Origin of the sequence: Streptomyces sp. NPDC001868 (assembly GCF_040297125.1) — a bacterium.
Taxonomy (GTDB): Bacteria; Actinomycetota; Actinomycetes; order Streptomycetales; family Streptomycetaceae; genus Streptomyces.
Genome location: NZ_JBEOYO010000006.1, coordinates 57,672 through 173,014, shown reverse-complemented (window position 1 = coordinate 173,014; position 115,343 = coordinate 57,672). Strand labels below are relative to the sequence as shown.

Below are 115,343 nucleotides of genomic sequence, written 5' to 3'. Positions count from 1 at the left end.
TGGCTGCCCGAGCAGTTGATCTCCGCGAACGGCAGCGAGCTGTGTGTGTCGACGCGGGTGGAACTCGCCGTCGGGGCCCGGCTGGTGTTCCGGGAGGAGCAGGTGCTCGGGCGGGTGGGGGAGGAGCCCGGACGTCTCACCAGTCGGCTCACCGTCGTGCTCGGCGGGCGGCCGTTGCTCGATCAGCAGGTGGCGTGCGGGCCGGGAGCGCCCGGCGGCTGGGACGGGCCCGCCGTGCTGGGCGGACACCGGGCGTTGGGGCAACTCGTCGTCGTACGGCCGGAGTTCGCCGAGAAAGCGCCCGGGCCCAGGGTGCTGGGGGAGACCGCCGTACTCACCCCGCTCGCCGGTCCCGCCGTGCTCGTCAGCGCACTCGCGCCCGACGCACTGCGGCTGCGGCGTGTGCTGGACGAGGCGCTCGCCGAGCTGGACGGTTGAGAACGGCCGGGCCTCGGGCATCCGCTGAACGGGACTTTCCGCACCGGTTATCGGATTAGTAAAGAACTGTTCGCTCCTCTGTTCTCAGGTGCCTCATAGGCACGAGGATCCCCCGTGACCATTCACATCTCGAAACGATGTACGGGGAGTTCCCTCTTGAGAGGTATGAGGCCGACCAGTAGGGCGGCAGCGTTCGGCTCCGCCGGACTGCTCGTCACGGCGACCCTGATAGCCGGCGCCGTCACCGCCCCCATGGCCAGCGCCGCGGACACCGCGGGCGCGTCGCAGGACCGCGAGGCCAAGGGTGTGGCCGTCGCCGCCGCGAAGGCGGCGAAGAAGGGCGTCAAGTGGCAGGACTGCCCTGAGAGTTGGGGCCTGGAGAAGCCGATCAAGTGCGGCTGGGTCACCGTGCCGCTGGACTACGCCAAGCCGAACGGCAAGCAGATCAAGCTCGCCGTTGACCGTATCGGCAGCACCGGTACGAAGGAGGAGCGCCAGGGCGCGCTCGTCTACAACCCGGGCGGGCCTGGCGGTTCGGGTCTGCGCTTCCCGCGCAGGGTCACGACCAAGGCCCCGCTGTGGGTCAACACGTCCAAGGCGTACGACTTCGTGGGCTTCGACCCGCGTGGTGTCGGCAAGTCGGCGCCCATCTCCTGCGTCGACCCGCAGGAGTTCGTGAAGGCGCCCAAGATGGACCCGGTCCCGGACTCCGAGGCCGACAAGCGCAAGCAGCGCAAGATCGCCGCCGACTACGCGGCCGGCTGCAAGAAGCGCAGCGGCGCGATGCTGCCGCACATGACGACGCCGAACACCGCGCGTGACCTGGACGTCATCCGGGCCGCCCTGGGGGAGAAGAAGCTCAACTTCCTCGGCGTCTCCTACGGCACGTACATCGGCGCCGTCTACGGCACCCTCTTCCCGACCCATGTCCGCCGCATGGTCGTCGACAGCGTGGTGAACCCCTCGCGCGAGAAGATCTGGTACCAGGCCAACCTGGACCAGGACGTCGCCTTCGAGACCCGCTGGAAGGACTGGACGAAGTGGGTCGCGGGCAACGACGCGACGTACCACCTCGGCAACACCCAGGCCAAGGTGCAGGCGAAGTGGCTGGAGCTGCGCGCCACCGCGAAGAAGAAGCCCCTCGGCGGGCTCGTCGGCCCGGCCGAGCTGATCTCCTTCTTCCAGAGCGCCCCGTACTACGACTCCGCGTGGGCGCCCACCGCGCAGGTGTGGAGCAAGTACGCCGCCGGTGACACCCAGGCGCTGGTCGACGCCGCGGCCCCGGACCTCACCGACACCGTCGGCAACGCGGCCTCGGAGAACGGCAACGCCGTCTACACGGCGGTCGAGTGCACCGACGCCAAGTGGCCCACCAGCTGGAAGAAGTGGGACCGCGACAACACCGAGCTGCACAAGAAGCACCCGTTCATGACCTGGGCCAACGCCTGGATGAACCTGCCGTGCGCGACCTGGCAGTCCAAGCAGTACACCCCGCTGGACGTGAAGACCAAGAAGGGCCTGCCGCCCGTCCTGATCGTCCAGTCCGAGCGGGACGCGGCCACGCCGTACGAGGGCGCCGTCGAGCTGCACAAGCGGTTCAAGGGCTCCCGTCTGATCACGGAGACGAAGGCCGGCTCCCACGGAGTCACCGGCCTGGTCAACCCGTGCGTCAACGAGCGCGTGGACAGCTACCTGCTCACCGGCAAGGTGGGCAAGGCCGACGTGAAGTGCGCCCCGCACGCCACGCCGACGCCGTAGGGCCATGAGAGGGGGAGGGGGCGACCGGAGAACTCGGCCGTCCCCTCCCCCCTTTGCTCACCCGGTCACCCGGTCTGACCGGTCACCCGGTCAGACCGGCCGCCCCGCCAGCCACGCGTCCTCCGCCGCGTAGTCGAAGAGATCGCCGTACACCTCGGCCATCCTGGGGTACGCCTCCCGCCAGTCCCGACCGCCGGCCAGCCGGCCCTCGATCCACGCGACCGTCTCCGGCAGCGACCGCTCGTACCGGACCACCGGGCGGTAGCCCAACTCCCGCTCCGCCGCCGCCATGTCGCAGACCACGGGCACCGGCACGGACCAGGGCGTGTCGCCCACGGTGGGCGCCGGGGCGGGGCCGTCCACGAGCACGTTCTCCGGCTCGACACCCATCACCGCGTCGATCGCGGCGGCGATCTCCACGACGGTCGGCGCCTCGGGGTCGACGGCGTTCAGCGCCCGCGACCCGGGCCGCGCGGCGGCCAGCCGGATCAGCTCGGCGATGTTGTGGACGCTCGCCGGATGGAAGCGGCTCTCCCCGCCGTACGCGAGGACCCGGCGGGTCCGGCCGTCCAGGTTGCGCTTGACGAAGTACAGCTCGCGCGGCGTACGGCAGTGCGGCCCGTGGATCGCGCCCGCGCGCAGCAGGGTCGTGGGCAACCGGTCGCCCCCGGCGAGGAGTTCACGCTCCAGCCCCGCCTTGCGCGTGCTGTACGAGGTGTCGTCCGGCCGGATCGTGCGCTGGCTCTCGGGGAGGGGCACGGGGTACTCGGGGAAGCCGTCCGGCTCCGCCTGGGTGTCGAAGTTACGGCCCTTGTCGTCCTCGTACACCGAGACGCTGGAGACGACGACCGCCGAGCCGACGCGGTCGGCCACCGCGAGCAACTGCCGGGCGTGTTCGGGGCCGTACGCCACCATGTCCACCAGCACGTCACAGCCGTCGCCGATCGCGGCCGTCAGCGCCGCGTCGTCACCGCGGTCCGCCCGTACGGCCCGTACGTCCTCGGGCCAGCCGTCGTCCCGGCCGCCGCCCCGCGAGACGGCCGTCACCGCCCAGCCGTCCCGCGCCAGCGCGCCCACGGCCACCCGGCCGATCTGTCCCGTCGCTCCGATCACCACTGCACGTCGTGTCATGCCCCGACCGTACGACGCCCGCGCCCGCACCGCCGGGACGCTCTGCTACCGGCAGAACGCCTCGACGGGACGGGCAGGAGGATGATCAACTCAACGGCATACGCGGGAACTTGCGCTCCTTCGCCGCCTTCGCCGCCGCGGCCTCCTCCGCCTTCACCACGGCCGCGTACTGGTCGACGTACTCCTGCTCGGAGAGCGTGAGGATCGCGTACATGATCTCGTCGGTGATGGCGCGCAGGACGGCCTTCTCGTTCTCCATGCCCTCGTAGCGGGAGAAGTCGAGGGGCTTGCCGAAGCGGATGACGACGGGGTGGATGTTGGGGATGACCTTGCCCGGCGGCTGCGCCTCGAAGGTGCCGATCATGGCGCAGGGGATGACGGGCACCCGGGCCTTGAGCGCCATGACCGCCACACCGACCTTGCCCTTGTAGAGGCGGCCGTCGTGCGAGCGGGTGCCCTCCGGGTAGATGCCGAGGAGTTCGTCCTTGCTCAGCACGCCGAGCCCCTCGCGGATGGCGGCCTGACCCGCGTCCTTGCCGGAGCGGTCGACCGGGATCTGCCCGGCGCTGTGGAAGAAGAACGCCGTCAGCCGGCCCTTGAGGCCCGGGCCGGTGAAGTACTCGGCCTTCGCCAGGAACGTGATGCGGCGCTTGAGGATCGCGGGCATCAAGAAGTGGTCGGAGAAGGACAGATGATTGCCCGCGACGATGGCCGCGCCCGACGGCGGCACGTGTTCGAGGCCTTCGATGCGAGGCCGGAAGACCAGTCTCAGCAGGGGACCCAGAAGCACGTATTTGAGCAGGTAATAGAACACGGCGTCTCCCTCGCGCTACCGGATCGGCTCTATGGACGTGTTCCGCCAGGTCACAGCAGACATGCGCGCACACGGTCACTTTCCGGGTGTGGCCGTCCGCGGCCAGGTCTGATCGGACTCACGCCGACTCCTTGCTGACTTCGCTGACGTTGCGTCAGGCGCGTGAGCGCTGGTGAGCCTCGTCCTGCGTATCGACGATTGATCGTAGCCCGACGCCCCGTGCCACCGGGAGCACCCCGACCCGTCGGCGTCACCTCGCGACGGTCCTGTGGCCGAACTGTGGGGGCGGCGGGCGCCGGGTGGGCCGGGCGGTGCCGAACGGCGGGAGGGCGGTGGCGGTGCGGGTCCGCGCGGCTCCGGAGACACCCGCCGACGAAGGCCGCACCGCCGACGGCTCCCCGGGCGAGGTCCGGTAGTCGGCCGGATACAGACGGCGACACCTGATCGATCACCTCCGAACCGCCGCCATGCGCCACCACCCGGCCCTCCGTGACGGCCGTGACCGGGCCATGGTCCTGATCCACATGCCGTCACCCGCGTCCGGGCTTAGCGTCGGCTTATGGGCGTTAGGTGTCGCGCCGTATGACCGGGTCCGGTGAGCGGCCAGGTGTCGTCGATCCGCTCGGTGAGACCCTGGCGGCGGCGGTGCGCCGTACCGGTGCCAGGTCCGGGGGTGTCTACCTGCTGGACCCGGCGGAAGCCGTGCTGGGTCTCGTCGCGCTGTGCGGTGTTCCCGTCGACGCCTTCGCCCCGTGGTGGCGGGCCCCGTTCGCCGTCCACGGCCCCAGCCAGGACGCGATACGCAACGAGCGGCTCGTCTGGGTGAGTTCCCTGGAGGAGCTGGCCCGCTCCTACCCGCGCGTCGCGGCGAGCATCCCCTACCAGGTCGCGTTCGCGGTCGTCCCGCTCAGGGAGGTCCGGCACTGCCGGGGCGCGCTGCTGCTGATGTGGGCCCCCGGCCGTTCTCCCCGGCTCAGCCGCCGGGAGCGCGGCCACATCGCCTTCAGCGCTCGCCGTATCGCCCGGGTGCTGGACGCCGCCGCCCACCCTCCGGTCATCCCGGACCGGCCACGCTTCGTGCGTCGCCACCACGCGGAGCCGAGGCCGCAGTCCGGGCTCGCCGCGGCCCGCCTGCTGGAACGCCTGCCCCTCGGCACCCTCGCCCTCGACCTGGGCGGATGCGTCACCTATGTGAACGCCGCGGCCGCCGAGCTGCTGGGCAGACCGGCGGAACAACTGCTGGGAACCCAGCCCTGGCAGTCACTGACCTGGCTCGACAACATCGCGTACATGGACGCGTACCGCACCGCCGTGAGCAGTCGCGAGCCGCTCGCCCTGACCGTCCTGCGCCCACCGGACCAGTGGCTGGACCTCCGCCTCCACACGGACGACAGCGGCACCAGCGTCCTCATCGCCCCCGACCCCTCGTCAAGGCCGCCCGGCACGCAGCCGACCTTCACCGGCACCCCCACGCACAGCCGTATCCATCTGCTGATGGCCCTGGCGGCGGCCCTGACCGAGACCCTCGGAGTGCAGGACGTCGTCGATCTGGTCGCCGAGCGGATCCTGCCCGCCTTCGGCGCCCACGGCATGATCATGTCCACCGCCGACGCGGGCCGCATCCAGATCATCGGACACCGCGGCTACGCCCCCGACGTCATCGAGCGGCTCGAAGGCCTGTCCTCGGACTCCGATCTGACCCCCGTGGGCCGCGCCCTGACCACCGGCACCTCCTTGTTCGTCGCCGACCGCGACGAACTGGCCCGCCGCTACCCCAGGGCCCCGCTGATCGGCGACAAGCACGCCTGGGCCTCCATGCCGCTGCTCAGCTCCGGGCACCCCATCGGCTGCCTCCTCCTCTCCTACAACGAACCCCATCCCTTCACCGCCGCCGAGCGCTCGATCCTCACGCCCCTGGCCGGGCTCATCGCCCAGGCCCTGGACCGCGCCCGCCTCTACGACGCGCAGCACAACCTCGCCCACGCCCTCCAGCAGACCCTGCTGCCCCACGCCCTGCCCGCCGTGACCGGCCTCGACGTCGCCGCGCGGTATCTGCCGGCCAGCCACGGCATGGACATCGGCGGCGACTTCTACGACCTCATCCGCCTCACCGACACCACCGCCGCCGCGGTCATCGGCGACGTACAGGGCCATGACATGACGGCCGCCGCCCTGATGGGCCAGGTCCGCATGGCCGTCCACTCCCACGCCACCGCCGGAGCCACCCCCGACCAGGTCCTCACCCGCACCGACCGCGACCTCGCCGACCTCAACGCCACCCGCTTCGTCTCCTGCCTCTACGCCCACCTCGACCTGGCCCGCCACCGGGTCACGCTCGCCAGCGCGGGACACCCGCCCCCGCTGCTGCGCCACCCCGACAGCCGCACCCATCCCGTCGACATCCGCCCCGGTCCCCCGCTCGGCATCGGCATCGGCACCCCCTCGTACCCCCTCACCACCCTGTCCCTGGCCCCGGACACCCTCCTCGCCCTCTACACGGACGGGCTCGTGGAGACCCCCGGCATCGACATCACCCGGACCATCGCCGACCTCGCCCACCACCTCGGCCAGTACGCCGACCTCCCCCTGCACCAGCTCGTGGACAGCCTCGTCCACCACACCCGCCGCACCGACCGGCACACCGACGACATCGCCCTGCTCCTGCTCCAGCCCCACCGCACCGCCGAGCGGTGAGCGCACGCGGGTGACGGGGCCTGGGGGCGTGTGTCGTCCGCGGGTCGGTCGTGGTTGCTCGCGCCGTTCCCCGCGCCCCTGCCGGGGCGCGGGTGTCGGGCTTCGGGTCTTGAGGAGCCCTCTTCTTCAGGAGCCCTCCTCTTCAGGAACCCTCCTTCAAGACCTCCCCCAACGTCCCCAGCGCCGACCGGAGTTCCGTCGCCGTGATCGTCAGGGGCGGGGCCAGGCGGATGGTGGAGCCATGGGTGTCCTTGACCAGGATCCCCTTGCCCATGAGGCGGTGGCTGATCTCGCGGCCCGTGCCGATCGTGGGGTCGATGTCGACGCCCGCCCACAGTCCGCGTGCCCGGAAGCCGACCACGCCCCGGCCGACCAGTTCCGTGAGCCCGTCCCGCAGGACTCCACCCAGTTCGGTGGCCCTGAGCTGGAACTCCCCGGTGCGCAACAGCTCGACCACCGCCGAACCGACAGCCGCCGCGAGGGGGTTGCCGCCGAACGTCGAGCCGTGCTCGCCGGGGCGCAGGACCGACAGCACCTCCCGGCGGGCGACCACCGCGGACACCGGCACGATGCCGCCGCCGAGCGCCTTGCCGAGCAGTACGGCGTCGGGCAGGACGTCCTCGTGCTCGACGGCGAGCGTCCGCCCCGTGCGGCCGAGGCCGGACTGGATCTCGTCCGCGATGAACAGGCAACCCGTGCGACGGGTCAGCTCACGGACGCCGCGCAGATAGCCGTCGTCCGGGATGAGCACGCCCGCCTCGCCCTGGATGGGCTCGATCAGCACCGCCGCCGTCGTCTCGTCGATCGCCGCCTCCAGCGCCGCGAGATCGTTGTACGGGACCACACGGAAGCCGGGCGTGAACGGGCCGAAGCCGTCGCGCGCGACCGGGTCCGTGGAGAAGCTGACGATCGTCGTCGTACGGCCGTGGAAGTTGTCGGCGGCGACCACGATCGTGGCCCGGTCGGCGGGGACGCCCTTCACCTCGTACGCCCATTTGCGGGCCACCTTGATCGCGCTCTCCACGGCCTCGGCGCCCGTGTTCATCGGCAGCACCATGTCCAGGCCGGTCAGCGCGGCCAGGGACTCGGCGAACTCGGCGAGCCGGTCGTTGTGGAAGGCCCGTGAGGTGAGGGTGAGCGTGTCGAGCTGGCGGTGCGCGGCGTCGATCAGCGCCGGGTGGCGGTGGCCGAAGTTGAGGGCGGAGTAGCCGGCCAGCATGTCCAGATAGCGGCGGCCCTCCACGTCCTCGACCCAGGTGCCCTCGGCGCGGGCGACGACCACGGGCAGCGGGTGGTAGTTGTGCGCGAGGACGGGTTCCTCGGCGCGGATGAGGTCGGCCGACGAGCGCGTGTGGGCGGGGGCGGTCATGAGCGGACCTCCGGGGTCGCGGGGCGGATCGCCGGAACCGGGCGACGGGTCTGCTGGGTCATGTGAGTCACGGGCGGATCTCCTGAGTGACGCACTTGATGCCGCCGCCGGCCTTCTGGAACTCCGACAGGTCGACGGGGACGGGAACGTAGCCCTGCCGGGTGAGCTGGTCGGCGAGTTCCTTGGCGCGGGGCGAGATGAAGACGTGGCGGCCGTCGGACACCGAGTTCAGGCCGAACGCCATGGCGTCCTCGCGGGTCGCGATCACCGCGTCCGGATAGAGCCGGGCGAGGACCGCGCGGCTGCCGGGCGAGAACGCCTCCGGGTAGTACGCGATGTTCCCCGGACGATCGCCGGTTTCGTCCTCCAGGACGAACAGCGCGGTGTCCAGATGGTAGAAACGCGGGTCCACCAGCTGGAGGCTGATCACGGGGACGCCGAAGAACTCCTGCGCCTGGCGATGGGCCTCGCGGGTGGTGCGGAAGCCGGTCCCGGCGAGCAGGTAGCGGCCGGTCGGCACCAGGTCGCCCTCTCCCTCGCACACCGACTCGGAGCGCAGCACGTCGTACCCGGCGTCCTTGAACCAGGCGTCGTACGCGGTGGACTCGGGGCGCCGCTCGGGCGCGTGGAACAGCGAGCCGAGGACACGGCCGCCGAGGACGAGCGCGCAGTTGGCCGCGAACACCATGTCGGGCAGCGCCGCCACCGGCTCCACGGTGTCCACGGTGTGGCCGTGGTTCCGGTAGGCGCGGATCAGCTCCTGCCACTGATCCTGGGCGAGATCGACGTCCACGGGGGTGTCCGGATGCATCCAGGGGTTGATCGAGTACTGCACGGCGAAGTGTCTGGGTTCACAGACGAGAAAGCGCCGAAGGCGCGGCACACGGCTGTCGGGCACAGAGGGTTTCTCCGCTTCCTGCGAGTGTCGGCTGGGATGACACCACGGTAGGAATCAGGCCAGGCGCACGACAAGGAACGAACGTTGCGTGTTCGCGCAGTAATGCTGCGTATTCATCGAGCTCAGCGCATGTTCGCTGCGTCCTGGGTCGCGCCGGCCTCCGGAGCCTCCGGCAGCAGGTGCGACAGCACCATGTAACTGATCGTCTTCCGGATGAACGGCTCGGCACGGATCCGCTCCAGCACCTCCTCGAAGTGCTCCACGTCGACGGCCCGGACATGCAGCAGCGCGTCCGCGCCACCCGTCACCGTCATCGCCGCGGTGATCTCCGGATGGTTGCGCACGACCTCCGCGAGCCGCCGGGGCGGCGCCGCGCCCTCGCAGTACACCTCGACGTACGCCTCCGTGCGCCAGCCGAGCGCCGCCGGCTGCACCGTGGCCGTGAACCCGGTGATCACCCCGGTCTCCCGCAGCCGGTCCACCCGCCGCTTGACCGCGGTGGCCGACAGACCGATGGCCGAGCCGATCTCGGCGAAGCTGGTCCTCGCGTTCGCCATCAACGCCGTGATGATCTTCCGGTCGAGCTCGTCGAACGCCGCGGACTTGCTGCTCATGCGGGCACTGTATCGACGGGGGGTACCGCCCGCGCCCTGTAAGGGGCGAGGGGAACCGCGCGACCAGCCACGGACCGCCCGCGGTGTGACAGGCAATCCCAGCGGAGCGCTTAGGCAGGTGTACGAATTGCTCCTACACTCCACGTTCATGCTGCGCGCGCTCGCCGTCGATGACGAGAAACCCTCCCTGGAGGAACTGCTGTACCTGCTGAACGCCGATCCACGGGTCAGCAGCGCCGAGGGCGCGAACGACGCCACCGAGGCCCTGCGGCGGATCAACCGGGCCCTCGAATCCGGTCCCGACGGACCCGACGCGATCGACGTCGTCTTCCTCGACATCCACATGGCCGGACTCGACGGCCTCGACCTCGCCCGCCTCCTCACCGGCTTCGCCCGGCCCCCGCTCGTCGTCTTCGTCACCGCGCACGAGGGCTTCGCCGTCCAGGCCTTCGACCTCAAGGCCGTCGACTACGTCCTCAAGCCGGTCCGCCGGGAACGCCTCGCCGAGGCGATACGCCGGGCCGCCCAGCTCCGGGAGGCGACCACGGCCCCGCCCCCGCCGATACCCGTCCACGAACCCGACCCCGACCAGATACCCGTCGAACTCGGCGGGGTGACCCGCTTCGTCGCCGTCGACGACATCACCCACGTCGAGGCCCAGGGCGACTACGCCCGGCTGCACACCCCCCAGGGCAGCCACCTCGTCCGCATCCCCCTCTCCACCCTCGAAGAGCGCTGGCGGGCGCGCGGGTTCGTCCGCATCCACCGCCGCCATCTCGTCGCCCTGCGCCACGTCGGCGAACTCCGCCTGGACGCGGGCACGGTCAGCGTCCTCGTCGGCCCCGTGGAACTCCAGGTCAGCCGCCGCCACGCACGCGAACTGCGCGATCTGCTCATGCGCCGGACCACGGGCTGAGGAGCCGCCATGCCGAACGACCCCATCGAACGCCGCGAGGTCGTCACGGGAGTGCCCCGCCGCACCCGCCGCACCTCCGGCCACCACCGCCCCCGTACCGAGATCGACGAACAGACCACCCTCGGCCACACCTACGTCCGCTCCCTCATGCGCAGCCAACTCCGCGCGGCCCTCGCCGTGTTCGCGGTCCTGGTCCTGCTGGTCGCCCCGCTGCCCCTGGTCTTCGCCGCGATGCCGGACGGCGCCGGCCTGGAGTGGGCCCTCCTCGGCTTCGGCATCTACCCGCCGCTGGTCCTCCTCGCGTACTGGCACGTACGCCGCGCCGAACGCAACGAGCAGGACCTCGTCCGGCTCGTCGAGGACCGCTGAGGCGATGGAAACGACGGAAGCGGCGGCAGCAACGGAAGCGGCGGCAGCAACGGAAACGACGGAAGCAGCGAACCCGTGAACGAGAACTACGCCGTCCCCGCCGTCGCCCTCGTCGTCGTCGCGACCGTCTTCGTCGGCGCCTTCGGCCTGCGCATATCGCGGACCACCTCCGACTTCTACGTCGCCTCCCGCACCGTCGGCCCCCGCCTCAACGCGGCCGCGATCAGCGGCGAATACCTCTCCGCCGCCTCCTTCCTCGGCATCGCCGGCCTTGTCCTCGTCCAGGGCCCCGACATGCTCTGGTACCCGGTCGGCTACACCGCCGGCTATCTCGTGCTCCTGCTGTTCGTCGCCGCCCCGCTGCGCCGCTCCGGCGCCTACACCCTGCCGGACTTCGCCGAGGCCCGCCTCGCCTCCAAGACCGTGCGGCGGCTCGCGGGGGCCTTCGTGGTCGGTGTCGGCTGGCTCTACCTGCTGCCCCAGCTGCAGGGCGCGGGGCTGACGCTGACCGTGCTCACCGACGCCCCCAAGTGGCTCGGCGGTGTCATCGTCGCCGTGGTCGTCTCCGCCACGGTCGCCGCCGGCGGCATGCGCAGCATCACCTTCGTACAGGCCTTCCAGTACTGGCTCAAACTCACCGCCCTGCTCGTCCCCGCGCTCTTCCTCGTCCTCGCCTGGCAGGGCGACGGCGCCCCGCGCCACGCCTTCGACGAGCCTGCCCGGTTCCGTGAACAGCGCGTCGTCCGCGTCGACGAGACCCTCGACCTGAAGCTCACCAGCCCGCTCACCGTCACCGCCTCCGGCACGATCGACGGCCGCCGCCTCGACGACCACCGCGTCGACCTGCCCGCCGGCACCCACCGCATCGACCGGGGCACGCGCCTGACCTTCACCAAAGGCGACCCCGTCCCCGTCGCCGACCGCGGCACCAACGGCGGCATGTCCACCTCCCTCGCCGAAGGGCGCGAGGAACGCCCGCTGTACGCCACCTACGGGCTGATCCTCGCCACCTTCCTCGGCACCATGGGCCTGCCCCACGTCGTCGTCCGCTTCTACACCAGCCCGCACGGCGTCGCCGCCCGCCGCACCACGGTCGTCGTCCTCGCCATGATCGGCTTCTTCTACCTCCTGCCGCCGCTCTACGGGGCACTCGGCAGGCTCTACGCCCCCGACCTCACCCTCACCGGCGACGCCGACGCGGCCGTCCTCCTCCTGCCGGACCGCATGATCGGCGGCCTCGGCGGCGACCTCCTCGGCGCACTGGTCGCGGGCGGCGCCTTCGCCGCGTTCCTGTCCACCGCCTCCGGCCTGACCATGGCGGTCGCGGGCGTGCTCACCCAGGACGTGCTGCCCGCACGCGGTGTACGGCACTTCCGGCTCGGCACGGTCCTCGCCATGGCCGTACCGCTCGCGGCGAGCGGCCTGGTCGGCGGGCTGCCCGTCGCCGACGCGGTCGGCCTCGCCTTCGCCGTGTCCGCCTCCTCCTTCTGCCCGCTGCTCGTCCTCGGCATCTGGTGGCGCCGCCTCACCCCGCCGGGCGCGGCGGCGGGCATGCTCGTCGGCGGGGGCGCGGCCCTCCTCGCGGTCGCCGCGACCATGGCCGGCTATCCCGGCACCGGCAACCTGCACGCCCTGCTGGCCTGGCCCGCCCTGTGGTCCGTACCGCTCGGCTTCCTCACGATGGCCCTGGTGTCCCTGGCCACCCCCGGCAAGGTCCCGCCCGAGACCCCGGCGATCCTGGCCCGCTTCCACCTCCCGGAGGAACTGGTCGGCGGCCGGACCCGCGCGGCGACGAAGGAGGTCGAACTGTGGCGGGGGTGAGGACCGTGACCGACCGGAGGGCGGCGAGGACCGTGACCGACCGGGCGGCGGTGAGGTGCGGACCGGCGGAAGGGAACCCCTGGGCGGCGAGCGGTGTACCACTTGCAGGAGGTGAAAGACACGATGAGCGCTGAAGTGACCGGGTTCCTCGCGGGGGTCTTCGTGGCCGTGCTCCCGCTGCTCGCGGCCGGGTTCTGGCTCGGCCGGCGCACGGCCCGGCCGCGCAACAGCCTGGGCGGGCTCGGCACACCCGTCGAGCACGCCACTTTCCAGACCCTGCACACCGCCACACTCGCAGCGCCCCCGCTGCGCGCCGGCCTCACCGAGGAGACTGCCCGAAGATCGGCCAAGCGGCTGCGCACCCTGCTCGGCACCGACGCGCTGTGCCTCACCGATCACGAGTCGGTCCTCGCCTGGGAGGGCGTCGCGGAGCACCACCGCGCCGAGATCATGGGACGGCTGGTCGGCCCCCTGGAGACGGGCCGGGGCGAGGCCTTCCCGCTGACCTGCGACATCCTCGACTGCCCGGTGCGCTGGGCGGTCGTCGCCCCGCTCACGGTCGACGACCGCGTCCACGGCGCGCTCGTCGCCTGCGCGCCCCGCGAGTCCGCCGTCCTCGTCCGGGCCGCCGGCGAGGTCGCCCGCTGGGTCTCCGTCCAGCTTGAACTGGCCGATCTCGACCAGTCCCGCACCCGCCTGATAGAGGCCGAGATCAAGGCCCTGCGCGCCCAGATCTCCCCGCACTTCATCTTCAACTCACTGGCGGTGATCGCCTCGTTCGTCCGCACCGACCCCGAGCGCGCCCGTGAACTCCTCCTGGAATTCGCCGACTTCACCCGCTACTCGTTCCGCAAGCACGGCGACTTCACCACCCTCGCCGACGAACTGCACGCCATCGACCACTACTTGGCGCTGGTCCGGGCCCGCTTCGGCGACCGGCTCTCGGTCACGCTCCAGATAGCCCCCGAGGTCCTGCCGGTCACCCTGCCCTTCCTCTGCCTCCAGCCCCTCGTGGAGAACGCGGTGAAGCACGGCCTCGAAGGCAGGACAGTGATCGCCGCGGGCAAGAGCCACATCAGTATCACCGCCCAGGACGCGGGCGCCGAGGCGCTCGTCGTCATCGAGGACGACGGCGTCGGCATGGACCCCGAGGTGCTCCGCCGCATCCTCGCGGGCGACACCAGCCCCTCGGGCGGCATCGGCCTCAGCAACGTCGACGAGCGGCTCCGTCAGGTGTACGGCGACGACCACGGCCTCGTCATCGAGACCGCGGTCGGCGCGGGCATGAAGATCACCGCCCGGCTGCCGAAGTACCAGCCGGGCGTTCACCCGGACGGGGGAATTCCCCGGGCCTGAGGATCACTCGGGGTGAGCCTCAGGTGCGCGACGCCACCATCCCCAGCGTCAGGAGGCCCAGGACGACCCATCCGAACCACAGCCAGCCATTGCTGCCGAGCGCCACCGAGTAGGCCGTCACCGCGACCAGCCCACCGACGGTGAGCACCCCCATGGTCTTCGTCGAACCGGGCATCGCAACACCCTTCCTCAGGCTTCTTCTCCCTCCATGGTGCCCCCACTACCGGAAATGACAGTGCAGACGACGAAATGAGCGCCCTTTTCCCAACCGTCCTCGCTGATCCAGAACCCGGAACCGGACACCCCGGGCTCATAGCCGTACTGCTGCGGAGGCAGGTTCTTCCGGCAGGCGCCGAGCGCCTGCTCCTGAGCGTCGTCGTACGTGGTGCCGGGGCTCATCTCGTGGAAGCCGAGCACTTTCTGCCGGTGGCGGTCCTGGCAGGAGACCAGCCGGATCTTGTTGCCGGAGATCGGGTCGAGGCAGTCCTGCTTCTGCAGGGTGGCCACGTCGTCGAGCACCGTCTCGCCCACCGTGCGGTACACACCGATCGGGCCGTACACCGGCCGCCGCTCGCCCAGCAGCAGACAGGCGACCCGACGCCCGGCGGCGTCGAAGCCGTCGTCGGTGGGGAGGACGGCGTAGGTCCGGACGTCCACGAGCTTCTCGCGGGCCTCCACCGTGAGCTGCTCGCACTGGGCGGCCCCGCCGGTCCGGGCGTCCTCGGCGGACGACGCCTCGTAGGAGGCCATCACCTGGCCGTCCATGGCCCGCCCCGCGCAGTCGGGCACGATCCGCAGCCGGGCGGCGTCCGTGAACGGGGTGTCGGTCCAGGTGACGTCCACACAGTCGCCGTCCTGCAGCGGCTCCACCAGCCCCACGGTCCTCCCGTACGGCAGCTTCGTGCTCAGGGTGTCACTGCTGCCGCCGAGCCCGCCCGGCAGGTCCCGCATGTTCTCCATGGCCCACAGGACCCCGCCGACCACCAGGGCAAGACCGAGGGTGGTGGCCATGCCCGCGAGGAGGGCCCGGCTGCGGTGCCGACGGGGGCGCTCGCCGGCTCCGGCTCCGGTGGTCCGTGCGGGAGAGCCCAAGCCCTGGCCGGGGGCGACGGGCCGGGCGGAAGGAGTCTCCGGCGCGGGCGTCGGCGCGTACCACGGTGTCTCGTGCGGAATCCGCGAAGCGATGATCTCGCGCTCCGCCGTGTGCGTGGGCTCGCTCGCCCACTGCGGCTGCGAGCCCAGGTCGGGCTCGGTGCGGGGGTGGGCCTGGGGAGTGACGATCGCGGAGAGCGCCGCCTCGGTCTCGGCGGCGGTGATCCGGCGCACCGGGTCCTTGGCGAGCATGGCGGCCAGCACGGGCTCCAGCGCGCCCGCCCGCAGCATCGGACGTGGCTCCTCCAGGACCACGGCCGTCAGCGCCGCGATCTCCGAGTCACGGTCGAAGGGCCCGTACCCCTCGACGGCGTGGTAGAGCGTGCAGCCCAGCGAGAACAGGTCGGACGCGGCGGTCGGCGGCCCGCCCTGGGCCCGTTCGGGCGCGAGGTATCCGGCGGTCCCGACCAGGACGTGTGTCCGGGTGTACCGGGTCTCCTGGGTGTCGGGCTGGATGGAGATGCCGTAGTCGGTGAGCAGGACGCGCGCGTACGGCGAGCCGGTGCGGTCCGGGGCGAGCAGGATGTTGGCCGGCTTGACGTCCCGGTGCATGATGCCGCGCTCGTGCCCGGCGGTCAGCGCGTCCAGCACGGCGAGCCCGATCCGGGCGCACTCGGCGGGCGCGAGGGCCCCGCGCTGGGACACGAGGGCCTTGAGGTCGAGGGCGCCCGGGACGTACTCCATGACGATCCACGGCAGTTCGTCGTGTTCCAGGACGTCGTGCACGGTGACCACGTTCGGGTGGGCGCGCAGCCCGGCGGCGTGCCGGGCCTCGGCGCGGGCGCGGGCCACCCGTGCCGTGCGCTCCCGCTCGGCCTCGCCCGGATCGCGGAACACGATCTCCTTGAGCGCCACCTCGCAGTCCAGCTGACGGTCGTGCGCCAGCCAGACGTGGCCCATACCGCCGCTGCCCAGCCGGTTCAGCAGGAGATAGCGATCGGCGATGACCCGGCCGACTCCCGAGTGCGGTGCTCCTGACTGCATCGTCACTCCCCACGGTTCAGATCCATACGGGCTGGGCCGGGTCCTCGACGGGGTCGCCCGGGTCTCCCGGGCCGCCCGGAGCACCCGAATCACTCGGATCGTTCGGCCCACTCGGTCCACTCGGATCGGCCGGGACTCCCGGAGTGGTGGACGGGGGATCGCCGGTCGGGTCGGGGGCGCTCGTCGTCGGCCTGTCGGTGGGCGGCGGGTCGCTGACCTCCGGCGGGGTGGGATCGGGGGTGGGGGGTGGCGTCGGCGCCCTGCTCGACCTGGACGGACTGGGCGGCGGCGGGGGAACGGAGGGGGTGTACGTGGGCTCGGGGTCCGGCGACGGCTTCTCGGAGGACTTGGACGGCGAGGGCGACGGCGCGAGCGACGTACCGCCCGTCGACGGGGGAGTGGCCGACTCCGTGGGCGACGAACCGCCGCCAGTCGGGGAGGACTCCGGACCCGACGGTGTCGTGTCCCGGTCCGTCGGCGTCGAATCGCTCTCCGAAGGCGACCCGCCCGACGACGAGCCGTCGGTCTCCGACGACGAACCGTCCGTCTCCGAGGGTTCCGTCGACCCCGGACGCGTCCCCTTGGAACCCGAGCCCGAGCCCGGTCCGCCCGGGTCCGATTCCGACCCGGGGCCCGAGCCGGCCCCCGAGTCGTCCGTGCTCTCGGCGGTCCTGCCCGGCCAGTCCACATGCAGCGCCACCGCCGCGCCGAACTCCAGCTGGGCGCCCGGCCCGGGGCTCGACCCGGTCACCGGCGCGTCCCCCGGCGGCAGTTCGTCCCCGGCGACGGTCACCGCCAGACCCTTGTCCGCCATGGCCGCGCTCGCCTCGCCGAAGGTCATCCCCCGCACCTTCGGCACGGCCTGCCGCGCCCGGGTGTCGAACGTCGTGTCGGACTCGCCCGTGGTGCCGACGTCCCGGCTGATGCCCTGGTCCGGGTCCTCGACATCGACGAGCTTGATCTCCTTCAGCGTCTCGGGAGCGGGCTTGACGACGACCACCGCGGTCTTGTCGTAGCCCTTCCACGCCTTGTTGCCGTCGGCGAACTCCACCTTGATGCGTTCGGGGTCCTCGTCGAACGCGCGCAGTGGATTTCCGCAGCTGCACTTCACGGCGGGCACGCCCTGGTCGTCCACCAATACCGCGATACCGGCTTCCAGCAGCGCGTCGAAGGGGACGCCCTTGCCCTTCTTGTAGTCGTGGTTCTTCACGAGGGTGTCGTGGCGCAGGAGAACGGGTGTGAGTTCGTCGAGATATTGTCCGATGCCGTCGACATCGACATCGGCGATCCGCGCCCATTCCTGAGCCTTTTTCTCGTTCTCGGGAGCGGTGAGGAATTTCTCCAGCTTGCGCACGTCACAGACCTTCGGCTGCTGCGTGCCCCCGTACAGGCCGGGGGTGTTGCCCTGCTGCAGACCGCTGTGCGGCTCCAGGGAGGTGAGGTCGGGCTGGTCCCGGCCCAGCCGTTCCCCCTCGTCGAAGAAGGGTGCGAGGGACGGAATCCCCGCGGCCACCGCCTTCACCGCGAGCAGCGACGGGGCCGAGTCGCCGCAACCGCCGAGAATCAGTACGCCCACCAATACCAGGCATGTTCGCAAGCGTGTGTGAATTGTCATGACCGCTCCCCCCAGCGGTTTCCCCCGTCACCCCGCAGAAGGGACACGGGGCTCACGCAACATGCTACTGAAGGGCAAAGCCTTCCGGCCAAGGAAAAAGGAAAGAGAAAGGAGAGTGATCGTGTGGCCGAAAAAAAGAAATGAGGAGCGACAGAAAAGTGTGGTTCAGCGACTGCGTGCGTCGAGTGAGGCGAGATAGGCGTTGTACGCCTCGAGTTCCTTGTCGCCGTCCCGGTCGGCCGCGCGGTCCTGGCGCTTGGCCTGCCGCTGCTCGGAGCCGTACCACTGGAAGAGCAGCGCGAGCAACACGAGCACCGAGGGGATCTCGCTGAACGCCCAGGCGATGCCACCGGCCGCGTTCTGGTCGGCGAGCGCGTCGATGCCGAGGGAGGCGGGCGGGTTCTCGTACGTCTTCACCATCGGCGTGGACGCCATCATCAGCGCGATGCCGAAGAACGCGTGGAACGGCATGCCCGCGAACAGCTCCAGCATCCGCATCAGATACCCCGGCCGGTGCGGGCCCGGGTCCACGCCCATGATCGGCCAGAAGAAGAACAGTCCGACCATCAGGAAGTGCGTCATCATCACGATGTGGCCCGGCGTCGACCCCATCAGGAAGTCGAACAGCGGCGTGAAGTACAGCCCGTACAGGCTCGCGATGAACATCGGGATCGTGAACGCCGGATGCGTGACGATCTTCATGTACCAGCTGTGCAGGAACATCAGCAGCAGCTCACGCGGCCCCTTCCGTCCCTTCCCGGCCACCGGCAGCGCCCGCAGCGCCAGCGTGACCGGTGCCCCGAGCAGCAGCACGATCGGCGCCAGCATGCTGATCACCATGTGCTGCACCATGTGCACGCTGAACATGACCATGCCGTAGTCGTTCAGCCCGGTACACGTCACCAGCATCACCAGCAGCACACCGACGACGAAGGCGACGGTCCGCCCGACGGGCCACTTGTCCCCGCGCCGCACGAGCCGCACGACACCCCAGCCGTAGAGACCGAGGCCCACCAGGCACGCGATCAGGAAGAACGGATCGGCCGACCACGAGAGTCCCCGCCCCAAGGTGAAGGGCAAAAGACCCGTGCCGTGCCCGCTGTGATCCATCCGCCGGCTCCTGTTTCGTGGGGGTTGAGCGCTGTACGTCCGCCCCCAGACTAGAACCGCCCCCGGTCACGATCATGACCGGGGGCGGAACAGCGAGCCCCGTAAGGGGCGCGGGGAACTACGCGATCAACCACGAACCACCCGCAGTCCGCACACGACAGTCACGACCGAGCTCTCATCGGCACCCTAGAGAACGCACTCCGCCTCGGCGTACCGCTCCGACGGCACCGTCTTCAACGTCTCCACCGCCTCCGCGAGCGGCACCATCACGATGTCCGTCCCCCGAAGCGCCGTCATGTTCCCGAACTCCCCCCGGTGCACGGCCTCCACCGCATGCCACCCGAACCGCGTCGCCAGCACCCGGTCGTACGCGGTCGGCGTCCCACCCCGCTGCACATGCCCGAGGATCACCGGCCGCGCCTCCTTGCCGAGGCGCTGCTCCAGCTCGATCGACAGCTGCCGCGCGATCCCGGCGAACCGCTCGTGCCCGTAGATGTCCTTGCCGCCCTCGTCGAACTCCATCGACCCGGCCTTCGGCTTGGCCCCCTCCGCCGCCACGACGATCGCGAACCGCTTGCCCGCCTCGAAGCGTGCGCCGACCCGCTCGGCCAACTCCTCGATGTCGAAGGGCCGTTCCGGTACGACGATGGCGTGCGCGCCGGCCGCCATGCCGGAGTGGAGCGCGATCCAGCCGGTGTGGCGGCCCATGACCTCCACGACCAGGACCCGCTGGTGGGACTCGGCGGTGGTCTTCAGCCGGTCCAGGGCCTCCGTGGCGACGCCCACGGCCGTGTCGAAGCCGAACGTGACGTCCGTGACCGCGATGTCGTTGTCGATGGTCTTCGGCACGCCCACGATCGGCAGGCCGTTGTCCGACATCAGCCGGGCCGCCTTGAGCGTGCCCTCGCCGCCGATGGGGATGATCGCGTCGAGGCCGAGCTCCTCGACATGGCCCTTCGCCCGCGCCACCCCGTCCCGCAGATGCGAGGGCTGGACCCGGGAGGAGCCGAGGATCGTGCCGCCGCGGGCCAGGATGCCGGCCACCGCGTCCAGGTCGAGCTTGAGGTAGTCGCCCTCCAGGAGACCCTTCCAGCCGTCCCGGAAGCCGATGACCTCGTCGCCGTGGTCGACGACGGCTCGGTGCACGACGGACCGGATGACGGCGTTCAGCCCGGGGCAGTCGCCGCCGGACGTGAGGACACCAATACGCATAGCCCGAATACCTTCTCGACGTGGGCCGGGAACCGGACCGCGTCGTCCGGCTGGAATCCCCGTCACCCTACCGGCGGCAGGGGGCCCGGCCGTAGCGGGCGTCCGCCTGCTGGACGCCCCCGCACAGGTGAGCGGAGCCCTGGTCAGACGGGCTTTCACACATGAGCGGGGGCGGTGCCGGACGGGCGTCCGTACGGGTACTGAGGAACCGTTTCGCAGGCTCCTCGGCCCGTCTCGCGCAGCGGGTTACGCGGGCTGTGTCGCCGCCGAGATGCGCTCGTCGCGCAGCGCCTCGAACCAGCGGTCGTCGGTCGGCGGCAGGGCGTTCACGTCCAGCGCCAGCTTCAGCAGCAGGTCCGCGATCTGCGGGTTCCGCGCCAGCACCGGCCCGTGCATGTACGTACCGAACACGGTGTCGTTGTACGCGCCCTCCGTGCCGTCGCCCGTGCCGTTGCCCTTGCCGAGCCGTACCTGTGCGAGCGCGCGGGCGGTGGGGCCGAGGTGGGTGACGCCCTGGTGGTTCTCGAACCCGGTCAGCTGGGGCAGCCCGAGACGCGGGTCGATGTCCGCGAGGACGTCGCCGACGCACCGCTCGCCCTCGCCGCGGGTCGTCGTCACGTCGAGCAGGCCGAGGCCCGGCTCGCGCTGACCGAGGTCGTTGACGAACTCGTGGCCGAGGATCTGGTAGCCGGCGCAGACCGCGAAGACGATCGCGCCGTTGTTCACCGCCTGGTACAGATGCCGGTCCCGGCGCAGCCGCTCGGCGGCGAGCCGCTGCGGACGGTCCTCGCCCCCGCCGATCAGATAGATGTCGCCGGAGGTGGGGATCGGCTGGTCGCTGCGCACGTCCAGCCGGGCCACGTCCAGGCCGCGCTGCCGCGCCCGGCGCTCGACGACCAGGACGTTGCCCTGGTCGCCGTAGGTGCTGAGCAGGTCCGGGTAGACCCAGACGACCCGCAGACTGTTGTCACTCATGAAAGTCGTGCCCCTCGGAGTCGTTCGTGGACGGGTGCTCAGTTGCCCACGCGGCGGCGCAGGTCCTGGAACGCGGTGTAGTTGGCGATGACCTCGATGCGGCCCGGCGGGCACATCTGCACCGCCTGGTCGAGGGTGTCACAGACCTGGAAGTGCTGGTTGGCCACTTCCAGGCGCACCGCGAGGTCGAGCTTGCGGTCGCCGAGCACGAAGATCGGGTGGCCGGTCAGCCGGGTGTAGTCGACGTCCCACAGCCAGGAGGTGTCGGTGCCGTCGGCGCCGCGCGCGTTCACCGACAGGATCACCGGCGACGGCGGCGGGTCGATCAGCGAGAACGTCTCCAGCCAGCCCGCCGGGTTCTTGGCGAGCAGCAGCCGCAGATCGCGCTGCATGAACTGCACCACGTCGTACCGTCCGGCCACCGCCTGTACCTGGTACATGCGTTCCAGGGCGACCTGCGGGGGCACCCCGAAGACGGCGGCGGTGGCGGCCGAGGAGGCGGCGTTGGCCTTGTTGGCGCGGCCCGGCAGCTGGAGGTGGATCGGCCAGGCCGAGCCGTGCGGGTCGAGCACGTGGTCGCCGGAGAGCGCCCAGCTCGGCGTCGGACGGCGGAAGCCGCACTCGCCGCAGAACCAGTCGTCGCCGGGCCGCTGCATCACACCGCCGCAGGACGGGCAGGACCAGGCGTCGTCCTTCCACATCTGGCCGACCGCGACCCAGATCACGTTCGGGGACGACGAGGCCGCCCACACGATCAGCGGGTCGTCGCAGTTGGCCACGACGACGGCCTTGGTGCCGGCCAGGCCCTCCCGCCACGCCTCCGCCATCATGCGGGTCTCGGCGGCGCGGTCGAGCTGGTCGCGGGAGAGGTTGAGCAGCGCGATGCACTTGGGGTCGGTGTCCCGCGCGACACCGGCGAGGTACTTCTCGTCGACCTCGATGACCGCGAACTTGGAGTCCGAGTTCCCGGCGAGCGCCGAGGTGATGCCCGCGGGCATGTTGGCGCCGAGCGCGTTCGAGACGACCGGGCCCGCGGCCCGCAGCGCCTCGGCGATCAGCCGGGTCGTGGTGGTCTTGCCGTTGGTGGCGGAGACCAGGACGACATCCAGGCTCTGTGCGAGCCGGGCGAGGAGGTCGGGGTCGAGTTTCAGTGCCACCCGGCCGCCGATCACAGATCCGCTACCGCGCCCCGCGGCACGCGATGCCGCCGCGACCGCCTTGCCCGCCGTCACGGCCAGCTTGGCCCGCGGCGTGAGCGGGTCCGAGTTGCCTGCCATCAGTTCTCGATCCTCCTTGCGTACAGCGCCGCGCCCTGTCCCGGCAACGTGTGGACCAAAGCCTATCGAGATCCACTCACGCGCCCGAATCTCGATGGGTGCGTCGCCCGGGGCGGCCCGGCCAAAACGGGTGGGAACGTACTCTTGCGGCCATGCGAAGCGGCTCGATTCCCGGCGCCCGAGGGCGCGTTCTCCCCATGACACTGCTCGGGGACCCCATATTGCAGGCGCCCTGTGAAGAGGTGACGGAGTTCGGGCCCGAACTGGTGCGGCTTGTGGAGGACATGTTCGCCACAATGTACGACGCGCGGGGTGTGGGTCTCGCCGCGAACCAGGTGGGCCGGGGGTTGCGGGTCTTCGTGTACGACTGCCCGGACGACGAGGATGTGCGCCATCTCGGCCATGTCGTGAATCCGCGGCTCGTCTCGGCCGAGGGGATCGTACTGCGGGGGCCCGAGGGGTGTCTGTCGCTGCCGGGGCTGGAAGCGGGTGTGGAGCGGTACGACGAGGCCGTGGTGGAGGGGTTCACGGTGGAGGGGGACCGGGTGCGGGTGCGGGGGACTGGGTTCTTCGCGCGGTGCCTTCAGCATGAGTGTGATCACCTGGAGGGCCGGGTCTATGTGGACCGGCTGTCGGGGTGGCGTCGTTCCCGGGTGATGAGGAAGGTCGCGAAGGCGTCGTGGGGGCGGTGCTGATTCCTGACTCGGCCAAGAACGGCCCCTCAGAAACCCGGGCCGCCCACCTTGTCGCCCGCCGCTGCCAGGCGGCCCCAGAGCAGGTCTGCCAGGCTGCGGACCAACTCGGCCCTCGTGCAGGGGCGTTCGCCGAGCCACCAGTCGCCCGCCGCGTGCATCATGCCGACGATGCCGTGGCCCCAGACGCGGGCGAGCTGGCGGCTGTCGGGGCCGAGGTCGACGCGGTCCTCTATGACCTTGCCGAGTTCCTCGCCCATGCGGCGCAGGAGGGGGGCGGAGTGCTTGCCGACGTCGAAGCCCTGGTCGCCGGGCTGGCCGCCCTCGGCGGGGTGCATGAGGAAGCGGTACACCTGGGGACGGGCCTCGATCGCCGCGAGATAGGTGTCGAGGGTCGCCTCGACGCGTTCGCGGCGCTCCGCGGGGGCGTCGAGCGCGGCGCGCAGGGCGTCGAGGAGGGCGTCGGTGTGGCGCTGGGCGAGGGCGGCGTAGAGTCCGCTCTTGTCGCCGAAGTGGCGGTAGAGGATCGGCTTGGTGATGCCGGCCTCGGCGGCGATGGCGTTCATCGACGCTCCGGGGCCGTCCCGGAGTACGACCCGGTCCGCGGCCTCCAGCAGCTCGCGCCGACGGCGGTCGGCGGACCGCTCCTGGTCGGTCCGCTGCGTGGTGTCCATGAGTCTCTCCCCCAAATACTGATGACGGTGACGCCCTGCGCAAACTAACACTGATTGGCACGACCCGATCGAACGGGCTACCGAGCCGGACCCGGGAGTTGACTTTTCCTACCGACCGGTAACAGACTCGCGTTACCGCAGGTAACATCTTAGTGCAGTGCTGGAGGCGCGTCATGGCCGAGTTCACGATGGAACTCAACGAGGAACAGCGAGAGGTTCGCGACTGGCTCCACGGATTCGCCGCCGATGTCATCCGCCCCGCGGCCGCCGAGTGGGACGAACGCGAGGAGACCCCCTGGCCGGTGATCCAGGAGGCCGCCAAGGTCGGCATCTACTCCCTCGACTTCTACGCCCAGCAGTACTTCGACCCCACCGGCCTCGGCATCCCCATGGCCATGGAGGAGCTGTTCTGGGGCGACGCGGGTATCGCCCTGTCCATCGTCGGCACCGGCCTCGCCGCCGTGGGCGTCCTCGCCAACGGCACCGAGGAGCAGATCGGCACCTGGATCCCCCAGATGTACGGCGACGCCAACGACGTCAAGGTCGCCGCGTTCTGCTCCTCCGAGCCCGACGCCGGTTCCGACGTGGCGTCCATGCGCACCCGTGCCGTGTACGACGAGGCCAAGGACGAGTGGGTCCTCAACGGCACCAAGACCTGGGCGACCAACGGCGGCATCGCCAACGTCCACGTCGTCGTCGCCGTGGTCGACCCGGAGCTGGGCTCCAAGGGCCACGCGTCCTTCATCGTCCCGCCGAACACGCCCGGCCTGTCCCAGGGCCAGAAGTTCAAGAAGCACGGCATCCGCGCCTCCCACACCGCCGAGGTCGTCCTGGAGGACGTACGTGTCCCCGGCTCCTGCCTCCTCGGCGGCAAGGAGAAGCTCGACGAGCGGCTGGCACGGGCCCACGAGCGGGCGAAGAGCGGCGGCGAGCGGGTGAAGAACGCGGCGATGGCCACGTTCGAGGCGTCCCGCCCGGCCGTGGGCGCCATGGCCGTGGGCACCGCCCGCGCCGCGTACGAGGTCGCCCTCGACTACGCCAGGACCCGGGAGCAGTTCGGCCGGCCCATCATCGACAACCAGGGCGTCGCCTTCCAGCTCGCGGACATGCGGACCTCGATCGACGCGGCCCGGCTGCTGGTGTGGCGGGCCTCCTGGATGGCGATCAACGGCAGGCCGTTCACCGCGGCGGAGGGGTCGCAGTCGAAGCTCTTCGCGAGCGAGACGGCGAAGAAGGTGACCGCGCAGGCCATCCAGATCCTGGGCGGCAACGGGTACACCCGGGAGTACCCGGTCGAGCGGATGCATCGGGACGCGGCTATTTACACCATTTTCGAGGGTACGAGTGAGGTGCAGCGGCTGGTGATCGCTCGGACCTTGTCGGGGATGCCGATTCGGTAGCGCCGAGGGGGTGACTCTGTCGGTCGGGCTGCGGGTGCTTCGTGGTTGCTCGCGCAGTTCCCCGCGCCCCTGGAGGGGCGTGGGCTGCTGTTCAGCAGTGACGACACGTGAACCCGACGGGAGTGCTCGATGACGCGTACGGCCGGAGAAGTGCTGGTAGACACGACCGTGAGGCTTGCCCCCGACCCCGACGCCAATCCTCTGCTGCCGCTGATCGCCTCGGGTACGGCCGGGCTCGGCACCCTCGGCGCGCTCGCCATGGAACAGCAGTTGGTGATCGCCGCAGACCTGCTTTCCTTCCGTCATCTGGCCGAGCGCTCAGCGGCCGAGGAGCCGACGAGCGCCCCCTTCTTCGAGATGCTCGCGGAGGGGGAGGCGGTGGCGGCGGGGCGGCTCGGGGCGTTCGCCGAGGCGTGTGGGGTGGATGAGCAGAGGGTGGCGGCGTACGAGCCGCTGCCGGGCTGTCAGGCCTACCCGTCGTACGTCGCCCGGCTCGCGCTCGGGGCGTCCCCGGCCGACGTGGTGCTCGCCCTGAGCGCCAACTTCGCCTCCTGGGGCGGCTATTGCGCGACGATCGCGAAGGCCCTCCGCGATCATTACGCCTTCACCGACGAGGCCTGCGGATTCTTCGACTTCTTCGCCGACCCGGCACCGGAACTGGAGGAGCGGGCGAGGACGGCCGTCCAGGCGGGGCTGGACACGGGGCGGATCGACGAGGAGGCGGCCCACGGCCACGGCCGACTGCTGCAGAGCTACGAATCGATGTTCTGGACCACACTGGCGCGCCCCTGAAAGGGGCGCGGGGAACTGCGCGAGCAACCACGACGCACCCGCAGCGAACGACTAACCCGACGCCGCCCCACTGCTGTGCGCGATGCACGCCACATCGATCCGGTCAGCCAACTTCGCCAGCTCGATCGTCAGCGCGGCGACCGTGTCCTCGTCGAGCCCGTCCTCACCCGCCTCCACCAGGTGCAGCCATCGCCCGCCCACCGTCCGCAGCAGCTTGCTCACATCGGCCGCGGACACCTGCAAGGTCCCGCGGTCGTCGACGATCAGAGGCAGAGTCACTTCGCGGTTCACAACGGCGATGGTAGTCGCGGAACGCTCACGCTCCGTGCCACACGGTGGTGATGTTGCAGAACTCCCGGATTCCGTGTCCGGACAGCTCACGCCCGTATCCGGATCGCTTGACCCCGCCGAACGGGAACGCCGGGTGGGAGGCGGTCATTCCGTTGACGTAGACCGCGCCGGCGTCGAGGTCACGGACGAACCGGTCGACCTCGGTGTCGTCCCGCGTCCACACGTTGGAGCTGAGCCCGAAGGGCGTGTCGTTGGCGATCGCGATCGCCTCGTCGAGGTCGGCGACCCGGTACAGCGTGGCCACCGGACCGAAGGCCTCCTCGTGGTGGATGCGCATCTCGGGGGTGATGTCGGCGAGAACGGTCGGCGGGTAGAACCAGCCGGGCCCGTCGGGGCGTTCGGCACCGCACAGGACCGTCGCGCCGCTCTCCACGGCCTCGTCGACGAGTTCCTCCAGATCGGCGCGGCCCCGCTCGCTGGAGAGCGGGCCGATGTCGGTCTTCTCCTTCAGCGGGTCGCCGACCTTCAGCGCCTCCATGCCCGCCACGAACCGCTCGGCGAACGCGTCGTACACGTCCTCGTGCACGATGAACCGTTTGGCGGCGATGCACGACTGCCCGTTGTTCTGCACCCGGGCCGTCACGGCGATCCGTGCCGCGCGGTCGAGGTCGGCGGACGGCATCACCACGTACGGGTCGCTGCCGCCCAGTTCCAGGACCGTCTTCTTGACCTCGTCCCCGGCGACCGAGGCGACCGCCCGGCCGGCGGGTTCGCTGCCGGTGAGGGTGGCGGCCTTCACGCGCGGGTCGCGCAGGATGTCCTCGATGGCGCCGGAGCCGACGAGCAGGGTCTGGAAGCAGCCCCCGGGGAAGCCCGCCCGGAGGAACAGATCCTCCAGGTAGAGCGCGGTCTGCGGGACGTTGGAGGCATGCTTGAGCAGGCCCACGTTGCCGGCCATCAGGGCGGGCGCGGCGAAGCGGATCACCTGCCAGAGCGGGAAGTTCCACGGCATCACGGCGAGCACCGGGCCGAGTGGCCGGTAGCGGACCAGGGCACGGGACGCGCCGGAGTCCTTCACGTCCACGTCGGACGGCTCCACGTCGGTGAGCAGCACCTCGGCGTGGTCGGCGTACCAGCGCATCGCCTTCGCGCATTTGGCGGCCTCGGCGCGGGCCTGCTTGACCGGCTTGCCCATCTCCGTCGTCATCACCTTGGCGATGTCCTCGGTGTCCTCGTCGAGGAGCTCGGCGGCCCGGTGCATCAGACGGGCCCGTTCCGCGAAGGACGTGGTGCGGTACGTACGGAACGTGGCGTCGGCGAGGGCGAGGCGGCGCTCGATCTCCTCCTCGCCCAGGGCGTCGTACGTCTTGAGTGTCTCGCCGTTCGCCGGGTTGACCGTGGCGATGGGCATGGCTGGCCTCCTGCGTGGGCTGTCCTTCGACCTTCCCGCGCGACGGCGCACGCCGCAACGCGGACCGCGTCGCGGAGCACGCCGCCACGCGGACTCAGGGCGAGTGCTCCAGGAGACGGTCGAGAAACTCCGCCTGTGCCGGGACGATCACGGCGCGGGCCCGTTCGACGGTGAGCCACTCCACGCGGTCCAGCTCCGGGAACTCCTGGACCTGCCCCGACCTCGGCGGCCACTCCAGGCGGAAGGTCCCCGGCACGACGGTCGCGGGGTCGAGGTCCGCCTCGATCGCCCAGGCGGTGACGATCTTGCCGTTCTTCTGCCGCACCTCGCCCAGCGGTACGGCCTCCCCGTCGGGCGGTGCGAGGCCCAGTTCCTCCTGGAACTCCCGGCGGGCCGCGTCCCAGGCGGGCTCGTCCGGCTCGTACTCGCCCTTGGGCACGCTCCAAGCCCCGGCGTCCTTGTGCGCGAAGAAGGGGCCGCCCATATGGCCCAGCAGGACCTCGACGCCGTGCTCGGTGCGGCGGTGGAGCAGCAGGCCGGCACTGCGCTTGGGTGTGGTCAACGCGTCACCTCGGGGTGTGCGGCGAGCAGGGTCTCGACCGTATCGGCCTCGGCCGGGGTCTTGTCCTCGCGATAGCGGACCACGCGGGCGAAGCGGAGGGTGACACCGGCCGGGTAGCGGGTGGAGCGCTGGAGGCCGTCGTAGGCGATCTCGACGACGAGTTCGGGGCGTACGGTCACGCCCCAGGCGTGTTCTTCCACGGCCAGCTCTGTCAGCCGCCGGGTCTGCCAGGCCAGCAGGGCGTCGGTCATGCCCTTGAAGGTCTTGCCGAGCATGGCGAACGAGCCGTCGGCGGTACGGGCGCCGAGGTGGAGGTTGGAGAGCCTGCCCGTGCGGCGGCCGTGGCCCCACTCGGCGGCCAGGACCACCAGATCGAGGGTGTGCACGGGCTTGACCTTCAGCCACGACGCCCCGCGCCGGCCCGCGCTGTAAGGCGCTTCGAGGGCCTTCAGGACGACACCTTCGTGGCCGCGTGCCAGGGTGTCGGCGAGGAAGCGTTCCGCGGCCGGGAGGTCGTCGGGACCGGCCACGAGGGTGCGGCGGACCCGCATCGGCTCGGGGACGAGCCGGGCCAGTTCGGCGTGACGGTCGGTGAAGGGCAGGTCCAGGAGGTCCCGGCCGTCCACGGACAGCGCGTCGAAGAAGACGGGGGAGACGGGCACCTGTTCGGCCGCCGTCGTCACGTCCACCCGTTGGCCGACGCGTCCGGCGGTCTCCTGGAAGGAACGCGGGCGTCCGTCCCCGTCGAAGGCGATCACCTCGCCGTCCAGGATGAACCGCTCGCCCTCCAGTTCCCGCGCGGCGGCGGTGAGTTCGGGCAGCCGGTCGGTGATGTCGTCCAGGGTGCGGGTGTACAGCCGTACGTCGTCGCCGTCGCGGTGGACCTGGACGCGGATGCCGTCGAGCTTCTCCTCGACCGCGCAGCCGCCCAGCTTCGCCACGGCCTCCGCGACGGAGGTCGCGCTGTGCGCCAGCATCGGCAGGACGGGCCGGCCGACGGTGAGCCGGAAGCCCTCCAGGGCCGACGGGCCCTCCGCCAGCAGGGCTTGGGCCACCGTCTGGAGGGAGCCGGCCAGCATCACCGCCCGCCGTACGTCGGCGGGGGGCGCGCCGGTGGCGCCGGCCAGCCCCTCCACGGCCACGGCGTCCAGGGCGCCCTGGCGGACCTCGCCCGTGAGCAGGCCGAACAGGTACCGCTGCTCGTCCTCGGTGGCCGCCGCGAGCAACTCGCCCACCAGGCGCCTGCGTTCGGCTTGTGAGCCGGGGCCGGTGGTGCCGCCGATCGCTGTCAGACGGGTGTCGACCTCGCGCACGGTGAGCGTGGGGTCGGGGGCCGGGGGGATCTGCTGGTCAAGGACCTTCCAGCCGATGCCGAGGCGGCCCTGGGGGAGGCGGCCGGCGAGGTAGGGGATGACGATCGGTACGTCTTCCGCGTCGGCGTCGCGGAAGAGCTCGGCGAGCAGGGTGGTCTTGCGGGACCGGGCCGAGGTGGTGGCGATCTCCTGGGATGTGCGGGCCAGCCGGGCGAGCAGCATGGGGCCATGGTGCGACAGATTGTGGCCGGGCGCCTATGGGGGTGGGGGTGCGGGGTCGTCGGCGGGTGAGGGTCCGGTGGGGCTTCTCGCGCCGTTCCCCGCGCCCCTTCGGCGATGGCCCTTCGGGCCGATCGCCTCGGGGGCCTCTCTATGCCTGTGTTGCCGCGTCCAGGTCCGTCATCAGGAGGTCTCCGTTGATCGTCGCCCCTGCCCGGTAGCCGGAGGACGCCGCGTTGATGACCTGCTCGGAGAAGCCCATCGCGTTGCCCACCGCCCAGACGCCCGGGACCGTGGTCAGGCCGGTGGGGTCGACCACGGGGTAGGAGCCGAAGGGGGTCTCGTTCAGCTCGGCGCCCAGTTCCTCCAGGAGGCTCGTCTGTGGGATCGGGCGGGGGGCCGTGAAGAGGATCGAGCGGGGGTGGGTCGTGCCGTCGCTGAGGCGGACGCCGGTGAGACGGTCCTCGTCCACGACCAGGCTCGCGACCTCGCCGGGGACCACGGAGACCCCGGCCGCGGCGAGGCGGCGCAGGTCGTCGTCGGAGAGGTCGGTCTCGGGGACCGTGTGCGGGAACAGGGTCACGTCCTTGGACCACTGGGAGACGATCAGGGCCTGGTGGACGCTCATCGGGGTCGTGGCGAGGACGCCGAAGGGCTGGTCGCGGACCTCCCAGCCGTGGCAGTAGGGGCAGTGGAGGACATCCCGGCCGAAGCGCTCGGCGACGCCGGGGACGGCCGGGAGTTCGTCCTTGAGGCCGGTGGCGACGACCAGGCGTCGGGTGCCCATGGCCCGGCCGTCCGCGAGCGTCACGGTGAAGCTCCGGCCGTCGTCTTTTCGGGTCACGTCGACCGCGCGGCCCCGGACCAGTTCGACGCCGTACCGGGCGATCTCCTCCCGGCCCACGGCGAGGAACTCGGCCGGTGACATCCCGTCCCGGGAGAGATAGCCCTGCATGTGGGCGGCGGGCGCGTTGCGGGGCTCGCCCGCGTCGACGACCAGCGTGCGCCGCCGGGCCCGGCCCAGGACCAGGGCGGCGGAGAGCCCCGCCGCACCGCCGCCGATCACGATCACTTCGTACTGCTCGGTCGTTCCGTACTGCTCGGTCACGGTGACCACCTCCACGACGACGGTCGCCCGAGCGCTGCCGCATTGACAAATGTCTTTGCCGAAACTGCAATAGCGGTATGAGTGACACGAGTGAGGGCGCGAGCGGTACGGACGAGGTTCTCGCCGGGGTCGGGCCACGGCTGCGGCGGATCCGGAAGGAGCGGGAGGCGACGCTCGCCGGGCTGTCGGAGGCGACCGGCATCTCGGTGAGCACGCTGTCGCGGCTGGAGTCGGGGCTGCGCAAGCCCAGCCTGGAGCTGTTGCTGCCGATCGCGCGGGCCCATCAGGTGCCGCTGGACGAGCTGATCGGGGAGCCGCCGGTCGGCGATCCTCGGGTGCGGTCCAAGCCGATCCAGCGGCACGGGCGGACGTACTGGCCGCTCACCCGGCAGCCGGGCGGCCTCCAGGCCTTCAAGGTCCTCGTGCCGCAGTCGAAGCAGGAGCCGGAGCCGCGCACCCACGAGGGCTACGAGTGGCTGTATGTGATGTCCGGGAAACTGCGGGTCGTGCTCGGCGAGCATGATGTGGTGATGGTGGCCGGGGAGGCCGCCGAGTTCGACACCCGGGTCCCGCACTGGTTCGGTTCGACGGGGGAGGGGCCGGTGGAGTTCCTCAGTCTGTTCGGGCCGCAGGGGGAGCGGATGCACGTACGGGCCAGGCCCTCGCGTCCGTGACCCACGCTACTGGCCCCGACTGCTCCCGGACTGTTCCCCGGAGGGCAAGCGACCGCTTAGTATGCATGCGACAGTCGACCCCGGGTCAGACGAAGAAGTCCGAAGCAGTCCGTGGAGGCACCGCATGCAGGCATGGCAAGTGCACGAGAACGGCGAGCCGAGCGAGGTGATGCGGCTCCAGGACGTGGAGCGGCCCACGCCCGGTGACGGCCAGGTCCTGCTGAAGGTGCGCGCCGCGAACATCAACTTCCCGGATGTGCTGATGTGCCGGGGGCACTACCAGGTCAGGCCGCCGCTCCCGTTCACCCCGGGCGTGGAGATCTGCGGGGAGACCGAGGACGGCCGCCGGGTCATCGCCAACCCCGCGCTGCCGTACGGCGGTCTCGCCGAGTACGCGGTCGCCGATGCCGCCGCGCTGCTGCCCGCCCCCGAGTCGCTGGACGACGCCGGGGCCGCCGCCCTGCACATCGGCTATCAGACGGGCTGGTTCGGCCTCCACCGGCGGGCCCGGCTCGAAACGGGGGAGACGCTGCTCGTCCACGCCGCCGCCGGAGGGGTCGGCAGCGCGGCCGTGCAGCTCGGCAAGGCGGCCGGGGCGACCGTCATCGGCGTCGTGGGCGGCGCCGACAAGGTCGCCGCGGCCCGGGAGCTGGGCTGTGACGTGGTGGTCGACCGGCGGAGCGAGGACGTCGTCGCCGCCGTGAAGGAGGCCACCGGAGGCCGGGGCGCGGACGTCGTCTACGACCCCGTGGGCGGCGAGGCCTACACGCAGTCGACCAAGGTCGTCGCCTTCGAGGGACGCATCGTGGTCGTCGGCTTCGCGAGCGGGACGATCCCCAGCCCCGGCCTCAACCACGCCCTCGTCAAGAACTACTCGATCCTCGGCCTGCACTGGGGCCTGTACAACACCAAGAACCCGAAGCTGGTCCAGCACTGCCACGAGCAGCTCACCGAACTGGCGGCCCGGGGCGTCGTCAAGCCGCTGGTGAGCGAGCGCGCACCGCTCGCCGGGGCCGCGGCCGCCGTGCAGCGCGTCGCCGACGGAGTGACCACGGGCCGGGTCGTCGTGGTGCCCTCGCTGGAGAACGGAGCCGCCGCATGACCGACGCAGCCGACCTCAGGCGCCGCACAGCCGAGTTGCTGGCCGCGTACCCGCCCGCCACCACCGACCGCCTGGACTTCCTGCGCGCCCGCTTCGACGCCGGACTCGCCTGGGTGCACTACCCCGAGGGCCTCGGCGGGCTCGGCGCCCCGCGCTCCCTCCAGGCCGTCGTGGACGCGGACCTGGAGGCGGAGGGCGCCCCCGACAACGACCCGCGCCGTATCGGCATCGGCCTCGGCATGGCCGCGCCGACGATCCTCGCCTACGGCACGGAGGAGCAGAAGCGGCAGTACCTGCGGCCGCTGTGGACCGGCGAGGAGGTCTGGTGCCAGCTCTTCAGCGAGCCGGGTGCCGGGTCCGACCTGGCCGCGCTCGGCACGCGGGCCGTCCGTGAGGGCGACGCATGGGTGGTCAACGGGCAGAAGGTGTGGACCTCCAGCGCGCACGTCGCCCGCTGGGCCATCCTCATCGCCCGCACCGACCCTGACGTGCCCAAGCACCGGGGCATCACCTACTTCATCTGCGACATGACCGATCCCGGAGTCGACGTCCGGCCGCTGCGCCAGGTCACCGGCGAGGCCGAGTTCAACGAGGTGTTCATCACCGACGTACGGATTCCGGACGCGCGCCGCCTCGGCGAGGTCGGCGACGGCTGGAAGGTCGCGCAGACCACGCTGAACAACGAGCGCGTCGCCATCGGCGGTATGCGGCTGCCCCGTGAGGGCGGCATGATCGGCCCGGTCTCCAAGACCTGGCGCGAACGCCCCGAACTGCGCACCCACGACCTCCACCAGCGGCTGTTGAAGCTCTGGGTCGAGGCCGAGGCCGCCCGGCTCACCGCCGAGCGACTGCGTCAGCAGCTCGTCGCCGGACAGCCCGGCCCCGAGGGCGCCGGGATGAAGCTCGCCTTCGCCCGCCTCAACCAGGAGATCAGCGGCCTGGAGGTCGAACTCCGGGGCGAGGAAGGCCTGTTGTACGACGACTGGACCATGCGGCGCCCGGAACTCGTCGACTTCGTCGGCCGCGACGCCGGCTACCGCTACCTCCGTTCCAAGGGCAACAGCATCGAGGGCGGGACCACCGAGGTCCTGCTGAACATCGTCGCCGAGCGTGTGCTGGGCCTGCCCAGCGAGCCGCGCACCGACAAGGACGTCGCCTGGAAGGACCTCGCCCGATGACAGCTCAGCTCGCCCAGCCCGACCTGCTGTACTCGGAGGAGGAAGAGGCCCTCCGCGCGGCCGTCCGCGATCTGCTGACCGACCACTGCGACGCGGCCGGCGTGATCGCGCGCGTCGAGACGGACGCCCCGCACGACCGTGAACTGTGGAAGCTGCTCGCCGACGGCATGGGCCTCGCCGGGCTGCTCGTCCCCGAGGAGCTGGGCGGCCAGGGCGCCACGCACCGCGAAGCCGCCGTCGTCCTGGAGGAGCTGGGGCGTTCCATCGCCCCCGTGCCGTTCCTCACGAGCGCCGTCGTCGCCACCGAGGCCCTGTTGGCGGGCGAGGCCGGCGACCTGCTCGCCGACCTGGCCTCCGGCCGGCGGATCGGCGCCCTGGCGGTGTCCCTGAACCTCCCCGCCGGCAGCGCCTACAAGGTCGTACGGCACGAAGACGGCGCCCTGCACGGGGAGTTGACCGGCATCGCGGACGCGGCCGTCGCCGATGTGCTGCTGGTGCCCGCCGACGACGGGGGCCTGTACGCGGTCGACGCGTCCGCCGCGACCGTCACCCCGCAGGTGTCCCTGGACCTGACCCGGCCGCTGGCGAAGGTGACGCTCGACGGGGCCCCCGGCCGCCTCCTCGGCGACGCCGAACCCGCCGTACGCCGGGCCCTGCGCGCCGGGGCCGGACTGCTGGCCTCCGAGCAACTCGGGCTCGCGGAGTGGACGTTGACCGAGACGGTCCGCTACCTCAAGGAGCGCAAGCAGTTCAACCGGCCCGTCGGCGGCTTCCAGGCGCTCAAGCACCGCCTCGCGCACCTGTGGCTGGAGGTCGTCAACCTCCGGGCCGCCGCCCGGAACGCGGCCGACCAGCTCGCCACCGGAAGCGACGACACCGACCTCGCGGTCGCCGTCGCCCAGGCCTTCGCGGCACCCGTGGCCGTCCACGCGGCCGAGGAGGCGCTGCAACTGCACGCCGGGATCGGCATGACCTGGGAACACCCGGTCCACCTGTATCTGAAGCGGGCGAAGGCCGACTCGATCGCGTACGGCACGGCGGGCGCCCACCGGGCGGCCCTGGCCGAACTGGTCGACCTCCAGGCCCCCTGACGTACACCTGAGGAAGAGCGAGGGAAGCCCGCCCCACCAGGGGCGGGCTTCTCCGTGTGCGCGCGGGCGCCCAGGTGAACCCGGGTGAACGAACGACGGCGGTCCGGCCAACTCCCCGCACGGCACTGCTCATCGGCCCCTTCCGGCTCGCATACTCGCTGAGTCCGCAACCGGCCCCACCCGGGAGGCAGAGCATGGCCCTCACCACCCGTCGCAGAGCTCTCACCACCCTCGGCGCCGCCCTCGCGGGCGCGGTCGCCCTGCCCGCCACCGGCGCGCTGGCCGGTGAACAGAGGCACCGCCCGCGCCCGTTGTGGCGGGCCCACGCGCACAACGACTACGAGCACCCGCGCCCCCTCCTCGACGCCCTCGACCACCGCTTCGGCAGCGTCGAGGCCGATATCTTCCTCGTCGGCGACCAGCTCCTCGTCGCCCACGACGCCGCCGACCTCGACCCCACCCGCACCCTCGAATCCCTCTACCTGGAGCCGCTCGCCGCCCGCGTCCGGGCCCACCACGGCTCGGTGTACCGGGGGCAGCGCAAGCCGCTGCAACTCCTCATCGACATCAAGACCGAGGGCGCGTCGACCTACCTCGAACTCGACCGTCATCTGCGGCGCCACCGGCACCTGTTCACGACATACGCGCACGGCCGGGTCCACCCGGGCGCGGTCACGGCCGTGATCTCCGGGGACCGGGCCGCCCGGGTGCCCATGGAGGCGCAGACCGTGCGGCACGCCTTCTACGACGGCCGGCTCGCCGACCTCGTGAGCGCGACACCCGCGCCCGCCTCCTTCATCCCGCTGATCTCCGACAACTGGACGCTCAACTTCACCTGGCAGGGCGTCGGTCCGTTCCCCGACGCCGAGCGCGCCAAGCTGCGGCAGATCGTCTCCACGGCCCACGGGCGCGGGCAGAAGGTGCGGTTCTGGGCGACGCCCGACCTGGCGGGTCCGGCCCGGGACGCGCTGTGGGGCGAGCTGGTCGCGGCCGACGTGGACTTCCTCAACACGGACGATCTCGCGGGCCTCGAAGCGTTCCTGGACGCCCGCCGGGCGGGGTAGGTCCCGGCACGGTCGGCACCCGGTCGACACCACTCGTTCGGCGGACACGTCCGCCGCACGGACGAACCCTCCGCTACGCCACACTTGCGGCCGAATGCCGCGAAGTGGGCGTGGCGGAGGAGGTTGACGATGGCCATTTCCATCTCTGTGGTGGTGCTGCTCGTGATCCTGACGGTGGTCTTCCTGCGCAACGGCGCGCTGAAGTTCTCGCACGCCGCGGTGTGTGTGCTGCTGGGGTTCTACATGGCCAGCACGAGTCTGGCGCCGACGATTCACCATGGGCTGACGGCGACCGCGGACATCGTGAGCAGCCTCAGGCCGTGAGGGTGGGTGCCTGAGAGCTCGGGGGTTCGGGTGCGTTCGGCGGGTGCGGGTGCGTGGGGCTTCTCGCGCAGTTCCCCGCGCCCCTGAAGGCAACGGCCCCTGCGGGCCGTTGAAAAGGCACGGGGCGCAGCCCCTGCCCTTTCAGGGGCGCGGGAAACTGCGCGACCAGCCCCCACCGGACCCGCACCCGACGTACGACGCTCACGGTTTCGTGAAGACACCGATGCCGTTCGGGACGGCCCGTTCCGTGCCGTCGGACGGGTGGTTGCGGACGGTTACGGTGGTCGTGCCGGCCGCGCGGGCGACCAGCGTGGAGGAACCGCCGCCGTCGAGGCTGAACGCGTCCACCGAACCCAACTCCCGCATAGTGGAGGCGACTTCGGCGATGGTCAGCCCCGTCCGGTACGCCGCCGCGCCGTCCAGGGCGAGGAGCAGGAGACGGCGCCCCGCGTCCGCGATACCGGCGGCCGTGCGGACCGCCGAGGTCGTGTCGTTGAGGCCGGGGAGTGGCTGACCGCCCCGCAGGACCGGGTAGCCGCCGAGCGCGAAGGCGTACGGGGTGCCGGTGGAGGCGACGAGGAGGTGCCGTACCTCCACCGCGTCGCCGGGGGCGAGCTTGCGCAGCTGCTGGGCGCCCGCCTCACGGCCGACGAGGACGGTGGCGCCCGCCGCGATGGCACCGCTGCCGGGGGCACCGGCCGAGCCGACCACACGGCCGTCCTCGACCAGCACCTCGTGGGTGTCGGTGCTGCACGGCGCCGCCCGGTCGGTGTCCGTGCCGCAGACCGCGCGCATCCGGGAGACGCTGCCCCAGTCCGAGGTGAAGGCCCCGACGGAGCCGACCGGCAGGGCGTACTGGTTGAGGCCGCGCAGCGGGAGGTCGCCCTCGGCGGTGGTGACGGAACCGTCGAGGGCGATGCTGTCGAGGCGGGCCGTGCCGTCGGTGGTGACGCCGAGGACGTCCCTCGTGGTCGTGCCGGGCGGCAGGGCCGGGCCGAAGCGTTGGCCCTTCGGTACGGCGGCCTTGAGCGCGTGGCCGCCGGCGATCGCCGGGCCGACCGGCGCTCCCGTGGCCGCGACACCGGGATGCTGGGTCTCGGTGATGTTGAAGAAGTCGCCGTTGACCCCGGCCACGGCACCCGCCGACGTGGCCAGCCGGGACACGGTCGCCCGCGCGGCCACCTTGCCCGGGTAGAGGAGCCCCACGCCCACCTTGGGGTTGCGCAGGTCGACGGTCAGGACATGGGCGTGGGTGACGCCCTTGGCCGCCTGGATGTCGAAGTGGGTGTACTCGATCCCCGGTGCGATGACGACGGCCCTGGGCGCGCCATTGGCCGGTGCCGCCCCCACGAGGGCCGCGCCGGCCAGCACACTCCACGCCGAGAGAACCGTCAGTACCGTTCTGAACCGTCCATCACGACGTGTCACGGTGCCCCCTGATGTCTCGTCAACCGTCCCAGGACTCAGGGGAAGTGCACCAGACGACTACCGGCCGGGCGGTTGCCCGGCTTCGACGACGCGGGAACGGATGAGAAAACGCACTCCTTCGGGTGCTTCCAGGGAGAAGCCGCTGCCACGGCCCGGTACGACGTCCACGATCAGCCGGGTGTGGCTCCATGCCTCGTACTGGGCGCGGGACATCCAGAACCCGACCTTCTCGTCGACCCCGTCGACGGTCAGTTCCGCGAGGAGGACGTCCGAGGCTCCCGTACGGAACTCGCCGTCGGGGTAGCACATGGGGGCGCTGCCGTCGCAGCAGCCGCCCGACTGGTGGAACATCAACGGGCCGTGGTCCGCCCGCAGCCGCCGTACGAGATCGGCGGCCGCGGGTGTCAGCTCTACGCGCGGGACGACATCCATGGCCGTAGTGAACGCCCCGGCAGGTTGCGAGGACGTTGCGTGCCCGTCGGCTCCCCGGCTGAGACTGAGACTGGGACCGGGACTACGACTGCCCGCCCTGGCGGTTGCGGCGGCGCAGCAGGAGCAGGCCGCCCGCGAGAGCCGCGACTCCGCCCGCGGCGGTCCAGGCCGGGAAGTCGGAGGTGCCGGTGGCGGCCAGGTCCTCGCCCCGCCCGCCCTGGGCGCTCGCGGAGGGGGACGGGGAGGCGGACGACGCGCCCTTCTTCGAGGTGGCTCCCGCGCCGCTGTCCGAGCCCGGCGTGGCCGTGGACCCCGAGGGGGACGCGCTCCTCTCGGCGGGGGTGGCCTTGTCCCGGGTGAACGCCAGGGTGCCGAAGCCCAGTTGGTCGAAGCCGCCGCTGTTGGGGCCGTAGTCGCCGCCACCGCCCTCGGGGGCCGCCTTGGCCGCGACACGGGTGACGTACGAGGCGTCGAGACCCCGGCGCTTGGTGTAGTGGTTGGCGATCATGGCCCAGATGGGGCGCGTCATGTTCGGGTCGACACCTGCCGCCTGGGACGCGGTCTCCCGGCCGGACCAGCCGTTGATCGCGCCCTTGGCGCGGGTGTTCTCCGTGTAGGCGACCTGTCCGCCCATGCTCCACCTGGCGACGTACTGGGCGCCCTTGAGGAAGCGGTTGTCGTCATAGCCGTACAGGTCGATGCCCTGGTTCCAGGCCATCTCGCAGAAGGTGCCCATCAGGCCGACGCCCAGCAGGGCGTGGCCCTGGTCGCGGCCGGCCTCCAGCCACTCGGCGAGGCCGTCGTCGTGCACTACGGGGATGGCCTTCTTGACGGCGCCGAGGCCCTCGCCGTTCTTGAAGTAGTCGACGGCGCGGGCGACCTGGGCCCTGTCGTCGCAGAAGATGCCGGTGGCCAGGACGCAGGCCATGTTGGCGAGGTCCCAGTTGGGCCAGTAGTTGGTGACGACCGCGCCGTTGTGCTCGACCAGGAAGCCGTCGCTGAGCGGGGCGAAGACGCCGCTCAGCATCTCCTGGAAGCGGTCGAGCGCGAAGTCGGGGTGGTCGCGGACGAGTTCGGCGGCGTTGGCGATCTGGTAGCCGTACAGCCCGGCGGCCAGGAAGCGGTCGGCGTTGCCCGCGAGGGAGGTGAGCTTCGCCGACCAGGCGTTGAGGATGGCGACAGCCGTGTCGGCGTACACGGACTCGCCCGTGACGTGGTGGCGCAGGCCGTTCTGGTAGGCGGCGTGGATGTCGTTGTAGAGGATCACGTAGTTCTGGCCGGTGCCTCCCCGGACCACGGTTGTCTGCGGGTTGGCCCGCCAACCGCTCTGCGCGTGCCGGTTGGCGGTCAGCCTGGCGAAGCCGGCCGTGTGGGGTTGGGCGCCCGCCTTCACCTGGGCCGCCATCCGGGCGAGGTCCGCCCCGGTGTGGAGCAGACCGGGGTGCGCGAAGGCGCCGCCCGCCGCGGAGGCGGGCGTCGCCGCCAGGCCCGTGCCGACTCCCAGGCCCGCCGCGCCCGCGGCGATACCGGCGATCTTCAGCGTGCTCCGGCGGCTGATCTGTGCTGTCACGTGGGAGGTCCTCGGGTCTCGGGTACTGGGTCGCGGCTCGTGCCCGCGTCGGCCCGCGCGGGCGGCTACGAACAGGAGACGCACCGGCCCCGGGGGAGATAACAGAAAACCGGGGCGGTGCGTCTCTCGTGGTGTTCCCGTGGTGCGGGGGAGCGTCAGGCGCCGGGCGTCCAGCCGCCCAGCCAGTCCGCGACCTCCTGGTCAGCGGCCTGCGCGTCCGTCAGTTGCGGCCGGTCGGCGCTCGCGGGGCCCGAACCCGGGCCGGTGTTCTTGTACTCGGCGAAGCGGTCGTCCTTCCAGGAGAAGCCGCCCATGTCGGACCAGGGCTTGGGCCTCACCGCCGCACTGAGGGTGCTGTTGCGGACCGTGGTCTGCGGGTCGACGGTCGTGGAGCCGCCGGGGTGCCAGTTGCGGCCGAGGGAGAAGCTGGCGGCGGACACGTCACCGTTGACGGTGGAGCGGTTGATCAGGATGCCCTTGCGGTTCGCGGGCGTGCTCGGCGCGGTGATGTATCCGCCGGAGGAGCCGTCCCAGCGCTTCTTCACGGTGATGACCGACCTGTCGACGACCACCGTGGCCCGGCCGAAGATGAAGTCGACGTTGCCTGTGATGTAGGAGTTGGTGATGTAGACCCGGCCGAGCTTGTCACTGGCGGCCGTCTCCAGTTCCAGGGTGTCCTGGTCGCCGTTGACGATGACCCCGTCGAGGACGATCCGGTCGGCCTGCGTCAGCAGTGCCACCGCCTGATGTCCGTTGACGGACTGGTTCGCCGCCTCGTCGAAGTCGTTGGTGACGGTCAGGTTGCGTACCTGGGAGTCGTCGGACTGGATGGACATGGTGGCGCTGCCTGGTGTGCCGTAGCCGCCCGAGCCGTCCGGCTTCGGTGTCCCGGCCGCGTTGCCGTACACGATCGTCGTGTCCTTGCGGCTCGCCCCCGAGCCCTGGATGGTGACGTGCGGCTTGTTGGCGGGCACCTTGACGACCTCCCGATAGGTGCCGGGCTTGACGGAGATGACGACCCGCGAGGCGTTGTTCGCGGGCACCGCGTCGACGGCCTTCTGCACGCTGGTGTACTGGCCGCTGCCGTCCTTGGCGACGGTGAGCGTGGTGGCCGCGGCGGCCTTGGTCGTCGCTGTCGTGCCGATCGAACTCCTCGGCCCCGTACTGGACTTGAGGAGCGCGGGCACGTCGGCCGTCTTGTCGAGGGTGTAGCTGTAGTACGTCTTCGGGTCGAAGGCAGTGCCGCCGCTCTCGTTGCGGCCGGAGGTGCCGGAGAAGACGTTGCCGCGCTGGACCAGGGCCGCCGTGGAGTCCTTGGTGACCGGGTTGTTCATGCCCTGGAAGTAGCTGTTCTCCAGGACCATCTTGGTCTTGCCGCGCGCGTAGTTGCCGTACGACGACTTGATGTCCGTGCCGGACACGTCCTCCAGGAAGTTGTTGTACAGGTGCGCGTGGGCCACGTTGTCGGTGGAGGGGTTGCGCTGCTCGGTCTCGCGGAGCCAGTTGTGGTGGATCGTCAGATCGGCGGTGGTGTTCTCGGTCCAGCCGATGCCGAAGGTCTTGTTGTTCTGGCTCAGCTTGTTCCAGGACACCGTGACGTAGGTGGTGTCCTTGCGGCTGTCGATGAGGCCGTCGGCCATGTGCCGCAGATCGTTGTGGTCGATCCAGACGTGGTGGGCGCCGTCCATCTGGACGGCGTCGAAGTCGTGGTCCTTGTCGTTCCAGATGCCCTGGTAGGAGTCACGGATCGTCAGGTTGCGGATGATGACGTTGTGGACGCCGGAGCCGAGGAAGAAGCCGCCGCCGACGATATGGCCCGAGGTCCCGGAGCCGACGATCGTCTTGTCGGACTTGACCTTGATCTCCTTGCCCACCGGGTTCATGTTGATCGTCCCGGCCACGACGATGACGTACGGCTCGGCGGCGGTCGCGTACTTCTCCAGGTCGGCCAGGGTCCGCACGGTCACCGTCTTGCCGTCCCGGCCGCCGTAGGTCCCGTTCTGGCCCAGCGCGTTCACCGAGGCGAAGCCGTCGGCGGACTCGGCGGCCCAGGAGGGGCCGGCGGCGGCGGCCAGGGGCTCGGCGTCCTTGCCGAACACGCCGAAGACCGCGCCGTACGCCATGGTCCCGGCGGCGGCCAGGGCGAGCGGGACTCCGGCCACGAGGGCGGTCTTCCTCCTGCGGTGGCGGGCCTTGCCGTCGTTGTCTCTCACGCGTCGCTTCCGTTCATGCGGGGGGATGGTCGTCAGCCGAGCAGTCGCCGCCGGACGTGCGGAGGTTGCCGACTCTCGGAGTGAATTTCGGCCAAGAGAACGGAACTTCGAGCCGGGGCCGGGCGTGGCCGAGAATCGACCCCCGGGCGCGGGGTGGAACGGTCCATGTTCCCGGGCCGGGATCCGTGGCGGTCGTTGACACGTGTGCGCAGGTCAGAAACGGGCTGTCACAGCAACACATCGATTTTGTTGTTCACTTGACTACCGGGTGTCACACACGATTGGCTCCGCCCAGCGAAAGTCAGCCAGTCACCGCACGTCATCGCGGTGACGGCGGCGACTTCGCCTTCTCCAGACCTCCCACCCCGGTCGCACAGCGAGGTGCCGCGCCCCCATGAATCCACCCCCCGCGCCCCAGAGGATCTTCACGGCCTTCCGTGCCACGGCGCTCGCCGCCGCCGTCTTCCTGACCGTCGCCGGCTGCTCGGTGCTCGGCGGATCGGACACCGATTCGGACACGGACACCTCGGGCGCCCCGGGCGGCGGGATGAAGGTCGCGCTGATCACCCACAGCGCCGAGGGGGACGCCTTCTGGGACCTCGTCCGCAAGGGCGCGGAGGTCGCTGCCGCAAAGGACGGCATCGAACTGACCTTCGTCAGCGACCCCGACGCCGCGGGACAGGCGAAGCTGGTGCGCGACGCGATCGCCGACAAGGTCGACGGCATCGCGGTGACCCTGGCCAAGCCGCAGGCGATGCGGGGCGCGGTCGCCGAGGCCCGCGCCGCCGGCATACCCGTGGTCGGCCTCAACTCCGGTATCGACGCCTGGCAGACCCAGGGACTGCTGGGCTTCTTCGGCCAGGACGAGAGCGTCGCCGGCCGGGCGCTCGGCGACGAACTCGACGCCCGCGCCGCCAAGCATGCCCTGTGCGTCATCCACGAGCGCGGCAACGTCGCCGTGGAGGCCCGCTGCGCCGGGGTGCGGAAGACCTTCGGCGGACAGACCGAGAACCTGTACGTGGACGGCACCGACATGGACGCGGTGACCGGCTCGATCGCCGCCAAGCTCCGCCAGGACCCGACCATCGACGAGGTCGTCACGCTCGGGGCGCAGTTCGCCCTCGCCGCCGTGGACTCGGTGGACGACGCGAACAGCAAGGCGAAGGTCGCCACCTTCGACCTCAACAAGGACCTGGTCGACGCGGTGAAGCGCGGCGACATCCAGTTCGCCGTGGACCAGCAGCCGTACCTCCAGGGCTATCTCGCGGTCGACGGGCTGTGGCTCTACCGGACCAACGGCAACACCAGCGGCGGCGGCGTCGAGCCCGTGCTCACCGGCCCCGCGTTCGTGACCAGGAAGAACATCGACGGAGTCGCCGAGTTCGCGGCGAACGGGACCCGTTGACGTGCGGCGTCCGGACCCCTGCGGGACCACCGGCCGGCCGAGCTCCCCGAGCCGCCGCGCACGGACAAACGGAACCTTCCGTTCGGGCATGACCGCACCACGGAACCCAAGCATCCGGAACGGTCGTGTAACGGCGACGCCAAACTTCCGACCACCCCTGCGACGTGCGCTCACTTGTGCGGATAACATCCTGCGCATCCCCTGTGCGCCCCACTGACAGGTGTCCACCCACCATCCCCGGACCCCTGTCGCCCCAGCTTCCGATCCCTTCCGCTCCCCGCCAACCGCCCAAGGACGACGATGCCCTCACGGACCGGCGCCCGGCGCCGTCTCGGCTCCATACGTCTCTCGCTGATCCTCCTGGCACTGATCCCCGGCGTCACGCTGGCCGTGAGTTGGGGTGTGACGACGACCCAGATGTTCTCGGAGGGACTGCGGCTGCGGACGCAGACCGGCCTGAGCAAGTCCACCGGCGCGATGGGAACCGACGCGACCCTCGCCCTGCAGCGCGAGCGCGCCCTGTCGGCCGCCTACATGGCGTCCCCCGGCAGCTCCATGGACGCCCTGGAGCAGCAGCGCCGCGAGACCGACGCGGCGGTCGCCAAGCTGGACCGCCGCGCGAGCGAGATCGAGGACGCCCCCGAGCGCATCGGCGACCAGCTGTACTCCGTTCTCGGCGCGTCGAACAGCCTGGAGTACTACCGCGACCAGGTGGACAACCCCACCGACATCACGCCCGAGCAGGCCCTGGACCACTACAGCTCGATCATCGACGGCCAGATCCACGCCTTCCAGCAGCTCGCCCAGGTCGACGACGGCGACCTCACCTCGCAGGCCGGCCCGCTGGTCACCGTCGCGCAGGCCGCCGAGCTGGTCTCCCAGGAAGACGCGATCCTCACCCTCAACTGGCCCTCGGGACAGCTCGACGAGCCGACCCGGGACCGCTTCGTCCAGGTGGTCAACGCCCGCCGCTGGCTCGTCGACAACCAGCTCGTCCCCTCTCTGGAGGGCGAGGTGAAGATCCGGGTCGAGCGGATCGTCCAGGGCCGGGACTGGCAGGGGCTGCAGGCCGTGGAGGACCAGGTCCTCGCGGCACGGACGAAGGGCAGCGGGGAGTCCCGCCGGACCGAACTGCCCAAGGAGCAGGCGCGCTGGAACGCCGCGATGGCGAAACTGTCCACCCAGTACGAGCAGTTGATCCGTGAGCAGACCCAGGGACTGCTGGCGCGCAGCAGCGAGGAGGCGCGCAGTCTGCTGATCACGGCCGGCTCGCTGAGCGCCGGCGGACTCGCCGCGCTGCTGCTGTGCGTCGTGATGTCCTGGCGCATCACCCGCTCCCTGTCCCGCCGGCTCACCGGCCTCAGGACGGCCACCCTCAGCCTCGCCGAGCACCGGCTGCCCGATGTGGTGGCCCGCCTCGACCGGGGCGAGAAGATCGACGTGGACGAGGCCGCGGCCCCGCTGGACTACGGCACCGACGAACTCGGCCAGGTCGCCAAGGCGTTCAATGCCGCCCAGCGCACCGCCGTGCACACCGCCGTCGAACTCGCCGACACCCGGCGCGGCTTCCAGCGCGTCATCCTCGGCATCGCCCGGCAGAGCCAGAACCTCGTCAACCTCCAGCTCACCAAGCTCGACAAACTGGAGCGCCAGCACCAGGACCCGGAGATCCTCAAGGGCCTCTACGAGCTGGACTCCACCGCGAGCCAGCTGCGCCGCTACGAGGAGAACCTGGTCATCATCAGCGGCGAGCGACCCGGCCGCAGCTGGACCGAACCGGTCGCCCTGATCGACATCCTGCGCAGCGCCGTCGGCGAGGTCGCCGAGTACCAGCGGGTCGAGGTGCACGCCGACGACGACGTGTGGATCGCCCCGCCCGCCGTGGCCGACGTGATCCACCTCCTCGCCGAGCTGATCGACAACGCGACCACGTACTCGCCCGCGCCCAGCCCCGTGAGCGTCCGCGCCGCGACCGTCGCCAAGGGGCTCGCCCTCGAAGTGGAGGACCGGGGGCTCGGCATGTCCGAGGAGGACTACGCCGCCTTCAACACCCAGCTGGCGGTGCCCCCGCAGTTCGACGTGGTCGCGCTCGCCGACGACCTCCGGCTCGGCATGTTCGTCATCGCCCGGCTCGCCACCCGGCACGGCATCGCGGTCACCCTGCGCGCCTCGCCGTACGGCGGCACCACCGCGATCGTGCTGATCCCGGACGAGATCGTGGTCCGCGAGGCCCCCGCCCCCGACGAGGATGGCACCGCGGCGGCCGAACCGCCCGTACGCGCCTCGCTCGTGGCCGCCCGGGTCGCGGCCGCCGCGGCGGAGCCGGAGACCGAACCCGCACGGGAGGACCGGGACCGCGTTCCGCAGGAGCGGCCCGCAGCGCACGGGCGGACCGCCGACGCCGTCGAGGAAGCGAACGGCACCCGGCCGGCCGCCGTCAGGAAGCCCCCGACGGGCAAGAAGGGCACCCCGATGCCGCTGCCCCGCCGGATCCCGCAGACCAGCCTGGCCGCCGAGCTGAAGGAGGAGACGGGGCCCTGCCCGGACGGCGACGCCGACGACTTCACGGCCGAGCGCGCGGCCTCCTCGCTCGCCGGGTTCCAGCGCGGAACGCTCCAGGCACGTGACGACGAAGCGGAAACCGAGTACGCACCAGGGGAGGAATCCGCATCCGAAGACCCAGGAGACCGCATCCCCGCCTCCGGTACCTGACGGCCCCTCGACTCCCCACGCAGACCGCTCATTGAAGGACACACAGATGACACGCCCCATCCCCGCCACGCACAGCCAGCTCGACCAGCTGCTCACCGGACTGGTGGACCGGGTCGCCGAGGTCGACCACGCCGTCGTGCTCTCCGAGGACGGACTGGTCGTCAGCAAATCCACCGCGTTCCTGCGCGACGACGCCGAGCGGCTCGCGGCGACCGCGTCCGGCCTGATGAGCCTCAGCAAGGGCGTCAGCATGGACTTCCGCGGCGGTCCCGTACGCCAGTTGCTCATCGAGATGGGCAACGCCTTCCTCATCCTCACCAACGCCGGACCCGGCGCCAACCTCGCCGTGCTGACCCGGCAGGGCGCGGACGTCGGCGTGGTGGCGTACCAGATGAACATGCTGGTGAAGAAGATCGGCGAGCACCTCAGCGCGGCGCCGCGCGCCGGTGTCGTCGCGGCCGACAGCGGCGAGTGAGGTGAACGGAGGCGACGCGGCGGGCCGGCTGGTTCGCCCGTTCACCCTGACGGGCGGCCGGACCCGGCCCGCCCGTGGCGACTTCACCCTCATCACCATGGTGGCGGCAGTGGACCCGCAGCCGGTCGGCGGCACCCGGCCGCAGCCCGAGCACGCGCGGATCCTCAGGCTGTGCGCCAAGCCGATCGTGGTGGCGGAGCTGGCCACCGGCCTCGACCTGCCGGTGAGCGTGGTCGCCATCATGCTCTGCGATCTGCAGGAGGCGGGCCGGATCAGCGTCCGCCAGCCCCGCATGATCTCCCGCACCACCGACCTGGACCTGCTGAAGAAAGTGAGGGACGGTCTTGGCCGGCTCTGACCCCACCCCCCAGGGGATTTCGGCTCCCGACACGGTGAAGATCCTCATCGCCGGAGGATTCGGCGTGGGAAAGACGACCATGGTCGGGTCGGTCAGCGAGATCGCCCCGCTGCGCACCGAGGAACCCCTCACCACGGCCGGTCTCGGCGTCGACGACCTCGACGGCATTCCGGAGAAGAACGCCACGACGGTGGCCCTCGACTTCGGCCGGATCAGCATCGGCCAGGACCTCGTGCTCTATCTGTTCGGCACGCCCGGACAGCAGCGGTTCTGGTTCATGTGGAACGACCTCGCGATCGGCGCCCTCGGCGCCGTCGTCCTGGTCGACGTGCGCCGGCCCGAGTCCAGCTTCGCCGCCATCGACTTCTTCGAACGCCGCAAGATCCCGTTCGTCATCGGCGTCAACGGCTTCCACGGCGAGCATCCGTACGGGCCGGACGAGATCCGCGAGTCCCTGGCCCTGCCCGAGAACACGCCTGTGCTGCTCTTCGACGCCAGGGAACGCACCTCGTGCCGTGACGTCCTGATCGCCCTGCTCGACCAGCTGATCGCCGCCTCGGCCCGCTGAGGCCGGGCGGACGGGAGCTACGGCCGGACCTCCTCGCGCACTAGGCCGGCCACGTGGTCGGTGATCGTGTCGAGGATGTCCGTCCAGGCCGTGTCGTCGCCGAGGACCAGGAAGTTCAGGGTGAGGCCGTCCGTCATGGCGGCCAGATAGCGGGCCAGCACGGGCACGGGCACGGCCAGTTCGAACCCCATGGACAGCCGCAGCTGCTCGATCAGCTCGGCGTAGGTGGCGCGGTACAACTCGTACTGCCGCCGCGCCAGGTGCTCGAACCCGGGCTCGCGCAGGGCGTACTGGGTCAGCTCGTAGGTGAGCATGTGCTCGCCCGGGTGGGCGGAGACATGGTCCCAGTACGCCTGGAAACCGGCCCGGACGGTCTCCCTGAGCGTCTCCCGGGGTGTGATCGCCTCCCGCACCAGCGTCACATAGTGCCCGGTGATGGTGGTGATGACGGATTCCAGCAGTTCCTGCTTCGACTCGAAGCAGTAGTGGAAGACGCTCAGGGACACGCCTGCCTCGGCCGCGATGGACCGGGTCGTCGTCCTGGGGACGCCGTCCCGGGTCATCGCGCGGATCGCGGCCTCGGTGAGCTGTCTGCGCCGCTCGGCCGATGGCAAGCGTGCCATGTGGATCTCTCTTCCCCCGTGGTGGTGCGGTCAGCCGCTGTAGACGCCGACCTCGTAGAGGGAGTAACCCCAGTCCGTGCCGCGGTCGGTCCCCAGCATTCGAACATATCTGGCCGTCACACCGGCGAACTTGGCCGTGTCCAGCCCACCGTCACCGGCGGTCGTGGACCACACGGTCTTCCAGGTCGACCCGTCCGTCGAGACGTCGATCTGGTACGCCTTGCCGTAGGCCCGCTCCCAGTCCAGGGTGACCTTCTTGATCGTGCGCGAGGTGCCGAGGTCCACCTTCCACCACTGGGAGTCGCTCCAGTCGCTCGCCCAGCGCGTGCCGCCGTCACCGTCCACGGCCCGGCCGGGCTGGTAGCTGGTGACGGGGTTCGACTCGGACGCGCCGGCCGTCGCCGTCTTCCCCTGGGCGAGGTTCACACCGGCCTGGTGGGCCTCCGATGCGCCCCAGGTGCCGAGGTAGGACTCGGCGCCCTTGAAGAGGTCGTCCACGACGCCCTGGCCGCCGACGAGCCGGATGTCCTCGATCCAGTCCGGGATCATGCCGACATGGGCCGCGCCGTCGGTGTTGTAGTTCCACGTGCGCTGACCGGTGGTCTGCTTGTCGACGGTCGAGCCGCCGTCGACGCTCTTGAAGGGGTACGTCACCGGGTTGGAGGTGTCGGCGCCGCGCGGGGCCGGGTGGTCGCCGATGCCGTTGAAGTCGGTGCCGTAGCCGTAGCCCACGTCGTACTTGGTCCGCAGCGCGTCCGTACGCTTGGCCTCCGCGCTGAACTCCTCGGAGCCGTGCATGTACTGGGCGACGAAACCGCCGAGGGAGTAGACCCGCTCGGTCCAGTTCAGGTCCATCCAGCTGTGCGAGGACAGCACGCCCGGGTAGGACGCGGCCTCGAACATGTCCAGGACCTGGCCGGTGGCCTTGACGCTCATGTGGTCGATCTCGAGCATCATCTTGCGCTGCATCATGCCCTGCACGGCGTACTCACCGAGATCGGTCAGCCCCCGTACGTTGCACTGCGCGTCCGCGTCGTACTCCGGGACCTCGGTGCCCGCCGGCAGATCCTCCTCGGCCTCCGTCGCCGCGCCGCCGATCGGGTTGTCCTTCTGCGGGCCCTTGCACTTCTCCGTCTGCCAGAAGGTGCCCGTCGACAGGAACTGGCCGACGTTGATCGCCGTACCGAGACCGTGCTCGTCGAAGCGGACGCCGCACAGCGCGTTGTCGAACTTGTGGCACAGGAACATGCTGCGCACACCCAGGTCGTACAGCTCGTCGAGGCCCTCGTCGATGTCCTCCTTGGAGCACTGCGGGATGTCGAGGATCTGCTTGCAGCCGAACGGCTCGGAGGTCTCCACGCCCAGGACGACGGCGAGCTTGCCCTGCTTGATCACCTCACGGGCCTGCGCACTGTCGGTGACGATCCGGAACCAGCCCTTGCCGGTGCCGCCGTACTGCGCGTCGATGTAGTCCTGGAGCGCGTACGTCAGCTTCGCCTGCAGCCGGATCGAGGTCATCTCGTCGCAACTGCGGTCCTTGAACGGGTAGATCGAGCAGATCATCCCGTTGGTGACCAGGTCGTTGACCAGCACCCGCTGACCGCCGCGCCAGGCGCGCTCGATCCAGGCGTAGTAGTTGGCCTGGTGCGTCATCGAGTCGTACGCCGGCCAGTCCTTGAACGTCGGGTAGCCGACCGGGTCGTGCTTGCCGTCGCCGCCGTGGGTGATGTAGTCGAAGATCGCGAGACTGCCGTCCGGGTAGTGCTCGGGACAGTCCTTCAGCGCGTCGGCGATACCGGACGTCGAGAACACCTTGCCGCAGATGAGCCGGCCGCCGAACGCCTCGTTGGAGAACAGGTGGTTGTGCGCGTCGACGAACCCGCGCACGTCACCCGCCGAGTCGGTCCCCTTGAACGGCTCGCCCGTCACGTTGATCTGGGAGTCGGGCGACGGCCGGGAGGTGGGCAGCCACCATTCGCCGGTGGCGGCCGAACTCGACGACGGGCTGAGCAGCATGCCCATCGCGGTGAGGAACAGCGCCAGCACCATGAGGGGTCTGCGTCTGCGATGGGCGCGCGGAGTCCTGGTCATCACTCACGTCCTCGGTCGGGGGATTGCGCGGTCGATCGGCCAGACCGTTCCGGGACGTGTCAACACCCACGGCGCCATAGCCCGTTTGTCATGGCTGGCACAAGCGATGTGACGAGAATCGCCACTGAGGTGATCCGAGTCAATAGTCCGGGACGGTTGACCTGATGCCGCTCCAGGCCCTACGGAGGGCAGACGGCTCGTCAAGTTCCCGTGAAGGTACGGGGGTTGCTACGCCGCCCCGCCGTCACCGACCGGTGCGTACGGTCACGAAAGCGTGCGTACCGACTGACGGATCACCAACTGCGTGCTCAGCACCACGTGGTCGTCGCCCCCGAGGCGCTCCTCGCGCTCCAGCGCCAACCGGACCGCCGTGCGCCCCAGATCCTCGTACGGCACCCGCACCGTGGTCAGCGCGGGGGAGAGGTCGGCGGCGAACGGGACGTCGTCGAAGCCGACCAGGGAGATGTCACCGGGGACGTCGAGCCCCGCCTCGCGCAGCGCGGCCAGCGCCCCCGTGGCCACCATGTCGGTGCCCGCGAAGACCGCCGTGAACCCCAGGCCGGCCGCCAGCGCCTCCCGGGTGCGCTGATAGCCCGAGACCCGGGTGTACGGGCCGGGCAGCTCCAACTCCCCGGCGGGCGCCACCCCGTGGGCGCGCAGCGCGTGCAGGAAGCCGTCCCGGCGCTGCTCGGAGGTGCTCAGCCCGGGGATTCCGCCCAGGAAGAGGACGCGCCGGTGACCGGCGCTCAGCAGATGGTCGGTGGCCTGGAAGGCTCCGCCCCGGTTGTCGTACTGCACCACCGTGACCGGCAGATCGCCGGGCAGCGGCGGGCGGCCCACCAGCACCAGCCGGGAGCCCGCCGCGTCCAGCGCCGTCGCGTACTCGGCCATCCGCCGCCGGTACGCCGCGTCCTGCGGGGCCCCGCCGACGAGGAGGACCGCGGCCGCGTGCTGCTCGCGCATCAGCTGGACCAGGTCGTTCTCGCGGGCCACGTCGTCGTGCGTTGCACACACCAGGCTCAGCCGGCCCCGGTCGGCGGCGGCCTGCTCCACCCCCGCCGCGACATGGGCGAAGGAGGGACCGGTGATGTCCTTGATGACCAGGGCGACGGGGCCCGCGACCCGGCCGGAGAGGGCCTTGGCGTGGACGTTCACCACGTAGTGCAGCGACTCGACGGCCGCCATGACCCGGGCCCTGGTCTCGGTGGACACCGGGTAGTTGCCGGCCAGTGTGCGGGAAACGGTTGCTACGGACACCCCGGCCTGAGCGGCGACGTCCCGGATCGTGCTGGGCCGCTCGCCGCCCGAGGCGCTGTTCCGACGACGCCTGGCCCCACTGGGTTCTGGGCTGCTCCGGCGACCGTTCTCATTGACCGTCACGCCTCGACGTTACTGCATGGGACGAGGGTCGGGGGTCACGGTCCGCGAACCAGGGCCCTCGATGACGGTAAGCGTTTACTGTCCGATCAGGGCGACTGGTCGCCCGCCCGGACCGTGACGGTCACGGTGCCGGTGTCGATGCCGTCGGGGCTGGTGGCAGGTCCGGGTACGGCCGGGAGCGGGGCCGGGGTGCGGCGGCGGCCGGCCAGGCGGCAGCCGAGGCAGTCCACGTGGCCGCCGCGCGCGGAGCGGTCGCGGACCCGGGGGCTCCACTGGTCCCGGGGGCGGGGGCCCGGCGGCTTGCCCCAGCCGGCGAGGTGCAGGCCCCAGGTGACCAGGAGTGCCAGTACCGAGACGGCGGTGCCCAGGAAGAAACCCGGGGTCCAGCCGCAGACGCCCAGGCCGAGCGCCGCCGATCCCGCGGTGCCGATGGCGGTGCCGGTCCAGCCGGCGACGGTGTGACCGTCATCGTGAAGACTCACGTGTCTGCTCCCCTCGCGCGCCGTGCCGTTCCACGGCATGCCGCGGCCACGCCCATGGCGCCGGACTATGATGTCTTAGCGAGTAAGGAATTTAGCCTGCCCCGGAGGCAAATATCAATGGAGGCCGAACGCCGTCCCACCGTCCCTGGCGCGATCAGCGCCATGGACGGCCTGATCGCGACGATGATCGTCGGCCAGCAGGAGTTCGCCCGGAAGCTCGGACTGAGCGTCACGGACCTCGTCTGCTTCGCGTACGTCATGGAGGCCGGGGACACGCCGGTCACCGCCGGGGATCTGGCCGGGCGCGCCCATGTCACCACGGGGGCGGTGACGGGCGTCCTCAACCGCCTGGAGCGCGGCGGCTTCGTGACCCGGCAGCCGGATCCCGCCGACCGCCGCCGGGTCCGCGTGGTCGCGGTCCCGGACGCCGCCGAGCGGGTGCTGGCCGTCTACGGCCCGTTCTACGCCCGTCTAGCCGAACTCTTCGCCCAGTACTCGGCCGACGAACTGGCCCTGCTCACCGACTGGTTCGGGCGGGCGGGTGAGCTGGCACGCGGGTATCTGGCCGAGTCCCGCTAGACCCCGGGCACGGCCGGGGTCAGGACAGGCGCAGGGTGGACCAGGTCGCGGGGTCGAGGGTGAGGTGGGGGTCGAGGGCGGTGCGGGTCAGGTCGCTGGGGACGTCCTCCCGGGTGCCGAGCGTCGCGGCGGCGGCGAGGTGGCCCAGGCGCAGTCCGTGCGCGGGGGTGCGGCCTTCCAGGAGGGCCGCGAGATAGCCGGCGGCGAAGGCGTCGCCGGCCCCGACGCGTTCGACGACCCGGGTGGCGGGGGTGGGGACGAAGGTCTCCTCGCCGTCGGCGCCGTACGCCGTCGCTCCGTGTCCGGCGTCCTTGACGACCAGGACCGGGCCGGGGCCGAGCAGGTCGCGGACGTCCCGTGCCGTGCGGGTGCCCCAGAGCCGCTCCGCCTCGTCGCGTCCGACGAACACGAGGTCGGCGGCGCGGGCCGGCTCCAGCAGCGCGGAAGCGGCGTCGGGGGCCCTGACGGCATGCCTGGGGGAATCGCCCCGACATCGCGCTGAGAGCGGTTCGCCCCCGGCCGGGGGCGGGGTGAGGAAGCGCCGAGCGCGTCACGGGCGCGTGAGCTTTCGGGACGGGTGGTCCCGCTGCTCTGAGGGGGCCCATGGGGCCGCGGCCGGCCCGGAGCGGCTTCGTCCTGAGCCCCGGCTCCCGCCCCCGGCCCGGTCTCGTCCCCGGCTCGGATCGCGGCTCAGTGCCATGCTCTCCCCGTCCCCGTCCCCGTCCCCGTCCCCGTCCCCGCCCTCGCCCCCGTCACGACAGCGGTGCCGTGGATCCCCTGATCACCACCTTGCAGGGGAGGGTGTCGACCCCGGTGCGGGCGGTGCCGGCGATCGCGGTGAACAGGGCGTGGGCGGCGACCCGGCCGACCTGTTCGAGGTTCATGTCGACGCTGGTCAGGGGCGGGCGTGAACCGGCGGTCATGATCTGCCAGTTGTCGAAGCCCATGACCGCGATGTCGTCGGGAACACGGTGGCCGCGCTCGCGCAGGACGTCCATGACACCCCGGGCGATCTGGTCGCTGCCGCACAGGACGGCGTCGATGTCGGGATGGCGGTCGAGGAGCATGGCGGTGGCGGCCCGCCCCCAGCCCTCCGACCAGGCGCCGAACCGGGGTTCGCCGATCAGGGCGAGACCGGCGTCGGCGAGCGCGGCCCGCGCCCCCTCGGCCCGGTCCTGGGCCGCGAGATAGCCGGGGTCGCCGGTGATGTGGGCGATCCGGGTGCGGCCGCAGGCGAGGAGGTGGTCCACGGCCATCCGGCCGGCGCCGACGCTGTCCGGGACGACGGAGAAGTCCTCCGGGTCGTCGGAGGGGGCGTAGGCGTAGACGACCGGGACGGGCAGTTCGCGGCCCAGGGAGGGACGCGGGTCGGTGCGGCTGCCGACCACGATGAGACCGTCGACGCGACGGCCCAACAGGGCCCGCAGATGGTGCTGTTCACGGATCGCGTCGCCGCGCGCGTCGCACAGGAAGACCGCGACCTCGCCCGCGCCGAAGGCGTCCTCGGCGCCCATCAGGATCGGTATGCCGAATCTGCCCTCCAGATCGCTGGTGATCAGCCCGACGGTGCCGGTGCGTCCGGCGAGCAGACCGCGCGCCACCTGGTTGGGCCGGAACGACAGCCGCTCGGCGGCCTCGACGACCCGCTGTCTGGTCTCCGCGCGGACCTGGCTGCGGCCGTTGAGGGCCTTGGACGCCGTGGCGATCGAGACGCCCGCCAGCCGGGCGACGTCGCCGAGCGTGGCGGGCTGTGAACGAGAGGGGCCGGTGGCCTGTGCCATGGGTGAGTCTCCTGTCTCGCCACGCGTGCCGACCTCGCCGAGCATGGCACGCCCCATCCGGAACTTTACGGGAAACGTTTCGGTCAGGATGCTGCCACGGGTTTCTGTGAGCCATCGACAACCGCTCTCTGCAAGGGGATTGACGGGCATTCGGGTGCGTCCTAGCGTCTCAGAAAGCCTTTTCGGTTTCTTTCGTCTCCGTCACCCGTGCACCGCCACTGTGCACCGCCGCCGTGCACTGCCACCGTTCAGCGCCACCGCTCTGTGACATCACTCCGCGACATCACTTCGCGCAAGGGGGAACGAACATGGGGAGCACGGTCGGACCACGTGGCCGCGCGAGCCGCCTCGTCACAGGCGCCGTCGCACTGCTCGCCGCCGCGAGCCTGGTCACCGCCTGCGGGTCGGGGGACGGCGGCAAGGACGGCGGCGGCAAGGACGGCGGAGCGGCGAACGCCACCGGCGTCGACGACGGCGCCACGCTGACGATGTGGACCCGGGCCGCGACCCGACCGCAGAGCGAGGCCCTGGTCAAGGCGTACAACGCGAGCCACAAGAACAAGGTCGAGCTGACCGTCGTCCCCACCGACGACTACCAGGCCAAGGTCGGCGCCGCCGCCGGTTCCCGGGACCTGCCCGACCTGTTCGCCTCCGACGTGGTCTTCGTGCCGAACTACACCTCCAGCGCCCTCTTCGCCGACCTCACCGAACGTATCGACGCACTGCCCTTCGCCGAGCACCTCGCCCAGTCGCACATCAAGGCCGGCACGTACGAGGACAAGAAGTACGTGGTGCCGCACACCCTCGATCTGTCGGTGCTCTTCTACAACAAGGACCTCTACCGCAAGGCGAAGCTCGACCCCGAGAAGCCGCCCTCGACCCTGGCCGAGTGGGACGAGCAGGCGAGGGCCGTGGACGCGCTGGGCGGCGGCGTCGACGGGACCTTCTTCGGCGGCAACTGCGGTGGCTGCGGCGTCTTCACCTGGTGGCCGTCCATCTGGGCCGGGGGCGAGGAGGTGCTGAACGAGGACGGCACCGAGGCACGGCTCGCCTCCGCCACCGCCAAGAAGGTCTACGACACCTACCGGGGCTGGGTCGACGACGACATCGTGGCGCCCGGCGCGAAGGACGAGACGGGCACGACCTGGACCGGGATCTTCCCGAAGGGCAAGGTCGGGGTCATGCCCATGCCGTCGACCACGCTCGGGCTGATGCCCGAGGACATGGACCTCGGGGTCGCCCCCATCCCGGGCCCCGACGGCGGGAAGTCCACCTTCGTCGGCGGCGACGCCATCGGTATCGCCGCGACCAGCGAGAAGGCCGACCAGGCCTGGAACTTCCTCGCCTGGACCCTCGGCGACAAGGCCCAGGTCGATGTCGTCGCCGCCCACAAGGACGTCGTGGCCCGCACCGACCTGGCATCCAACAAGCACTCCGACGCCGACCCCCGTCTCGTCGCCATCAACGAACTCGTCGCCGACGGCCACACCCCGTACGCGCTGAAGTTCGGCCAGACCTTCAACGACCCCAACGGGCCCTGGCTGACGCTGATGCGGGACGCCGTCTTCGGTGACGGCAAGTCCGTGGACCAGGACAACGACGCGGTCAGCGAGTCGCTCGCCGACTGAGTGAGCTCACATCGCGGACGAGGTCACTTCGGAGGAGAGGCATGCAGGTGAAGGTGGCCGAGTCCGAGCCGACCGCGCACCGGGCCCCGCCCGACGCACACCGGGGCCGCCCGCCCCGCGCGTCGGCGCCCCGGTGGCGGTCCCGCAAGGCCCAGGGGCTGGCCTACGCGGCTCCCACCGCCGTGTTCGTCATCGTCTTCTTCGTGCTGCCCCTGCTCCTCGTCGGGCAGATGTCCCTCAGCGACTGGCCGCTGCTCACCGGCGACCGGGGCGTCAACGCCCCCGAGAACTACACCGACATCACCGACGCCCCGCTGTTCTGGCCCGCCGTCCGCTTCACGCTCCTCTACACCGGCGTCGTCACCGTCGTCCTCCTCGGCCTGGCCCTGCTGCTCGCCCTGCTCGTCCAGGAGTCACGGCCCGGCGTCGGCTTCTTCCGTACGGTGTACTTCCTGCCCGGCGCCCTGGGCCTGGCCTCCGCCTCCCTGCTCTTCTGGGGGCTGTACAGCCCGACCACCGGACCGCTGAGCGACATCCTGCGAGGGCTCGGCCTCGCCGACGACGAGGTGTCCTTCCTCGGGACACCGACCGCCGCACTGCTGTCGACGGTGTTCCTCATCGTCTGGAAGTTCGCCGGCTTCTACATGCTGATCCTGCTGGTGGGTCTGCAACGCATCCCGCACGAGGTGTACGAGGCGGCGCGGATGGACGGCGCGAGCCGGGCCCAGATCTTCCGCTCCATCACGCTGCCCCTGCTGCGCCCGTCCCTCGCGCTCACCCTGCTCCTGTGCGTGACGGGATCGCTGCTCGCCTTCGACCAGTTCTTCATCCTCACCAAGGGCGGCCCGGACAACACCACCGTCACCGTCGTGCAGTTGATCTACCGCGAGGCCTTCCAGCGGCTGAACCTCGGCACCGCCGCCGCCCTGTCGATCATCGTGCTGGCCGTGCTGCTCCTGCTCAACGCCCTCCAGTTCCGCGGTCTGCGCCGCGCCGACGAGTCATGAGACCCCAGGAGAGGGGACCGACCGTGCTGTCCCGCACCCTCGGCCGTACGCCGTACTACGTCGTCGCCGGAGGTCTGGCCGTCATCTTCCTCTTCCCGCTGCTGTGGAACACCTGGGCCTCGGTCAGCCCCCAGCCCGGCACCGCGCAGGAATCGGGGTACGGCCTCGGCAACTACCGGACGCTGCTGGAGTACGACGCGGGCCTGTGGCGGTACCTCCTCAACAGCACGGTCGTCTCGGCACTGACCGTCGCCCTCACCCTCGGGGTCTCCCTGCTCGGCGGCTACGCCTTCGCCCGCTTCGACTTCCCCGGCAAGAACCTGCTGTTCCTGCTGACCCTGGCCATCCTGATGGTCCCGTACGCCACCCTCCTCATCCCGCTCTACGTCCTGCTCGGCAGACTGCAGCTGCAGAACTCGCTGATCGGGCTGAGCCTGGTGCTCGCGATGTTCCAACTCCCGTTCGCCACCTTCATGATGCGGATCTCCTTCGAGGCGGTGCCGCGCGAACTGGAGGAGTCGGCGCTCGTCGACGGCTGCGGCACGGCGGGCGCGCTGCGCCGCGTGCTCCTCCCCGCGGTACGGCCGGGACTGATCACCGTGGGGCTGTTCGCGTTCCTCGCGGCCTGGAACGACTTCATCGCGCCCCTGATCCTCATCTCCGACAGCGAGAAGGCGCCCCTGCCGCTGGCCGTCGCCAATCTGCGGCAGCAGAGCATGGGCGCCGTCGACTACGGCGCGACCGAGGCGGGCGTGGTGGTCCTCGCCGTGCCCTGTCTGCTCCTCTTCCTGCTGCTGCAACGGCACTACATCCGGGGCTTCATGTCCGGCGCGCTCAAGGGCTGACCCCCTGACCCCTGCGCGCGACCCGAGGACCCCGATGACATGGACGGCCCACCGACGACCGACGACCGAAGGGACCAACCGAAGGCATGAACAGGTGAGGGAGAACGCGGTGACGTCATCCGTCCTGCCCGTGGCACCGACCCGTGGCCGCCTCAGGCCGCTCGGCCTCGACGAGGTCAGGATCACCGGGGGTTTCTGGGCCCGGCGACGGCACACCAACACGACCGCCACGCTGGACCACTGCCGGGACTGGATGGACCGCGTCGGCTGGACCGGCAACTTCCGGGCCGCCGTCGAGGGCAGGATCCAACGGGACCGGCGTGGCCGGGAGTTCGCCGACTCCGAGGTCTACAAGCTGCTGGAAGCCATGGCCTGGGAGGCGGCCAACGGCGACGGCGCCGCCCTGGACGCCGGGATCACCGCCCTCACCGATCTCGTCGCCCCCGCCCAGGAACCGGACGGCTATCTGAGCACCGCCTTCGGCCGCCCCGGACAACCGGCCCGCTACAGCGACCTCGAAGAGGGCCACGAACTGTACTGCCAGGGCCACTTGGTCCAGGCCGGTGTCGCCCAGGCCCGCGCCCGGGGCGAGGGCGAACTCGCGAAGATCGCCCAGCGGGCCGCCGACCATGTCTGCGCCACCTTCGGGCCGGGCGGTATCGAGTCCGTCTGCGGCCACCCGCAGATCGAGTCGGCCCTCGTCGAACTGGCCCGGCTCACCGGCCGGCAGCGCTACCTCGACCAGGCCGCGCTGTTCGTCGAACGACGCGGCCACGGCACCCTCACCGAGGGCGAGTTCGGCGCCGCCTACTTCCAGGACGACGTCCCGGTCCGCCGGGCAACGGTTCTGCGCGGGCACGCCGTCCGCGCCCTCTACCTCGCCGCCGGCGCCGTCGACGTGGCCGTGGAGACCGGCGACGAAGAGCTGCTCGCAGCCGTCGTACGCCAGTGGGAGGTCACGGTCGCCCGCCGCACCTACCTCACCGGCGGCATGGGCTCGCACCACCGCGACGAGGCCTTCGGCACCGACTTCGTCCTGCCCCCGGACCGCGCCTATTCGGAGACCTGCGCCGGGGTCGCCTCCGTGATGCTCGGCTGGCGGCTGCTGCTCGCCACCGGCGAACCCCGCTTCGCCGACCTCGTCGAACGCACCCTGTTCAACGTCGTCGCCACCTCCCCGTCCGAGGACGGCCGGTCCTTCTTCTACGCCAACACCCTGCACCGGCGGCACCGGGGCATCGCCCCGCCCCCGGACCTCGACAGCCCGCGCGCCGACTCGGGCCTGCGCGCCCCCTGGTTCGCGGTGTCCTGCTGCCCGACCAATGTGGCCCGGACCCTGGCCCAGCTCCCTGCCTACCTGGCGACGGCGGACGACGAAGGCCTCCAACTCCACCAGTACGCGGACGCCGACATCGCCACCACCCTCACCGGCGGCCGGGGCGTCGCCCTGCGGGTCCGCACCGACTACCCGTCCGGCGGGACCGTGACCGTCCGCATCGGTCGCGCCCCGGCCGACCCGTGGACCCTGTCGCTGCGGGTGCCCGCCTGGGCGGCGGGCGCCCCCGCGTGGCTGGTCGACCCCGACGGCGTACGCCGCCCCGCCGACCCGGGCACGGCGACCGTGACCCGGGTCTTCCGGCCCGGCGACGAGATACGGCTCGAACTGCCTGTCGCCCCCCGCTGGATCGGGGCCGACCCCCGCATCGACGCCGTACGCGGCACGGTGGCCGTCCAGCGGGGCCCGCTGGTGTACTGCGCCGAGTCCGTCGACCTCCCGGACGGACATGAGGTCGACGCGGTACGGGTGGACACGTCCGTCGATCCCGTGGACGGACCGGACGGAACGGGCGGGCCGGACGGCGGTACGGAGGGCACGGTCGTGGTCGCCGGGGAGGTCGGAGCCGGACCACGCATGGGGCGGAGCGAGGCGGCGTGGCCGTACGAGCCCCTGGGGCAGGCCGCCGAGGCGCGGCCCGCGGCTCCCACCGGCATCGTCCTCGTGCCCTACCACTCCTGGGCCGAACGGGGCCCCTCGACCATGCGGGTGTGGCTACCGACGACGGACGGGAGCCCGGCCGCGGCCACCGAAGTCCCGGACAGCGGCACCGACACAGGGAGGTAGTCGTGCGCGGACCACGAAGACGGCAACACCGCGGAACCCTGGCCGGAGCGCTGGCCTTCGGGCTGCTCGCCCCGCTCGCCGCCGCCGTTCCGGCCGAGGCGGACAACTCGGCGACCGGGTACCCCGTCTACTCCGGATCGGCCGATCCCGTACCCGAGTTACCCGCCGGCTTCACGGTCCGCCGTACGATGCGCGCCCAGTACGACGCCGACCGGAGAGCCGGCGACGGCACCGACTTCTGGATGGACCGGATGCTGGCCCGCAAGGGCGAGGACCCGGCGGGGGACTGGCTGTTCACCCGGGGCCGGGCGGTGTTCATGAAGGAGCACGACCCGGCACGGCTCGGCTTCGGCGGCAAGGTCGCCTACTGGGAGAGCATCGACAACCGGGCCGCGTACACGGTCGACCTGGCCGTGGACGGCGAGCGGCTCACGCTCCGCGAGAACGTCAACTCCCGCACGCAGACGCCCAGTTACTGGCGCAGCGAGTTCACCCATGAGGCGACCGGGCTGACGGTCACGCAGACCAAGTTCATCACCGACGCCAATGTCGCCGTGACGAACCTGGCGCTCACCAACAGCGGGTCCGGGGGCCGCGAGATCACCCTGCGTGCCTCGTCCCCGTACACCGGCATTCCGGAGGGACGCGAACTCACCGGCACGGTGGCCGCGAAGAACAACCTCACGACCGTCTTCCCCCGGCTCAGCGGTGACGGCTTCGCCCCCGAGGGCGAGACCCTGACGCGCACCCTCACCGTCCCGGCGGGCCGCACCCTCAACGCCAAGGTCCAACTCGGCTTCGTCACCGAGGAGATCGCCGACTCGCGGCCCGCGTACGACTCCGTGCGCAAGGCGTCCCCGGCCGCCGCCTTCCGCCGGCATGTGCGGGCGTACAACCGCTGGTGGGCCGAGAACCTGCCGTTCATGGACGTCCCGGACGACAACATCGAGAAGACGCTCTACTACCGCTGGTGGCTGCTGCGTTACAACTACCTCGACGCCGACATCCCGGGCAGCGACTACCAGTTCCCCACCTCCATGGAGGGCGTGCTCGGCTACAACAACGCCATCGCGCTGACCGTCGGCATGTTCGTCGACGACCTCAAGTACCTGCGGGAGCCGAGCTATTCGTACGGCCCGTGGGTGTCCGCCGGAGAGGTGTCGAAGAACGGCAAGTACTCCGACAATCCCGGCGATCCGGAGAACTGGTCCAACAGCTACACCCAGTACATCTCCGAGGCCGCCTGGCGTTCCTACCAGGTGCACGGCGGCCCGGACGGCATCCCGCGCAACCTCGCCCGGTACGCGGAGAAGGACGTCAAGGGGCAGCTCGCGGCCTACGACCACGACGGCAACGGGCTGATCGAGTACGACTGGGGCGCCATGACCGGCAACGACGCCGACGCGGTGTCGTTCGACTGGAAGCCGGGGAACCTGGACCGGGCCGAGTCGGCCTATGTGTACAGCAACGCGACGGCGGCGGCCCGCGCCTACGACCTGCTCGGCGAGACGGGCAAGGCCGAGGAGATGCGCGGGATCGCGAAGCGGGTCAAGGACGCGGTCCTCGAACACCTCTGGGACCCCGAGGACAAGCTGCTCAAGCACCGGCATGTGGCCAGTGACACCCCGGTGCCCTGGAAGGAGATCAACAACTACTACCCGTACAGCGTGGGCCTGATGCCCACGCCGGACGAGGACCCGCAGTACCTCGAAGCCCTGCGGCTGTGGGCGGACGCCAAGCAGTACCCCGTCTTCCCGTTCTTCACCGCCAACCAGGCCGACAAGGCGGAAGCGGCGGAGCAGGGGCACCCGGGGAGCAACAACTTCTCCGTCATCAACTCCACGGTCACCTTCCGCTTCCTCTCCTCCGTGCTGCGCAAGTATCCGAATCGATACATCGACAACACCTGGTACAAGAAGCTGCTGTCCTGGAACGCCTGGTCCCACTACGTCGACGGCGACAACCGGTGGCCCGACCAGAACGAGTTCTGGTCGAACGGCAGCGCCGACCCGCAGAAGATCGGCTACCGCTCCTGGATCCACCACACCATCCTCGGCACCACCAACTGGACCGTGATCGAGGACGCGATGGGCTTCCGGCCGCGCGACGACCGGAAGATCGAGCTGTCCCCGATCGACATCGACTGGCCCCACTTCGCCGTCACCGACATCAACTACCGGGGCACCGATGTCGCGGTGATCTGGGACGAACCGGGGGACGGGAAGCGGCCGTACGGACGGCAGGTCCCCGAGGGCTACTCCCTTTACCTCGACGGGAAGCTCGCCCTGACGGCGGACCGTCTCACCCGCCTCGTCTACGACCCGGTCACCCGCAGGGCGACCTTCCCGGACGGCGGCGGCGCCAAGGCCCGGACCACCGGGCTGCGTACGACCGTGGCGGCACCGCAGGACGTCGAGTACGGCCGCAGGGACCGGGTCACCGACCTGTTCGCCAAGGCCGGGCGGGACCTGACCGGCACGGCGAAGGACAACCTCGCCGCCGGAGCCACGGCCCGCGCCTCCCACGAGGACCAGGGGAGGGGTACGGCGGGGGCCGTCGACGGCTTCACCGTCAACGAACCCCACTGGGGCGCGCGCGGCTCCGGGAACGCCGAGGACTGGTACGAGATCGACTTCGGGCGGGCACGGCAAGTCGACGACGTCCGGCTGTACTTCGCCGCCGACAAACGGCCCGGCGGATACACCGAACCCGCCCTCTACACCGTGCAGTTCCAGGACGGCGAGGGGCGCTGGCAGGACGTGGCCCGGCCCGCCAGGACGCCCGTCCATCCCCGGGCCAATCTCAACCAGGTGCGCTTCAAGAAGGTGACGGCACAGAAGCTGCGGGTGCTGATGCGGCACCGGGACGGGCACACCAGCGGGCTGAAGGAGTTCCAGGCGTTCGACACGGGTGTCCGGCCCCCGGCGGCCCGCAATCACGCCCCCTACGTCGAGGCGTGGCGGGACACCACGTACAGCCGTCCCGGTCAGGTCCGGCTGACGGGCATCGTCGAGGACGACGGCCTGCCGGAGCGGAAGCTCTCCGCCGGGTGGAAGGCGGTGGACGGTCCGGAGGGCGGCACGGTCATCCTCGACGACCCGGGCGCGACGACGACCACCGCCCGCTTCACGACCGCCGGTACCTATACCCTCGAACTCACCGCCACCGACGGCTCGTCGACGACGTCGAAGAAGGTCGTGGTCAAGGCGGAGGGGCTGTCCGACGGGCAGGTGAACGTGGCGCCCTTCGCCACACCCACCGCCTCCTACACCTCCGGCTGGGAGTCCGTGGCCGCCATCAACGACGGCCGCGAACCCGTCTCGTCCTCCGACGCTCCGCGCTGGGGCAGCTGGCCGCAGAAAGGCACCCAGTGGGTCCAGTACACCTGGGCCGACCCGGTCCGCGTGGACGGCTCCGACCTGTACTTCTTCCGTGACGCCCAGCCCGGCGCGGGCGACGGCGTCGGGGTCCCGGCGTCCTGGGTCATCGAGTACCGGGACGGCGACACCTGGCGCGAGGTCGCCTCACCCAGCGGCTACGGCACCGCCGAGGACGGCTACAACCGGACCACCTTCACCCCCGTCACGACGACGGCCCTGCGCGCCCGGCTCACCGGGCATCCGAACCTGGCCCTCGGCGTCCAGGAGTGGAAGGTGTACGCCGAGACACCGGAGGCCGTGCGCGAGGTCCACGTCCCCACCCCGCGCGGCACGATCCCGGAACTGCCCGGTGAGGTGACCCTGGTGTACGGCGACGGCACGACGGCCCGCTCACCCGTCGCCTGGCCCACCCTCACCGAGGAGCAGGTCGCCGAGGGCGGCACGAGCGTACGGATCACCGGCATCGCCGACCGGGCCGCGCGGCCGGTCACCGCGACCGTGTGGGTACGGCAGACGGCCGCCGTCGAGATCACCAGCATCACGGAGGAGCGGGTCACCACCCGCGCCGGCCGGACGCCCACGCTCCCGGCGACCGTCGTCGCCACCTACAACGACGGCTCCAAGGACAGCCGGGTCACCGTCACTTGGGACCCGGTGGACCCGGAACGGTACGCCGAACCCGGCACCTTCGAGGTGAAGGGCACCGTGACGGGCACGACGTACCGGGCGACGGCCACGATCACGGTGACGGGGCCACCGTGACGGGGCCGCCGTGACCCGGGCCGGCCTTCAAGGGCGCAGCCCTCGTTCTTCAGGGGCGAAGCCCCTGCTCTCAAGGGGCGCGGGGCTGTTTCGACATGCGGCTCCGCCGCGTGGGCGCGACCAGCCACGAACCAAGCCGCACCCGCCCACACACGCCTCCCCCCACCCACCGGACGCCCCACCCACCGGACGTCCCACCCACGATCGGAGAGTCGACGCATGTCCCAACCCCCCACCCGACGAAGGCTGTTGAGCCTCGCAGCCGGCGCGGCGGCCGCCACCCCACTCGTCCAGGCCGCCTCCCTCGCGCACGCCACCCCAGCCGGACAAGCCCCCGCGCAGGCCCTCGCCCAGGCCCCCGCAGCCCCCTTACCCGTCCCCGCCACCTGGTCGGCACATCCCTTCCCCCTGAACCAAGTCACCCTCGGCGACGGCGTGTTCAGGGCCAAGCGCGACCTGATGCTGACCTACGCCCGGTCCTACCCGGCCGACCGCATCCTGGCCGTCTTCCGTGCCAACGCCGGACTCGACACCCGGGGTGCCCAGCCGCCCGGCGGCTGGGAGACCTCCGACGGCAATCTGCGCGGCCACTACGGCGGCCACTTCCTCACCCTCATCGCCCAGGCGTACGCGGACACCAGGGAAGCGGCCCTCAAGTCCAAGCTGGACTACCTGGTCGGCGCCCTGGGGGAGTGCCAGACGGCGCTGGCGGAGCGCGGCAACCCGAGACCGAGTCACCCCGGCTTCCTGGCGGCGTACCCGGAGACGCAGTTCATCCTGCTGGAGAGCTACACGACGTACCCCACCATCTGGGCGCCGTACTACACCTGCCACAAGATCATGCGGGGCCTCCTCGACGCGCACACCCTGGCCGGGAACGCCCAGGCCCTCACCATCGCCTCGAAGACGGGCGACTGGGTGCACAGCAGGCTCGGCGGGCTGCCCAAGGCGCAGCTGGACCGGATGTGGTCCATCTACATCGCCGGTGAGTACGGCGGTATGAACGAGGTGATGGCGGACCTGCACGCCCTCACCGGCAAGGCGGAACACCTGGCCGCCGCCCGCTGCTTCGACAACACCGCGCTCCTCGACGCCTGCGCCCAGGACCGGGACATCCTCGACGGGCGGCACGCCAACCAGCACATCCCGCAGTTCACCGGGTATCTGCGGCTGTTCGACGAGACGGGGGAGGAGCGGTACGCGGAGGCCGCCCGGAACTTCTGGGGCATGGTCGCCGGGCCCCGGACGTACAGCCTGGGCGGTACGGGACAGGGCGAGATGTTCAAGGCGCGGGGCGCCATCGCGGCCACCCTGGACGACAAGAACGCCGAGACCTGTGCGACGTACAACATGCTGAAGCTCAGCCGGCAACTCTTCTTCCGGGAGCCGGACGCCGCCCGGATGGACTACTACGAGCGGGGCCTGACCAACCACATCCTCGCCTCCCGCCGGGACACGGCGAGCACGAGCAGCCCCGAGGTCACCTACTTCGTCGGGATGGGACCGGGGGTGGTGCGCGAGTACGGCAACACCGGTACCTGTTGCGGTGGCACCGGCATGGAGAACCACAGCAAGTACCAGGACTCGGTGTACTTCCGCTCCGCCGACGGAAACGCGCTGTACGTGAACCTCTACCTCGCCTCGACCCTGCGGTGGCCGGAGCGGGGGCTCGTCCTCGACCAGACGAGCGCCTATCCGGCCGAGGGCGTGCGCACCCTGACGTTCCGGGAGGGCGGGGGCAGGCTCGATCTGAGGCTGCGGGTGCCGTCCTGGGCCACCGGCGGCTTCACGGTCACGGTCAACGGGGTCCGGCAGCGGGTCGAGGCCGTGCCCGGGTCGTACCTCACGCTGAGCCGGAACTGGCGGAGCGGCGACCGGGTCGGGATCTCCGCGCCGTACCGGCTGCGGGTGGAGCGGGCCCTGGACGATCCCACGGTCCAGTCGGTGTTCTTCGGCCCGCTGCTGCTGGCCGCGCAGAGCCCGGAGGCGGGGTTCCGGACCTTCTCCTTCTACAAGGGCTTCACGCTGCGCGGCGATCTCGCGGACGTGATCCGCCCGGAGGGCAGGCCACTGCACTTCACCACGCACGGGCTGACCCTCGCGCCGTTCTTCGTCGGGAACGACGCCCGCTACCACGCCTACTTCCGGCGCTCCGAGCCCGTCGTCGTGTTCGGCACGGCCGACTCGGGCGTCCCGAACCGGACCCGGGGCGACGGGCTGACCTTCCTCGACGTGCTCTGGGCGCGGGCGCCCTTCGCGACGTCCGAGGCGTTCGTGCGGGCGGTGCGTGTCCTGGCCGACGGGTGGGTGACCGAGGGGCGGTTCACCGGCGCGGAGCGGGACGCGGTCGTCGCGGCGGCGACGCGGGCGGGTCTGCGGGGCTGAGCACGCGCGAAGGGTTGACGTGTACGGGGCGAGGTGGGTTTATGGGAGCGCTCCCATGAACCCCTCGCTCCTCGACGCCCACCCCCACTTGGAGTCGCAGTGAGAACTGGAAGAAGCACGCCTGGAAACATGTCCGGAGGCACGCCGAGAGGCGCGGACACGCCAGGAGGCGCACGGCGAAGGAGCCCCTTGAGCGCTCTCCTGGGCGCCCTCGCGGGCCTGGTCGCGCTCACGCTCCTCGGCGTCCTCGCCCCGGCCGTCGCCCTTGCCCAGCCGGCGCCCGATGTGCGGGCCACCGGCCTGCACATCGGCGGCGGCCGGCTGCTGGAGGGCAACGGCAACGATTTCGTGATGCGCGGCGTCAACCACGCCCACACCTGGTACCCGGGCCAGACGCGGTCGCTGGCCGACATCAAGGCGCTGGGCGCCAACACCGTCCGTGTCGTCCTCTCCGACGGGCACCGCTGGACCAAGAACAGCCCCGCCGACGTGGCGAACGTCGTCGCCCAGTGCAAGGCCAACCGGCTCATCTGTGTCCTGGAGGTGCACGACACCACCGGATACGGCGAGGAGGCCGCCGCCGGGACCCTCGACCACGCGGCCGACTACTGGATCGGCCTCAAGAGCGTTCTCGCCGGCGAGGAGAACTACGTCATCGTCAACATCGGCAACGAGCCCTGGGGCAACACCGACCCCGCGGGCTGGACCGCCCCCACCAAGGCCGCCGTACAGAAGCTGCGGGCCGCCGGCTTCGAGCACACGATCATGGTGGACGCGCCCAACTGGGGCCAGGACTGGCAGGGCGTCATGCGCGCCAACGCCCAGGCCGTGTACGACGCCGACACCACCGGCAACCTGATCTTCTCGATCCACATGTACAGCGTCTTCGACACCGCCGCGGAGATCACCGACTACCTGGGCGCCTTCGTGAACGCCCGACTGCCCATCCTGATCGGCGAGTTCGGCGGACCCGCCGACCAGTGGGGCGATCCGGACGAGGACACCATGATGGCCACCGCCGAGCGGCTCGACCTCGGCTACCTCGCCTGGTCCTGGAGCGGCAACACCGACCCGGTCCTCGACCTGTCGATCGGCTTCGACCCGACACGGCTGAGCGCCTGGGGCCAGCGGATCTTCAACGGCGCCAACGGCATCGCGCAGACCGCGAAGGAGGCCACGGTCTTCGGCGGCGGCAACCCGGGTGACACCCAGGCACCGACCACCCCCGGCACCCCGGCCGCCTCGGCGGTGACGGCGACCTCGGCCACGCTCACGTGGACCGCCGCCACCGACAACGTCGGTGTCACCGGCTACGACATCGTCCGGGTCAGCGGCTCCACCGAGACCAAGCTCGCGGCCTCCACCACCCACTCCGTCACCCTGACCGGCCTCACCGCCGACACCGCGTACACCTTCGCCGTCTACGCCCGCGACGCCGCCGGGAACCGGTCGAACCGCTCGGCCACGGTGAACGTCAGGACGGAGCAGGGCGGCGGCACACCCGCCGGGAACTGCTCCGTGGCGTACCGGGCCACCAACGAGTGGCAGGGCGGCTTCCAGGGCGAGATCGTCATCCGCAACACCGGCACCACCGCCGTCAGCGGCTGGACCCTCGCCTTCGCCTTCGCCGACGGCCAGACGATCAGCAACATGTGGGGCGGGACCGCCACCCAGAGCGGTGGCTCGGTGAGCGTGAAGCCCGCTTCCTACACCTCCACCATCCCGGCCTCGGGCTCCGTCACGGTCGGGTTCGTCGGCGGCAAGGGCGCGACCAACACCGCACCGACCGCGTTCACGCTGAACGGGGCGGCCTGCGCGAGCGGTTGACCCGAAGCGCCCGAAGGGTGTGAAGCGTGCGAAGCGACCGGCGGGGGCCCGCTCGTGGCCCCCGCCGGTCAGGTCAGCGTCGTACCAGCTCGATCCGGTATTTCCGGGTCTGCGTGCCGTCCTCGCCGGTCACGGTGACGACGGCCGAGGTCCGGCCGTACCCGCCGTACCCGCCGGACCCGCCGGTCCGGTCCACGGTGACGGTCGCGTACGGGTCGCGCGCCGTCGCCGTGACCTCCGCCCGGCCCGGGTTGTCGGTGGCCACCCGGTACGTGGTGGTCTCGGGGTCGAAGGACCTGATCGGCTTCCCGTCGACCTCGATGGAGGAGGCGGCGGTGTCCGAGGAGACACCGGGGGCCTTGGCGAACACCTCGATCTCGCCCATGGTGATGTAGCCGCCCGGACGCGCGGTCATGACCACCCGCACGCCGGTCACCGGACCCGCGTCGAGCGGGACGTCGATCACCGGTGTGCCCTCGGAGCCGACGGCGACCGAACCGCTCGCGTCGGTCCAGGGGCCGTTCTCGGCGGCCTGGACCTGCACCTTGAGGCTCTCCGGGAAGGAGACATTGCTTCCGTCCCGGTGGAAGTGGGCGACGATCCGGGTGAGGTCGCGGGCCTTCGGGAGGGTGAAGGCGACGGTGTCGGACGGGTTCTTGGTGCCCGACCTCCAGTTGGACCAGGCCTTCTCGGCGGTGTCGCCGTTGCGTAGCCGCTCGGCCGAGTAGCCGCTCTCGGTGAAGGTGGCGGCGACGGAGACACCGGCGTCCGGCGCGATGTTGGTCGCCGAGGCCTCGGTGACCTGGACGCGTACGGTCGCGTCGACCTCACCGCCGTCGACGACCTCCGCCGTACCCGGCAGTGTCACGACACCGGCCTTGTCGAACGCCCCGTCGGGGGCCGCGTCCCAGGTCACCGGGAGGGTGGTCCGGCCGCCGTGCCGGCCGATCCCGACGACCGTGGCCGGGAGTTCGGGCGCGCCGCCCACGTATGTCTTGGCGCGGGCGGGGACGGTCGAGGCGATCGTGTCGACGGTGACGAGGGCCTTCGCCGGGAGCTTCCGGCCGAGCGCGTCGGTCGCCTCACCCGTGACGCGTACGGTCCCGGGCCTGCGCCACTTCCGGTCCGACGGCAGGTCCCACACCACGGGCAGGGAGCCCCGGGCACCGTCCCGGAACACCGGGGTCACCGTCTCCGGCAGCTTCGGCCGCAGCCCGGGGACGGTGAACGCCTCGGCCCGCTCGGTGCGCAGCACGGTCTCGTCGGTCACGGCCCAGCGCTGGTTGGCGACCGAGGTCGGCGTGTACGTCGACACCTTGGCGCCGTCCGCCGACGACTGCCCGGTGACGTCGACGAGCCGGCCGGTGGCGGCGTTCACGAAGGTCCAACTGCCGTCGCCCGTCGTCGACATGACCCACTGGGCGGCTGCGGGGACCTCGCCGTCGGCCGGGTCCTCCAGGACGGCCTGGTTGTCGCGCACGGCGAGCCGCCCGCCCGTGCCGGCGTTGGTGAGGGCGTAGCGCTCGCGGTTGCCGGTGCCGGGGGTGAGCTGCTCCACCGACCACAGCTGGCGGGCGCTGCTCGCGTCGGTCGTACGGATGACGACACCGGTGCCGTCCTCCGACGGGGTGAGCGACTTGCCGCTCTGGGTGCCCTGGAGGCGGTAGACGTGGCCGGGCCGGACAAGGGCGGCGTCCTTCGCCACCCCGCCGACACCCTCGACCAGGAAGGTGGTGACCGACTTGGCGGGCACGTCGAGCGTGGCCGAACGGTCCTTCACCCGGACCGGGTCGCCCTCGACGAGGGCACCGGCGTCACTCGTCACCACGGGCGTGACGGTGGCGCGGGAGGAGACCTTGCCGAAGCGCGACAGGTCGAGGGTGACGGAACGCGCGGTCGTACCGCTGTTGACATGGACCACGGAGGCCGCACGGCCGGACCTTTTGACGGCGGCCACGCTGGACGGGTCGTCGGTCTTCACGAAGTGGTCGCCGGGGCGGATGTGATGGGTGAAGTTACGGATGGTGTGGAACTTGGAGTTGGCCCGGATCGGGCAGGTCTCCAGGGTGTCCGTCGCCGTGCAGTTGAACGGGACGTGGATGCTGCCCCAGTTCTTGCCCGCCGCGGCCTGCGGGATCGAGTCCTCGACCGGCTGCCAGAACACCCAGGCGGAGGGCTCCAGTTCCCGCATGTCGTCGACCATGCGGGTGGCGATGCCGAGGCCCGGTTCCATGCTCGTGAAGTCGGTGCCGGTGCCCCAGGTGCCCTCGACCTCGCTCATCCAGAGCTTTTTGTCGGCGCCCTTGGCGATGTCCCGGGCGCTGGTGCGCATGCCGGTGCCGTAGGTGTGCACGTTGAGCTGGGGGAGGGCCGCCCGCGCGGAGGCGTCGTAGGCGTTCCAGTTCTGCGTGAAGATCGTGGGGTTGGTCTCGTCCATCGCCGAGATCTCGGCGTCGGTCCTCGCTCCTTCGAGCGCCTTGTCCAGCGCGAGGACCACCTTCTGCTGGAGCGCGGGCCCCGCGTGCGCGCCCTCCTGACGGCCGCCGGTGGGCTGGCCGTTCGCGCCGATCTGGGTCCCCCAGTAGTTGGTGTTGGGCTCGTTCAGCGGGGCGATGGTGTCGAAGTCGATGCCGTGCCGCTTCTCCAACTCCTCGGTCACGCGCACCAGATAGCCGGCGAACTCGTCGACGCGGTCCGCGCGGATCTGGTCGGTGTTCGCGTCGAAGCCGCCGGAGACATAGCCGCTGACGGTCTGGAACCAGGGCGGCGAGTTGCTGAACGCCTCCCAGGTGTCGACCTTGTCCTTGATCTGGTCCACCCACCAGCGCTGGCCGGAGTCGGCGTCCCAGTTCCAGTGGTCCGGGTCGTTCGGGTCCCACCACTCCATGTCCTTGCGGGTGATGCCCTCGGGGGCCTTCCAGAAGCCGTCCATCGTCGCGCCGGCCTTCATGTAGTCCTTGCGGACGTCCGGGGCGTTGCCGCCGCCGATGTTGTAGCGCGCGATCGTGAGGCCGAGCCCGTCGTCGCCGAACAGCATGTCGACGAGCTGTCTTCGGACGGGCTCCGGGTAGTTGCCCGTGGCGTTGGCGAACCAGACGAGACTGGTGCCCCACCCTTCGAACTCCTGCTGCTGGTACGACGGGTCGATCCGGACGGTGACCGCGCCGGGCGCCGCCGAGGCCGACGTGTCCGCAGTCGCGGTGGGCGCGGCCATGAGGCTCGTGCCGAGGACCAGGGGGGCCATGGATGCCAGAGCCCGGACGATGCGATGTCGTGGGGTCACGACACTCCCTTCCACGCCACGGAGGCGCACGCGATTCGTTGACATGCCCAAAACACGTGCTTAGCATTCAGGAAACTGAAAGCGCTTTCTAGCCCTTGGCGCGCGCAGATCCCCCCACCTCCTCCTCCCCCCACGAAAACTGGAGGCACCCCCCCCATGAACTCGCCTCGCAAGAAGGCGGTCATCGCCGTGTTGGCCGCCGCTCTGCTGGCTGGACCCGGAGTCGCGCAGGCGGCCCCGCAGGCCGCGCCCGTCCCGGGTGAGCGGGCCGCCGCCGCCACCATCACCTGGACCCTCGTCCGGGCGAGCAACCCGACGCAGGACCAGCGGACGGCGTACGACCTGATCACGACGGCCATGAACGCCGCCGTCGCCCGGTACAACAACCTCAGCGACCTGGGCAAGACCATCACCGTGCGCTACGAGCCGGGTGTCCCCACCGCCGACGGGAACATCAACGGGACCATTCGCTTCGGCAACCGCGGCTACATGAACGAGCGGACCGCCCTGCACGAGATCGCGCACACCATAGGCGTGGGCACCAGCTCGGGCTGGTCGCGACTGGGCGGCAGCGGCACCTGGACCGGCTCGCGGGCCACGGCGCTCGTCCGGCAGTACGACGGCTCCGGCGCGAAGATCTCCACCGGGGGAGGCCACTTCTGGCCGTACGGGCTGAACTACGACAACGAGTTCTCCGGCACGGCCGCCGACCGGCACGTCCGGATCGTGGCCGCGATGGTGAGCGACGGGCTGTAACACCGGTCGCCGCAAAGGGAGTTGGTACCTGATGACAAAGGTGCCGACGGTACCTGCGTTGTTGTGAGCATGAGGCGGTGGGGCCGCTTGCGCGGTCCTACCGTCCCACCATGAATACGAGTCGCAGCGGAAAGAGAACGTGGCGAAGCGCCGCGATGGCGGTGCTGCTGACCATCGGGGCGCTCACCGGGGCCGCCCCGGACGCCCGGGGCGAGGGCACGCGGACCGAGACGGCCGTGGCGTCGACGGGGCAGGCCGGCGGTGTGACCGAGACCCTGGTCCGGGTGAGGGCGCCGCTGCCGGCGTCCTTCGGGGCGCGGCCGGCGGCGTGCGACTGGCTGTCCTATCTGCGCTACCGGTCCGCCGACGGACCGGCGGTCTCGGCCGACGCCGACCGGATCCTCGTCGCCCAGCCGGGCATTCTGGAAGGCGCCGGAGCCTTCGACAGCGTGGCCCGCAACACCGTGGCACGGGCCGCCGAGCAGGGTCGGCACATCGAGTTCTGGGCCCTGGACCGGCGCTCCAACTGCCTGGAGGACCGCACCGGTGTGGCCTCCGGCGACCAGCACACGGCCGTCGACTACTACTACCGGGACAAGCAGGTCGCCGGCCGCACCTTCGACGGCTACGTCGGCAACGGCGAACTGGGCTGGATGGCGAGGCTCGGGATCGAACGGACCGTCCGCGACCAGTACGACCTGCTCACCGCAGAACTCCCCGACCAACGGGTGCGCGAGAACAAGGTGCTGTGCGGCGGGCACTCGCTGGGCGGGGTGATCACCGGGTACTTCGCCACCGCCGACTTCGACGGCGACCGGGCCACCACGGCGGACGCCGGACACAGGCAGTGCGCCGGCTACTTCGCCCTCGACACCACCGTCTCCACCTCCCTCGCCGACCTCAGCGGCAGCATCCCGGACGACACCAACCTGCCCGACGTGGGCCTCGGTTACGGCGCGGTGCAGGCAGGGCTCGACAGCGGGCTCCTGTCGCGCACCCTGTCCGCGCCCGTGCTCCTCAATCCCGAGATGATGACACTGCTGGCCATCGTCGGCCTGGGCGCGTTGCAGGACCCCGACGGCGAGGCCACCCTGCCCCGCTATCTGCCCCTCAACACCAACATCGAGGTCACCAACCGCTTCCTGTTCTCCGAGGACACCGCCACCTTCCTCAGTGGCACCCCGGCGGTGAAGGACTTCCGGCTCACCAACGAGGCGGTCCTCGGCGCGCTGATGGACGACCACTCCGTACCGCTGGCGTTCCTGCAGAGCAGCGTGGGCTTCTTCGACGGCGGGCCCATCGTCGACAAGAACTTCCCCGTCGCCAACGGGAGCACCGGTCAACCCGCGCTGTTCGGCAGCGAGTACAAGGCCATCCCCGATCAGCCGGGCGGGCCGCTCTACACCTGGCGGAACTACGACCGGGTGGGCGACGCCGACGATCCCGGGTACCGGTCGGCCGACGGGACGCCGTTCACCGCCGCAGGCAAGGAGGTCACCGACATCCAGGAGCTGGCCCGCAGCATGGCCCGGCAGCCGCTGGACTTCACCGAGCAGTACTTCCCGACCAAGCTGGTCACCGACCTCCAACTGGCCACGTCACCCCAGGTGAAGCGGCTGATCGTCCACCCGGACGGGCTCACCGCCAACCCGACGCTCACCGTGCTCGCGGGCGACGGACTGCTCGCGGGCCGCGTTCCGGCCGACCTCGACCCCGTGGTCGCCGACGGCTATCAGCACCTCGACGTGCTGACCGCCGCGCCCACCCAGAACAACGGCCGTCCCGAGCCCGTCTCCACGAGCCTCACCCAGTTCGCGCGCGATCCCCACTGACCATCGCCCCCATGGAGGAAGGGCCCGGGAGGATCTCTCCTCCCGGGCCCTTCGCAGTGCCTGTCTCCTGTGTCGTTGTTCTCTGTTGTTCTTCCTCTGCCGCCGTGCGGTTCAGACCTTCGTCGCGGCGAAGGCCGCCGCCGCGTCGGCGTTCGCGGTGTAACCGAGGTGGGCGCCCACGTCACCGCCGCCGTTCTCGCAGACGGGATCGCCGGCCGCACAGAAGTCGATGGTGCGGCTCTGGTAGGTGCCGGTGACGCTCTTGCCGATGGCCCGGATCGGGTTGCCGAACAGCAGCACCGCCGAGACCCTGGGCTCCAACGCGGCGGGAATGGTGGCCACGATGGGACTGCCGACCACCGCACCGGCACTGCTGATACCGATGGAGTTGTCGACGACATTCGCGCCCTGCGAATAGCCGACGAGAATGAAACGCTGGTTCGGGCAGGCGGCGGCCTGGCTCCTCACATGGTTCACCAGGTCCGTGTTGCCCTGCGCGGCCGAGGTGAGGGAAAGGTCCGCGGGATAGTTCACCTTGTAGCTGGACAGCGACTTGCCCGTGATTTTCTTCTTCAGCGCGGAATACACCGGGTCGCCGACGATGAAGCCGAGCGTGCCCGGCTCGAACGTGCCGCGAGCCGCGACGACGTCGATGTCCGTGCAGGCCGCGGCCATGGCCGTGGGTGCGGAGACGGTGACCAGTCCGGCCCCGCCGACCAGCGAGAGCGCGGCGAGGCACAAGCGGATACGCATGGGGATCCTTTGAGGGTGGGGCGCTTGAGCGCCTGTGGAAAGGACGTCCCGAAGGTATTCGCTCTGTCAGGCCGAGTGTTATGGACGGGAATTCAGGAATCTGATTTGTTTTTGTGCCCAGGTGAGTCGATATTCTTATGCGGTGAACGTGTCGTCGTCCCGCAATGCCTCCGCGCGCAGCGCGAGAATGAGGTCCAGCCGGGTGCCGGGATCGTGCAGGGCGTCACCGAAGAGCTTCTCCAGCTGGCGCAGGCGGTAGCGGACCGTCTGCGGGTGGATATGGAGACGGGCGGCCACATCGGGCACGTTGCTGCCGCCGAGGAGCCATGCCAGGAGGGTTTCGGCGAGCCGCCCGCGCGTCCCCTCCGCGACCGCGTCCAGCGGGGCCAGCGCCCGTGACCGCAGCTCGGCGAGGATCGGCTCGTCGCTGTGCAGCAGCAGCGTCGACAGATGGTCGGCGCAGCGCACCACGCCCTGCCGGGGCAGGATGCCGCGCCCCATCAGACCGAGCGCGCGGGTGGCCCAGTGCAGCGAACGGGCGGCCTCGGCGAGCGGGACCGTCGGCCCGATCGCGGCGGGCCTGCCCCGCAGCGCGAGGGTGAACGCCCGGCCGCCGAAACGGCCGGAACCGTCCGGGTCGGGCACCAGCATCCGCGGCGGCCTGGACTCCATGTCCACCAGTGCCCCCGCCGCCGCCAGCGGCCGGTCCGCCTCCCGCTGGTCCGCCGTCGCCGCGAGCGCGACCACCGCGACCTGCCTCGGCACCGACCACCGGGCACCGTGCGCCAGATCCTGCACCGCCTCCGGGGCAACCGGCCCCTCGCCGAGCAGCAGATCGAGCAGCCGCCCGCGCCGCCGCTCCAGTTCGTCCGTGTTGCGCGACTGCGCCTCGGCGTACCCGGCGGCGGCCGCCTCGGCGACCTCGTGCACGGTCCTGAACGCCAGTTCGCCCAGCGCCGCCACGACAGCGGAGTCCAGGCCCAGTTCCTCCGCCGCACGGCCCATCAGCCGCCAGGCGTGCAGCCCCCCGACCCGCAGCGCGGACTGCAACGAGTCCAGCCCCCGGCCCTCCAGCGCCACACCGCGCCCCAGCGCGTAGTACGTCGCGGTGATCGCCGCACTCTGGCCGCGCGGGTCGGCGATGTGGTCGACGAACAGGGTCAGCGCCTGCACGACACCCGACCTGAGGTGCACCCCGAAGACACCGTCCGCCGGGCGGGCGTACTCCGGGACCTTTCTGCGGACCTCCGCCTCCACCTCGTCCGCGACGGTCTCCAACTGGTCGCGCAACAGTTTGGCCAGTTCGGGCGGCACGGAGGCGGAACCGGGACCGTCCGGTACGCCGTGCGGCGGGGTGGGGGCAGCCACGGCGGACCCTCCTTTCACCCGGAAGCGGCTCACCCGCGGGCCGGTGCCCGTGGGGCGAGGGACAAGTCCTGGGTTGGACGGACGTCCCCTGCGCTCCGTTCCGTGCCCCGACGGCACCGGCCTCACGCCGGCACCCCCAGCGCACCGGCGAGCATCGGCCACGACGTGGCGAACTCCCGCTTCCAGTAGGCCCAGGCGTGCCCGCCGCCCGCGTAGAAATGGGTCGTCACCGGGACCCGCAGCAGCGCCAGGGTGTCCGTGAACGCGTGGGCGGACGGCCACAGCGCGCTCTCCAGCGCCTCCGGGAGCCAGTCGCCGACGCCTCCGACCACTCCGCTGCCGCTCGACACGTACAGCGCGGTGCCGCGCAGCCCCGCCGCGCGGGAACGCGGGTTGAAGTCCCGCCAGGTGAGCACGTTCAGGATCGGGTTGCCCCACAGCGACAGGGGCGCCAGGTTCTCGCGGGCCACGATGGCGTCCATCAGGGTCGGCACCCCGGGCGCCGTCGTGTCGAGGATGCCGCTGTACGAGGCCGCCGCCGCGAACGTCCCCGGGTGCCGTGCCGCGTGCGCCATCGCCCCGTAGCCGCCGGTGGAGACCCCGGCGACGACCCGGACCCCGGACGCCCGGTAGTCGCGGGCGAGCAGCGCCGGGACCTCGCCGACCTGGAACCTCTCGTAGTCGGGGCCGCTGCGCCAGGCGGTGGGAATGCCGGTCGGCCCCGCGTCCGGCATCGCCACGATCAGCTCCCGGCCCGCCGTGAACGCCTCGATGTCCGTCTCCCGGGTCCAGGACGTGTAGTCGTCGTGGGCGCCGTGGAGGAGATACAGCACGGGGTACGTCCGGGCGGGCTGGGTGTGGAAGGAGGACGGGAGGATCAGCCGGACCGGGGCGTTGCGGCCGAGGGCCGCGGAGGGCAGGGAGACGTCGAGGGTGCGGGGCCCCAGCCGGGTGACGCGTCCAGTGGCTGACGCGGTGCCCGTGGCGGCGGCGCCGAAGAGGGCGGCCAGGCCCGTGACGGCGGCCGCTCTGGTGACGGCGCGACGGGACGGCGCGGTGGTGCGGTCGACGGCGGTGGGGGCGGGGGCTGTGGTGCGGTCGGTGGGGGTGGGGACGGTGGAGTCGGGCATGGCGGCTCTCCTCGGCTCGGGTTCAGCGGTGGTTCCTGGCGAGCTCCCACCGCAGATGGGTGGCGATCTCGTCGATGTGCGGCGGGTCGAGCAGCGACAGATGGTGTCCCGTGACCCGGACGACGCTCAGGCGCGGGCACACCTCGTCCCAGCCGAGCGCCTCGTCGTCCCGCTCGTACGCGGGGTCGCGCACGGTGTGCGGGGCGGGCTCGGTCGCCCGGTACAGCACCACCCGCCCGTCGTACGGGCCAGGCCGGTGCGCCTCGCCGATCCGCAGGTCCAGATAGGAGGCCCGCTGGTGATCGAGGGCCGCCCGCGGCACGTCGGCCGCCTCGCGCAGCGCCCGCAGCACGGTGTCGACCCGCTCACCGTCGTCCTCCGTCGAGGCCAACTCGTCGTACGGCAGGTCCAGTTCGACCCCGTACGCGTCGGCCACATGACGGGCGAAGCCGGTGAAGTGGGCGCGGATCCGGTCGGCCGGTGTGCCCTCGGGGCGGGGCAGCGGCCGTACGGAATCGATGAGCGCCACCAGCCGTACGTCCCGCCCGGCGGCAGTGAGCCGCCGGGCCGCCTCCTGCGCGACGAAGCCGCCGAACGACCAGCCACCCAGCAGACAGGGCCCCTCGGGGTACACGGCGGCCACCGCCTCGGCGTAGAGACGCGCCTTGTCGGCGACCGTCCGGGCCCCTTCGACCCGCTCCAGCCCGTACACCGGCCGCTCCCCGCCGAGCCGTTCGACGAGGGCCCGGTAGACGTCGGTGGTGCCACCGGCGGCGTGGACGAGGAAGAGCGGGGGCTGGGGGCCGGTGGTGTGGAGGGGGCGGAGGGAAGGGTGGGAGGGGTGGGGTGCGGAGGTGGCGAGGGGTCTGAGCGGCGAGAACTTGCCCATCGTCCGTGCGGGCGACGCGAGTTGGCTGCCTTCGCTCGATGCGGCCTTCGTGGGCGCCGCCGGCTGGAGCTCTCTGGCCGGCTTCACATCGCTCGGCTTCGCCTCGTCCGGCAGTGCCCGTCGGATGCGGGTCGCCGTGTCCTCGACCGTGGTGGCGCCCAGCAGGTCGCGCAGGGGGAGTTCGATGTCGAACTCGTGTTCAAGGGCGGCGCGGATGCGGACGGCCATCAGGGAGTCCAGGCCCAGGTCGGCGAAGGCGGTGGACGGGGCGATACGGGTCGGCGCGTGCCCGGTGACGGCGGCGATGTGGTGACAGAGGCGGGCGGAGACGGAGGAGTCATCCCCCGTGAGGCCCTGCGCGGGCACGGGGTTCAGGCTCTGCCTGTGGTCGTGGTCCCCTTCCGCCGCGCGGCCCCCTTGTGAGCCGCTCTCCTCGGCGACGCGGCGCCCTTCCGTCCCCGCCGCCGCCGTCGATGACGCTCGGGGTGCCACTGCGCCCGCCCGCCCGTCCGTCCACCAGTGCCGCACATGCCGCCAGCGCGGCCCGGGCAGGTCGACGACGCGGCCGGGCGGCAGTGGAAGCGGCGACCCGGCGGTGTGCAGGGTGCCCAGCTGGGTGAGGAAGTCGGCGGTGGTGTCGGCGTCGCGGTGGAGGGTACCGAGGGCGAGAACGCCGGGGGCGGTGTCCGTGATCGCCCGGGGCAGGACCGGGTGCGGGGAGAGCTCGACGAAGGCGGTGTGGCCGTCGGCGGCGGCAGCGGCGACGGCCCGGTCGAGGCGTACGGGCCGTCGCAGGTTGGCGGCCCAGTGCGCGGCGTCGAACACACAGTCGCCGCGCGGGTCGTCCAGGACGGTGGAGTAGACGGGGATCCGGGGGCGCCGGCCTCGGATGTCGGCCAGCTCCGCCGTCAACTCCGCCAGGAGCGGCTCGACCTGGGGCGAGTGGCCCGCCCCGACCACCCGCATCGCCCGCGCGGCCCGCCCCTCGCCCTCCAGCCGGCGCACCAGCCGGGCCACGGCCTCCTCCTCCCCGGTGACCACCTTCTGGCCGGGGGAGGAGTGCACGGCGACATGGACTCCGGGGAAGTCCTGTTCCAGGGCGTCGAGTTCGGAGTCGTCGAGGTCGACCACCGCCATCGCCCCGCCCCGTAGCCCGCTGAGCAGCCGGGCCCGTACGGCGACCACCCGGGCCGCGTCGGACACCTCCAGCGCGCCCGCGCACACCGCGGCGGCCACCTCGCCCAGGGAGTGGCCGATGACGGCGACGGGTTCGACCCCGTACGCGCGCCACAGCTCGGCGAGCGCCAACTGGAAGCCCAGGAGGACGGGTTGGGCGACCTCCAGTCGGTCGAGGTCGCCGCCGGAGGCGAGGTGGTCGTAGAGGGAGAGCCCGCACTCGGGGGCCAGTCGCGCGTCCAGCTTCTCCACGGCCGCGGCGAAGGCGGGTTCCTCGGCGAGGAGCCGGCGCCCCATACCGGCCCACTGGCTGCCGTACCCGGAGAACACCCACACCGGGCCACGTCCGACGAGGTCCCGGTCGCCCACCAGGACCCGCGCGTGAGGCCGCCCGTCTGCCAACGCGCCCAGCCTGTCCGCCAGTTCGGCCGGACCACCCGCCACGATCGCGGCCCGCACCGGCCCCCGGCCCGCCCGCCCGGCGAGCGTGCGCGCCACGTCGGCCGGGTGCGCGGCGCCTCCCTCGGGTGTGCCGAGCCAGTCCGCGAGCCGGGCCGCGGTGTCGCGGACGCGGGCGGTGTCGGTGTCGGAGAGGAGGTGGAGGCGGGCGGGGGGTTCCTCGGCCGGGGGCGGGAGCAGGGCGCCGGGCCGCCATTCCTCCAGTACGGCGTGGGCGTTGGTGCCGCCGAACCCGAACCCGGACACCCCGGCGGTGGCCGTACCGCCGTACCGGGGCCATGGCTCGGCCTCCGTCACGACCCGAAGCCGTACGTCGTCGTCCAGGGCGCTGCCCTCGGCGCAGTGCAGCGAGGGCGGGATCAGGTCGTGGTGGAGCGCGAGCACCGTCTTCACCAGGCCCGCGATGCCCGCGGCGGACTCCAGATGGCCCAGGTTGCCCTTGACGGAGCCGAGCAGCAGCGGCTGGTCGGGATCGCGGCCCGTACCGAGCACGGCGCCCAGCGCGCCCGCCTCGATGGGGTCGCCGAGCGGGGTGCCGGTGCCGTGCGCCTCGACGTGGTCGATGTGCGCGGGGGAGAGCCCAGCCCGTGCGTAGGCGGTGGTCAACAGGGCCTGCTGGGCGGCCGGGTTGGGGGCGAGAAGGCCGTTGGAACGGCCGTCGGAGTTGACGGCGGTGGCGCGGACGACGGCGAGGATCCGGTCGCCGTCCCGTTCGGCGTCGGACAGCCGCTTCAGCAGCACGACCGCGCAGCCCTCGCCCCGCCCGATGCCGTCGGCCGCCGCCGAGAACGGCTTGCACCGCCCGTCCGGCGCCAGCGCGCCCGCCCGCCGGAACGCCACGGTCACGGTCGGGGAGAGCAGCAGATTGACCCCGGCGGCGATCGCGAGATCGCTCTCGCCCGTCCGCAGACTGACACAGGCGTGGTGCACGGCCACCAGCGACGACGAACACGCGGTGTCCACGGCCATGCTCGGCCCCCGTGTGTCCAGGACGTACGCCAGGCGGCCCGCCGCCACGCTCAGCGCCCCGCCGGCCGGTGCCCAGGGATCGACGGCGGCCGGGTCGGCTCCGGTGAGCTGGCCGTACTCGGGCGCGGAGATCCCGACGAAGACACCGGTGGCGCTGCCCGCGAGGGAGGCGGCCGGGACGGCGGCATGGTCGAGGGCCTCGTGCACGACCTCCAGGAGGATCCGCTGCTGCGGATCCATCACGGCGGCCTCGCGCGGTGTGACGCGGAAGAAGTCCGCGTCGAACCCGGCGATGTCGTCCAGATAGCCGCCGTAGGGGAGCGCGTCGGCGGGCGGGTAGGGCGTGAAGTCCCGCCACCGGTCCTCCGGGATCCGGCGGATCGCGTCGACGCCGTCGAGCAGCGACCGCCAGTACTCCGCCGGGCCGTGCACGCCCCCGGGCAGCCGACAGCCGACCCCGACGACCGCGACCGGCTCACCGGGCGGCAGGGGTGACGCCGGGCTGGGGGCCGGGTGCGGGGCTGTGCGCGGGGCCGTGCCGATGTCGACCGCCGTACCGCACAGCCACGCCACCAGCGCGTCCCCCGTCGACGCCTCCCACAACAGCGTCACCGGCAGCTCACGGCCCGTCGCCCGCGACAACTCCCCGGCCAGCGCGACCGCGTCCCGCGAGGACATCCCCAGATCCGCGAACGGCCGGTCCATCGGCACGTCCTCGGCGGCCGTACCGCTCCACGCGGCCACCTGCTCGGCGATCAGCCTCCGCAGGCCGCCCTCCCCGGGCCCTTCCTCTGCCTTGCCCACGACCCTCATCCCAGGCCCTCCACCGCATAGGCACCCGCCGTATAGCGCTCACGGGTCAGCGCCCGCGAGACCTTTCCGCTGGACGTCCGGGGCACCGTGCCCGGCGGGACGAGGACCACGTCGGACAGCCGCAGCCCGTGCCGGGCGGAGACGGCCGCGCGCACGGTCCGTACGAGGGCCGGTACGTCGATGTCGGCGACCGGCACCGTCCGTGGGTGCTCCGCGACGACCACCACCCGCTCCCCGGAGCCGCCCGGCACACCGAACGCGGCGAGCCGGTCCCGCCGTACGGCGGGATGCGCGTCCTGGACCGTGGCCTCCACGTCCTGCGGGTAGTGGTTGCGGCCGTCGACGACGATCAGGTCCTTCAGCCGCCCGGTGACGATCAACTGCCCGTCCAGGACCGTCCCCAGGTCACCGGTCCGCAGCCACGCGCCCGGAGAACCGTCCTGCCGATCCGCCGTGGCGTCGGCGAGCACGGCGCCGAAGACGCGCCGCGTCTGCCGGACCTGGTTCCGGTAGCCCCGGCCCACGTTGGGCCCCTGCACCCAGATCTCGCCGATCTCCCCTTCCGCCAGCGCGACGTTCGACACCGGGTCGGCGACGCGCACCCGCTGGCCCGCCGGAGCGCCGCACCCGGCCAGCAGCACGGCCCTCGGATCGTCGGGACGCGCGGGCAGCGCCTTGCCGGTGGCCAGGGCGTCACGGTCGAGCGCGAATCCGCGCAGCGGCTGCCCGGGCCGGGCGGCGCTGACGAAGACGGTCGCCTCGGCCAGCCCGTACGACGGACAGTGCGTCTCCGGGACGAGGCCCTGCGCGGCGAACGCCGCGTGAAAACGGTCGGCCGTGCCGGGGCGGACCGGTTCGCTGCCGTTGATCAGCGCCCAGACACCGTCCAGCCGCAGCCCGGCCTTCTGCGCCTCGGTGACCGTCGACGCGCAGTAGTCGTAGGCGAAGTTGGGCGCCGCGCTCAGCGCACGGGGATGCGCGGCCAGCAGCCGCAGCCAGCGCACCGGCTCGTGCAGGAACGCCACCGGGTCCATGAGCACCGACAGCAGGCCCCGCACCACCGGCGCCGCGACACTCAGCACGAGCCCCATGTCGTGGTACAGCGGCAGCCAGCCCACACAGGTCACCTGCCGGGTGTCGGCACCGTAGGCGGACAGCGCCTGGCGGGCGTTGGCGACGACATTGGCATGGGTGATCTCCACGCCCGCCGGAGTGCGGGTCGAACCGGACGTGTACTGGAGATAGGCGACGGCGGTGCCGTCGGACGCGGACGGCCGCCCGGCCGGGAGCGCGGGCCCCAACAGGTCGTCGGCGGCGGCGTCCGGCACCTGGTCCACGGCGAGCACCCGCACCGCCCGGCCCTCGCACAACTCCCGTACCCCGGCGAGCGAGGCGCCCGTCGTGACGACGACCGCCGGGTCCGCGTCGGCGAGGACCGCCGTCAGCCGGTCGCCCTGCCCGGGCAGCCCGGGCGGAAACAGCGGTACGGCCACCAGTCCGGCGGCGAGCGCCCCGAGGAAGCCGACGACGTACTCCGTCCCCTGCGGGCACAGCACCGCGACCCGGGCCCCGGGCTCGGCCTCCGCCGTGAGCCGCGCGGCCACGGCCCGCATCCGCAGGTCCAGCCTGCGCCAGGTCAGGGTGCGGTGGACGCCCCGCGAGTGCGGCGCGGGATGGTCGACGAAGGTGAACGCCCTGCGGTCGGGGGTCGTCTCGGCCCAGTGCCGCACATACTCCGGCAGACTGCGGAACGCGGGCGCGAGCGGGGGGCGGCGGCTGTCCATCGGGCATGGCTCCTCATGGCGCGGGGACGGCTTGCGGCAGAGCGGTGACACGACGCGGCGGCCTCGGCGGCCTCGGTGGCCTTGATGTGCTCGGCCGCTCAGAGCGGGATGTTGCCGTGGCGGCGTTCCGGCATCGGGGCGCGCTTGCCCCGCAGGGCGCGCAGAGCGCGGCAGATGTGGGCACGGGTGTCGCGCGGGGCGATGACGGCGTCGACATAGCCGCGCTCGGCGGCGAGATACGGGGTGCCGTATGTGCTCTCGTACGCCGTGACCAGGCGGGCGCGCAGGGCCTCGGGGTCGGCCGAGGCGGCGAGTTCACGGCGGTGCAGGACCCCCACCGCTCCCTCGGCGCCCATCACGGCGATCCGGGCGGTGGGCCAGGCCAGGTTGATGTCGGCGCCCAGATGCTTGGATCCCATCACCGCGTACCCGCCGCCGTACGCCTTGCGCACCACCACCGTCACCTTGGGGACGGTCGCCTCGGCGTACGCGTACAGCAGTTTCGCGCCACGCCGGATGATGCCGGCCTGCTCCTGACGGACACCGGAGAGATAGCCGGGGACATCGGCGAAGGTCAGCAGCGGGATGCCGAACGCGTCGCAGAACCGCACGAACCGCGCGGCCTTCTCGGAGGCGTCGATGTCGAGGACCCCGGCGGCGTGCAGCGGCTGATTGGCGACGACGCCGACGGAGGCGCCCTCGACGAGCGCGAACGCGCAGATGATGTTCGGCGCGAACAGCTCCTGCACCTCCAGCAGTTCACCGTCGTCGACGACCGCCCGCAGCACATCCCGCATGTCGTAGGCCTGCGCGAGCCGGTCCGGCACCATCGCGTCCAGTCCCAGCCCGGCGGGCGCGGCCCCCGGCGCGTACTGCGGGGGCCGCTCCAGGTTGTTGGCCGGCAGATACGACAGCAGGTCGCGCACGGTGTCGAGGGCGTCCACCTCGTCGGCGGCGAGGAAGTGGGCGTTGCCGTTGACGGTGTTGCTGGTGCGGGCGCCGCCGAGCTCCTCGGCGCTGGTGCGCTCGCCGGTGACCGTCTCGATGACGTCGGGGCCGGTGACGAACATGTGCGAGGCGCCGTCCACCATCACGGTGAAGTCGGTGATGGCCGGCGAGTACGCGGCCCCGCCGGCGCACGGGCCGAGGACGACCGAGATCTGCGGGATCACCCCGGACGCCTGGACGTTGCGGCGCACCAGCTCGGCGTAGAGCGCGAGCGAGGTGACGCCCTCCTGGATACGGGCGCCACCGCCGTCGTTGAGGCCGATCACCGGGCAGCCCGTCTTCAGGGCGAGATCCATCAGCGCGACGGTCTTCTCACCGAAGGCCTCACCCATGCTGCCGCCGAACACCGTGGCGTCCTGCGCGAAGACACAGACGGCCCGGCCGTCGATCGTGCCGTGCCCGGTGACCACCCCGTCGCCGTACGGGCGCCGCGCGGCGTCCCCGGTGGGGCGGGCCCGCACGAACTGGCCCGTCTCCGTGAACGAGCCCGCGTCCAGCAGCAGATCGATCCGCTCCCGCGCGCCGTACTCTCCCCGTCTTCTGGGCCCGCCCGGGGCGACCGCCCTCATGCGGCGGCCCTCCAGTTCGGCGATGCGGTCGGCGGTCCGGTCGACAGGTCGTTCAGGGAGCGGGTCGGGCACACGGCCGGCCGCCCGCTCCACCACCTGCCCCGCCCGGGATGTCGTCACCTCTAGCGTCACAGCCACCTCCGAAGTGGCTTTCGAATATGGCAGCGCCGGAGGGGTGGACCGGAACAATTCCCGTTCTGTTTGCGGGAGATGAGTCCCGAGGGGCCTCGGTTCGTCCGTGGGTGACAACGGCCCGAGCGGGACAGGGGTGTTCGAGACCTATGGCCGTAATCGTGCTTCATTCGACCTTTCGACGGTGCCAGGATCGCCGCGCCCGAGCACGCCCCACCGCCCTCGAAAGGCATCCGCATGCGCAGCAGACTCGCCCTCCTCGCCGCCGTCACGGCCCTCCTGACCACGGCCACGTCCTACGCCACCACCGCACCCGCGCACGCCACCACCGCACCCGCGCACGCCACCACCGCACCCGCGCACGCCACCACCGCACCCGCGTACGCCGCTGTCCAGCCCGGCGTCACCTACTCCGGCGAAGGCACCTTCTACGGCGCGACCGGCGTCGGGAACTGCCTCTACGACGCCACCGCCGACATCGCCATCGCGGCCCTCAATCACACCGACTACGAGGGCTCCCGGATGTGCGGCGCCCACATCCGGGTCAAGGGCCCCCGGGGCGAGCTCACGGTGAAGATCGTCGACCGCTGCCCGGAGTGCGCCCCCGGCGACGTGGACCTCGGCCAGGAGGCCTTCGCCCGCATCGCCGACCCCGTGGCCGGCCGGGTGCCCATCACCTGGACCCTGGTGAGCCCGGACATCAACGGCCCCGTCTCCTACCGCTACAAGGAGGGGTCCACCCAGTGGTGGTGCGGCATCCAGGTCCGCAACCACCGCAACCCCGTCGCCCGCCTTGAGGTTCGCACCGGCACGACCTGGCGCGCACTGCCGCGCCACGAATACAACTACTTCGTCTCGGCCGACGGCACCGGCTGCGGCTCCGACATCCGCGTCACCGACATCCACGGCCAGACCCTCACCGACACCGGCATCACCATCACGCCGAACACCGACCAGCCGGGCCGCGCCCAGTTCACGAAGCGCTGACGCGTGGGAAGGGTGTGGGCATGGACATCGACGCACTGCGCCGGGACACCCCCGGCACCGCCCACCGCCTGCACCTCAACAACGCCGGGGCGGCCCTGCTCTCCCGGACGACCCTCGACGCCATCACCTCCCACCTGGAACTGGAAGCCACCATCGGCGGCTACGAGGCGGCCAGGCAGGAGCGGGACCGGATCGACGCCACCTACACCCACCTCGCCCGGCTGGTCGGCGGACGACCCGACGAGATCGCCCTGTTCGACAACTCCACCCACGCCTGGAACGCCGCGTTCTACGCGCTGACCTTCAAGCCGGGCGACCGCATCCTCACCGGCCGGGCCGAGTACGGCAGCAACGTCCTCGCCTACCTCCAGGTCGCCCGGCGCACCGGCGCGGAGATCGTGGTCGTCCCCGACGACGCCTCCGGCCAGCTCGACACCGCCGCCCTCGCCGACCTGATCGACGAACGCACCCGACTGGTCGGGATCAGCCACATCCCCACCAGCGGCGGCCTGGTCAACCCGGCGGCCGAGATCGGCCGGATCACCCGGGCCGCCGGTGTCCCGTTCCTCCTCGACGCCACCCAGTCCGTGGGCCAGTTCCCCGTCGACGTCGAGGCCCTCGGCTGCGACATGCTCACCGCCACCGGCCGCAAGTTCCTGCGCGGCCCGCGCGGCACCGGCTTCCTCTGGGTGCGCCCCGAGGCCCTGACGTACCTGGACCCGTACGTCACCGAGATCCGCGCGGCCACCTGGGACGGCGGACGCGGCTTCACCTGGCGGCCCGGCGCCCGCCGCTTCGAGACCTGGGAGGTCGGCTACGCCAATGTCCTGGGCCTCGACGCGGCCGTCCGCCAGGCCCTCGACCTGGGCCTGGACCGCATCGGCGAACGAGCCCTCGCCCTGGGCGCGTATCTGCGCGACCGGCTCGACGCCCTGCCCGGTGTCACCACCCACGACCTAGGCGAACACCGCTGTGCCATCGTGACCGCCAAGGTCGACGGCCTGCCCACCTCCGAGGTCGCCGCCGCCCTCGCCCGGCAGCGCATCAATGTCTCCACCACCGTCCCCGAACACACCCAGTTCGACACCGAACACCGAGGCGTCCACCCCCTGGTCCGGCTCTCCCCGCACTACTACAACACCGAGGCCGAACTCGACCGCACCGTCGAGGCCATGGCCGACATCGCGCGCACCGCCCGCTGAGCCCCCATGGAGCCCTTCGCCCGGCCCCGTCCGTCAGCCCCGCCGCTCCCCGAGGAACTCCCGGGCGCCACGCAGCCGGGTGCGCAGACGGCGCCGGGTCACCCGGCTGTCCAGCCGGACGTCGAGCGCTCCTCGCAGGGAGGTGTCGGCCCGCCGCCCGGCCGGCAGCCGCGACGCGTCCAGGCCGTCGCGGCGGGCGACGAGGACACCCAGTTCGTGCCGGGTGAGGGCGTCCGGCCCGGCGATGTGCCACATTGCGCCTTCCCCTCCCCTCTCTCCTTCCTCTTCCTCGGAAGCGGCCAGTTCCAGCAGCGCGGCGGCCAGGTCGGCCACATGCACCGGGCAGCGCACGACATCGGTGAACAGCACACCCTCCCGGGTGCCGGCCACCAGATCGTGCACATGCCGTTCATGCACGGACAGGGGGTGCCCGTCCCCGATGATCAGCGAGGTCCTGGCCACGACCGCGTGCGGCGCCAGCAGCCGGACACCGGTCTCCGCCGCGGCCTTCGCCGCACCGTACGGAGTGACCGGATCGGGCAGCCGGGTCTCGTCGTAACGACCGTGATCGCCCGAGAACACGGCGTCGCTGGACACATGCACCAGCCGGCAGCCCCGCCCGGCCGCCGCCATCGCCACCCGGACCGCCCCCTCGGCGGTGACCGCCCAATCGGCGCCACCGCTGGACGTGTTGACGACCACCGACGGAGCCACCTCGGCCATCACCCCGGCCACCTGCCCGGAATCCCGGACATCGAGGGGGTGCCAGACGACGTCCCCCACGGTGTCCGGCGGCTGGGTGGCGTAGGTCGCCGCCGTCGCGAACCCCGCCGCCGTCGCTTGGCGCAGCAACTCGCCGCCCAGGAACCCGCTGCCGCCGATGATCAGGAGCTTCATGCGCAGCAACGGTAGGGCAGCCGGGCGGGCCGGTCCCGACGGTGGCCGGTCCCGACGGTGGCCGGTCCCGACGGTGGCCGGTCCCGGTGGTCGACGACCGGGGCCTCCCGTGCTCCGGTCGTGTCGCCCGGGTCCTCGGAACTGCGGGCCCGGGCGGGCCCGTTGCCGCCTGCTCGGTGGCGCGGCCTCGTCGCTTCAGCGACGCAGGGTCGTCACCTCCAAGGTCGGGTCGCTCGCTATCTCCGCCTGGGTGAAGCGCTCTCGGACCCATTGTTCGCGGGAGTAGAGGCGGGTCTGGTCGGTGTAGTGGGGGGAGGCCGGGTTCGCCGACTGGCCGTAGGTGAGGAGGGTGTGGGCGCGGGGGCCGTCGGGGGTGAGTTCCACGGCCATGAGGAAGCTGGTGCCGAAGGCGCCGGCGGGCGGGGCGCCGGTGCCCGAATCGGGGCCCGCGTCCACGACGTTGAAGCAGCCCTTCTGACCGGTGCAGCCGGACAGCGGGACACCGGCCCACTTCTGCAGGGCACCCAGCTCGGTGTCGACCGGCAGCTCCCGGGCGGCGAAGTCCTGGACCGCGTCGGCCAGGGCACGCCGGACCCGTATGTCGTCACCCTTGATCCCGCGCGGAGTGGTGAGCGGCTGCGCCGGGTCGTAGGCGACGCGCCGCCAAGTGTCGGGCGGACCGGCCCCGAGAAGGCGCTCGAAGAAGGTGAACCAGAGCGCGGCGCCCCGGCTGCCGGTGTCGGCGTGGGTGTCCCAGTCGGCGAGGGTCGCGCACGCCTGCCGTACGTCGACCTCCTTGCCGTCCGTGGTCATCAGCAGCGGGTTGGCGCGGCACATGGCCACCACGTCGTCGCGGCCCGTCTCGGCCGACAGCACCCGGTTGCCCAGCATCGAGGCGCGCAGGGTGCTCAGGGTGCTCAGGGTGAAACCCGGGGCGCCGAGGCCGTCCGTGCCGTCCGCCCGCTATCAACCTGGGGAGGTACATCTTTGGAGTCAGGAGTCCTTGCCCCGGCCGCTCAGCGCGTCGCGCACCCGGTCGATGAGGCCGAGGCCCGGTGCGAGGATCTTGTTGGCCGGGGGTTTCGTGGGGGCCGCCGGGTGGGGGCGGGTCGGTGCCAGCTTCTTGGCCCGGCGGACCTTGTCGCCGAGGTCGGTCAGCATCGCGACGGGGCAGGACTTCGCCAACTGCGGGAAGAGATTGCTCTCCTCGTCCCGGACGTGGTGCCGGATCTCGGCCATCAGCTGGGTGATCAGTCGGTCGAACTCCGGGTCGTCGGCGGCGCACCGCTCCAGATCCTTCATGGTGCGCTCGGCCTCGATGTGATCCGCCAGTTCCCGGTCGGCGACCGCGTCACCGTTGTGCATGTGCTTACGGACCGTCGGGTAGAGATAGGCAGGCCTCCTCCGCGACGGAATGCCGTACCAGCTCGATGGTGACCAGGTCGGCGTATTCCTTGCGCTTCGGGTGACCGGAAGGCAATTCCTCGATTTTGCCGAAGATTTCTTCCACCTCCCGGTGGTCGGTCTTCAGTTCCTCGATGACGTCGCCGCCGTGTCCCATTTCCGTCGCTCCTCACCCGCGTGTCCCGGCCGCTCGTTCCGATCCGGGCCCTGTGGAGGTCAGTGAAACCCTCGCGGTCCCGAATTCGTCGTATTGACGTCCCGGTGAGTCAGTGCCGCAAAAGAAGATGTGGCCCAGGACACGTGTATTCCGTGGCCTGCGCCATTTCCGGCCCGACGGCGCACGACTACGTTGTGCACGCGTTCCCCAGTACCCACGGATGGCTCAGTGTGCTCACAGATCTCTCCCCGCTGATAGCGGCGACCACCCAATGGCTGACGCGCGCCTTTCCGGCGGACGGCGGCGCGCTGGACGGCGCGCTCTCCGAGGCGCAGGCCCGGCAGGCTGTCACCGTGGCCGCCTGGCTCCGCTATCCCACGCCGATGGACGCCGGGCTCGTCGGGGTGGCGGGACCGGGCGGCACCGCCCGGCTCGACTGGATCACCGGCTTCGACGAGGACCTGACACCGGACGAGTACGCGTGGCGGACCTGGGTGGACGAGGTCGTGGCCAGCTGGGCGGCCTGCCTCCTCGCCGACCCCGAGCTGGCCCGCACCGCCGTGGCCGCCCTCGACGGCTCCCCGCACACGGCCGGTACACCCGCCGCCTTCCGCCGCCTCCTCACCCCCGACGAACTCGACCGACGGGCCGCCGCACTCCTCCGCCACCCCGACCTCCTCGCCCCCGTCGCGACACTGCACCACGCCGGCCTTCTGGACACCCTGAAGCGGGGGCAGGCTTTGACGGCCTGAGCCCGTGCGGCACACCGCCGTGCCCTCCTCGGCGCCGCACACCGCCCACGCCCGCTACCAACGCAGCGGAAGCCCCGCCAGGTGGGCGTCCAGCAGCCCGGAGATGATCCGGTGGTCGTGGAGCGAGGGATGCCAGTCGCAGCCCAGGTGGTCGAGGCCGGGATCGTCGTAGTACCAGTGGCTGACCCGGCCGTCGCCGCGCCGGCCCCGCTCCTCGACGATCCGCAGGGTGGCCTCCGCGAACGCGGTGGTGTTCCAGAGGCGGGCGGCGGCGACCACGAGGAACGTCCTGGGCCCGTACCGGGCGCGCAGTTCGTCGAGGAACCCGTGATAGGCGCTCTCGTAGGCGGCGACCAGCTCGGCCGTCGTGCTCCAGCGCTCTCCGGGGTTGAGGGGCGTCGAGAAGTCGTTGATGCCGAGCCCGATCACGACGACCTGAGGCCGCCAGCTGTCCGGCCTCCGCCAGACATCGCCCTCGACGTCCAGCAGGGCCCGGTCGTAGTACGTGCGAAAGTCGGTGCCCGGCTCGCCGCCGTTGTAATTGCGGACCATTCCGCGGCCGGAGAAGGCGTTGACCTGGAAATCGGCGTCCAGCTTCCGGGCGGTGAGCGCGCCGAAGGCGAGATCGGCGTTGCTGTTCCGGTCGACCCCGCCGTTGCCGGAACAGTCCCGGGTCTCGGAGACATTGCCGTACCCGGCGGTGTACGAGTCGCCGATGAACTCGATCTGCCGGCTCCGCGCCCGGGGTCTCGCGAGGATCGCGCCGCCGGGAGCCGCGACGAATCCGCCGAACCGTCCGGCCGCCCACGGGCTCTCCGTCCGCTTCACGACCCGCACGCGATGCCCGCCGTCGGCGAGCCCGCCGACCCAGGAGACGGTCCGGCCCGGGGTGACGAGGGTGGCGACGGTCGCTCCGTCGACCTGGACGTCGTAGTCGTTGTCGGAGTCGTCGAGGACCACCCCGACCCCCGTCCCACGGAACCTCCCCTCGAAGGAGACACCGGGCCAGCTGTACCGAACGGTCCCGTCGGCGGCCTTCTTGACCCGGCCCACCGTGTGGAACCGGGCCGCCCGCGCTCCGGCGGCCCGCGCGGGGGACACGACGGTGGCGACGAGGCTCGCGGCGGCGGCCGTGACGACCGTTCGTCGGGGTAACTGGCGAGGCGTCCGCATGTGACCGTCCCTTCGACCCACGGAGTGTGGGAGCGCTCCCGAGATGCGTGCCTTGTCGAACGTGACCGGCACACGCGCCGCCGTCAACCCCTCGCGGCGACATCCGTCACGCGTGTCCAGGGGGGCCGGTGGCTGAGGTCGGTGGTGAGATCGGCTGAGGTGTGCAGGCGTGTGCAGGCGTATGCAGGAGTCGGTCCAGGCGGTCGTGGCCGCGTTCGGGAGGGTTGCCCCGTACGCCGGATCGTGGTCGCCGGCGTGACTGTGGCGGCGACGCCCGGCGACATCGGCGATGAGCGGCGGCCGGGGCGTGTCGGGGTGCGGGGCGCCCACCCGGTCACCGGTGCTCGCCGCGATCATCTCCACCACCACCGGATGGGCTCCCGGGGCGAGCGTTCCCCGTGTCGTCCACGGAAGCGGCTGGTCCAGGTCCTCGCCGATCAGCGTGCCCGCCATCCCGTCCAGCACATCGGTCCTGGCCGGACGCGCATGGCCGCGCAGCGCGGTCAGACCCCGAGTGAGGGCGCGGGCGGCGATCAGATCGGCCGTGGAGACGGGGTGGTGGCGGGAGCGCAGCCGGGTCGCCACCGCCCGCACCAGCCCGTCCGCCGCCGCCTCCACCCCTTCGTCCCAGACCTGCTGGTAGTAACCGGGCGACGGCATGCCCGACTCGTACCCGGCGAAGGAGTCCAACTGCCGGAACGAGTACGGCACGAGGAAACTGCCCTTCAGCGCGTCCTCGGCGGCCGTGGGCACCTTGGGCCACCTCGGGGACGCGTGCGCCGCACGGACCGGCTCGCCGTTGCCCGCCGAACCATTGCCCGCCGAACCGCTGCCCGCCGAACCGCTGCCCGCCGAACCGCTGCCCGCTGCCCGGCTGTCTACCGGCCCGCTGTCCGCCGTCCTGTCGTCCGCCGTCCTGTCGTCTGCTGCCCCGTCGTCCGCCGCCTCCTCGTCCATCACCCCGTGGCCCATCGCCCCCTTGTCCGTCGTTCCATCGCCCACCGCCCCCACCAGCCCCCGCAACGCCGGCTGGTGGAAGGCCCCGGTGACCACCACGACCGTCGGGTCCCCGGGCACGGCCAGCGTCGCCCGTACCCAGGACGCCATGTACGCCTCACGGGCCCGGTCGCCGTCGTCGGCGCGGGTGTCGCCGCGTACCAGCGCGAAGTAGGCGTCGAGCCGCTCGGGAAGGTCCTCGTCGTCGGCCACCTCGAAGAGCCGGTCCCAGAGGGCGTCCACGCCGTCCCCGTCGAAGCGGGAGCAGAACCGCGCCGTCGCCTCGGCGTAGCGGGCCTCCGCGTCGGCGTAACGGTTGGCGCGCTCCGCGAAGCCGGGATGCCAGGCCGGAAGGTCGATGAACCGGACCCCCGCGCCCGCCGACCGCCCCGCCCGCCGGGCCACCCATTCCGGGGAGTAGTCGCACAGCGGCGTCCACGACGTCGCGGCGCGCTCCCCGTCGCGGTCGTGGCTGAACACCGCGACGGGGAGCTCATGGCCGAGGAACAGCTCGTCCAACCGGTCGTTCATGTCGCACGGACCCTCCACCAGCACGTACGAGGGCCGCAGCCGTTCGATCGTCGAGGCGACCAGCCGGGCGCAGGCGGGGGAGTGGTGGCGTACCCCCAGGAACACGGCCGGCATGTCAGCCATCCAGTAGATGGCGCGCGTCGTACAGGGCCTGCCACTGGTCCGCCGCGGCGCGACACCCGCTGCTCCAGATGGCGGCGCAGCCGGGCCAGGTCCTCGGGGCTGTCCTTGGCCACCGTGCCCGCCAGACAGGCCACCACGTCGGCCGCGCTGCCCGGTTCCCCGCGCAGGAACCAGCCGCGCACCCCCACCGCGTGGGCGACGGACACGGCCTCGGCGGTGCTCATCACCGCCGACGGCCGGTCCACCCCGTCGCCCTCGCGTGTCCTGCCGGAACGCAGTTCACGCCCAGGCCCTTCAGGCACTGGGGGAGGACGACACCGCCCCCACAGCACCGGAGTGATCGTGTGGGGCATCGGACTGTCCAGGCCGGACCGGAAGTTCCTGGGCGTGAGGAACCCCGCCGCCGCATTCCCGGACCACGGACACGATCCGTGCCGCCCGGTTGCGGAGCGAACGCGGGGAACCAGAACGCCCAACACCGTCCGGGGCGTTCGGCCGAGCATGAGACCTGGCAACAGGACTCACTCCCGCTCAGTCTTTAGGAACGGTTCCCCACGAACTTCCGGCTGATGCCCGCGCTGTCGTCGCCGACGACGAAACGCCGGACCGCCCGCAGGCTCAACTCCCAGCCGGGCGGCCGAGGCCCGCTGTCGTCGGCCCGCAACGCGGCCAGCTCGCCGGCGTGGCGCACCTCGGCGGGCGGCCGCTGAAGCTCGGCCGCAGCCTCCGCAGCCTCCGCAGCCTCCGCAGCCTCCGCAGCCTCCGCAGCCTCCGCAGCCTCCGCAGCCTCCGCAGCCTCCGCAGCCTCCGCAGCCTCCGCGGCGTCCCCGACGTCCGCCGTCTGTGTCGTTCGCGTCCGCTGCGCCCTGTCCGGCGTCTCTCTCGTCGTCACGGTGCCGTCAACTCCGTCAGGTCGGCGAGCAGTTCGGAGATCACGACCGGGTCGATCTCCTCGAACCGGACGCCGTGGGTGTCCTTCGGCCAGTGGTCGCCCGGCCGGGTGGCGAGCCAGACGTGCTCCACCTTCTGCCGCTCGGCGGGATCGAAGAAGCCGACGGTGATGCCGTGGTCGGGGGTGAGCACCGCGTAGCGGTTCGGGGCGAGCTGCTTGGAGATCCAGCACTCGACGCCCGCGTCCTGCGGCTGACCGCGCCGCCAGCCGCGCCGCTCCAGGCCGACGAGCGCGCCCGTCGTCACCGTGAGGCCCTCGAAGCGCTCCAACTGCCAGCCGGCGGTCTCCTCCATGGTCAACTCGAACGTCTGCCGTCCCAGCTGCGGGAACGGCTGGAGGATCTCGTAGTCCGCGAACAGCTCGGCCCAGGTGTCGAGTTCGTCCGGCAGCAGCAGCGGGTGCGCGATCCGTACGTTCGCCGTGTCGGGCAGGACGAAGGTGCTGTCCTCGACGTCCGCGAACGTACGGTCCTCCGCCACCCGGAAGGCGGTCGTCGTGCCGTCCGTGTCGCTCAGCCACACCAGCCGCCGGACGAGATGCCACAGCAGCGGATGCCCGACGAACAGCTCGCGGAACTCGGCCGCCGGCCATGAACGGCCCCGCACCATGGCCGACTCCAGCCGTCGCACCTGGTCGGATGCGATGGTCCGTACGTCCTTCTTCAGCGCCATGAACCGCTTGCGCTCGGCTGGGGCCAGCTCCGCGTCGTCCCGTGCGCCGGGCTGGGGCAGGTCCTTGCGGCGCTTGCCGTCGGGGTCCCGCACGAAGGGGCGCAGCTGTTCGTCGAAGCCGACCGTGAACGTACGGCTGCCGTAGTCGATGACCGTGGTGCCCCGCGTATCCAGGCCGAAGTCGGGGACCAGCCGGTCGGCGAGCTGCTCGCCGGTCAGCCCGAGGTCCGCCGCGAGCTCGGCGATCTTCTCCTGCGCGCGGGTCTGGAGCGCCTTGAACTTCACGCGCTGCGCCACGCCGTGCAGATGCATCAGCGCCACTTCGGTGCCGATCGCGGCCAGGACACCGAGCCCGTCCACCGCCCGCTGGTGAGCGCCCTCGCCGGGCCAGGCCCGCACCAGCGGGGTGAGACGGCGTACCGTCCCGTCGTCGCCGAGCAGCCCCAGCGCGCCCAGCGCCCAGCTCTCCCGGCTCGGCATACCGGCGAGCCGCCACTGCTCGAACAGGGCCCAGACGAACTCGGCGAGCGACTCCGGCACGCACAGCTCCCGGACCACGTCCAGCCCCGGATACGGCTCGTCCGGCCGGGACATCGCGAGCATGGTCAGCACATGCCGGGTGGCGTCGGCGGGCAGGGCGCCACCGGAGCGCACCAGGATCTGAGGAAGCAGCACCGGCTCGGCCCACTCGACGGGCTCGGGCAGCTTCGCCGGCAGCGCCGCCCGCAGCGGATCGGACAGCAACTCCCCGATCGCCGCCACCGCCTCGGCGCCGTACCTCTCGGCGGCGGCGCGCACGACCTGCTCCCCGTGCAGGGCCGCGATGGTGTGCAGAGCCTGCTCGGCGTGGCGGCGCGCCGGACCCGCCTTGCCCACGGCGTCCGGCACCAGCAGCGGGGCGGCGGCCTCGCCATGCCGCTTGAACCAGGAACGGGCCGTCGCCCGCGCCGACTTCAGCCGCACGGCCCACTCCGCGACGAGCCGGGCCGCCCCCACGCTCACATACGGCAGCAGCAGCGGGGCGAGCGACGCAGGCCACTGCGGGGCGACACGCAGAACGACCCCCAACGCGTCCGTGCCGAACCGGGCGACGATCGGCCTGAGAGCCGCGTCGCTGTCCGCCAGGCTCGTGGGGTTCCACTCGTCCAGCAGCGGCCGGACCAGTTCCTCGGGCTTGTCGAGGAAGATCCCCATCGCGCCGAGCCTGTCCGAGCGGACCGCGTCCAGCAGGGCGTCCGGATCGTCCGGCCACTCGGAGTGCGAGGCCCAGTCCCGCTCCCGGGACTGGGTGTCCGCCCATTTCTGCCGCTCACCGGGCAGCCAGACGATCCCGGGCGTGTCCTCGGCGACCAGCCCGGTGACCGTACGGGCCTTGACGGTCTCGCGCGGCCGGGTCCACGGGGGACTCGTGAGCAGGTCGGGCAGGGAGGCGGCCGGGGCGTCCGGCACCCGGTCCCGCGGACTCAGCAGTGGTTCGACGGCACCGGCCGCCTCCGGGGAGAGGGTGGCGAGGGCTTCCTCGGCGATGTCCGGGCAGGCGGACACATGCACCAGCAGTGAGTGCCGGAGGGCGTCGGCGTGCGGCCCGCCCGCCGCCACGGCTTCGGCGAGCATGCGCAGGGCACGCTTCGGGTAGCGGCGGGCCGCCTTCGTCACGAAGGGCTGCGTCCGCTTGTCGCCGAGCCGCGCCAGCAGCAGGCCGAACGCCTCGTCGGACGGAAGCTCGACCAGGATCGAGTTGACCTTCCTGATGGTGTCCGACGTGACGTACGTGTCTTGCAACGACTCCGCCACGAGGGGTGCCACCGCCGTGCCGATGCCCTCGGCGACGGTGGCGACCGTCGGCATCGGCCACGCGCCGTACCCCAGGCCCGCCACACCGCCCAACCGACGGACCTGTTCCGGGTCGTTGAACGAACAGAACAGCATCGAGCGCAGGGTGTTGTCGCGCGGCCGGTTCGCCTCGGGGCCGCCCGCGCACTCGTCGAGCCAGTCCGTCTCGGTGGGGACGAGATACGAGACGACGACTCGTCTGCGGGCGCTGCTCCGCATCCCCGTGAGCGCCGCGATCACCGCGTCGTACGTGTCGTCGTCGGCGGAGGCGAGCAGTGCGCGCATCCGGTCCGCGACGGGTCGCACCCGCTCCGTGCTGCCCGCGAAGGGCTTGTCGGGGACGCGCTCGAGGTACGGATCGAAGCGGCGGCTGCCGTGCTGGATGAAGTGCCCTTTGACGTCGAAGAGTTCGACGGTCGCGCGGGCGGCGAAGACCGGTCCGTGGGCCTCCACCCACGCGTCGGCGCAGGCCGCGCCCGACCAGGCCAAGTCGGAGGCGACGGCCAGCACGGCAGCGCCCAGCGGGTCGGCCGTACCGGAGAGATGGGCCTCCGCTGCCCGCACCAGGTCCGCGTCACTCCGCGGGCTGTCCAGGTACAGCCGCACCCACGTGGCCCCCGAGCTCAGCCGCTGCTCGGCCTGGCTCGCCGCGCCCTTGCGCAGGGGCGTGGGCTTCCGGCGGATCCCGCCCCGGCGCGGATGGAGATGGCGGTGCCAGGAGGCCGGCAGTACGAAGGTGTCCTCATCGACCACGGCGTCCTCATCGACGACGGCGCCCTCCCCGACGACCGCGTCCTCGGCGAGCTTCCCCACCGCAGCCGCCGCTCCGCCACCGGCCGAGCCGACCTCCCGATACCCCTTGTGCTCCTTGGCGGTTACGGCCTTCCGCAGATACTCGGCGGCCTCGACCTCCGATGTGCACTCCTTGACCTGTGTCCGGCCCTCCGCACCGCAACGCCCGTACCGGACGGTGACCGTGACCCCGTCCGCCTCGGCCTCCCAGAACTTCGAAGAGCTCCCTTCGGCATACTCCCAGCGGCGCACGCCCCCACCCCTTCCGACCGTGCCGGCTCCCCGGCCCACCCCACGCGGATTCAGTCGTCGACCGGCGGAAACACGCCACGTCCAGCGACCATCACCACATTAGGGGGAGCCACTGACAACGCCGTCGGCGGCGGGCGGCGCGGCTCACGAGCGCCCTCGGCGCCGTGCGCCCGCCTCCAGTTCACCGCGCAGCCGTTCCGGGGTCCAGTTCTCGCTGACGGCCCGCCAGAGCAGGTCGGCCTGGGAGGGCGGGGCCAGGCCGTCGACGGGCGGGTCGAGGTCGAGGTCGGTGGGGAAGGCGTAGCCCTCGGCGGTGGCGGCGACGACGCGGCGCAGCCAGTCGTCGGAGGCGCCCTCGGACTTGCGGCGCGACAGGACCGGGAAGAGCGCGTCGGCCATCGCCACGCGGTCCACGGTCTCCATGGCGCGGCCGAAGGCGGAGGAGATCTGGAGCAGGTTCGCCATACGCCGGATGTCCGACGAGCGGTTGTGCCCGGCGGCATGGAAGAGCGCGGGGTTGAAGAACGCGGCGTCGCCCTTGTCCAGGGGGAGTTGGACGCGATGGGTGTCGAAGTACTCGACGAACTCCGGGAGTCGCCAGGCGAGATAGCCGGGCTCGTACTTCTGTGAGTGCGGCAGATAGAGGGTGGGGCCGGACTCGACGGGCATGTCGCAGTGGGCGACCGCGCCCTGGAGGGTGAGGACGGGGGAGAGGCGGTGGACGTGCGCGGGGTAGGCGGCGGCCTGCCGCTGGGAGAGGAACCCGAGGTGGTAGTCGCGGTGCGGGCTCTGGGCCGCGCCGCCCGGGTTGACGACATTGACCTGTGAGGTGACCTGGTAGGCGGGTCCGAGCCAGGCCTCGGAGATCAGGGCCAGCATGTCGTTGGCGTAGTAGTCGGCGAAGACGTCCGGCGCCCGTACGGCCATCTTGTCCAGGGCGCTCCAGACGCGGTCGTTGGCGCCAGGCTTCGCGAAGTGGTCGCCCCGGGCCGTACCGGCGGCGCGCTCCTCCTCGATCAGTTCACGGAACGCGGCCGACGCCCGGTCCACGACGGCCGGGTCGGCGAACGCGTCCTTGAGGACGACGATGCCGGGGCCGTCCATCAGGGTCCGGACCAGCTCGGTCTGTACGGTCCGGCGGCCCTCGGGGGTGGCCGACAGGGCGCGGAGCCGGTCGCTGTCGTAGAGCGGAACATTCCGGTCGACCCGCTCGGCGGAGGGGTGGTCGGCGGGGTCGGTGCTCTGCTCGACGAGCGCGCGGAACGCGTCGAGATCGCAGTCCGCCTCGGTCAGCCAGGTCCGTGACACCGCAGCGATGGGGGACATCGCGGCTCCTTTCGCAAGCCTCGTCCGTTCTGTCAGTCTGAGGACCTCGAACCCATCATTCAATGCGCGGAAACACATCAAAAAGACATCACGGAGTCTGGGAAGACAGCGATGCGACACCCGTACACAATCAGGGAGATCGCCCGTCAGTCGGGGCTGAGCACGGCCACGGTCGACCGGGTCCTCAACAGCCGCGGCAATGTGCGGGAGAGCACGGTCCGTGAGGTACGGCAGGCCGTCGAGGACCTGGACCGCCAGCGGAGCCAGGTCCGCATCGGGGGCCGTACGTTCATGATCGACATCGTGATGCAGGCCCCGGAACGCTTCACGACCGCCGTGCGCGACGCACTCGAAGCGGAACTGCCCTCCCTGCACCCCGCCGTCGTGCGCTCCCGGTTCCACTTCCGTGAGACCGGTCCCGCGACCGAACTGGTCACCGCCCTGGACAGGATCGCGAAGCGCGGTTCGCAGGGTGTGCTGCTCAAGGCCCCGGATCTGCCGGAGATCACCGCAGCCGTCGACCGGCTGGCCGGGGCGGGCATCCCCGTCGTCACCCTCGTCACCGATCTGCCCGGCAGCGCGCGCGTGGCGTACGTCGGGATCGACAACCGCGCGGCCGGGACCACCGCCGCGTACCTCGTCGGCCAGTGGCTCGGCGACCGGCCCGGCCATGTGCTGACCACCATCAGCCGTGCCTCCTTCCGGGGCGAGGAGGAACGTGAGATGGGCTTTCGCAGCGCCATGCGGCTCGCCCACCCCGCACGCTCCCTCGTGGAGGTCACCGACAGCGACGGCCTCGACGCCACCCAGCGCGATCTCGTCCTCGCGGCGCTCCGCCGAGACGAGGACATCGTCGCCGTCTACTCCATGGGCGGCGGCAACCTCGCGACCCTGGACGCGTTCGACGAACTGGGCCGGGACTGCGCGGTGTTCATCGCCCACGACCTCGACCACGACAACACCGGGCTGCTGCGCGAGCGCCGTCTGTCCGCCGTCCTCCATCACGACCTCCGCCATGACGTACGCCGCGCCTGCCAGACCGTGATGCGCGCGCACGGGGCGCTGCCGGACGACGGGCCTATGCCGCCCTCGGCGATCCAGGTGGTCACACCGTTCAACATGCCGCCCGACGCGTCGGGGCCGCCGCGCAGGGCGTGAGTGCGGTGACGGGGTGCCGGGGCGACGAGGTGATGGGGCGAGAGGTGATGGGGCTACTGGGTGACGTGGGTCACAGTGGCGGCTCGATCAGTTCGTCGGGCGGCTGCGGTCTACAAGAGCCACGGCACCGCATGCGGTACCGCAGTCGCGTGACGGCGGCCGTTCCGTGCGGTGACGCCATCCGCGGCCCAGACGGCCCAGACGGCCCAACGACCCAGACGAGGAGTGTCGGACGACATGGACCGTGAGCGGATTCTTCGATGGACCAAGGAGGAGCGGCTGAGCCTCGCCGACTTCCTCGACGCCCTCGACGGCCCGGAGTGGCGGGAGGCCTCGCTCTGTGCCGGTTGGACGGTGCACGACGTGGCGGCCCATCTGACACTGTCGACGCGCGCCACGCTCCTCGGCACGATCAAGGGCGCGATCCGGGCGCGCGGCGACTGGAACCGGATGGAGTTCGACGTCGCCCGGGAACGGGCGGGCCGGTTCGGGCCGGCCGAACTCGTCGCACAGATCCGCGAGACGGCGGGCTCGCCCCGCCGCGCGCCCCTGTCCGCGCCGCTGGACCCGCTCGTCGACTTCCTCGTCCACGGCCAGGACATCGCGCGCCCCCTCGGACGGGACCGCCCGATGCCCACGGAGCAGGCCACCGCCGCGCTCGCCCACGTCGTCGCCAGCCCCTTCTACGGGGCACGCAAACGCCTCCGGGGACTGCGACTGGTGGCGACCGACGCGACCTGGACGGCGGGCAAGGGCCCCGACGAGATCCGCGGCCCGGTGGCCGACCTGCTCCTCCTGGCGACGGGACGGGCGGCTGGTCTGGCGGGCGTGTCCGGCCCGGGAACGGAGAAGCTCGCGACCGCGCCGGCGCAGCGGTAGGAGCCCCCTGGCTGCCCTGCCCCTCCGGCCCGGCCCCGACCTCTCCGTCACCTCTGCCACCTCCGCCACCTCTGCCACGTCTGCCCCGTGACCCCCGTGTCGCCCCACGAGCGCCCACCAGGAGCGACGTAGCGTGGCCCGCGCAGACGACGGTCGACCCCATGGTGGCGTGATGTGCTGGAGTGCGACGGCCGATCTCGTGGCGGGTACCGGTGTCGCCGCCGTCGGCGGGGCGAGTGTGGCGCTGGTGCGCAGCGGGCGGGATCTGCCGCTCGCCGCGCTGCCGTTGCTGCTCGGGGCCCATCAGATCGTGGAGGCGGCGGTCTGGTCCTCGGGCGGAGGCAGCGGACCGGCCACCGTCGCCTGGGCCGTGATCGCCCTGCCACTGCTGGCCGTGTGGGTGCCGGCCGGTGTGTGGTGCGCCGCCCCGCCGCACGCCCGCACCCGGCTCGCCGCACTCCTCGCCGTCGGAGTCGTGACCGCCGCACTGCTCACCCACGGCCTCACCACCGGCCCGGTGACGGCCGAGATCCGCGGCCGTACCGTCGGCTACACGGTCGACCTCTCCCACCCCGCCCTCCTCGTCGCGGGCTACCTCCTCGCCACCGTCGGCTCCCTGCTCCTCTCCGGCGACCGGCGGCTCGTGGCGCTCGGTGTCCTGGTCGCCGTCGGCGCCTCGATCTGCTGGACCCTGTGGCGACTGGAGTTCGTCTCGACCTGGTGCGCCTTCGCCGCCCTCTGCTCGGTGGTGCTGCTCGGCTGGGTGCGCGCACGACCGAGGACCTCCACGCAGCCGTCCCGTCACCCGGCCGTCGAGCGTCAGGGGCCGCCGAAAGGCGATTGACAGAGCGCACGTGTGTACGGGACATCTGGGACATGGCTTTACACCGCTACACCTGCCGCCCGTACCGGGGCCCTGAGGACCATGACGCGATGGCCGCCGTACGGCTCGGCTGCGCGGAGTGGGACCGGATCGACGCCGGGTCGGTCGTGGAGGGACTCCCGACGGCCGCCGACATCGCGAAGGCCTGCGCCGAGTCGGAGGACCCCCACGAGAACCAGATCCTGGTGCACTACCAGGGCGAAGGCGAAGGCGAGGGCGAGGGCGAGGGCGAAGGTGTCGTCGTCGGCTACTCGACGATCAGGTGGTGGGAGGAGCGGGACGGCACATGGCTGTACCTGCACCGCGGCTACCTGCTGCCCGGACATCGCGGCCAGGGCATCGGTTCGGCCATGCTCGACTGGGCGGAGAACCGTATCCGCCGGCTGGTGCGGGAGCACGGCACCGGGCGGACGGCCGTGTTCGGCGCGAACGCCACGGCCGGTGAGGCGGACACGACGGCGCTGCTGCTGGCCGGCGGCTACCGGCGGGTCTTCAGCCTGGTGGAGCTGGAACTCGCCGACCTCCGCACGCTGCCCGGCGCCAATCCCCTGCCGGCCGGTGTCCGACTCGGCGCCGTCGAGCCGGACGACTACCGCGCCGCCTGGTCGGCTGTCGTCGATTCCTACGCGGACGCCGCCCACACTCGGACGTGGCCGTACGAGAGGTTCCTCGCCACGGCCGCCACGGCCGCCAAAGCCTCCCCGACCTGCTGGCGGGCCGCCTGGGACGGAGACCGGCTGGCCGGTGTCGCTCTGTGCTCCGTCCACCACCGGCGGGACCGCGCCGTGGGCGAGGTCGAGGAGCTGAGCGTCCGGGCCGAGTCGAGACGACGGGGGCTCGGCCGCGCCCTGCTGCTCGACGGCCTGCGCTGCCTCCGCGACCACGGCGCCCGGACGGCGCGTCTGTACACCGGGACCGCCAATCCGTACCGCTCCTACGACCTCTACGAGAGCGTCGGATTCCGCCGCCGGAACGAGTACGTCCGCTACCGCAAGCCGATCGAGAACTGAGAGACGGCGGAGGGGGCCACCACTTCGGGCGCCGAGGCTTGGCGAAACCCGCGCCGAGGCTTGGCGAAACCCGCGCCGAAGCTTGGTGAATCAATCATCCACGGAACTGTTGACTTTCGGCTTGACCAGCCAGAGGATTCCGGAGGTGACACACTCCGCCGCCGGGCCGCTCGGCCCGGTCCTCCCCGCGGCCCTCGACGAGGCAGCCCACCGCTGCCTCGTCGCGGGCTTCGACGGGACGACGACCGTCCCCGACACCCTGAAACGGCTGATCGACCGCGGTCTGGGCGGGGTCATCCTGTTCACCCGCAACATCCGCGACGCCGACCAGGTCCGCGAACTCACCGGCACCCTGCGGACATTGCGCCCGGACCTGCTGGTCGCCATCGACAACGAGGGCGGCGGCATCGGCCATCTGGTCGCCGCGGGCGCCCCCGAGGTGCCCGGCTCCTGGGCGCTCGGTGCCGCCGACGACCCCGGCCTCACCGCCGCGTGCGCCGACGCCCTCGCCGGACACCTGCTCTCGCTCGGCATCACCGCCTCCTACGCCCCCGTCGCCGACGTCCAGAGCCGCCCCGAGAACCCGATCGTGCGCACCCGTGCCTTCGGCGGCGACCCCGAGCTGGTCTCCCGGCATCTGCGCGCCTGGATCGAGGCCACCGAGGCCCGCGGCGTGGCCTCCTGCGCCAAGCACTTCCCCGGCCACGGCGGCACCGTCACCGACAGCCACCACGAGCTGGCGGTCGACCCACGGCCGTACGAGGGCCTCGACCTCGCACCCTTCCGGGCCGCCGTCGACGCGGGCGTGCCCATGCTGATGAGCGCGCATGTCGTCTTCCCGGCCCTCGACCCCGACCTGCCCGCCACCCTCAGCCCGCGCATCCTCTCCGACCTGCTGCGCGGCGCACTCGGCTTCGACGGCGTCCTCGTCAGCGACGCGCTGGAGATGAAGGCCATCGCCGACCGCTACGGCGAGGCGGCCGGCGCCCGGCTCGCGCTCGCCGCCGGAGCGGACCAGGTCATCGTCGCCGTACCGGACCTGGAGGTCACCCTCGCCTGCCGGGACGCCGTGCTCGACGCCCTGCGGACCGGCGACCTCACGGAGGGGCGGGTGACCGAGGCGGCGGAACGGGTACGGCGGCTCGCGCTGCGGTACGCGGTGCCGTACCGGCCGGGTGCCGTGGCCCCGTGGGACGCGGACGCCGGGCTGACGGCGGCGCGACGGGCCGTACGGAGTGGGGGACCGTTGCCCGAACCGGTGCCCGGCGCCCATGTCGTCGACTGCTTCCCGCCCCCGCACCCCGCCCTCAACTGGGGCGGCGAGGACCTCCTCACCGAGGTCCGCGCCCTCGACGCGACCGCCACGGGGACGGCGGTCGCCGGGGAACCTGACGATATCGGGGCCGTCGTGGGCGAGGTGCTGCGGGCCGCCGGGGGGCGTCCGCTGGTCGTCGCCGTGTGCGACGCGGAGCTGTATCCCTGGCAGAGCCGTCTCCGGGATGCCCTGCTGGCGGCACGGCCGGACACCCTGGTGGTCTCGACCGGCCTTCCGGAAGCGGGCGATGCGATTGCCGCGCACGGGAGGGGGCGGGTGAATCTGCGGGCCCTCGCCGAGGTCTTGGCGGGGCGGACGTTCTGAGCGAGGCCGGTCCCCGGCGGGGGTGGTCTCCGCTGGGGACCGGCCTCGGGTCCGTGGGGCTTCTCGCGCAGTTCCCCGCGCCCCTGAAATGCCGGGGCTGCGCCCCGGGCGTTTCAGGGGCGCGCGGGCCGGGGCGGGGTTCATAGCCGTCCGGCACCCCGCCCCGCCCGCCACCTCACTTCCCTTCGATCAACTCGGTGATCCCCCGCGCCGCGAGATACGCCGAGTCCTCCGCGCGCTCCGCCAGGACCACCGCCGGGCGGACGCCCTCCTGGCGCAGCCGCATCCAGGCGTCGAAGAAGACGCCTCCCGGGCCGGAGGCCGAGCGGGTGGCCGGGGTGCAGTCCAGGACCAGGGCCGTCGTCCGGGGAGGAGGCGGAGTGGCGGCGGTGCGGAGCTCGGTGACCGTCGTGGACAGGGCGTCCGCGATCGGCTTGGGGCGGCCCGTGGAGTCGAACAGGCCGAGTGTGTACTCCAGTTCGGGGAAGTCGGCCAGGGCGCGGTCGACGTCGTGCGAGCACCACCAGGTCACGCCCCACAGCCGGGCGCAGCCGGCCGCGTTCAGCAGGGTCGCGCGGGCGAAGTCGGGGGCGTCGGCCGCCGGGATGTGCGGCTCGGGCGCGCCGGTCTCCTGGACCCAGACCGGGCGGGCCGGGTCGGTGGCGTAGGCGGCGGCCAGCTCGGTGCCGTACTCCGCGAGGTGGTGCACCTGCGGCGAGCGCGGACCGTAGCGGCCGGCGCAGTTCGCGGAGAAGACCCAGGGGTGGACCGTGGTGAGGTCGCCCTTGCGGGCCGAGGCCTCGGGGGTGAAGGGGTGGTCGTCGCCGTACCAGGCGGCGTCGTACGCCGAGTGCGTGACCAGGCCGGTGCCCTCGCCGAGCCCGTCCCGCGCGGCGGCCAGCAGGGTGTCGAGGTAGTGGTCGACCTCGGCCACGGACACCGGGTTGTGTTCGACGAGGTTGTTCAGCTCGTTGCCGAGCTGGAGGCCGATGAGATGAGGGTGGCCGGAGAGGGCGCGGCCGAGCGTGCGCAGCAGCAGCGCCTGGGCCTCGATCGCGTCGGGGTCGGTGAAGACATTGCGGTGGTGCCAGCTGCGCGTCCACTCCGGGTAGAAGTCGAAGCTCGACAGATGACCCTGGACGCCGTCCACGAGGACGTCGAGACCGCACTCGGCCGCCAGGTCCACCAACCGGACGAGCTGGTCCACGGCCGACGTCCGGATCAGGGTGCGGTTGGGCTGGAGCAGGGGCCAGAGATGGAAGACCCGGACATGGTCCAGGCCCAGCCCGGCGATCTGCGCCAGGTCCTCGCGCGCGAGCCCGGGGTCGAAGTCGTGCCAGGCGTGGAACCAGCCTCGGCGTGGGGTGTAGTTGACGCCGAAGCGGAGCGCGGGCGCGGGCGGGAGCGGGGGCGTGTCGATGGTGTCCTCCTCGCGAGACGGACCTCGTCGGATCCCGTCTCGTCGGATCCGGCCTTGTCGGACCTTGTCTGCGGCGAATGTATCAACCACCATGGAGAGCGATGAATAGTGATTTGAACCAAACTTCGGCGACCGCTCCGGCGTTCGTGGTCGGCCTCGACGCCGGCGGCACCCGTACCCGTGCCGTCCTCGCCGAGCTGGGCGACGGCCGTACGCGGGGCGAGGGCACGGCCGGGCCGGGCAACTCGCTCACCGTGCCCGGGCCGATGCTCGCCGACCATCTCGCCGAGGCCCTCGCGCGGGCCGTGCCCGAGGAACTGCGCGGGCGGGTCGTCGCGGTGGCGGGCGGTTTCGCGGGGGCCGGGCACCGGGCGCAGGGCGCCGACGAGCCCGGCCGGCTGCGGGCCCGGGCCGCCCTGTCCGCCGCGCTCGCCCGGGTCGGCATCGCCGCCGCCTCGGTCGGTGTCCACAGCGACATCGAGACGACGTTCGCCTCGGCGCCCGGCCATCCCGCCGACGGGCTGGTCCTGGTGGCCGGTACCGGCGCGGTCGCGGCCCGGATCGCCGGACGGGTACCGACCGCGACCTCCGGCGGCGACGGCTGGCTCCTCGGGGACGACGGCGGCGGCTTCTGGATCGGCCGCGCGGCTGTGAGGGCGGCCCTGCGCGCGGCGGACGGCCGGAGCGCTCCCACCGCGCTCGTCCGCTCCGTCGGCCGGGACCTCGGGCTGTCGGCGGAGGTCCTGCCCCCGGAGGGCTACGGCGCCGACGACACCGTCCCGTGGAGCGCCGAGCTGCGCACGGCCTACCGCGCCCAGGTGCTGCCCGCCGTCATGGACCGGCCGCCCGTCCGGCTGGCCGACCACGCGCCCGGAGTGGTGCGGACCGCCGAGGAGAAGGACACCGCCGCCGTGCGGATCCTCCTGGAGGCCGCCCGCCGCCTGGCCGAGACCGTCGCGGCCCTGGCCCCCCAGCCGGGCGAACCCCTCGTCGCCACCGGCGGCCTCCTCGCCCCGGACGGCCCCCTCCTGCTCCCGCTGACCGAACACCTGGCGCCCTTCGGACTCGCCGTCACCCCCGTCGCGGACGGCTCCCCGGGCGCCGTCGCCCTGGCCCGCCTCGCCCACACCACCGGCGACTGACCCGGAGCACCTCCCGCCCCCTGCTCAACTCCCCCTCCCCGATGCCGACAAGGACGACCCATGCCCCCGCAGGACCAGCCGGTCGCCCCGGCCGCCGCCACCACCGTGACCCGGCCCCCGTACCTCGACCCGGCCGCCCCCCTCGACACCCGCGTCGCCGACCTCCTCTCCCGGATGACCCGGCGCGAGAAGGTCGGCCAGCTCAACCAGCGGATGTACGGCTGGGACGCCTACCGCCGCACCCCGGCCGGGGACTTCGCGCTCACCGACGCCCTGCACGCCGAGACCGAGCGCTTCGTGGGACTCGGCGCCCTCTACGGTCTGATGCGCGCCGACGCCTGGTCCGGCGTCGACCACGGTCACGGGCCCGGCGCCGGCGACAGCGCCGACCTCGCCGATCTGGTCCAGCGGCACGTCCTGGAACGCAGCCGCCTCCGTATCCCCGCCCTGTTCGTCGAGGAGGTCCCGCATGGCCACATGGCCCTCGACGGCACGGTCCTCCCCGTCAATCTGGCCGTCGGCGCCACCTGGGACCCGGAGCTGTACGAACGGGCCGCCGCGCACGCCGCCGCCGAACTCCGCGCCCGGGGCGGCCACGTGGCCCTCGTCTCCGCGCTGGACATCGCCCGGGACCCGCGCTGGGGCCGTACCGAGGAGTGCTTCGGCGAGGACCCGTACCTCGCGGCCCGCCTGACGGAGGCGCTGGTGAGGGGCATGCAGGGAACACCGGACGCGGAGGGAGGCTTCGCCCCCGACCGTGCTCCCGTCGTCCTCAAGCACTTCGCGGGACAGGGCGCCACGGTCGGCGGCCGCAACTCCTCCGAGTCCGAACTCGGCCCCCGCGAACTGCACGAGATCCACCTCCCGGCCGCCCGCGCCGGAGTCCGCGCCGGCGCCGCCGCCGTCATGGCCGCCTACAACGAGGTCGACGGCATCCCCTGCTCCGGAAACCGCGCCCTCCTCACCGGGCTGCTCCGGGACCGCTGGGGCTTCGAGGGCCTGGTCATGGCCGACGGGCTCGCCGTGGACCGCCTCGCCCGCGTCACCGGCGACAGGGTCTCCGCCGGCGCCCTCGCCCTGGACGCCGGGATCGACCTCAGCCTCTGGGACGAGGGCTTCACGCACCTGGAGGAGGCCGTCGAACGGGGCCTGGTGAGCGAGGCCGCGCTCGACGCCGCCGTCGCCCGCGTCCTACGCCTGAAGTTCCGCCTCGGCCTGTTCGAGAACCCCTACACGCGCCGCGCGCCGAGCCCTGAACACACAGGCCGCGCGCCGAACCTCGAACACACGGGTCGCGCGCCGAACCTCGAACACACCCGCCGCGCGCCGATCCCCGAGCCCGCTGCCGGACGCGCCCTGAGCACCGACCTGGCCCGCGCCTGCGTCACCCTGCTCCACAACCCGGCCGGCGTCCTGCCCATCGGCCCCTCGGTGCGCCGGATCGCGGTACTCGGCCCGCACGCGGCCACCACTGCCCACCAACTCGGCGACTACGCCGCCCCCCAGCGCCCCGGCACCGGCGTGAGCGTCCTCGACGCCCTGCGTGAACTGGCCCCGCCCGGCACGGACATCCGCCACACCAGGGGCGCGGCCCTCACCGGCGCCGACCGCACCGGTATCCCGGCCGCCATCGCCGAAGCCGCCGCGGCCGACCTGGCCGTGCTCGTGCTGGGCGGCAGCAGCGCCCGTACGCCCGACACGGAGTTCGACGCCAACGGGGCCGCGCGGACCGTCGTGTCCGAGATGACCTGCGGCGAGGGCGTCGACCTCGCGGGGCTGCGGCTGGGGGAGGCCCAGCACGCGCTGCTGGACGCGGTCGTCGCGACGGGCACACCGACGGCGGTCGTCCTCATCCAGGGCCGCCCGCACGCGGTGCCCGACACGGCGGACGCGCTGCTCACCGCCTGGTACCCGGGCCCGTGGGGCGGCACCGCGATCGCCGAGGTACTGCTGGGGCTCACGGAACCCATGGGCCGGCTGCCCGTCTCGGTGCCGCGCTCGGCGGCCCAACTCCCGGTCTACTACAACCACAAGGACACCGAGTACGGCGCCTACGTGGACGAGAGCGCCGAGCCGCTGCACTCCTTCGGGCACGGGCTGTCGTACACGAGCTTCGCGTACGGCACGCCCCGTCTGTCCGGGTCCACGGTCGAGGTCGACGTCACCAACACGGGGGAACGGCACGGGCGTACGGTCGTGCAGGTCTATCTGCGACGGCTGATCACCCCCGTATGGCCGCGCACCCTCGAACTGTGCGCGTTCGAGGGTGTCGGGCTCGCGCCGGGTGAGCGCCGTACGGTCTCCCTGTCGTTCGAGGTGCCCCCCGGCGTCGGTGCCGTCGAGATCCGGGTCGCCGAGTCGGCGCGGGGGGCGCTCGACGCTGTACCCGCCGTGCTGGACGTCAGAGTTTGACGGCCCCGGAGGACACCCCCTTGTAGAACCACCGCTGGGTGATCACGAACAGCACCAGCACCGGGATCACGGAGATCACCGAACCCGCCATCACCATCCGCTGGTCGTAGCCGAAGGACGAGGACTGCAGACGGGCCAGGCCCAGCGTCAGCGTGAAGTGGTCCTCGGTGCGCAGCACGATCAGGGGCCAGAGGAAGTCGTCCCAGGCGCTGATGAAGGTGTTGATGGTGACGACGAGGATGGCGCCCCACGCGGACGGCAGATACAGATACCGGAACCGCTTCCACTCGCCCGCCCCGTCCAGCATCGCCGCGTCCTCGATCTCCCGCGGCACGGCGAGGAACGCGGCCCGCATGATGAGGACGTTGATGGCGGCGACGAAGCCGGGCAGCCAGACCCCCGCCACGTGGTCGAGCAGGCCCAGGTCACGGATGCTCAGGAACAGCGAGACCATGATCGACTCGAAGGGGAACATCATGGACGCCATCAGCAGCACCCAGACCAGCTTGCGGCCCTTCCAGCTCGGCTTGGAGAGCATGTAGCCGGCGAGCGTGGAGAAGACCAGCTGGCTGGTGACCGACAGGGCGACGACCATCATGCTGTTGCGGATGTACGTCCACACCGGGACCTGGGCGAACACCTCGCGGTAGGCGCGCAGCGTCGGGTCGCGCGGGAAGAGCGAGGCGTTCGAGCCGAACACGTCCTCGCCGACACCCTTCAGCGACGACAGCAGCTGCCACAGCAGCGGGCCGACGGTGATGCCGAGGACGAACAGCAACAGCAGGTAGCGGACGACCAGTTCGCGCGGTCGGCCGTAGTCCCGCCAGCGCGGTGTCAGGCGCCGGCGCTTCTTCGCGGCACCCGGGGACGTCACGGCGGTCGTCATGACTCGTCCTCCTTCGTCAGCCGCTGCGCCAGCAGCGTGAGGCCCAGGGTGAGTACGAAGAGGGCGACGCTGACCGCCGAGCCGTAGCCGGCGTTGCCGGTGAGCGGGTCGAGGGCGACGTCCCGGATGTAGAAGGGCAGGGTGCGGTCGGCGCCGCCGGGGCCGCCGGTGGAGCCGCCGAGCATGTAGATCTCGGTGAACACCCGTAGCGAGCCGATACCGGTGAGCGTGCCGACGAGCATCATCGAGGTGCGCACGCCCGGCATGGTGACGTGCCAGAAGCGGCGGATCGCGCCCGCGCCGTCCACGGCGGCGGCCTCGTGCAGCTCCTTGGGCACGTTCCCGAGCGCGGCCAGGTAGAAGATCATGTACCAGCCGAGGCCCTTCCACAGGGTGAGCCCCATCGCGCACAGCAGGATCAGCCAGGAGTCGGACAGGAACGGGATCGCCGACCGGATGATGTGGGCCTTCTGCAGCCAGGTGTTGACCAGGCCCTGGTCGCTGAGCAGCCACTGCCAGCTCAGGCCCACGACCACGCTGGAGGCGAGGACCGGGGTGTAGAAGGCGGAGCGGAAGAAGCCGATGCCCGGCAGGTTCTTCTCCACCAGCACGGCCAGCATCAGCGGCAGCAGCACCATCAGCGGGACCACGATCAGCGCGTACAGCACGCTGTTGCGGGTGGCGAGCCAGAAGTCGGAGTCGCCCAGCATCCGCGTGTAGTTGTCCAGGCCCACGAACGAGGCGGCGCCGCCGAGCGGTTTGGCGTCGGTGAACGACAGCAGCAGCGTGTTCAGGAACGGGTACAGACCGAAGACGGTGACGCCGATGATCGCCGGTGACATCCACAGCCACGGCAGCCACCAGCGGCGGTACAGCGCGGCGCCGCCCGCATCGGCGGTGGGGCCCGGCTTGAGGGCCCGCAACGGGCGGCGCCGGCCGCTCGGTTCCCCGGGCCGGGAGTCGCGGGAGGAGACCGCGACCCCCGATCCCTTGGTGGGGGAAGAGAGGGTGGTCATACTCAGCTGCCCTGCTCGATCAGCTCGTTGGCCTTCTTCTGGGCCTCGTCGAGGGCGTCCTGGGCGCTCTTCTTGCCCTGCATGGCCAGCTGGATCTGGGCCGTGATGGCGTTCAACTCGCCGGGTGTCAGGGCGATCTCGTCGGCCGTCGCGGTCTTGCGGTCGCTCGCGACCGTCTTGCGGGCCTCGGCGAACGGGTCGTCGCCCTTGACCGACTGGAAGAACGGGTCGTCGAGGGAGGCCGTGGTGGAGGGGAAGATGACGACGTTCGGGTCCTTCGCCCACTCCAGCTGGTTCTGGGCGTTGGTCAGGAACTGCGCGAAGGAGAGCGCGGTCGCCGCGTTCTTGCTGGTGGACGCGACCCCTATGTACTGCGGGGCGCCGACCGTGTGGCCCAGGTCGTCCAGCATGAAGCGGGCGACCCCGGTCTTCTTGTAGACACTCGGGTTGTTCTGCTGGATGAACCGCAGGAAGTTGGGGTTCGTCGGGCCGTAGACCAGCTTGCCCTGGCCGTAGACGTTGGCCGGGTCCTGGGTGGAGGAGAGCGAATCCCTCGGCATGCCGCCGGCCTTGTAGAGCTTCGTCATGGCGTCGACCCACCGCGCGGTCTTGGGGTCGTCGGCGAAGGTGAACTTCTTGCCGTCGGAGGACAGGATCTTGATGTCCATCTGCTGCCAGTCGGCCGGGATGCGCAGCTGCGGGTTGGCGAGGAACGCGTAGTACTTGCCGTCCGAGGCCTCCGCCACCTTCTGGGCGTCCTCGAACAGACCGAGCACGGTCGTCGGAGGTTTGGCCGGGTCGAGGCCCGCCTTCTCCATCAGCTCGGTGTTGAAGGTCTGCACGATGCCACCGGAGTACCAGGGGAGCACGCTGTGCACCTTGGCGCCGGAGGCGTCCGCGTACATGCTCGACTTCCACAGATTGGGCACGAACGGCTCGCCCGCGTCCGGGGCCTTCTTGTCCAGGTCGAGCAGATAGCCGTTCTTGGTGAGCGCGATCGCCGTGTTGACGTTGATGTTCACCACGTCCGGGAGCGTGCAGCCCTGCGCGTCCGCGACCAGGCGCTGGGTGAAGGTGGCGTCGCCCGGGTCGTCGACCCACTTCACCGTGGTGTCCGGGTGAGCCTTCTCGAAGGCCTTGATCACGCCGTTGAAGTAGCCGCCGAAGTCTTTCTTCAGGTTCGTCGTCTGGAAGGTGATCGTGCCCTTGACGTCCCCGGTGAGCTTCCCGGAACCGACGTTGCCCTTGTCGACCTTGCAGCCGCCGGCGGTGGCGTCCCCGCTGTCGGAGCCGCCGCCCGACAGGCCGCAGCCGGCGGCGGTCAGGGTGAGGGCGATGACGCCCACCACACATCCGGTCAGTCTTCTCGCGCGCATGTCGCCTCCTGCGATCAGTCAGCTGCTGGGTCACACTGCTGGTTCAAATCACCAACTTGGACTCCGATTGATGAAAAGGTGGACCAGAATTCATCGGAGGTCAATGGCTTGCCGTGTTGCTTTTCGGTTCCGAGTCGTTTGCCGGGCGTTCCGATGCCCAGGCGAGGGCGGGCCGCCGGGTGTCAGTGCCGGTGCTCGTGGTCGGGGTGCGACGGATCGCCGGGGTGCTCGTGCCCCGGGGTGTACTCCACGTCGGCCCGGGCACGGTCCAGCCAGTCGAAGAAGGCCTGTCGGCCCATCGCCCGCCGCAGCTCCCGCACGACGTCGTCATGGACCTCGTCGTACGGCAGGAAGTCCTCCGGGCCCGCCCCGCCGTACGGGTCGACGCCGCGCCGCAGCGCCTCCGAGGTGAGGAAACGGTCCGGGTTGCGGTCGTAGTAGCCCCGGACGGCCCGCTCCGGCACCCGCTGCTCGGCCTCCAGCGCCGCCAGCAGGGTGCGCGCGGCGGTGGAGTGGGCGAGCGCCACGGCGATGATGCTGCCCAGGTCGGCGACCTCGGTCCCGGACACCGCGAGCGCGCGGGCCGGGGACACCTCGGGCGGCGGCGCGAGCCCCCGCGCCACACAGGCGCGCCGGGCCAGCTCGTCCGCGACGACGACCTGTGTCGCCCACCGCCGCCGCTGCCGCTGCGCCCGCCCCTGCCCCTCCGGCCGCGCCTCCCGGTCCCGGGCGGGCACGGCGTCCAGCACGGCGTCCACGCGGCCCCGGGGGACCGGTTCACCGCCGACGAGCACGGCGGGTCCGCCGGGGGCCGGGCGCGTGTGCGGCGGGGCATGGTCGTGGGGCTCCGCACGACTGCCGTGCGCCAGACGTTCGTGCAGGGCCTCCGGGTGTTCGTTCATGGCCTCACCTCCAGGACGACCGTCTCCGTATAGGCCACACAGCCGTGCCAGCCGGCCTTCGCCATCAGCCAGTACGACCCCGGCGACACCGCCGAGCCGTCCACCTCGACGAAGTGGTCCGCGCTCTCGCCGGGGGCCAGGGCGAACCCCTGGAGCCCCGGTCCGACGCCCGCCCAGGTGCCCCAGGACGACAGCGCCCACAGCTGCCCGCTCACCGGCCCCCGGGTCGTGTTCCGCACCCGCACCGGCACCCGCACGCGCTCACCCCGGCGCACCTCGACCCGGTCGACACCCAGCTCCAGCACGAGACTCGGCCCGGTCCGCCCGTCGGGTCCGCCCTCCGCGGCCTCGCCGGGCACGTCCAGGGCGACGACGTCCTCGAACGTCTGCCCCTCGTACGTCAGCCGCGCGGCCAGCGCGTACCGGCCGGGCACCGGGTCCGGCGGGGGCGTCACGGTGACCTCGGTCAGTGAGAAGCCGCCGGGGCCGAGCGCGTACGGCAGCCGGTCGGGCTCGACGCTCCAGCCGGGCGGCACCTCCAGGGCCACCGTGCCCGACACGGGCGCGTCGGTCAGCTCGGAGGAGACACGGACCGTCGCGGTGACCGGTCCTTCGGCGCTCAGCGCGGTCGGCGAGAGATACACGGCCACGGGCATGTTCCCCCGGGGCGCGGGGCCGGAGTTGTGCAGCCAGTACCGGGTGTGCACGGGCTGCGCGGGTTCGTGCGCGGCGACACCGGGGCCCTCGGCCGGGCGGCCGTCGACCGGCGTGGCCAGCACCGTGGCCACCTCGAACCCCGTCAGATCCAGCTCCAGCGCCCCGTCCGCCCCGGGCACCAGCGCCTCACCGGGCCGCTCCAGGACGTCCGCCCGGCCGCCCTCGGCCCACGCCGAGGGGCCCGTCAGCCGCGCCCGCACCGGCCGCCCGTCCACCTCGTGCGCCCGTACGACGACCCCGCGCGCGGGTGCCGCCGGAGCCGTACCGCCCCGGGCCAGCGGCGACCCGGCCGGCTTCAGCGCGTCCAGCAGCACCCGGCCCTCGGGCTCCAGCGCCAGCAGGGCCGTGGTCCTCGGCAGGCCGGCCGGAGTTCCGGCGGGCTCCTTCAGCCGGGCCGTGAGCGGATGGTCGGGCTCCCGCAGCCGCGCCGTCAGCGGACGGTTGTAGGCGTGCCCCTCGCGTGGCCAGCCCAGGTCGCGCCAG

Annotated in this window: 88 protein-coding genes and 3 pseudogenes (2 of these 91 cut by a window edge); 41 read left to right on the top strand and 50 right to left on the bottom strand. The window is 71.8% G+C overall.

What is annotated here, in order from left to right:
- Positions 1-438, top strand: partial view of an urease accessory protein UreD gene (locus tag ABT147_RS09880; RefSeq protein ID WP_351403815.1) — the 3' portion only. The gene continues 339 nt to the left of window position 1, outside the view; only the last 438 of its 777 coding nucleotides appear in the window; the start codon falls outside the window, past its left edge; it ends in the stop codon at positions 436-438.
- Positions 439-603: 165 nt separating this feature from the next.
- Entirely contained in the window at positions 604-2,196 is a 1,593-nt protein-coding gene (locus tag ABT147_RS09875; protein ID WP_351403813.1) for an alpha/beta hydrolase, read from the top strand.
- Between the two features lie 90 nt (positions 2,197-2,286).
- Here the strand turns inward: ABT147_RS09875 and ABT147_RS09870 are convergent, their stop codons facing one another.
- Both ABT147_RS09870 and ABT147_RS09865 read right to left on the bottom strand, forming a co-directional pair.
- Positions 2,287-3,312, bottom strand: a complete 1,026-nt coding sequence (locus ABT147_RS09870) for an NAD-dependent epimerase/dehydratase family protein (protein ID WP_351404099.1) — start codon at positions 3,310-3,312, stop codon at positions 2,287-2,289.
- A gap of 100 nt (positions 3,313-3,412) precedes the next feature.
- Positions 3,413-4,141: a lysophospholipid acyltransferase family protein gene (locus ABT147_RS09865; protein ID WP_351403810.1), complete on the bottom strand. Its 729-nt coding sequence runs from the start codon at positions 4,139-4,141 to the stop codon at positions 3,413-3,415.
- A 582-nt stretch (positions 4,142-4,723) separates the two neighbouring features.
- Here ABT147_RS09865 and ABT147_RS09860 point away from each other — a divergent pair.
- On the top strand, positions 4,724-6,835 hold the full coding sequence (locus ABT147_RS09860; protein ID WP_351403808.1) for a SpoIIE family protein phosphatase: 2,112 nt from the start codon (positions 4,724-4,726) through the stop codon (positions 6,833-6,835).
- 142 nt (positions 6,836-6,977) lie between these two features.
- On the opposite strand, the gene rocD is transcribed toward ABT147_RS09860, so the two are convergent.
- The 3 genes from rocD to ABT147_RS09845 all read right to left on the bottom strand — a co-directional run bounded on the left by rocD (position 6,978) and on the right by ABT147_RS09845 (position 9,716).
- A complete protein-coding gene (rocD, locus tag ABT147_RS09855; protein ID WP_351403806.1) occupies positions 6,978-8,204 on the bottom strand; it encodes an ornithine--oxo-acid transaminase in 1,227 nt (408 codons plus the stop codon).
- A 67-nt stretch (positions 8,205-8,271) separates the two neighbouring features.
- Positions 8,272-9,102, bottom strand: coding sequence for a dimethylargininase (ddaH, locus tag ABT147_RS09850; RefSeq protein ID WP_351403804.1), 831 nt, complete (start codon positions 9,100-9,102; stop codon positions 8,272-8,274).
- Positions 9,103-9,224: 122 nt separating this feature from the next.
- The gene (locus tag ABT147_RS09845) at positions 9,225-9,716 is read right to left on the bottom strand and encodes an Lrp/AsnC family transcriptional regulator (protein WP_152167275.1); all 492 of its coding nucleotides are present in this window, start codon (positions 9,714-9,716) and stop codon (positions 9,225-9,227) included.
- A 148-nt stretch (positions 9,717-9,864) separates the two neighbouring features.
- On the opposite strand from ABT147_RS09845, the gene ABT147_RS09840 reads away from it, so the two are divergent.
- From ABT147_RS09840 to ABT147_RS09825, 4 genes are all read left to right on the top strand, one after another.
- Positions 9,865-10,632, top strand: coding sequence for a LytR/AlgR family response regulator transcription factor (locus ABT147_RS09840; protein WP_351403801.1), 768 nt, complete (start codon positions 9,865-9,867; stop codon positions 10,630-10,632).
- Positions 10,633-10,641: 9 nt separating this feature from the next.
- Positions 10,642-11,001, top strand: coding sequence for a hypothetical protein (locus ABT147_RS09835; protein ID WP_351403800.1), 360 nt, complete (start codon positions 10,642-10,644; stop codon positions 10,999-11,001).
- Positions 11,002-11,076: 75 nt separating this feature from the next.
- Complete coding sequence (locus ABT147_RS09830; RefSeq protein WP_351403798.1) at positions 11,077-12,822, top strand: sodium/solute symporter; 1,746 nt, start codon at positions 11,077-11,079, stop codon at positions 12,820-12,822.
- A gap of 135 nt (positions 12,823-12,957) precedes the next feature.
- Complete coding sequence (locus ABT147_RS09825) at positions 12,958-14,178, top strand: sensor histidine kinase (RefSeq protein ID WP_351404097.1); 1,221 nt, start codon at positions 12,958-12,960, stop codon at positions 14,176-14,178.
- 19 nt (positions 14,179-14,197) lie between these two features.
- Here the strand turns inward: ABT147_RS09825 and ABT147_RS09820 are convergent, their stop codons facing one another.
- From ABT147_RS09820 to ABT147_RS09790, 7 genes are all read right to left on the bottom strand, one after another.
- A complete protein-coding gene (locus tag ABT147_RS09820) occupies positions 14,198-14,353 on the bottom strand; it encodes a hypothetical protein (protein WP_351403796.1) in 156 nt (51 codons plus the stop codon).
- Positions 14,354-14,367: 14 nt separating this feature from the next.
- Positions 14,368-16,314 carry a serine/threonine-protein kinase gene (locus ABT147_RS09815; protein ID WP_351403794.1) on the bottom strand — a complete coding sequence of 649 codons (1,947 nt, stop codon included), beginning with the start codon at positions 16,312-16,314 and terminating at the stop codon, positions 14,368-14,370.
- Between the two features lie 16 nt (positions 16,315-16,330).
- Positions 16,331-17,890: a DUF6777 domain-containing protein gene (locus ABT147_RS09810; protein WP_351403792.1), complete on the bottom strand. Its 1,560-nt coding sequence runs from the start codon at positions 17,888-17,890 to the stop codon at positions 16,331-16,333.
- Between the two features lie 204 nt (positions 17,891-18,094).
- Complete coding sequence (locus tag ABT147_RS09805; protein WP_351403790.1) at positions 18,095-19,039, bottom strand: cytochrome c oxidase assembly protein; 945 nt, start codon at positions 19,037-19,039, stop codon at positions 18,095-18,097.
- Positions 19,040-19,225: 186 nt separating this feature from the next.
- Positions 19,226-20,251: a 6-phosphofructokinase gene (locus tag ABT147_RS09800; protein ID WP_351403788.1), complete on the bottom strand. Its 1,026-nt coding sequence runs from the start codon at positions 20,249-20,251 to the stop codon at positions 19,226-19,228.
- A gap of 246 nt (positions 20,252-20,497) precedes the next feature.
- Positions 20,498-21,226, bottom strand: a complete 729-nt coding sequence (locus tag ABT147_RS09795; RefSeq protein WP_351403786.1) for a type 1 glutamine amidotransferase — start codon at positions 21,224-21,226, stop codon at positions 20,498-20,500.
- Positions 21,227-21,264: 38 nt separating this feature from the next.
- Positions 21,265-22,503: a Mur ligase family protein gene (locus ABT147_RS09790; RefSeq protein WP_351403784.1), complete on the bottom strand. Its 1,239-nt coding sequence runs from the start codon at positions 22,501-22,503 to the stop codon at positions 21,265-21,267.
- Between the two features lie 152 nt (positions 22,504-22,655).
- On the opposite strand from ABT147_RS09790, the gene def reads away from it, so the two are divergent.
- Positions 22,656-23,198: a peptide deformylase gene (gene def, locus ABT147_RS09785; protein WP_351403781.1), complete on the top strand. Its 543-nt coding sequence runs from the start codon at positions 22,656-22,658 to the stop codon at positions 23,196-23,198.
- Positions 23,199-23,224: 26 nt separating this feature from the next.
- On the opposite strand, the gene ABT147_RS09780 is transcribed toward def, so the two are convergent.
- On the bottom strand, positions 23,225-23,869 hold the full coding sequence (locus ABT147_RS09780; protein ID WP_351403779.1) for a TetR/AcrR family transcriptional regulator: 645 nt from the start codon (positions 23,867-23,869) through the stop codon (positions 23,225-23,227).
- Between the two features lie 173 nt (positions 23,870-24,042).
- Here ABT147_RS09780 and ABT147_RS09775 point away from each other — a divergent pair, with 173 nt between their 5' ends.
- Together ABT147_RS09775 and ABT147_RS09770 are read left to right on the top strand one after the other, a co-directional pair.
- A complete protein-coding gene (locus ABT147_RS09775) occupies positions 24,043-25,269 on the top strand; it encodes an acyl-CoA dehydrogenase family protein (protein ID WP_351403777.1) in 1,227 nt (408 codons plus the stop codon).
- 129 nt (positions 25,270-25,398) lie between these two features.
- Positions 25,399-26,061 carry a thiaminase II/PqqC family protein gene (locus ABT147_RS09770; protein WP_351403775.1) on the top strand — a complete coding sequence of 221 codons (663 nt, stop codon included), beginning with the start codon at positions 25,399-25,401 and terminating at the stop codon, positions 26,059-26,061.
- Positions 26,062-26,112: 51 nt separating this feature from the next.
- Here the strand turns inward: ABT147_RS09770 and ABT147_RS09765 are convergent, their stop codons facing one another.
- From ABT147_RS09765 to ABT147_RS09745, 5 genes are all read right to left on the bottom strand, one after another.
- A complete protein-coding gene (locus ABT147_RS09765) occupies positions 26,113-26,352 on the bottom strand; it encodes a DUF6213 family protein (RefSeq protein ID WP_257548311.1) in 240 nt (79 codons plus the stop codon).
- A gap of 25 nt (positions 26,353-26,377) precedes the next feature.
- Entirely contained in the window at positions 26,378-27,763 is a 1,386-nt protein-coding gene (locus tag ABT147_RS09760; RefSeq protein WP_351403773.1) for an NADP-dependent succinic semialdehyde dehydrogenase, read from the bottom strand.
- Between the two features lie 94 nt (positions 27,764-27,857).
- Positions 27,858-28,325, bottom strand: coding sequence for an NUDIX hydrolase (locus tag ABT147_RS09755; RefSeq protein ID WP_351403770.1), 468 nt, complete (start codon positions 28,323-28,325; stop codon positions 27,858-27,860).
- Positions 28,322-29,860, bottom strand: a complete 1,539-nt coding sequence (locus ABT147_RS09750) for an ATP-dependent DNA ligase (protein WP_351403769.1) — start codon at positions 29,858-29,860, stop codon at positions 28,322-28,324. The genes ABT147_RS09755 and ABT147_RS09750 overlap by 4 nt, the downstream gene beginning before the upstream one ends.
- Before the next feature lie 148 nt (positions 29,861-30,008).
- On the bottom strand, positions 30,009-30,965 hold the full coding sequence (locus tag ABT147_RS09745; protein WP_351403767.1) for an NAD(P)/FAD-dependent oxidoreductase: 957 nt from the start codon (positions 30,963-30,965) through the stop codon (positions 30,009-30,011).
- A 77-nt stretch (positions 30,966-31,042) separates the two neighbouring features.
- Between ABT147_RS09745 and ABT147_RS09740 the strand changes: the two genes are divergently transcribed.
- From ABT147_RS09740 to ABT147_RS09715, 6 genes are all read left to right on the top strand, one after another.
- Positions 31,043-31,639, top strand: a complete 597-nt coding sequence (locus tag ABT147_RS09740; protein ID WP_351403764.1) for a helix-turn-helix domain-containing protein — start codon at positions 31,043-31,045, stop codon at positions 31,637-31,639.
- Between the two features lie 124 nt (positions 31,640-31,763).
- Entirely contained in the window at positions 31,764-32,741 is a 978-nt protein-coding gene (locus tag ABT147_RS09735) for an NADPH:quinone oxidoreductase family protein (RefSeq protein ID WP_351403762.1), read from the top strand.
- Positions 32,738-33,919 carry an acyl-CoA dehydrogenase family protein gene (locus ABT147_RS09730; protein WP_351403760.1) on the top strand — a complete coding sequence of 394 codons (1,182 nt, stop codon included), beginning with the start codon at positions 32,738-32,740 and terminating at the stop codon, positions 33,917-33,919. The genes ABT147_RS09735 and ABT147_RS09730 overlap by 4 nt, the downstream gene beginning before the upstream one ends.
- Positions 33,916-35,010 carry an acyl-CoA dehydrogenase family protein gene (locus ABT147_RS09725; RefSeq protein WP_351403758.1) on the top strand — a complete coding sequence of 365 codons (1,095 nt, stop codon included), beginning with the start codon at positions 33,916-33,918 and terminating at the stop codon, positions 35,008-35,010. The genes ABT147_RS09730 and ABT147_RS09725 overlap by 4 nt, the downstream gene beginning before the upstream one ends.
- A 194-nt stretch (positions 35,011-35,204) precedes the next feature.
- Positions 35,205-36,074: a phosphatidylinositol-specific phospholipase C/glycerophosphodiester phosphodiesterase family protein gene (locus ABT147_RS09720; protein ID WP_351403756.1), complete on the top strand. Its 870-nt coding sequence runs from the start codon at positions 35,205-35,207 to the stop codon at positions 36,072-36,074.
- 129 nt (positions 36,075-36,203) lie between these two features.
- The gene (locus ABT147_RS09715) at positions 36,204-36,398 is read left to right on the top strand and encodes a hypothetical protein (protein WP_351403754.1); all 195 of its coding nucleotides are present in this window, start codon (positions 36,204-36,206) and stop codon (positions 36,396-36,398) included.
- Between the two features lie 201 nt (positions 36,399-36,599).
- Here the strand turns inward: ABT147_RS09715 and ABT147_RS09710 are convergent, their stop codons facing one another.
- The 4 genes from ABT147_RS09710 to ABT147_RS09695 form a co-directional block, all read right to left on the bottom strand.
- A complete protein-coding gene (locus tag ABT147_RS09710; protein ID WP_502983062.1) occupies positions 36,600-37,826 on the bottom strand; it encodes a phosphodiester glycosidase family protein in 1,227 nt (408 codons plus the stop codon).
- A gap of 57 nt (positions 37,827-37,883) precedes the next feature.
- Positions 37,884-38,258: a DUF779 domain-containing protein gene (locus ABT147_RS09705; RefSeq protein WP_351403751.1), complete on the bottom strand. Its 375-nt coding sequence runs from the start codon at positions 38,256-38,258 to the stop codon at positions 37,884-37,886.
- Between the two features lie 82 nt (positions 38,259-38,340).
- A complete protein-coding gene (locus tag ABT147_RS09700) occupies positions 38,341-39,828 on the bottom strand; it encodes an alginate lyase family protein (protein ID WP_351403749.1) in 1,488 nt (495 codons plus the stop codon).
- Between the two features lie 155 nt (positions 39,829-39,983).
- Complete coding sequence (locus ABT147_RS09695) at positions 39,984-42,041, bottom strand: pectinesterase family protein (RefSeq protein WP_351403747.1); 2,058 nt, start codon at positions 42,039-42,041, stop codon at positions 39,984-39,986.
- A gap of 394 nt (positions 42,042-42,435) precedes the next feature.
- Here ABT147_RS09695 and ABT147_RS09690 point away from each other — a divergent pair, with 394 nt between their 5' ends.
- The 5 genes from ABT147_RS09690 to ABT147_RS09670 all read left to right on the top strand — a co-directional run bounded on the left by ABT147_RS09690 (position 42,436) and on the right by ABT147_RS09670 (position 47,559).
- Complete coding sequence (locus ABT147_RS09690; protein WP_351403745.1) at positions 42,436-43,446, top strand: substrate-binding domain-containing protein; 1,011 nt, start codon at positions 42,436-42,438, stop codon at positions 43,444-43,446.
- A 300-nt stretch (positions 43,447-43,746) separates the two neighbouring features.
- Positions 43,747-46,158 carry a sensor histidine kinase gene (locus ABT147_RS09685; protein ID WP_351403742.1) on the top strand — a complete coding sequence of 804 codons (2,412 nt, stop codon included), beginning with the start codon at positions 43,747-43,749 and terminating at the stop codon, positions 46,156-46,158.
- Positions 46,159-46,204: 46 nt separating this feature from the next.
- Positions 46,205-46,633, top strand: a complete 429-nt coding sequence (locus ABT147_RS09680) for a roadblock/LC7 domain-containing protein (RefSeq protein ID WP_020114533.1) — start codon at positions 46,205-46,207, stop codon at positions 46,631-46,633.
- 1 nt (position 46,634) lies between these two features.
- Complete coding sequence (locus ABT147_RS09675) at positions 46,635-46,991, top strand: DUF742 domain-containing protein (RefSeq protein WP_351403740.1); 357 nt, start codon at positions 46,635-46,637, stop codon at positions 46,989-46,991.
- A complete protein-coding gene (locus ABT147_RS09670) occupies positions 46,978-47,559 on the top strand; it encodes a GTP-binding protein (RefSeq protein ID WP_351403738.1) in 582 nt (193 codons plus the stop codon). The genes ABT147_RS09675 and ABT147_RS09670 overlap by 14 nt, the downstream gene beginning before the upstream one ends.
- Before the next feature lie 17 nt (positions 47,560-47,576).
- On the opposite strand, the gene ABT147_RS09665 is transcribed toward ABT147_RS09670, so the two are convergent.
- The 4 genes from ABT147_RS09665 to ABT147_RS09650 all read right to left on the bottom strand — a co-directional run bounded on the left by ABT147_RS09665 (position 47,577) and on the right by ABT147_RS09650 (position 52,135).
- A complete protein-coding gene (locus tag ABT147_RS09665; protein WP_351403735.1) occupies positions 47,577-48,182 on the bottom strand; it encodes a TetR/AcrR family transcriptional regulator in 606 nt (201 codons plus the stop codon).
- 30 nt (positions 48,183-48,212) lie between these two features.
- Positions 48,213-50,273, bottom strand: a complete 2,061-nt coding sequence (locus tag ABT147_RS09660; protein ID WP_351403733.1) for a galactose-binding domain-containing protein — start codon at positions 50,271-50,273, stop codon at positions 48,213-48,215.
- A 264-nt stretch (positions 50,274-50,537) separates the two neighbouring features.
- Positions 50,538-51,653 carry a LacI family DNA-binding transcriptional regulator gene (locus ABT147_RS09655; protein ID WP_351403731.1) on the bottom strand — a complete coding sequence of 372 codons (1,116 nt, stop codon included), beginning with the start codon at positions 51,651-51,653 and terminating at the stop codon, positions 50,538-50,540.
- 86 nt (positions 51,654-51,739) lie between these two features.
- Entirely contained in the window at positions 51,740-52,135 is a 396-nt protein-coding gene (locus tag ABT147_RS09650) for an HGxxPAAW family protein (protein WP_351403728.1), read from the bottom strand.
- Positions 52,136-52,252: 117 nt separating this feature from the next.
- Here ABT147_RS09650 and ABT147_RS09645 point away from each other — a divergent pair, with 117 nt between their 5' ends.
- Positions 52,253-52,714, top strand: coding sequence for a MarR family winged helix-turn-helix transcriptional regulator (locus tag ABT147_RS09645; RefSeq protein WP_351403726.1), 462 nt, complete (start codon positions 52,253-52,255; stop codon positions 52,712-52,714).
- A gap of 19 nt (positions 52,715-52,733) precedes the next feature.
- On the opposite strand, the pseudogene ABT147_RS09640 reads toward ABT147_RS09645, so the two are convergent.
- Both ABT147_RS09640 and ABT147_RS09635 read right to left on the bottom strand, forming a co-directional pair.
- Positions 52,734-53,156: pseudogene (locus tag ABT147_RS09640) on the bottom strand (PfkB family carbohydrate kinase); the annotation flags it as partial.
- A 310-nt stretch (positions 53,157-53,466) separates the two neighbouring features.
- A complete protein-coding gene (locus ABT147_RS09635) occupies positions 53,467-54,495 on the bottom strand; it encodes a LacI family DNA-binding transcriptional regulator (RefSeq protein WP_351403724.1) in 1,029 nt (342 codons plus the stop codon).
- A gap of 308 nt (positions 54,496-54,803) precedes the next feature.
- Between ABT147_RS09635 and ABT147_RS09630 the strand changes: the two genes are divergently transcribed.
- The 7 genes from ABT147_RS09630 (at position 54,804) to ABT147_RS09600 (ending at position 68,451) form a co-directional block, all read left to right on the top strand.
- Complete coding sequence (locus ABT147_RS09630) at positions 54,804-56,123, top strand: ABC transporter substrate-binding protein (RefSeq protein WP_351403721.1); 1,320 nt, start codon at positions 54,804-54,806, stop codon at positions 56,121-56,123.
- Between the two features lie 41 nt (positions 56,124-56,164).
- A complete protein-coding gene (locus tag ABT147_RS09625) occupies positions 56,165-57,130 on the top strand; it encodes a carbohydrate ABC transporter permease (RefSeq protein WP_351403719.1) in 966 nt (321 codons plus the stop codon).
- 23 nt (positions 57,131-57,153) lie between these two features.
- Complete coding sequence (locus ABT147_RS09620) at positions 57,154-57,975, top strand: carbohydrate ABC transporter permease (protein WP_351403717.1); 822 nt, start codon at positions 57,154-57,156, stop codon at positions 57,973-57,975.
- A gap of 109 nt (positions 57,976-58,084) precedes the next feature.
- Positions 58,085-60,097 (top strand): glycoside hydrolase family 127 protein, encoded by a 2,013-nt coding sequence (locus tag ABT147_RS09615; protein WP_351403715.1) that lies wholly within the window; start codon positions 58,085-58,087, stop codon positions 60,095-60,097.
- 2 nt (positions 60,098-60,099) lie between these two features.
- Positions 60,100-64,239 (top strand): Ig-like domain-containing protein, encoded by a 4,140-nt coding sequence (locus ABT147_RS09610; RefSeq protein ID WP_351403712.1) that lies wholly within the window; start codon positions 60,100-60,102, stop codon positions 64,237-64,239.
- 219 nt (positions 64,240-64,458) lie between these two features.
- Complete coding sequence (locus tag ABT147_RS09605; protein ID WP_351403710.1) at positions 64,459-66,624, top strand: glycoside hydrolase family 127 protein; 2,166 nt, start codon at positions 64,459-64,461, stop codon at positions 66,622-66,624.
- 129 nt (positions 66,625-66,753) lie between these two features.
- Complete coding sequence (locus ABT147_RS09600; protein WP_351403709.1) at positions 66,754-68,451, top strand: cellulase family glycosylhydrolase; 1,698 nt, start codon at positions 66,754-66,756, stop codon at positions 68,449-68,451.
- A gap of 73 nt (positions 68,452-68,524) precedes the next feature.
- On the opposite strand, the gene ABT147_RS09595 is transcribed toward ABT147_RS09600, so the two are convergent.
- Complete coding sequence (locus tag ABT147_RS09595) at positions 68,525-71,695, bottom strand: glycoside hydrolase (protein ID WP_351404093.1); 3,171 nt, start codon at positions 71,693-71,695, stop codon at positions 68,525-68,527.
- Positions 71,696-71,890: 195 nt separating this feature from the next.
- Here ABT147_RS09595 and ABT147_RS09590 point away from each other — a divergent pair, with 195 nt between their 5' ends.
- On the top strand, positions 71,891-72,490 hold the full coding sequence (locus tag ABT147_RS09590; protein WP_351403708.1) for a hypothetical protein: 600 nt from the start codon (positions 71,891-71,893) through the stop codon (positions 72,488-72,490).
- Between the two features lie 110 nt (positions 72,491-72,600).
- Positions 72,601-74,322 carry a hypothetical protein gene (locus tag ABT147_RS09585; protein WP_351403707.1) on the top strand — a complete coding sequence of 574 codons (1,722 nt, stop codon included), beginning with the start codon at positions 72,601-72,603 and terminating at the stop codon, positions 74,320-74,322.
- Between the two features lie 111 nt (positions 74,323-74,433).
- On the opposite strand, the gene ABT147_RS09580 is transcribed toward ABT147_RS09585, so the two are convergent.
- The 6 genes from ABT147_RS09580 to ABT147_RS09555 form a co-directional block, all read right to left on the bottom strand.
- Entirely contained in the window at positions 74,434-75,075 is a 642-nt protein-coding gene (locus tag ABT147_RS09580) for a cutinase family protein (RefSeq protein ID WP_351403706.1), read from the bottom strand.
- A 135-nt stretch (positions 75,076-75,210) separates the two neighbouring features.
- On the bottom strand, positions 75,211-76,443 hold the full coding sequence (locus tag ABT147_RS09575; RefSeq protein ID WP_351403705.1) for a PucR family transcriptional regulator: 1,233 nt from the start codon (positions 76,441-76,443) through the stop codon (positions 75,211-75,213).
- 122 nt (positions 76,444-76,565) lie between these two features.
- Complete coding sequence (locus tag ABT147_RS09570) at positions 76,566-77,573, bottom strand: alpha/beta hydrolase (RefSeq protein ID WP_351403703.1); 1,008 nt, start codon at positions 77,571-77,573, stop codon at positions 76,566-76,568.
- A 22-nt stretch (positions 77,574-77,595) separates the two neighbouring features.
- Positions 77,596-81,870: a beta-ketoacyl synthase N-terminal-like domain-containing protein gene (locus ABT147_RS09565; protein WP_351403702.1), complete on the bottom strand. Its 4,275-nt coding sequence runs from the start codon at positions 81,868-81,870 to the stop codon at positions 77,596-77,598.
- Between the two features lie 5 nt (positions 81,871-81,875).
- Positions 81,876-83,663: a fatty acyl-AMP ligase gene (locus ABT147_RS09560; RefSeq protein ID WP_351403701.1), complete on the bottom strand. Its 1,788-nt coding sequence runs from the start codon at positions 83,661-83,663 to the stop codon at positions 81,876-81,878.
- Positions 83,664-83,761: 98 nt separating this feature from the next.
- Positions 83,762-85,240: an acyl-CoA carboxylase subunit beta gene (locus ABT147_RS09555; protein WP_351404091.1), complete on the bottom strand. Its 1,479-nt coding sequence runs from the start codon at positions 85,238-85,240 to the stop codon at positions 83,762-83,764.
- Positions 85,241-85,609: 369 nt separating this feature from the next.
- On the opposite strand from ABT147_RS09555, the gene ABT147_RS09550 reads away from it, so the two are divergent.
- Together ABT147_RS09550 and ABT147_RS09545 are read left to right on the top strand one after the other, a co-directional pair.
- Positions 85,610-86,359 carry an expansin EXLX1 family cellulose-binding protein gene (locus ABT147_RS09550; RefSeq protein WP_351403700.1) on the top strand — a complete coding sequence of 250 codons (750 nt, stop codon included), beginning with the start codon at positions 85,610-85,612 and terminating at the stop codon, positions 86,357-86,359.
- 20 nt (positions 86,360-86,379) lie between these two features.
- Entirely contained in the window at positions 86,380-87,561 is a 1,182-nt protein-coding gene (locus ABT147_RS09545) for an aminotransferase class V-fold PLP-dependent enzyme (RefSeq protein ID WP_351403699.1), read from the top strand.
- Positions 87,562-87,594: 33 nt separating this feature from the next.
- On the opposite strand, the gene ABT147_RS09540 is transcribed toward ABT147_RS09545, so the two are convergent.
- The 3 genes and pseudogenes from ABT147_RS09540 to ABT147_RS09530 all read right to left on the bottom strand — a co-directional run bounded on the left by ABT147_RS09540 (position 87,595) and on the right by ABT147_RS09530 (position 90,019).
- Positions 87,595-88,458 (bottom strand): sugar nucleotide-binding protein, encoded by an 864-nt coding sequence (locus tag ABT147_RS09540; protein ID WP_351403698.1) that lies wholly within the window; start codon positions 88,456-88,458, stop codon positions 87,595-87,597.
- 195 nt (positions 88,459-88,653) lie between these two features.
- Positions 88,654-89,361, bottom strand: a complete 708-nt coding sequence (locus tag ABT147_RS09535; RefSeq protein ID WP_351404089.1) for a penicillin acylase family protein — start codon at positions 89,359-89,361, stop codon at positions 88,654-88,656.
- Positions 89,362-89,451: 90 nt separating this feature from the next.
- A pseudogene (locus ABT147_RS09530) lies at positions 89,452-90,019 on the bottom strand (hemerythrin domain-containing protein).
- A 230-nt stretch (positions 90,020-90,249) separates the two neighbouring features.
- Here ABT147_RS09530 and ABT147_RS09525 point away from each other — a divergent pair.
- The gene (locus tag ABT147_RS09525; RefSeq protein ID WP_351403697.1) at positions 90,250-90,771 is read left to right on the top strand and encodes a hypothetical protein; all 522 of its coding nucleotides are present in this window, start codon (positions 90,250-90,252) and stop codon (positions 90,769-90,771) included.
- A 54-nt stretch (positions 90,772-90,825) separates the two neighbouring features.
- Here ABT147_RS09525 and ABT147_RS09520 read toward each other — a convergent pair whose 3' ends face one another.
- The 6 genes and pseudogenes from ABT147_RS09520 to ABT147_RS09495 form a co-directional block, all read right to left on the bottom strand.
- Entirely contained in the window at positions 90,826-91,944 is a 1,119-nt protein-coding gene (locus ABT147_RS09520) for an SGNH/GDSL hydrolase family protein (protein WP_351404087.1), read from the bottom strand.
- A 276-nt stretch (positions 91,945-92,220) separates the two neighbouring features.
- A pseudogene (locus tag ABT147_RS09515) lies at positions 92,221-93,585 on the bottom strand (DUF5682 family protein); the annotation flags it as partial.
- The gene (locus ABT147_RS47290) at positions 93,468-93,818 is read right to left on the bottom strand and encodes a hypothetical protein (protein WP_502983065.1); all 351 of its coding nucleotides are present in this window, start codon (positions 93,816-93,818) and stop codon (positions 93,468-93,470) included. The pseudogene ABT147_RS09515 and the gene ABT147_RS47290, both read right to left, overlap by 118 nt.
- 314 nt (positions 93,819-94,132) lie before the next feature.
- Positions 94,133-94,486, bottom strand: a complete 354-nt coding sequence (locus tag ABT147_RS09505; protein WP_351404103.1) for a hypothetical protein — start codon at positions 94,484-94,486, stop codon at positions 94,133-94,135.
- Positions 94,483-98,094: a WGR and DUF4132 domain-containing protein gene (locus ABT147_RS09500; RefSeq protein WP_351403696.1), complete on the bottom strand. Its 3,612-nt coding sequence runs from the start codon at positions 98,092-98,094 to the stop codon at positions 94,483-94,485. The genes ABT147_RS09505 and ABT147_RS09500 overlap by 4 nt, the downstream gene beginning before the upstream one ends.
- 144 nt (positions 98,095-98,238) lie before the next feature.
- The gene (locus ABT147_RS09495) at positions 98,239-99,420 is read right to left on the bottom strand and encodes a phytanoyl-CoA dioxygenase family protein (RefSeq protein ID WP_351403695.1); all 1,182 of its coding nucleotides are present in this window, start codon (positions 99,418-99,420) and stop codon (positions 98,239-98,241) included.
- Positions 99,421-99,531: 111 nt separating this feature from the next.
- On the opposite strand from ABT147_RS09495, the gene ABT147_RS09490 reads away from it, so the two are divergent.
- The 5 genes from ABT147_RS09490 to ABT147_RS09470 all read left to right on the top strand — a co-directional run bounded on the left by ABT147_RS09490 (position 99,532) and on the right by ABT147_RS09470 (position 104,989).
- Positions 99,532-100,578, top strand: coding sequence for a LacI family DNA-binding transcriptional regulator (locus tag ABT147_RS09490; RefSeq protein WP_351403694.1), 1,047 nt, complete (start codon positions 99,532-99,534; stop codon positions 100,576-100,578).
- Between the two features lie 237 nt (positions 100,579-100,815).
- Positions 100,816-101,457 carry a maleylpyruvate isomerase family mycothiol-dependent enzyme gene (locus tag ABT147_RS09485; protein ID WP_351403693.1) on the top strand — a complete coding sequence of 214 codons (642 nt, stop codon included), beginning with the start codon at positions 100,816-100,818 and terminating at the stop codon, positions 101,455-101,457.
- Between the two features lie 172 nt (positions 101,458-101,629).
- On the top strand, positions 101,630-102,301 hold the full coding sequence (locus ABT147_RS09480; protein ID WP_351403692.1) for a DUF6629 family protein: 672 nt from the start codon (positions 101,630-101,632) through the stop codon (positions 102,299-102,301).
- A gap of 32 nt (positions 102,302-102,333) precedes the next feature.
- Positions 102,334-103,350 (top strand): GNAT family N-acetyltransferase, encoded by a 1,017-nt coding sequence (locus tag ABT147_RS09475; RefSeq protein ID WP_351403691.1) that lies wholly within the window; start codon positions 102,334-102,336, stop codon positions 103,348-103,350.
- Between the two features lie 145 nt (positions 103,351-103,495).
- The gene (locus ABT147_RS09470) at positions 103,496-104,989 is read left to right on the top strand and encodes a glycoside hydrolase family 3 N-terminal domain-containing protein (RefSeq protein WP_351403690.1); all 1,494 of its coding nucleotides are present in this window, start codon (positions 103,496-103,498) and stop codon (positions 104,987-104,989) included.
- 175 nt (positions 104,990-105,164) lie between these two features.
- Here the strand turns inward: ABT147_RS09470 and ABT147_RS09465 are convergent, their stop codons facing one another.
- A complete protein-coding gene (locus tag ABT147_RS09465) occupies positions 105,165-106,502 on the bottom strand; it encodes a glycoside hydrolase 5 family protein (protein ID WP_351403689.1) in 1,338 nt (445 codons plus the stop codon).
- A gap of 8 nt (positions 106,503-106,510) precedes the next feature.
- Here ABT147_RS09465 and ABT147_RS09460 point away from each other — a divergent pair, with 8 nt between their 5' ends.
- Together ABT147_RS09460 and ABT147_RS09455 are read left to right on the top strand one after the other, a co-directional pair.
- Positions 106,511-107,551 carry a BadF/BadG/BcrA/BcrD ATPase family protein gene (locus ABT147_RS09460; protein WP_351403688.1) on the top strand — a complete coding sequence of 347 codons (1,041 nt, stop codon included), beginning with the start codon at positions 106,511-106,513 and terminating at the stop codon, positions 107,549-107,551.
- 60 nt (positions 107,552-107,611) lie between these two features.
- Positions 107,612-109,963 carry a glycoside hydrolase family 3 N-terminal domain-containing protein gene (locus ABT147_RS09455; RefSeq protein ID WP_351403687.1) on the top strand — a complete coding sequence of 784 codons (2,352 nt, stop codon included), beginning with the start codon at positions 107,612-107,614 and terminating at the stop codon, positions 109,961-109,963.
- On the opposite strand, the gene ABT147_RS09450 is transcribed toward ABT147_RS09455, so the two are convergent.
- The 5 genes from ABT147_RS09450 to ABT147_RS09430 all read right to left on the bottom strand — a co-directional run.
- Complete coding sequence (locus tag ABT147_RS09450; RefSeq protein WP_351403685.1) at positions 109,953-110,849, bottom strand: carbohydrate ABC transporter permease; 897 nt, start codon at positions 110,847-110,849, stop codon at positions 109,953-109,955. The genes ABT147_RS09455 and ABT147_RS09450 overlap by 11 nt on opposite strands.
- A complete protein-coding gene (locus tag ABT147_RS09445; protein ID WP_351403684.1) occupies positions 110,846-111,865 on the bottom strand; it encodes a carbohydrate ABC transporter permease in 1,020 nt (339 codons plus the stop codon). The genes ABT147_RS09450 and ABT147_RS09445 overlap by 4 nt, the downstream gene beginning before the upstream one ends.
- A 2-nt stretch (positions 111,866-111,867) precedes the next feature.
- The gene (locus ABT147_RS09440; RefSeq protein WP_351403683.1) at positions 111,868-113,241 is read right to left on the bottom strand and encodes an extracellular solute-binding protein; all 1,374 of its coding nucleotides are present in this window, start codon (positions 113,239-113,241) and stop codon (positions 111,868-111,870) included.
- Positions 113,242-113,423: 182 nt separating this feature from the next.
- A complete protein-coding gene (locus ABT147_RS09435; protein ID WP_351403682.1) occupies positions 113,424-114,143 on the bottom strand; it encodes a peptidyl-prolyl cis-trans isomerase in 720 nt (239 codons plus the stop codon).
- Positions 114,140-115,343 carry the end of a glycoside hydrolase family 38 N-terminal domain-containing protein gene (locus tag ABT147_RS09430; protein ID WP_351403681.1) on the bottom strand. The gene runs 3,107 nt beyond the window's last position, so only the last 1,204 of its 4,311 coding nucleotides appear in the window; the start codon falls outside the window, past its right edge; it ends in the stop codon at positions 114,140-114,142. Before ABT147_RS09430 ends, ABT147_RS09435 begins: the two co-directional genes overlap by 4 nt.

Coding starts and splice junctions, on each gene's coding strand:
- ABT147_RS09645 (WP_351403726.1), top strand. CDS start 52,253: ATGGAGGCCGAACGCCGTCCCACCGTCCCTGGCGCGATCAGCGCCATG.
- ABT147_RS09635 (WP_351403724.1), bottom strand. CDS start 54,495: ATGGCACAGGCCACCGGCCCCTCTCGTTCACAGCCCGCCACGCTCGGC.
- ABT147_RS09595 (WP_351404093.1), bottom strand. CDS start 71,695: ATGGCCCCCCTGGTCCTCGGCACGAGCCTCATGGCCGCGCCCACCGCG.
- ABT147_RS09775 (WP_351403777.1), top strand. CDS start 24,043: ATGGCCGAGTTCACGATGGAACTCAACGAGGAACAGCGAGAGGTTCGC.
- ABT147_RS09590 (WP_351403708.1), top strand. CDS start 71,891: ATGAACTCGCCTCGCAAGAAGGCGGTCATCGCCGTGTTGGCCGCCGCT.
- rocD (WP_351403806.1), bottom strand. CDS start 8,204: ATGACCGCCCCCGCCCACACGCGCTCGTCGGCCGACCTCATCCGCGCC.
- ABT147_RS09740 (WP_351403764.1), top strand. CDS start 31,043: ATGAGTGACACGAGTGAGGGCGCGAGCGGTACGGACGAGGTTCTCGCC.
- ABT147_RS09795 (WP_351403786.1), bottom strand. CDS start 21,226: ATGAGTGACAACAGTCTGCGGGTCGTCTGGGTCTACCCGGACCTGCTC.
- ABT147_RS09540 (WP_351403698.1), bottom strand. CDS start 88,458: ATGAAGCTCCTGATCATCGGCGGCAGCGGGTTCCTGGGCGGCGAGTTG.
- ABT147_RS09840 (WP_351403801.1), top strand. CDS start 9,865: ATGCTGCGCGCGCTCGCCGTCGATGACGAGAAACCCTCCCTGGAGGAA.
- ABT147_RS09435 (WP_351403682.1), bottom strand. CDS start 114,143: ATGAACGAACACCCGGAGGCCCTGCACGAACGTCTGGCGCACGGCAGT.
- ABT147_RS09495 (WP_351403695.1), bottom strand. CDS start 99,420: ATGTCCCCCATCGCTGCGGTGTCACGGACCTGGCTGACCGAGGCGGAC.
- ABT147_RS09815 (WP_351403794.1), bottom strand. CDS start 16,314: ATGCAGTCAGGAGCACCGCACTCGGGAGTCGGCCGGGTCATCGCCGAT.
- ABT147_RS09450 (WP_351403685.1), bottom strand. CDS start 110,849: ATGACGACCGCCGTGACGTCCCCGGGTGCCGCGAAGAAGCGCCGGCGC.
- ABT147_RS09875 (WP_351403813.1), top strand. CDS start 604: ATGAGGCCGACCAGTAGGGCGGCAGCGTTCGGCTCCGCCGGACTGCTC.
- ABT147_RS09725 (WP_351403758.1), top strand. CDS start 33,916: ATGACAGCTCAGCTCGCCCAGCCCGACCTGCTGTACTCGGAGGAGGAA.
- ABT147_RS09520 (WP_351404087.1), bottom strand. CDS start 91,944: ATGCGGACGCCTCGCCAGTTACCCCGACGAACGGTCGTCACGGCCGCC.
- ABT147_RS09465 (WP_351403689.1), bottom strand. CDS start 106,502: ATGGTGGTTGATACATTCGCCGCAGACAAGGTCCGACAAGGCCGGATC.
- ABT147_RS09845 (WP_152167275.1), bottom strand. CDS start 9,716: ATGAGCAGCAAGTCCGCGGCGTTCGACGAGCTCGACCGGAAGATCATC.
- ABT147_RS09460 (WP_351403688.1), top strand. CDS start 106,511: ATGAATAGTGATTTGAACCAAACTTCGGCGACCGCTCCGGCGTTCGTG.
- ABT147_RS09685 (WP_351403742.1), top strand. CDS start 43,747: ATGCCCTCACGGACCGGCGCCCGGCGCCGTCTCGGCTCCATACGTCTC.
- ABT147_RS09625 (WP_351403719.1), top strand. CDS start 56,165: ATGCAGGTGAAGGTGGCCGAGTCCGAGCCGACCGCGCACCGGGCCCCG.
- ABT147_RS09680 (WP_020114533.1), top strand. CDS start 46,205: ATGACACGCCCCATCCCCGCCACGCACAGCCAGCTCGACCAGCTGCTC.
- ABT147_RS09805 (WP_351403790.1), bottom strand. CDS start 19,039: ATGGATCACAGCGGGCACGGCACGGGTCTTTTGCCCTTCACCTTGGGG.
- ABT147_RS09790 (WP_351403784.1), bottom strand. CDS start 22,503: ATGGCAGGCAACTCGGACCCGCTCACGCCGCGGGCCAAGCTGGCCGTG.
- ABT147_RS09605 (WP_351403710.1), top strand. CDS start 64,459: ATGTCCCAACCCCCCACCCGACGAAGGCTGTTGAGCCTCGCAGCCGGC.
- ABT147_RS09800 (WP_351403788.1), bottom strand. CDS start 20,251: ATGCGTATTGGTGTCCTCACGTCCGGCGGCGACTGCCCCGGGCTGAAC.
- ABT147_RS09455 (WP_351403687.1), top strand. CDS start 107,612: ATGCCCCCGCAGGACCAGCCGGTCGCCCCGGCCGCCGCCACCACCGTG.
- ABT147_RS09440 (WP_351403683.1), bottom strand. CDS start 113,241: ATGCGCGCGAGAAGACTGACCGGATGTGTGGTGGGCGTCATCGCCCTC.
- ABT147_RS09750 (WP_351403769.1), bottom strand. CDS start 29,860: ATGCTGCTCGCCCGGCTGGCCCGCACATCCCAGGAGATCGCCACCACC.
- ABT147_RS09490 (WP_351403694.1), top strand. CDS start 99,532: ATGCGACACCCGTACACAATCAGGGAGATCGCCCGTCAGTCGGGGCTG.
- ABT147_RS09545 (WP_351403699.1), top strand. CDS start 86,380: ATGGACATCGACGCACTGCGCCGGGACACCCCCGGCACCGCCCACCGC.
- ABT147_RS09585 (WP_351403707.1), top strand. CDS start 72,601: ATGAATACGAGTCGCAGCGGAAAGAGAACGTGGCGAAGCGCCGCGATG.
- ABT147_RS09660 (WP_351403733.1), bottom strand. CDS start 50,273: ATGACCAGGACTCCGCGCGCCCATCGCAGACGCAGACCCCTCATGGTG.
- ABT147_RS09550 (WP_351403700.1), top strand. CDS start 85,610: ATGCGCAGCAGACTCGCCCTCCTCGCCGCCGTCACGGCCCTCCTGACC.
- ABT147_RS09570 (WP_351403703.1), bottom strand. CDS start 77,573: ATGCCCGACTCCACCGTCCCCACCCCCACCGACCGCACCACAGCCCCC.
- def (WP_351403781.1), top strand. CDS start 22,656: ATGCGAAGCGGCTCGATTCCCGGCGCCCGAGGGCGCGTTCTCCCCATG.
- ABT147_RS09665 (WP_351403735.1), bottom strand. CDS start 48,182: ATGGCACGCTTGCCATCGGCCGAGCGGCGCAGACAGCTCACCGAGGCC.
- ABT147_RS09630 (WP_351403721.1), top strand. CDS start 54,804: ATGGGGAGCACGGTCGGACCACGTGGCCGCGCGAGCCGCCTCGTCACA.
- ABT147_RS09780 (WP_351403779.1), bottom strand. CDS start 23,869: ATGGACACCACGCAGCGGACCGACCAGGAGCGGTCCGCCGACCGCCGT.
- ABT147_RS09835 (WP_351403800.1), top strand. CDS start 10,642: ATGCCGAACGACCCCATCGAACGCCGCGAGGTCGTCACGGGAGTGCCC.
- ABT147_RS09560 (WP_351403701.1), bottom strand. CDS start 83,663: ATGGACAGCCGCCGCCCCCCGCTCGCGCCCGCGTTCCGCAGTCTGCCG.
- ABT147_RS09860 (WP_351403808.1), top strand. CDS start 4,724: ATGACCGGGTCCGGTGAGCGGCCAGGTGTCGTCGATCCGCTCGGTGAG.
- ABT147_RS09760 (WP_351403773.1), bottom strand. CDS start 27,763: ATGCCCATCGCCACGGTCAACCCGGCGAACGGCGAGACACTCAAGACG.
- ABT147_RS09580 (WP_351403706.1), bottom strand. CDS start 75,075: ATGCGTATCCGCTTGTGCCTCGCCGCGCTCTCGCTGGTCGGCGGGGCC.
- ABT147_RS09485 (WP_351403693.1), top strand. CDS start 100,816: ATGGACCGTGAGCGGATTCTTCGATGGACCAAGGAGGAGCGGCTGAGC.
- ABT147_RS09480 (WP_351403692.1), top strand. CDS start 101,630: ATGTGCTGGAGTGCGACGGCCGATCTCGTGGCGGGTACCGGTGTCGCC.
- ABT147_RS47290 (WP_502983065.1), bottom strand. CDS start 93,818: ATGAGCACCGCCGAGGCCGTGTCCGTCGCCCACGCGGTGGGGGTGCGC.
- ABT147_RS09720 (WP_351403756.1), top strand. CDS start 35,205: ATGGCCCTCACCACCCGTCGCAGAGCTCTCACCACCCTCGGCGCCGCC.
- ABT147_RS09705 (WP_351403751.1), bottom strand. CDS start 38,258: ATGGATGTCGTCCCGCGCGTAGAGCTGACACCCGCGGCCGCCGATCTC.
- ABT147_RS09475 (WP_351403691.1), top strand. CDS start 102,334: ATGGCTTTACACCGCTACACCTGCCGCCCGTACCGGGGCCCTGAGGAC.
- ABT147_RS09730 (WP_351403760.1), top strand. CDS start 32,738: ATGACCGACGCAGCCGACCTCAGGCGCCGCACAGCCGAGTTGCTGGCC.
- ABT147_RS09735 (WP_351403762.1), top strand. CDS start 31,764: ATGCAGGCATGGCAAGTGCACGAGAACGGCGAGCCGAGCGAGGTGATG.
- ABT147_RS09820 (WP_351403796.1), bottom strand. CDS start 14,353: ATGCCCGGTTCGACGAAGACCATGGGGGTGCTCACCGTCGGTGGGCTG.
- ABT147_RS09445 (WP_351403684.1), bottom strand. CDS start 111,865: ATGACCACCCTCTCTTCCCCCACCAAGGGATCGGGGGTCGCGGTCTCC.
- ABT147_RS09555 (WP_351404091.1), bottom strand. CDS start 85,240: ATGAGGGCGGTCGCCCCGGGCGGGCCCAGAAGACGGGGAGAGTACGGC.
- ABT147_RS09715 (WP_351403754.1), top strand. CDS start 36,204: ATGGCCATTTCCATCTCTGTGGTGGTGCTGCTCGTGATCCTGACGGTG.
- ABT147_RS09690 (WP_351403745.1), top strand. CDS start 42,436: ATGAATCCACCCCCCGCGCCCCAGAGGATCTTCACGGCCTTCCGTGCC.
- ABT147_RS09600 (WP_351403709.1), top strand. CDS start 66,754: ATGTCCGGAGGCACGCCGAGAGGCGCGGACACGCCAGGAGGCGCACGG.
- ABT147_RS09770 (WP_351403775.1), top strand. CDS start 25,399: ATGACGCGTACGGCCGGAGAAGTGCTGGTAGACACGACCGTGAGGCTT.